Source organism: Paenarthrobacter sp. CCNWLY172 (assembly GCF_037402035.1).
Classification (GTDB): Bacteria; Actinomycetota; Actinomycetes; order Actinomycetales; family Micrococcaceae; genus Arthrobacter.
Window position 1 is genome coordinate 1 of sequence record NZ_JBBEGB010000008.1, and the last position, 115,343, is coordinate 115,343.

The 115,343-nt window shown below is 60.1% G+C and carries 92 protein-coding genes, 1 tRNA gene and 2 pseudogenes (1 of these 95 running past the window's edge); 68 read left to right on the forward strand and 27 right to left on the reverse strand.

Going from position 1 to position 115,343, the window contains the following annotated elements:
• Positions 1-116: 116 nt before the first annotated feature.
• Positions 117-722, reverse strand: a complete 606-nt coding sequence (locus WBN73_RS13645; RefSeq protein ID WP_026540371.1) for an ANTAR domain-containing response regulator — start codon at positions 720-722, stop codon at positions 117-119.
• A 196-nt stretch (positions 723-918) separates the two neighbouring features.
• Here WBN73_RS13645 and WBN73_RS13650 point away from each other — a divergent pair.
• Positions 919-1,000: transfer RNA gene (locus WBN73_RS13650), tRNA-Leu, on the forward strand.
• Between the two features lie 839 nt (positions 1,001-1,839).
• On the opposite strand, the gene WBN73_RS13655 is transcribed toward WBN73_RS13650, so the two are convergent.
• The 4 genes from WBN73_RS13655 to WBN73_RS13670 are packed head-to-tail and all read right to left on the reverse strand — an operon-like array spanning position 1,840 to position 5,466.
• Positions 1,840-2,139, reverse strand: coding sequence for an antibiotic biosynthesis monooxygenase family protein (locus tag WBN73_RS13655; protein WP_091466886.1), 300 nt, complete (start codon positions 2,137-2,139; stop codon positions 1,840-1,842).
• Positions 2,136-2,606: a cupin domain-containing protein gene (locus WBN73_RS13660; protein WP_091466888.1), complete on the reverse strand. Its 471-nt coding sequence runs from the start codon at positions 2,604-2,606 to the stop codon at positions 2,136-2,138. Before WBN73_RS13660 ends, WBN73_RS13655 begins: the two co-directional genes overlap by 4 nt.
• 8 nt (positions 2,607-2,614) lie before the next feature.
• A complete protein-coding gene (locus WBN73_RS13665) occupies positions 2,615-3,991 on the reverse strand; it encodes an NAD-dependent succinate-semialdehyde dehydrogenase (RefSeq protein WP_091466889.1) in 1,377 nt (458 codons plus the stop codon).
• A 29-nt stretch (positions 3,992-4,020) separates the two neighbouring features.
• Positions 4,021-5,466 carry a CitMHS family transporter gene (locus WBN73_RS13670; protein ID WP_091466891.1) on the reverse strand — a complete coding sequence of 482 codons (1,446 nt, stop codon included), beginning with the start codon at positions 5,464-5,466 and terminating at the stop codon, positions 4,021-4,023.
• 129 nt (positions 5,467-5,595) lie between these two features.
• On the opposite strand from WBN73_RS13670, the gene WBN73_RS13675 reads away from it, so the two are divergent.
• Positions 5,596-6,309, forward strand: a complete 714-nt coding sequence (locus WBN73_RS13675) for a GntR family transcriptional regulator (RefSeq protein ID WP_091466893.1) — start codon at positions 5,596-5,598, stop codon at positions 6,307-6,309.
• A 3-nt stretch (positions 6,310-6,312) separates the two neighbouring features.
• On the opposite strand, the gene WBN73_RS13680 is transcribed toward WBN73_RS13675, so the two are convergent.
• Positions 6,313-6,630 (reverse strand): putative quinol monooxygenase, encoded by a 318-nt coding sequence (locus WBN73_RS13680; RefSeq protein ID WP_091466894.1) that lies wholly within the window; start codon positions 6,628-6,630, stop codon positions 6,313-6,315.
• A 108-nt stretch (positions 6,631-6,738) separates the two neighbouring features.
• Between WBN73_RS13680 and WBN73_RS13685 the strand changes: the two genes are divergently transcribed.
• Positions 6,739-7,821 carry an Ldh family oxidoreductase gene (locus WBN73_RS13685; RefSeq protein ID WP_306840845.1) on the forward strand — a complete coding sequence of 361 codons (1,083 nt, stop codon included), beginning with the start codon at positions 6,739-6,741 and terminating at the stop codon, positions 7,819-7,821.
• A 442-nt stretch (positions 7,822-8,263) separates the two neighbouring features.
• On the opposite strand, the gene WBN73_RS13690 is transcribed toward WBN73_RS13685, so the two are convergent.
• Positions 8,264-9,205, reverse strand: coding sequence for an aromatic alcohol reductase (locus WBN73_RS13690; protein ID WP_091466897.1), 942 nt, complete (start codon positions 9,203-9,205; stop codon positions 8,264-8,266).
• Between the two features lie 291 nt (positions 9,206-9,496).
• On the opposite strand from WBN73_RS13690, the gene WBN73_RS13695 reads away from it, so the two are divergent.
• Complete coding sequence (locus tag WBN73_RS13695) at positions 9,497-9,874, forward strand: MerR family transcriptional regulator (RefSeq protein WP_091467654.1); 378 nt, start codon at positions 9,497-9,499, stop codon at positions 9,872-9,874.
• 390 nt (positions 9,875-10,264) lie between these two features.
• On the opposite strand, the gene WBN73_RS13700 is transcribed toward WBN73_RS13695, so the two are convergent.
• The 4 genes from WBN73_RS13700 to WBN73_RS13715 all read right to left on the reverse strand — a co-directional run bounded on the left by WBN73_RS13700 (position 10,265) and on the right by WBN73_RS13715 (position 15,055).
• The gene (locus WBN73_RS13700) at positions 10,265-11,044 is read right to left on the reverse strand and encodes an isocitrate lyase/PEP mutase family protein (RefSeq protein ID WP_091466898.1); all 780 of its coding nucleotides are present in this window, start codon (positions 11,042-11,044) and stop codon (positions 10,265-10,267) included.
• 395 nt (positions 11,045-11,439) lie between these two features.
• Positions 11,440-12,279, reverse strand: coding sequence for a cyclase family protein (locus tag WBN73_RS13705; RefSeq protein ID WP_091467656.1), 840 nt, complete (start codon positions 12,277-12,279; stop codon positions 11,440-11,442).
• A 56-nt stretch (positions 12,280-12,335) separates the two neighbouring features.
• On the reverse strand, positions 12,336-13,982 hold the full coding sequence (locus WBN73_RS13710; protein WP_139025158.1) for a thiamine pyrophosphate-binding protein: 1,647 nt from the start codon (positions 13,980-13,982) through the stop codon (positions 12,336-12,338).
• A 131-nt stretch (positions 13,983-14,113) separates the two neighbouring features.
• On the reverse strand, positions 14,114-15,055 hold the full coding sequence (locus tag WBN73_RS13715) for a LysR substrate-binding domain-containing protein (RefSeq protein ID WP_166660246.1): 942 nt from the start codon (positions 15,053-15,055) through the stop codon (positions 14,114-14,116).
• Positions 15,056-15,176: 121 nt separating this feature from the next.
• Here WBN73_RS13715 and WBN73_RS13720 point away from each other — a divergent pair, with 121 nt between their 5' ends.
• From WBN73_RS13720 to WBN73_RS13780, 13 genes are all read left to right on the forward strand, one after another.
• Positions 15,177-16,655 carry a 2-hydroxymuconic semialdehyde dehydrogenase gene (locus WBN73_RS13720; protein WP_337340650.1) on the forward strand — a complete coding sequence of 493 codons (1,479 nt, stop codon included), beginning with the start codon at positions 15,177-15,179 and terminating at the stop codon, positions 16,653-16,655.
• Positions 16,652-17,440 carry a 2-keto-4-pentenoate hydratase gene (locus tag WBN73_RS13725; protein WP_091466902.1) on the forward strand — a complete coding sequence of 263 codons (789 nt, stop codon included), beginning with the start codon at positions 16,652-16,654 and terminating at the stop codon, positions 17,438-17,440. Before WBN73_RS13720 ends, WBN73_RS13725 begins: the two co-directional genes overlap by 4 nt.
• Positions 17,437-17,898 carry a RidA family protein gene (locus WBN73_RS13730; protein WP_091466904.1) on the forward strand — a complete coding sequence of 154 codons (462 nt, stop codon included), beginning with the start codon at positions 17,437-17,439 and terminating at the stop codon, positions 17,896-17,898. Before WBN73_RS13725 ends, WBN73_RS13730 begins: the two co-directional genes overlap by 4 nt.
• Positions 17,895-18,440: a 3-hydroxyanthranilate 3,4-dioxygenase gene (locus WBN73_RS13735; protein WP_337340648.1), complete on the forward strand. Its 546-nt coding sequence runs from the start codon at positions 17,895-17,897 to the stop codon at positions 18,438-18,440. Before WBN73_RS13730 ends, WBN73_RS13735 begins: the two co-directional genes overlap by 4 nt.
• A 39-nt stretch (positions 18,441-18,479) precedes the next feature.
• Positions 18,480-19,535, forward strand: coding sequence for an amidohydrolase family protein (locus tag WBN73_RS13740; protein ID WP_091466908.1), 1,056 nt, complete (start codon positions 18,480-18,482; stop codon positions 19,533-19,535).
• Between the two features lie 72 nt (positions 19,536-19,607).
• A complete protein-coding gene (locus WBN73_RS13745; RefSeq protein ID WP_091466909.1) occupies positions 19,608-20,957 on the forward strand; it encodes an MFS transporter in 1,350 nt (449 codons plus the stop codon).
• 75 nt (positions 20,958-21,032) lie between these two features.
• Complete coding sequence (locus WBN73_RS13750; RefSeq protein WP_091466911.1) at positions 21,033-22,175, forward strand: thiolase family protein; 1,143 nt, start codon at positions 21,033-21,035, stop codon at positions 22,173-22,175.
• Entirely contained in the window at positions 22,172-22,471 is a 300-nt protein-coding gene (locus WBN73_RS13755; protein WP_091466913.1) for a zinc ribbon domain-containing protein, read from the forward strand. The genes WBN73_RS13750 and WBN73_RS13755 overlap by 4 nt, the downstream gene beginning before the upstream one ends.
• Before the next feature lie 13 nt (positions 22,472-22,484).
• A complete protein-coding gene (locus WBN73_RS13760; protein WP_243836741.1) occupies positions 22,485-24,101 on the forward strand; it encodes an ATP-dependent acyl-CoA ligase in 1,617 nt (538 codons plus the stop codon).
• Positions 24,102-24,184: 83 nt separating this feature from the next.
• Entirely contained in the window at positions 24,185-24,994 is an 810-nt protein-coding gene (locus tag WBN73_RS13765) for a 2-keto-4-pentenoate hydratase (protein ID WP_091466915.1), read from the forward strand.
• Positions 24,995-25,033: 39 nt separating this feature from the next.
• Positions 25,034-25,990 (forward strand): acetaldehyde dehydrogenase (acetylating), encoded by a 957-nt coding sequence (locus WBN73_RS13770; RefSeq protein ID WP_091466917.1) that lies wholly within the window; start codon positions 25,034-25,036, stop codon positions 25,988-25,990.
• Positions 25,987-27,021 (forward strand): 4-hydroxy-2-oxovalerate aldolase, encoded by a 1,035-nt coding sequence (gene dmpG / locus WBN73_RS13775; RefSeq protein ID WP_091466919.1) that lies wholly within the window; start codon positions 25,987-25,989, stop codon positions 27,019-27,021. Before WBN73_RS13770 ends, dmpG begins: the two co-directional genes overlap by 4 nt.
• Positions 27,022-27,040: 19 nt before the next feature.
• Positions 27,041-28,006: a quinone oxidoreductase family protein gene (locus WBN73_RS13780; protein ID WP_091466920.1), complete on the forward strand. Its 966-nt coding sequence runs from the start codon at positions 27,041-27,043 to the stop codon at positions 28,004-28,006.
• A gap of 775 nt (positions 28,007-28,781) precedes the next feature.
• Here the strand turns inward: WBN73_RS13780 and WBN73_RS13785 are convergent.
• Complete coding sequence (locus WBN73_RS13785; RefSeq protein ID WP_210077219.1) at positions 28,782-29,429, reverse strand: TetR/AcrR family transcriptional regulator; 648 nt, start codon at positions 29,427-29,429, stop codon at positions 28,782-28,784.
• Between the two features lie 182 nt (positions 29,430-29,611).
• Between WBN73_RS13785 and WBN73_RS13790 the strand changes: the two genes are divergently transcribed.
• The 10 genes from WBN73_RS13790 (at position 29,612) to WBN73_RS13835 (ending at position 43,762) form a co-directional block, all read left to right on the forward strand.
• A complete protein-coding gene (locus tag WBN73_RS13790) occupies positions 29,612-29,842 on the forward strand; it encodes a hypothetical protein (protein ID WP_337340647.1) in 231 nt (76 codons plus the stop codon).
• A gap of 32 nt (positions 29,843-29,874) precedes the next feature.
• On the forward strand, positions 29,875-31,677 hold the full coding sequence (locus WBN73_RS13795) for a sigma-54-dependent Fis family transcriptional regulator (RefSeq protein WP_337340646.1): 1,803 nt from the start codon (positions 29,875-29,877) through the stop codon (positions 31,675-31,677).
• A 227-nt stretch (positions 31,678-31,904) separates the two neighbouring features.
• The gene (locus WBN73_RS13800; RefSeq protein ID WP_337340645.1) at positions 31,905-32,852 is read left to right on the forward strand and encodes a C-terminal binding protein; all 948 of its coding nucleotides are present in this window, start codon (positions 31,905-31,907) and stop codon (positions 32,850-32,852) included.
• Positions 32,853-32,871: 19 nt separating this feature from the next.
• On the forward strand, positions 32,872-34,161 hold the full coding sequence (locus tag WBN73_RS13805) for an aspartate aminotransferase family protein (RefSeq protein WP_337340644.1): 1,290 nt from the start codon (positions 32,872-32,874) through the stop codon (positions 34,159-34,161).
• Positions 34,162-34,163: 2 nt separating this feature from the next.
• Entirely contained in the window at positions 34,164-35,063 is a 900-nt protein-coding gene (locus WBN73_RS13810; RefSeq protein ID WP_337340643.1) for a fumarylacetoacetate hydrolase family protein, read from the forward strand.
• Between the two features lie 31 nt (positions 35,064-35,094).
• Positions 35,095-37,185 (forward strand): hydantoinase/oxoprolinase family protein, encoded by a 2,091-nt coding sequence (locus WBN73_RS13815; protein ID WP_337340642.1) that lies wholly within the window; start codon positions 35,095-35,097, stop codon positions 37,183-37,185.
• 2 nt (positions 37,186-37,187) lie between these two features.
• Positions 37,188-38,948 carry a hydantoinase B/oxoprolinase family protein gene (locus WBN73_RS13820; RefSeq protein WP_337340641.1) on the forward strand — a complete coding sequence of 587 codons (1,761 nt, stop codon included), beginning with the start codon at positions 37,188-37,190 and terminating at the stop codon, positions 38,946-38,948.
• A gap of 83 nt (positions 38,949-39,031) precedes the next feature.
• On the forward strand, positions 39,032-40,165 hold the full coding sequence (locus WBN73_RS13825) for a Gfo/Idh/MocA family protein (protein ID WP_039240921.1): 1,134 nt from the start codon (positions 39,032-39,034) through the stop codon (positions 40,163-40,165).
• A gap of 201 nt (positions 40,166-40,366) precedes the next feature.
• Entirely contained in the window at positions 40,367-42,316 is a 1,950-nt protein-coding gene (gene iolD / locus WBN73_RS13830; RefSeq protein WP_337340640.1) for a 3D-(3,5/4)-trihydroxycyclohexane-1,2-dione acylhydrolase (decyclizing), read from the forward strand.
• A 90-nt stretch (positions 42,317-42,406) separates the two neighbouring features.
• Entirely contained in the window at positions 42,407-43,762 is a 1,356-nt protein-coding gene (locus WBN73_RS13835) for an aldehyde dehydrogenase family protein (RefSeq protein ID WP_337340639.1), read from the forward strand.
• 74 nt (positions 43,763-43,836) lie between these two features.
• Here WBN73_RS13835 and WBN73_RS13840 read toward each other — a convergent pair whose 3' ends face one another.
• Entirely contained in the window at positions 43,837-45,021 is a 1,185-nt protein-coding gene (locus tag WBN73_RS13840; RefSeq protein WP_337340638.1) for a Gfo/Idh/MocA family protein, read from the reverse strand.
• 187 nt (positions 45,022-45,208) lie between these two features.
• On the opposite strand from WBN73_RS13840, the gene WBN73_RS13845 reads away from it, so the two are divergent.
• The 17 genes and pseudogenes from WBN73_RS13845 to WBN73_RS13925 all read left to right on the forward strand — a co-directional run bounded on the left by WBN73_RS13845 (position 45,209) and on the right by WBN73_RS13925 (position 64,977).
• Positions 45,209-45,976, forward strand: coding sequence for an SDR family NAD(P)-dependent oxidoreductase (locus WBN73_RS13845; protein ID WP_337340637.1), 768 nt, complete (start codon positions 45,209-45,211; stop codon positions 45,974-45,976).
• Positions 45,977-46,028: 52 nt separating this feature from the next.
• Positions 46,029-47,789, forward strand: coding sequence for an IlvD/Edd family dehydratase (locus WBN73_RS13850; protein WP_337340636.1), 1,761 nt, complete (start codon positions 46,029-46,031; stop codon positions 47,787-47,789).
• A gap of 134 nt (positions 47,790-47,923) precedes the next feature.
• Positions 47,924-48,844 (forward strand): D-2-hydroxyacid dehydrogenase, encoded by a 921-nt coding sequence (locus WBN73_RS13855; RefSeq protein WP_337340635.1) that lies wholly within the window; start codon positions 47,924-47,926, stop codon positions 48,842-48,844.
• 141 nt (positions 48,845-48,985) lie between these two features.
• Positions 48,986-50,449 (forward strand): APC family permease, encoded by a 1,464-nt coding sequence (locus WBN73_RS13860; RefSeq protein ID WP_337340634.1) that lies wholly within the window; start codon positions 48,986-48,988, stop codon positions 50,447-50,449.
• A 40-nt stretch (positions 50,450-50,489) separates the two neighbouring features.
• Complete coding sequence (gene iolG, locus WBN73_RS13865) at positions 50,490-51,497, forward strand: inositol 2-dehydrogenase (protein ID WP_337340633.1); 1,008 nt, start codon at positions 50,490-50,492, stop codon at positions 51,495-51,497.
• 635 nt (positions 51,498-52,132) lie between these two features.
• Positions 52,133-53,017: an ATP-binding cassette domain-containing protein gene (locus tag WBN73_RS13870; RefSeq protein WP_039240937.1), complete on the forward strand. Its 885-nt coding sequence runs from the start codon at positions 52,133-52,135 to the stop codon at positions 53,015-53,017.
• Positions 53,014-54,012, forward strand: coding sequence for an ABC transporter permease (locus WBN73_RS13875; protein WP_235338901.1), 999 nt, complete (start codon positions 53,014-53,016; stop codon positions 54,010-54,012). The genes WBN73_RS13870 and WBN73_RS13875 overlap by 4 nt, the downstream gene beginning before the upstream one ends.
• A 64-nt stretch (positions 54,013-54,076) precedes the next feature.
• Positions 54,077-55,045: a sugar ABC transporter substrate-binding protein gene (locus tag WBN73_RS13880; protein ID WP_337340632.1), complete on the forward strand. Its 969-nt coding sequence runs from the start codon at positions 54,077-54,079 to the stop codon at positions 55,043-55,045.
• A gap of 124 nt (positions 55,046-55,169) precedes the next feature.
• The gene (locus WBN73_RS13885; protein WP_337455574.1) at positions 55,170-58,109 is read left to right on the forward strand and encodes an FAD-binding and (Fe-S)-binding domain-containing protein; all 2,940 of its coding nucleotides are present in this window, start codon (positions 55,170-55,172) and stop codon (positions 58,107-58,109) included.
• Positions 58,109-58,306, forward strand: a complete 198-nt coding sequence (locus tag WBN73_RS13890) for a hypothetical protein (RefSeq protein WP_337340630.1) — start codon at positions 58,109-58,111, stop codon at positions 58,304-58,306. Before WBN73_RS13885 ends, WBN73_RS13890 begins: the two co-directional genes overlap by 1 nt.
• Before the next feature lie 396 nt (positions 58,307-58,702).
• Entirely contained in the window at positions 58,703-59,383 is a 681-nt protein-coding gene (locus WBN73_RS13895; protein WP_337340629.1) for a carboxyltransferase domain-containing protein, read from the forward strand.
• 40 nt (positions 59,384-59,423) lie between these two features.
• Complete coding sequence (locus tag WBN73_RS13900) at positions 59,424-60,140, forward strand: TetR/AcrR family transcriptional regulator (RefSeq protein ID WP_337340628.1); 717 nt, start codon at positions 59,424-59,426, stop codon at positions 60,138-60,140.
• A gap of 18 nt (positions 60,141-60,158) precedes the next feature.
• On the forward strand, positions 60,159-61,622 hold the full coding sequence (locus WBN73_RS13905; protein WP_337340627.1) for an APC family permease: 1,464 nt from the start codon (positions 60,159-60,161) through the stop codon (positions 61,620-61,622).
• Positions 61,623-61,700: 78 nt separating this feature from the next.
• Positions 61,701-61,919 (forward strand): hypothetical protein, encoded by a 219-nt coding sequence (locus WBN73_RS13910; RefSeq protein ID WP_337455575.1) that lies wholly within the window; start codon positions 61,701-61,703, stop codon positions 61,917-61,919.
• 974 nt (positions 61,920-62,893) lie between these two features.
• Positions 62,894-63,274 carry a DUF7793 family protein gene (locus WBN73_RS13915; RefSeq protein ID WP_337340626.1) on the forward strand — a complete coding sequence of 127 codons (381 nt, stop codon included), beginning with the start codon at positions 62,894-62,896 and terminating at the stop codon, positions 63,272-63,274.
• A gap of 397 nt (positions 63,275-63,671) precedes the next feature.
• Positions 63,672-63,979 (forward strand): annotated as a pseudogene (locus WBN73_RS13920) (GIY-YIG nuclease family protein).
• Between the two features lie 77 nt (positions 63,980-64,056).
• On the forward strand, positions 64,057-64,977 hold the full coding sequence (locus tag WBN73_RS13925) for a hypothetical protein (protein WP_337340625.1): 921 nt from the start codon (positions 64,057-64,059) through the stop codon (positions 64,975-64,977).
• A gap of 907 nt (positions 64,978-65,884) precedes the next feature.
• Here the strand turns inward: WBN73_RS13925 and WBN73_RS13930 are convergent.
• Entirely contained in the window at positions 65,885-68,005 is a 2,121-nt protein-coding gene (locus tag WBN73_RS13930) for a KAP family P-loop NTPase fold protein (protein ID WP_337681312.1), read from the reverse strand.
• Between the two features lie 16 nt (positions 68,006-68,021).
• Between WBN73_RS13930 and WBN73_RS13935 the strand changes: the two genes are divergently transcribed.
• The 4 genes from WBN73_RS13935 (at position 68,022) to WBN73_RS13950 (ending at position 70,841) form a co-directional block, all read left to right on the forward strand.
• Complete coding sequence (locus tag WBN73_RS13935; protein WP_337681313.1) at positions 68,022-68,189, forward strand: hypothetical protein; 168 nt, start codon at positions 68,022-68,024, stop codon at positions 68,187-68,189.
• 170 nt (positions 68,190-68,359) lie between these two features.
• Positions 68,360-69,064, forward strand: a complete 705-nt coding sequence (locus tag WBN73_RS13940) for a hypothetical protein (protein ID WP_337340624.1) — start codon at positions 68,360-68,362, stop codon at positions 69,062-69,064.
• Positions 69,065-69,225: 161 nt separating this feature from the next.
• Complete coding sequence (locus WBN73_RS13945; RefSeq protein WP_337681314.1) at positions 69,226-69,900, forward strand: hypothetical protein; 675 nt, start codon at positions 69,226-69,228, stop codon at positions 69,898-69,900.
• A gap of 470 nt (positions 69,901-70,370) precedes the next feature.
• Positions 70,371-70,841, forward strand: coding sequence for a hypothetical protein (locus WBN73_RS13950; protein ID WP_337340622.1), 471 nt, complete (start codon positions 70,371-70,373; stop codon positions 70,839-70,841).
• Positions 70,842-71,116: 275 nt separating this feature from the next.
• Here WBN73_RS13950 and WBN73_RS13955 read toward each other — a convergent pair whose 3' ends face one another.
• Both WBN73_RS13955 and WBN73_RS13960 read right to left on the reverse strand, forming a co-directional pair.
• Positions 71,117-71,536 (reverse strand): hypothetical protein, encoded by a 420-nt coding sequence (locus WBN73_RS13955; protein WP_337340621.1) that lies wholly within the window; start codon positions 71,534-71,536, stop codon positions 71,117-71,119.
• 129 nt (positions 71,537-71,665) lie between these two features.
• Complete coding sequence (locus tag WBN73_RS13960) at positions 71,666-72,169, reverse strand: DNA-processing protein DprA (protein WP_337455578.1); 504 nt, start codon at positions 72,167-72,169, stop codon at positions 71,666-71,668.
• A 16-nt stretch (positions 72,170-72,185) separates the two neighbouring features.
• On the opposite strand from WBN73_RS13960, the gene WBN73_RS13965 reads away from it, so the two are divergent.
• Complete coding sequence (locus WBN73_RS13965) at positions 72,186-72,578, forward strand: helix-turn-helix transcriptional regulator (protein WP_337340619.1); 393 nt, start codon at positions 72,186-72,188, stop codon at positions 72,576-72,578.
• Positions 72,579-72,888: 310 nt separating this feature from the next.
• Here WBN73_RS13965 and WBN73_RS13970 read toward each other — a convergent pair whose 3' ends face one another.
• The 3 genes from WBN73_RS13970 to WBN73_RS13980 all read right to left on the reverse strand — a co-directional run bounded on the left by WBN73_RS13970 (position 72,889) and on the right by WBN73_RS13980 (position 75,068).
• Positions 72,889-73,644, reverse strand: coding sequence for a GIY-YIG nuclease family protein (locus WBN73_RS13970; RefSeq protein ID WP_337455579.1), 756 nt, complete (start codon positions 73,642-73,644; stop codon positions 72,889-72,891).
• A complete protein-coding gene (locus WBN73_RS13975) occupies positions 73,644-74,300 on the reverse strand; it encodes a hypothetical protein (RefSeq protein WP_337340618.1) in 657 nt (218 codons plus the stop codon). The genes WBN73_RS13970 and WBN73_RS13975 overlap by 1 nt, the downstream gene beginning before the upstream one ends.
• A 66-nt stretch (positions 74,301-74,366) precedes the next feature.
• Complete coding sequence (locus WBN73_RS13980; protein ID WP_337340617.1) at positions 74,367-75,068, reverse strand: hypothetical protein; 702 nt, start codon at positions 75,066-75,068, stop codon at positions 74,367-74,369.
• Positions 75,069-75,361: 293 nt separating this feature from the next.
• Between WBN73_RS13980 and WBN73_RS13985 the strand changes: the two genes are divergently transcribed.
• Positions 75,362-75,571: a hypothetical protein gene (locus WBN73_RS13985; protein ID WP_337340616.1), complete on the forward strand. Its 210-nt coding sequence runs from the start codon at positions 75,362-75,364 to the stop codon at positions 75,569-75,571.
• 16 nt (positions 75,572-75,587) lie between these two features.
• Here WBN73_RS13985 and WBN73_RS13990 read toward each other — a convergent pair whose 3' ends face one another.
• The 4 genes and pseudogenes from WBN73_RS13990 to WBN73_RS21455 form a co-directional block, all read right to left on the reverse strand.
• Entirely contained in the window at positions 75,588-78,527 is a 2,940-nt protein-coding gene (locus tag WBN73_RS13990; protein ID WP_337455581.1) for a DEAD/DEAH box helicase, read from the reverse strand.
• Complete coding sequence (locus WBN73_RS13995; RefSeq protein ID WP_337340614.1) at positions 78,445-79,842, reverse strand: ATP-binding protein; 1,398 nt, start codon at positions 79,840-79,842, stop codon at positions 78,445-78,447. Before WBN73_RS13995 ends, WBN73_RS13990 begins: the two co-directional genes overlap by 83 nt.
• Positions 79,839-82,943, reverse strand: coding sequence for a tellurite resistance TerB family protein (locus tag WBN73_RS14000; RefSeq protein WP_337340613.1), 3,105 nt, complete (start codon positions 82,941-82,943; stop codon positions 79,839-79,841). The genes WBN73_RS13995 and WBN73_RS14000 overlap by 4 nt, the downstream gene beginning before the upstream one ends.
• A 90-nt stretch (positions 82,944-83,033) precedes the next feature.
• A pseudogene (locus WBN73_RS21455) lies at positions 83,034-83,198 on the reverse strand (DUF4236 domain-containing protein); the annotation flags it as partial.
• Between the two features lie 461 nt (positions 83,199-83,659).
• Between WBN73_RS21455 and WBN73_RS14005 the strand changes: the two are divergent.
• Together WBN73_RS14005 and WBN73_RS14010 are read left to right on the forward strand one after the other, a co-directional pair.
• Entirely contained in the window at positions 83,660-86,647 is a 2,988-nt protein-coding gene (locus WBN73_RS14005) for a DEAD/DEAH box helicase (RefSeq protein ID WP_337340612.1), read from the forward strand.
• Between the two features lie 59 nt (positions 86,648-86,706).
• Positions 86,707-87,543 carry a hypothetical protein gene (locus tag WBN73_RS14010; protein ID WP_337340611.1) on the forward strand — a complete coding sequence of 279 codons (837 nt, stop codon included), beginning with the start codon at positions 86,707-86,709 and terminating at the stop codon, positions 87,541-87,543.
• Between the two features lie 413 nt (positions 87,544-87,956).
• Here the strand turns inward: WBN73_RS14010 and WBN73_RS14015 are convergent, their stop codons facing one another.
• A complete protein-coding gene (locus tag WBN73_RS14015) occupies positions 87,957-88,793 on the reverse strand; it encodes a toll/interleukin-1 receptor domain-containing protein (protein WP_337681316.1) in 837 nt (278 codons plus the stop codon).
• Between the two features lie 1,658 nt (positions 88,794-90,451).
• On the reverse strand, positions 90,452-91,480 hold the full coding sequence (locus tag WBN73_RS14020) for a LacI family DNA-binding transcriptional regulator (protein ID WP_337340609.1): 1,029 nt from the start codon (positions 91,478-91,480) through the stop codon (positions 90,452-90,454).
• Between the two features lie 199 nt (positions 91,481-91,679).
• On the opposite strand from WBN73_RS14020, the gene WBN73_RS14025 reads away from it, so the two are divergent.
• The 12 genes from WBN73_RS14025 (at position 91,680) to WBN73_RS14080 (ending at position 108,377) form a co-directional block, all read left to right on the forward strand.
• Positions 91,680-92,996: an ABC transporter substrate-binding protein gene (locus WBN73_RS14025; RefSeq protein WP_337340608.1), complete on the forward strand. Its 1,317-nt coding sequence runs from the start codon at positions 91,680-91,682 to the stop codon at positions 92,994-92,996.
• Positions 92,997-93,057: 61 nt separating this feature from the next.
• Positions 93,058-93,987, forward strand: a complete 930-nt coding sequence (locus tag WBN73_RS14030; protein WP_207597221.1) for a carbohydrate ABC transporter permease — start codon at positions 93,058-93,060, stop codon at positions 93,985-93,987.
• On the forward strand, positions 93,984-94,814 hold the full coding sequence (locus tag WBN73_RS14035; RefSeq protein WP_207597222.1) for a carbohydrate ABC transporter permease: 831 nt from the start codon (positions 93,984-93,986) through the stop codon (positions 94,812-94,814). Before WBN73_RS14030 ends, WBN73_RS14035 begins: the two co-directional genes overlap by 4 nt.
• A gap of 48 nt (positions 94,815-94,862) precedes the next feature.
• On the forward strand, positions 94,863-97,460 hold the full coding sequence (locus WBN73_RS14040; protein ID WP_337340607.1) for a glycoside hydrolase family 78 protein: 2,598 nt from the start codon (positions 94,863-94,865) through the stop codon (positions 97,458-97,460).
• A 139-nt stretch (positions 97,461-97,599) separates the two neighbouring features.
• Positions 97,600-98,364: an IclR family transcriptional regulator gene (locus tag WBN73_RS14045; RefSeq protein WP_337340606.1), complete on the forward strand. Its 765-nt coding sequence runs from the start codon at positions 97,600-97,602 to the stop codon at positions 98,362-98,364.
• A 100-nt stretch (positions 98,365-98,464) separates the two neighbouring features.
• Positions 98,465-99,436, forward strand: a complete 972-nt coding sequence (locus WBN73_RS14050) for a PDR/VanB family oxidoreductase (protein WP_337340605.1) — start codon at positions 98,465-98,467, stop codon at positions 99,434-99,436.
• Positions 99,437-99,465: 29 nt separating this feature from the next.
• Positions 99,466-100,692: a cytochrome P450 gene (locus WBN73_RS14055; RefSeq protein ID WP_337340604.1), complete on the forward strand. Its 1,227-nt coding sequence runs from the start codon at positions 99,466-99,468 to the stop codon at positions 100,690-100,692.
• A 2-nt stretch (positions 100,693-100,694) separates the two neighbouring features.
• Positions 100,695-102,035 carry an MFS transporter gene (locus WBN73_RS14060; protein WP_337340603.1) on the forward strand — a complete coding sequence of 447 codons (1,341 nt, stop codon included), beginning with the start codon at positions 100,695-100,697 and terminating at the stop codon, positions 102,033-102,035.
• Between the two features lie 240 nt (positions 102,036-102,275).
• Positions 102,276-103,574, forward strand: coding sequence for an MFS transporter (locus WBN73_RS14065; RefSeq protein WP_337340602.1), 1,299 nt, complete (start codon positions 102,276-102,278; stop codon positions 103,572-103,574).
• Positions 103,575-103,591: 17 nt separating this feature from the next.
• Positions 103,592-104,260 carry a TetR/AcrR family transcriptional regulator gene (locus tag WBN73_RS14070; protein ID WP_337340601.1) on the forward strand — a complete coding sequence of 223 codons (669 nt, stop codon included), beginning with the start codon at positions 103,592-103,594 and terminating at the stop codon, positions 104,258-104,260.
• A 59-nt stretch (positions 104,261-104,319) separates the two neighbouring features.
• A complete protein-coding gene (locus tag WBN73_RS14075; protein ID WP_337340600.1) occupies positions 104,320-106,611 on the forward strand; it encodes an alpha-L-rhamnosidase in 2,292 nt (763 codons plus the stop codon).
• The gene (locus tag WBN73_RS14080) at positions 106,608-108,377 is read left to right on the forward strand and encodes a glycoside hydrolase family 3 protein (protein WP_337340599.1); all 1,770 of its coding nucleotides are present in this window, start codon (positions 106,608-106,610) and stop codon (positions 108,375-108,377) included. The genes WBN73_RS14075 and WBN73_RS14080 overlap by 4 nt, the downstream gene beginning before the upstream one ends.
• A 293-nt stretch (positions 108,378-108,670) precedes the next feature.
• On the opposite strand, the gene WBN73_RS14085 is transcribed toward WBN73_RS14080, so the two are convergent.
• Positions 108,671-109,105, reverse strand: coding sequence for a DUF4192 family protein (locus WBN73_RS14085; protein ID WP_337340598.1), 435 nt, complete (start codon positions 109,103-109,105; stop codon positions 108,671-108,673).
• Positions 109,106-109,108: 3 nt separating this feature from the next.
• Positions 109,109-109,666, reverse strand: coding sequence for a DUF4192 family protein (locus WBN73_RS14090; protein WP_337455594.1), 558 nt, complete (start codon positions 109,664-109,666; stop codon positions 109,109-109,111).
• Between the two features lie 333 nt (positions 109,667-109,999).
• On the opposite strand from WBN73_RS14090, the gene WBN73_RS14095 reads away from it, so the two are divergent.
• From WBN73_RS14095 to WBN73_RS14110, 4 genes are all read left to right on the forward strand, one after another.
• A complete protein-coding gene (locus tag WBN73_RS14095; RefSeq protein WP_337340597.1) occupies positions 110,000-111,040 on the forward strand; it encodes an iron ABC transporter substrate-binding protein in 1,041 nt (346 codons plus the stop codon).
• Positions 111,041-111,182: 142 nt separating this feature from the next.
• Positions 111,183-112,643, forward strand: coding sequence for an ABC transporter permease (locus WBN73_RS14100; protein ID WP_337340653.1), 1,461 nt, complete (start codon positions 111,183-111,185; stop codon positions 112,641-112,643).
• On the forward strand, positions 112,640-113,809 hold the full coding sequence (locus WBN73_RS14105; RefSeq protein ID WP_337340596.1) for an ABC transporter ATP-binding protein: 1,170 nt from the start codon (positions 112,640-112,642) through the stop codon (positions 113,807-113,809). The genes WBN73_RS14100 and WBN73_RS14105 overlap by 4 nt, the downstream gene beginning before the upstream one ends.
• On the forward strand, positions 113,806-115,343 hold the 5' portion of the coding sequence (locus tag WBN73_RS14110; protein WP_337340595.1) for an AMP-binding protein. The gene runs 1,048 nt beyond the window's last position; 1,538 of the gene's 2,586 nt are visible here — the first part of the coding sequence; it begins with the start codon at positions 113,806-113,808; the stop codon falls past the right edge of the window. The genes WBN73_RS14105 and WBN73_RS14110 overlap by 4 nt, the downstream gene beginning before the upstream one ends.

Sequence of the window (115,343 nt, forward strand, 5' to 3'; positions counted from 1 at the left end):
ACCCCAGCCGAGCGCCTACGTGATTTACTACTAACCACCTAACCAACAGGTGTTGCAACGACTCCTAGAAACCGCCCAGGAGGTAAGCGGCCGCCGTCGTTGTTGTGGTTCTTGCGTTAGTTGACCTGGTTGATGATGGTTTCGGCAACCTCACGCATGCTGAGGCGGCGGTCCATGGAGGTCTTCTGGATCCAGCGGAAGGCTTCCGGCTCCGTCAGGCCCATCTTGGTGGTCAGGAGGCTCTTGGCGCGCTCTACAAGCTTGCGCGTGGCGAACTGCTCCTGGAGGTCGGAAACCTCGTTCTCGAGCGCCTTGATTTCCTCGTGGCGGGAGAGAGCGATCTCAATGGCCGGAATCAGGTCCGCGGGGGAGAACGGCTTGACGACGTAAGCCATGGCACCGGCGTCGCGTGCCCGCTCCACCAGTTCCTTCTGGCTGAAAGCAGTCAGAAGGACAACAGGCGCGATGCGTGCCTTGACGATTTTCTCAGCCGCCGAAATGCCGTCCATCACGGGCATCTTCACGTCCATGAGGACAAGGTCAGGCTTCAGTTCCTCGGCCAGCTGCACAGCTTTCTCGCCGTTGTCTGCCTCGCCGACGACGTCGTACCCCTCGCCCTTCAAAATCTCGATAATGTCCAGGCGGATGAGGGTCTCATCCTCGGCTACGACAACGCGTCGGGCCGGCTGGGCTGTGGGTGTGGACTCCGTCTGTTCGGTCACGGGATCTCCTTGAAAAGGTTCGGCGGGTTCATGTCCATCTTAGTGTGGACTCTTTGATGGCAGGTTTTTGTTGCATCAGCGCGCCCGGTTCTTTGAATCAGCCTATCTGCATGTATAGTAATTTCGCGTGCTGGGAAAGGATCGCGTTGCTCACAGACGTGAGCAGTCAGCGAGATTTAACTTCCCGGTAATCCGCGCCCGAGTGGCGGAATTGGCAGACGCGCTGCACTCAAAATGCAGTATCGAAAGGTGTGTGGGTTCGAGTCCCACCTCGGGCACAGCAAACCCCCTCGTCAGAGGGGGTTTTTGCTTTAACGGGTGTACATTCTGGTTGGTCAGGTCCCTCTGACACTGGCCGCGGGATGTGCCTGGCGCCGCGGGTCGCCTGTTAAGTTGCGGGGGAGCGGGTTTAGGGCCGTGGCTGGTAGGCCCTCCGCTTGCTCTGAACTGGGGCTATGCGTTCCTCTCCTGGTGTCCGTTAGGTCGTGGTGGCCTACACCTCTTCATGGGTAGGGGGAACGAGGACAACATGACTTCGAGATCCTGCGTCAAAGTTCTTGTTTTTGGCTCGTTACTTGAGTGAGGAAGCCGGCCAGGATGATGCTTTGTCAGGCCAAGGGGGGTGTGCATTGTCCACACTTAAATCTCCTTTATTGAGAATGATCACAGCCATTCTCAGCCCTCTCGTTCGGCCTTCATCTACTCATCGCATGTAAGTGGCGAGGGCGACTTGACGCATATTCGCCGGCGCACTATATGCAGGGCCACGGCGACGGGAGTGTTCAGGACTCCTCGGTCGATCGAGTGCTCTGGGGGATGTCTCGTCGGCAACATCGACGCGTGACTACGAATGAATGGGGAGTATCTCGGCGCAGGTTGCGGTCCCTGCCGGGGCCGCGGGAGCACTGGGAGTTCACGCGTTGGTCGGCTGAGCGTATCGTCGCCGACCAGTTCGCCGATTCGGACCCATTTCTCGGATTCTTCTTTCTATCTCACGGCGGAATCTTCTGTTCCTTAAGCACGATGGCGGCCTCCGCTGTGGGAGGCCGCCGTCGCGGTGACCGTTCTCGGAGAGCAGTGCCCTTCCCTCCTGTCAGGTCAGCTGTGTGTACCTTGCTTAGAAGCCGAGGTAGGCGTGTTGGATGTGCTTGACCTGCGGTGGGGCAGCGAAGTGGGGACCGACGAGTTCGCGCCATTGTTGGAATTCGGTGGATTCGCGGAAACCTACGATGTGGTCTTCGAGTGTCGCCCACCCAACGGTGAGAGTGTATTCGTTGGGGGTTTCGATGGTTCGGTCCAGCCGGAAGCTTAGGGCGCCGGGTGTTTTTTGGAACAGTGGTACGGCCTGGGAGGCTGCGGCTTCGAACGCTGCTTCGTGCCCCGGTTCGATGGTGAGGGTGGCGATTTCGTGGATCACGCGATGACTCCTTCCGTTGCCGGTTCCTGCAGGGACGGTTGATTGGCTTGTTCTTCGTCGATGCGGGTTGTGTCGGTGGTTCCGGCCATGGTGCGTGTGGCGTCGATGGAGGCGTAGGTCCAGAGGATTTTCATCTCCTCGGTCTCGGAGGCGTTCCTGAACCGGTGGACGATGTTCGCTGGCACGAAGGTGGTGTCGTAGGTCTCCAGGTAGTGTTCCGTGCCGTCGATGTCGACGTAGGCGGTGCCTTCGATGACGGCAACGGATTCAACGCAGTTGTGGGAGTGGTGGCCGATTGCGGCGCCGGGAGCGAACGTGGTGATGCCGTTCAGGAACGTGGTGGAGCCCAAGTGTGCCCCGACCAGGGGAACAGTGGAGGCGCCATTTCCGCGGTCTTTGCGGGGCAGTTCCTCGGGGCGGAGGATTACGGCGTCCACGGAGGAAATGGCTGTTGGTATGCGGGTCATTGCTGTCCTTAGTTGGTGGCGGGGCCGGTCCAGAAGGTTTTCATGTTGGTAAATTCGCGGATGCCGTAGGAACCGAGTTCGCGGCCGTAACCGGACTTCTTGATTCCGCCAAAGGGCAGCCGGGGGTCTGAGGCGACCATGCCGTTGATGAACACGGCACCGGCGTCGATCTTTGGGAGCAGTTCCGCCGCGGCGGCGGCGGTGTCCTGCGTCCACAGCGCGGCGCCGAGGCCGTACTCGGACTGGTTCGCCAGGGTGATGGCTTCCTCGGTGGAGGAGACCCGGATAATCGCGGCAACGGGACCGAAGGTTTCCTCATCAAACGCTGCCTGGCCGGGCTTGACATGATCAATGATGGTCGGCTCGTAGTAGTAACCGGGTCCGTCCACGACGTTCCCGCCCAGCACGAGCTGGCCACCGCCGGCCAAGGTGCGGGTGACCTGGTCGTGGAGTTCGGTGCGCAGATTTTCTCTTGCCATCGGGCCTATGGTTGTCGCCGGGTCTGTGGGATCCCCCACGACCAAGGCCTTTGTGTTGGCGGTGAACTCAGCCACGAATTCATCAGCGATTTTCTCGTCGACGATGAACCGCTTGGCGTTCACGCAGGACTGGCCGTTGTTCGTGAACCGGGCTTTGACAGCCGTTTTTGCTGCTGCTCTGACGTCGGCGTCGGCCAGGACAATGAACGGGTCCGAGCCGCCGAGTTCCAGGACCTGCTTTTTCAGGGCGGCACCGGCCTGGGAGGCCACGATGGAACCGACCTGGGTGGAGCCAGTCAGCGTCACAGCCGCTATGCGGTCGTCAGCGATCAGGGCCGCAACTTCGGAGGATTCGATCAGCACGGTGGCGAACAACCTTTCGGGGAGTCCGGCCTGTTCCATGATGTCCTGAACGGCAAGGGCTGCCTGCGGGACGTTGTTTGCGTGTTTGAGGATCGCGCCATTACCGGCGGCGACGGCCGGGAGGACGAAGCGGAAGAATTGCCAGAACGGGTAATTCCAAGGCATGATCGCCAGCACCACACCGAGAGGGTCGAAGACGACTCCACTGGAGGCGGCTGAGGAAGCGATCTGCTCGGGAGCCAGGTGCGCGGGCGCGGTTTCGGCGTAGTACTCGGCCGTGAGCGCACACTTTTCGATTTCCGCTTCAGCCTCGCTGACGGGCTTCCCCATTTCCAACGTGATGAGCCGGGCGTAGTCGGCCTTGCGTTCGCGCAACACCTTCGCGGTGTTCCGCAGCACCTGCACCCGGTCCTCGACGGGCACGAGGCGCCACTGCTTCTGCGCCGACACGGCCGCGGTAAGAACGGCATCAACCTGTTCGGTTGTGTGGGCTGGGAAAGTGGCCGTGGTTTCACCGGTCACCGGATTGATGGTGGCAATCATGGTTTAGGTTTTCCTTCTGGTTAGGTGTTCTAGAACAGTGGGTAGGCGCCGAGGAGGCCGCCGACCAGGAGCATGATGAGGGCGACGATGAGGCCGCGCCAGATGACCTTCTTGAAGTGATCACCGAGGTTGACGTTGGCCAGTCCGATGAGGAGCAGGAAGGATGCAACGAGTGGGCTGGACTGGTGCAGTGCCTGGCCGACGAGGGAGGCCCGGGCCATTTCGACTGGTTCGATGCCGAAGTGGCCGGCGGTTTCGGAGAGGATCGGCAGGACACCGAAGTAGAAGGCGTCGTTGGTCATGATGAACGTCAGCGGGATGCTGAGGATGCCGGCGATGACGGCCATGAATGGGCCCATGAAATCCGGGATGATTTGGACGAGCCAGCCCGCCATGGCCTTGACCATGCCGGTGCCGTTCATAACGCCGGTGAGGACCGAGGCTGCGAAGACCATGCCGACCACGGAGATGACGGAGGAGGCGTGGGCCTTGATCTGCGCGGACTGTTCGGTCACGCGGGGGAAGTTGATCACCAGGGCGATACCGACGGCGACCATGAAGATCAGAGCCGGGGCGAGGATGTCCATGACGAGGGTGACCATGACCGCGATGGTGAGGATGAAGTTCACCCAGAGGAGTTTGGGCTTGGCGTTGGGCCGTTCGATGAACTTACCGTCCTCGCTAAAGGACGCGGAGAAGTCGTTGGCAATGATGACCGAGGATCCTTCGTCTCCGTGGCTGCCGTGGGTGGAACCTTCCGTGCGGGATCCGCGTGACTCTCCGCCGTCGGCTGCTATCAGAACGCTCTCGCGTTCAACGGTGCGGGTGCCGAGGACGCCGCGGTTGTCATCGAGGAACACTTCGCCGATGCGCTTACGTTCGCTGCGGCCCAGCAGGTAGGCGAGGACCAGTACGGCTGCGAGGCCGGCGATGATGGAGGGGATCATCGGGACGAAGATGTCGATGGGGGAGACGCCGAGGGCGGCAGCTGCACGGGAAGTTGACCCGCCCCAAGGAACAGTATTCAGCACACCGTTGGACATTGCTGCGACAACGGTCAGCACCACCGGGCTCATGCCCAGCCGCAGGTAGAGCGGCAGGAAAGCGGATGTGACGATGATGAACGTCGTTGACCCGTCACCGTCCAGGGACACGATGGTAGTCAGGAGAGCGGTGCCGATGACCAGCTTCATCGGGTCGTTGCCGGCAAATTTCAAGATCGCGCGGATCAGGGGGTCAAAGAGCCCAACGTCGATCATCGTTCCGAAGAAAATGATGGCGAAGAACAACAGCGCAGCCGTGGGGGCGAGCTTTCCCACGGATTCCATGACCATGTCCCCGATCCCCAGGCCGGCGCCTGCGAACAGGCCGAAGGCGAGGGGCACCAGGATCAGCGTGGCAATGGGCGTGGCCTTCTTTGCCATGACCAGATACATGAATAAGGCAATCATCAGAAAGCCGAGTGCTACGAGCATCATCGCTCCTTACTAACTTCAAAAGGGGGACCCACCGAGCGGTGGAAGTGACTGGGCACACACACGAGATTACATGTATACAATCCGGTACACAAGTGCGTACGCAGGGTGGGATCTATACTGAGATGCATGGTGCAAATTGATGCGAAGCCTCTGGGCAAGACCGAGGCCGTTTACCTTCGACTCAAAGCCGAGATCGAGAACGGCGACTTCGAGCCAGGTCAGGCGTTGACGGAATTTATGCTGGTGGAACACACCGGAGCGTCTCGAACCCCGGTCCGTGAGGCGCTGCGCCGTCTGGCTGCCGAGGGCTTGGTCAACATTGCCCCTCGCGTGGGCGCCACCGTCGCGCGCATCTCGTTGGGAAGCGTCCGCGAGCTGTTCGACTATCGCCGCGTGCTGGAACCGGCGGCCATCCGCATGGTCGTCGAGGAAGCTTCGCAGAATCCTTCCATCGGCTCCCGATTTGCCGAGATTGAATCACGCTTCGCGGAGCTGGCAACCAAAGAACCCACTGATGCCTTCATTGCCGAGTATCGGCAACTGGCCGAGGTTTTCGATACGACCCTCATTGAATGCACACCCAATGCGCATCTCTCCCGCGCCATCCGGGAGCTGAGGCCGCACACGGCGCGGCTGCGACGCATCGCCCATGCGGATCGAGGCCGCCTGCTGGATGCCATCGCGGAGCATCGTGCTATGTGCCAGGCAATTGTCGACGGAGGCGCTGACGCCGCTGCCGACGCGCTGCGGCTTCATCTGGTCCACGTGGACGAGGCAATTTTCAAGGCGTTGCTGTCCGGGCGTGACAACCGCGGCCGGGACATTGACTTGGTCTCCTAGGGCCTATTCCACCCAGGTGAAGGTATTCAGCAATCCGCCACCAATATTGACCTGGCTGCCCGGAACAACAACCCTTGCTGATACGTCACGGTAGGCGAAATAATGTGGCGCCCTCTTGTGCTCGTTGTCAAACGCATCCTTGTCGCGATACACCTCGTAGAACGCGAACCGGTTAGACCCGATGTCTCCCAGTTCGATGACATCAAACCGGCAACAGCCCTCCTCATCCCGCACTGACGCACGCGCATTCTCGGCGATCGCCGCCAGGAATTCCTCGCGCCCACCGGGGGTGACTTCCAGTGTTACCCAGAGACTGAACATGGATTTCTCCTTCTGCATGATGGTTGTTCGTGTTATTGTATACATAGATGTGTACATCTAGACGAGTCGACAATGGAGCGGTCGTCTGCCACGTGAAAGGACAAACCAATGCCGGTTACGCAACCGAAGGTCAGCCAGGACTTGATCCCTCAGCAAATCGTCGGTCTTGCCGCCGACATCCTCCGCGCCCACGGAGTTCCCCAGGAGGACGCCAATCTTGTCGCCGACAGCCTGGTGCAGTCGGACCTCTGGGGCCATCAATCCCATGGCGTTCTCCGCCTCCCTTGGTATGTGGAGCGGATCCGCCAAGGCGCGATGAAAGCGGTAACAGCACCCGAAACCCTGGTAGACACCGGAGCCCTGCTGCTTCTGGACGGCAAAGACGGCATTGGCCAGGTCCTTACCGAACGCGCCCGCACCGAAGCCGTGGCCCGCGCCAAGGCCCACGGCGTCGGTGCCGTCGGAGTCCGGAACTCGAACCACTTCGGCACGGCGATGTACTACACGCGTCGGGCTGCCGCAGATGGGTGTGTTGCAATCCTGACCACCAATGCCTCCCCGGCAATGGCACCCTGGGGTGGGCGGGAAAAGCTGATCGGCACCAACCCCTGGTCGATTGCCGCACCCTACGGTGATTCCGCCGTCGCCGTCGATATCGCCAACACCGCCGTGGCACGCGGCAAGATCTACTTGGCCCGCCAGCGCGGCGAAACTATCCCTGACGGCTGGGCGCTCACCCCGGAAGGTGCCCGGACAACGGACGCGGCCGCAGCCGTGGACGGAGTCATCCTGCCGATGGCCGGCCACAAGGGATACGCCATCTCCTTCATGATGGACATCCTCTCCGGTGCCCTCACGGGCAGCCAGGTCGGCAAAGGGGTCAATGGCCCCTACATGGCGGACAAGGCCAGCGGGTGCGGGCACATGTTCATTGCCATCGATGTCGCGACGCTCGGATCCCCGGAAGACTTCCAGGCCAAAGTGGCCGAACTGATCGAGGACGTCAAGGCCACGCCTTTGGCCCAGGGCGCTTCAGAGATCTTCTACCCCGGGGAAATAGAGGACCGCAATGACGTCCTGCACCGCGAGCAGGGTGGATTGGTCCTTCCGAAACAGACTCTTACGGATCTTCACATGTTGGCCGAGCAATGCGGCCTGGATGCGATCTCGGTGCTCGGGAATCGACCATGAGTGCTGTAGCTCAGAGCCTTGACTGATCGCGAGCCTAGTAAGGCCAAGGGGGGCGTGGACATTGTCGACGCCAAAACGTCCGTCGGGGCCCTACGTCCAGAACTGCCCTGCAGCCAACTCTGCTGAAGTACATCGGCCTTGAGCGCTGGAAGCTGGATAAGTCGAGCTTGCTCAGTGGCCCGCCCAGCAGGGTCACGACGTCGCTTCGGGTGAATCGGTATGAAAAATCCCACCACGTCGACATAGCTCAGGTCGTGCAGTTGATGGCCGCGACAACTCGCTCCACGAGTCGGATAGCAGATAACCAGCCGAAGTTCGGACTTCACGGGCCCTGCAAACTGAGCCAATTGGTGCGAACTGTTTGCCCCGGGTCTGGGCCGCCCCAAATAGGCAGCCCAGACCCGGGGCAATAGGGGGCAGCATCTGCCAGTCCGTCTTGCTGTCAGGCTGCGATGTTGTCCTTGATCCACTCGGTCAGGGTGGTGACCGGAATTGAGTGCCTCGCGTTGAAGGTGTCGTCCTTTGGCCAGGCCACTCCTCGGCCCTGGGCAAAGACGGCGCGGTATTTTCGTGTCATATTGTCCGGGTCGTTGGCCAGCTCGTCCAGCAGGAAAGGCACTGTCCATTCCACGACCCGGAACGGACGCTCAAGCACGGATTCAAGGGTCCGCGCCAAGTCAACGTAGGTGATGGTGTCACCGGCAAGGTAGACGATCTCGTTGCGGATACGTGGTTCAGCAAAGAGGATCTCGGCCGTGAGTACGCCAATGTCTTCGGGGGTCGTTACGGTGACAGCTGTGTCAACGCTGCCCAAGGCGTTGACAGTGTTGTTAGGGAGGTCGACCATCCCGGAGCCTGGCTCGAAGAGGTAGTTCATGAACATTCCGGTGGAGATGATCACCCACTCGGTCTCGTTCTGGGACCTGAGCAGATCCCGCACGTCCAGCTGCGAGTCGAAGATGTCCTGGGGACTTCCCCGGCCGATCACGTCGAAATCAACACCGAACTGCCAGGGGAAGTAGCGCGGAAGTTTCGCTTGAAGAGCGGCCTGTGCAACCTTCATAGGCGTTTCAAGTCCGGCAGTGATGCCCGTGCAACCGATCACGGTGTCGTAGTTTGCGAAGATCGTCGCAAGTTCATCGACCGTGTTCTTGACCAGGTCGCCCTGGACAATCCTTACGCCCAGGTTTCGGAGCTCGGCGAGATCGCGCTGCTTATCCGTCGCAACGGATTCGATAGCACTCGCCCGCAGGAGCACACTGACGGATGAGCCGTCCACGTCCCGTGCCCGGCGTGCCACATTGCGCAGGACGGGCATGCCGAGTTCTCCCGCTCCGATGATGAGGATGTCCCGCGAGCGGGCGGACGGAATTTCGTTTGTCATTAGCGCAGAGTCCTTACTTGTATTCACGCTTCGTACAGCCATTGCTCATGTGGAGGACGCCGTCACGCGTATGCAGCGTTCGAGCGCTAAACCCCGAACGCTCACGTTGCGCACATCTGACGTGCGCGACGGTGCACCTGTCCTCCATTTCATGCGAGAGACTGGTTGTCTCTCTTCCCGTGACCGATGAGACCCGCGTAAGAGCGGATCAGCGGGCGGTATGAAAGTTAGCGTAAACTTTGACATTAGTGTCAAGGTCAAGTCTGTGGTCGAAGCGAAGAGGTGTTCACGTTGAAGATTGGTGATGTCGCCAGGGAACTGGGTGTCCAAACTCGAATGCTCCGCTACTACGAGCAACAGGGGCTCATCCAGGCATCCCGTTCGACCAACGGGTACCGCGAGTACTCTGAAGAGCAGATCGAGCATGCCCGTCACGTCCGGGCTCTTATAGCGGCCGGCCTGTCGACGAGGATGATCAAGATCGTGCTGAATATCGAAACTCCAGCAACCCAACGTCATTCCACAGTGGGCAATCGGGCTCTGGCGGAGGAGCTTGCTCAAGAACTACGCGTTGTGGAGAACAGAATCGTGTGCCTGGAAAAGAGTCGTGATGCTGTCATCGACTACCTTCAGCGGACAAATCACGCAGACTTACTGACATCGACTTAACTTCCTCGTGCCCTTGCTTCGTGAATTCTAAGATCACAACCATCCGTCGCCTCGAACGCTCAATGTCCTGAAGCATGTCTTGTGAGGGGTTGCTCAATCGGGAGTCAAAGCCGCCAGCCGCCTGGTGGAAATCCGCCATTCTGAACTGACAGTCACAGGCGGGAACTGATCGATGTCGCCTGGTATGGAGTAGCCACGCTGAAGATGGGCATCCTGGACGTCCTGGATTGGGTTGCGAGATATGGCCCGCGGGGCGTTTAGACAGATGAAGGCCATTTAGCTTTCCGTGTAAATAGAAGCCCGTCCCCGGCATGAGGAGGCGGCAGCTTTCGAGATGCGATCCGACCCCCTGACCGGTCCCGCCCGTGATGCAGGACCGGTTGGTTTGGTTTAGTTCAGGGCCGGGGTGTCTTGGGGGATGACGCCGGAACCGTAGAGATCGGCGGCGAGATCTTGAAGGGCGCGCAAGGCGACCCGCTGGGGAAAGGGGCCGTAGGAAACGCGTGCAACGCCGAGTTCCTGGAGTTCCGCTGCGGTAAGCGCTCCTGGTGCGCCGATCACGGACAATTTGCCGTGTCCGAGGCCTGCGACGAGCGGCTCAATAACGTCGCGTGTAAGGGCACGAGGGACAAACACCATCGCTGCTCCTGCATCCAGGAAGGCGCGCCCACGGGCAATGGCGTCCTCAATGCTGTCCTTGATCGGGCGGTCGCCGCCCTTGGCAATGGCGTCGGTGCGCGCGTTCAGCTGGAACGGGATGCCTTCGCCGTTCGCGGCGTCGACGATCGCCTTCACCCGGGCGACAGCTTCATCGAAAGGACGCAGGCGGTCTTCGACGTTGGCGCCCACGACGCCGATGCCAATCGCCCGGCGGATGGTTTCGGCTGGGTCTTCATAGCCGTCGTCGAGGTCTGCGGTGACCGGAAGGTCAACCGCGTTGACGATCCTTTTCACCCCATCCAGCGCGACGTCCAGCGGTATGGTTCCATCGGCGTAACCATACGCGGCGGCAATCGAGTGCCCGGCGGTGGCAATGGCCTTGGTTTCGGGCACCGCTGCAATGGTCGAGGCGCTGATGGCGTCCCACACGTTAACCACACTCAGGATTTCCGGTGCCTCATGCAGAGCCTTCAATTTCTCTGCCCGGGCGTTGATATTGCGTTCGGTCATGATTGTCCTCCGTGGTCTTGGTTGGGATCACTCGGCAAAGTCAGCACGGACGCAATGGCGCCCCGCCGCTGGGGCCGATCTCGCCATCTGGGCGGATAAAGATTGTCATCGGTCATTCGGTATCGAAGCTCGCCGACGAGCTGGCCTGGTTCGAGCCAAACCTCGTAGTTGTCCGCGGCCAGGAACAATTCACGCCCGTAAGGCCCGTCCGCTGCCACCCAGATCATGCTTGAATCGGGCATTACGGCTTCCACCGTTCCAGCGCGGACCAACGCTCCCCGCTGCCTTATCTCTACGGGGACCCCGTCCAAGCGGTGCCACTCAGATGCGGGATATAGCATCATCGAATTGCCCTTGCATGAAGCCCGCCGGCGCCTTCCACATGAATCAAGAGATCATTCTCCTTCGATTGGGCCGTCCTTGGCAGTTGCTCCGTGCCTGGACTCTTCAATGAACGCCAGGACACGGGCCGGACTCGCCGTTCCGCCCACGATGGGTAGGGGAGTGACGACGATGAAAGCGCCTGCGGCCGGTAACTGGTGCAGGTTTTTCAGGGATGTGACCCCGTATTTGTCGTTTCCGAGAAGGAAATGATGCATGGGGAAAGGCGGCTCCAAGCTGATGCCTGCACCGGCGTCGATCCCAACGGTTTCGACACCAAAGCCGGCAATGTCGGTCTCCTCAGCGAGCCAATGCGCGCACTCTGCAGAGACGCCGGGTGTATGAGGACCCGATTCGTCAGCATTGAGGAAAAGAGCTTCGTTGTGTCCGAAAGCATCCCATCCTGTGCGGTAAAGCAGCCATGCACCCTTGGGCAACTTGCCGTACCGGGCTTCCCAAGCCTTGATGTGGCGGACCTCAAGCAGGAAATCGGGGTCTGCAGCGGCTTCAGCGGTCGCATCGATCACAACGGCGGGGCCGACGAGTCTTTCGGGTGGCAGTTGTGAAATGTCCCGTCCTTCCCTCCCACTGACCCAGTGGATGGGCGCGTCAACGTGAGTGCCAAAATGTTCGCCCACGTGAATGTTGTTGTGCGCCCACATCGGTCCGCGTTCGTCGTATGCCGCGACCTCTTCGAGACTGAGATCGATGACGTTGGACAGAGGTGCCGGCAAGCGCAGGGCCGGAGTTTCAGGGGTCAAGGGCGTTGTCAGGTCGATGACGCGGATGCTTCCCTGGGCAAGGCCTTCAATCAGGTTGGCCAGCACATCCGGCGTTGGTGTTGTGTTGGTCATATGTGTGATGCCTGTGTGCTCAATGTGGTGCCCTTCCTTAGTGGCTTTAATCGGCATTAGTGGCCCTTGAATGCTTCCTCAAGCCACCAGGACGCGAAGCTGACGGTCTTTGCATCGATGAGCAGCGGCTTGTCACGGCTTCCGTCGAGCCACTGACGCACCGGCTCCAAATCCTCGGGATTCCGCACGGTCTGAGCTGCAAAGCCGTAACCGCGCGCGATGGCTGCGAAGTCGGTGTCGGGAAAAGTAATAAGCCCCAGAGCGTCATCGTCCTCGCCGAAGTGGTGTACTTCCGCTCCGTAAGCAGAGTCGTTGTAGACGATGACCACCAGCGGGATACCCAGCCTCACAACGGACTCCATCTCCGCTGCCGCCATCAGGGCGCCGCCGTCTCCGGTGCCGAGGACCGGGAGCCTGTCCGGCTGTGCGTATGCTGCCCCGATTGCACTGGCCAGACCCAGCCCCACACATTGGAAGGCCTGGCTGAAGACGAGCCCGTTCTCGTCAGGAATATCAAGGAAGGCGCTGGGATATCCGAGGAAGTTGCCCGAATCGACGGCCACCACCCTTTCCTTGTCGAGCATCCCGTCCAAAGCGATGGTGAGGGTCCGGGGATCGATGCGCTCTCCATCGCCCAAGTCCTCGTAAGGGACGTCCTGCCATCGGCCTTCGGATTTGATGGCTTGTGCGATCTCTTCGGTTCGGTAGCCAACACGGGAGAAACCGCGGCTGCGGAGCTCGCTGGCTGTTGCTGCTGCCGTAAGCCCTGCGTCGCCCAAGACGCCGAAATCCACGGGCCGGTGCTTGCCGGGTGCCAGTGGATCAACGTCTACCTGCACCACAGTGGTGGCCGGGCCAATGAGTTCGCCGTGCCGCATGGTCCACATGTTCAATGCAGAACCAAAGGAGATGATGAGGTCGGAGTCCTGGATGGTGCGAGCCGCCAGCGGTGTACTGAAGCCACCGGAAATGTCCAGATAGAACGGATCGTCATTGAACAGCCCGCGTGCGACCGCCGAGGTTGCCAAAAGAGCTCCCGAAACCTCCGCAAGATCGCGGAGCTGAGGTCCGGCACCGCGCCCTCCGCGGCCGGCGATGATGACGGGACGATTCGACCGCTCGATGAGGTCGGCCAGGTGGCTGATGTCTTCGGCAACTGGTGCGGCCACCGTTGAAAGGGAGGCCCCGCTGGCAACTGAGGCAGCATACTCTTCGGTGGTTTCGGAGTTTTGGATGTCCAAAGGGAGATTGATCAGCACAGGAATGCGGCGCGTTACTGCCGTCCTGTAGGCAAGGGCAACGTCCCGGGCGGCAGTCTCCCCGGAGATACGGAAGCTGGCGGCTCCAACGGATTCAACCAGATGGCTCTGCTCGATGCGGAAATTGGAATGAATAGCCGACGACGCAACTTCGGCGGCGAGAATCAGCATTGGTGTGCCGGATTTCGCGGCTTCCGCGATGCCGGTAATGGCATTTGTCAGCCCGCATCCCTGGTGCAAGGAGATTACAGGGACTGAGCTGCCTACTCGTCCAAAGGCGTCCGCCATAGACGCGGCTCCACCCTCGTGACGCGCCGCCACGTACGTGGCGCCGCCGGCAATGAGGGCCTTGGTCACGTCATAGTTGCCGCTGCCGACAACACCAAAGACTTGGCGGACGCCAAGCCCTATCAGCGTTTCGGCCACTTTTTCAAAAACACGCATCTGATTGGTACCTCTGGTTCTGGTTGCTGGAAGCTCTATACGAAAATGCTGCCTGCGACGGGCTCGTCTGGCTAATGCCTATTTCAGTCAGGGAGCCTGAATAAGGCATAGCTGCGGATGAGGTCACGCCATCAGGAAGCCGAAAGGGTCTTCCGGATTTCGACAGCTACTTGTTCAAAACAGCGCAGCATCAACACCACTGCCGGGCTCGGCAGCCTGTCCTGCAAAGTGGTCACGCCAACCGTCTGACTGATGCCTTTGATTCTCGCTCCGACAATGCGAAGCAGGGGATCGGCGGTGCCGATAGTGCGCGGCTGGAGCGCAAGAAAGTCCGTTTCGGCGACGATGGCACGAAGCGTCATGGTAGAGGAGCAATCTACCTGTTGTTCGGGAAGTTCCAGGCGTTCACGGGCAAAGGCGCTCTCGAGTTCCCCGCGCAGTGCCGTCTGCGCTACCGGCATGACCCACGGGTAGTTCCGTAATTGGTTCAAGGCGGTCTCGCCCCGCTCAAAAACAGGATGACCATGTCGTGCCACGACCTCGAAGGGCTCATGGTACAGCGCCGCCTGCTGCAATTCAGGAACGTCAGGATGCGGGGTAAGGCGCCCAACGACTATGTCGATTTCTCCCGCGACCAGTCCGTTGGTCAATCGATCAGGAGTTGCTTCGTGGACGTGGACGCTGACATGTGGCCTTTGTTGCTTTAGCCGCGCAATCGCTTTGGGCAGCAGCAGGTTGCCTCCTGCGACATACGTGCCGATGGTCACTGAGCCGGCGCTGGCGTCCGCCAGCTCTGCTATGTGCTGGGTCGCTTGCTGGAGGTGGCCGACCACTGCCCGTGCGTGACTGATGAAGACTTCGGCAAATGGTGTGGGGCGGACCCCGCGGGCGCCCCTTTCGAAAAGAGGCGCCCCGAGGGCATCCTCAACTTCGCGCAAACCGCGGCTGACCGCGGGCTGCGTGATGTACAGGTGTCTGGCGGCGCTGACGATTGTCCCGTGATCGGCGATAGCTAAGACCAAGACCAGATGACGGATCTTCAGGGGGCCATTCAGTAAGGTTCTGATGTCCATGCCGATGATGATATGCCCATATGGACATGGCTTGCACCCGAAAAGGCATTCGACGGACATGGTTTGCGTCTAGCAGACTGGTGATACAACCCACACCGACGAACCGGGAGAAGCACCCATCATGGCGATTCCTACTCTGCGTAACTTCGTCGGCGGAGCCTTCCTTGACGCCGCCGACAAGACTTTTGAAAAGATCAGCCCCGTCGATGGCAGCGTTGTCGCCCACGTTGCCGAGGCCGACCGCGGCACTATTGACATGGCGGTTAAGGCCGGTCGGAGCGCACTGCAAGGCCGCTGGGGGAGTTCCACAGTCAATGAACGCGCAGCCCTGCTGCGGCGTATCGCGGATCGCATCGAAGCACGATTCGACGATCTGCTCGCCGCCGAAATCGCCGATACCGGCAAACCGGAAGCACTTGCCAGGGACCTCGACGTAGCCCGTGCAGCAGCCAACTTCCGCGCGTTTGCAGACATCATCGCCGCCGAAGGCCTGGACTCCTTCCTCACCGAACTTCCCGACGGCCGACGGGCCCTGAACTACGCTTTGCGCCGGCCGCTGGGCGTAGTCGCCGTAGTAGTGCCGTGGAACCTGCCTCTGTTGCTGTTGACCTGGAAAGTGGCTCCCGCAATCGCCTGCGGCAACGTGGTGATCGTCAAGCCATCGGAGGAAACGCCGTCGTCCGCGACCCTCCTGGCTGAGATCATGGCCGAGGCCGGCGTACCCGATGGCGTGTTCAACCTGATCCACGGCTTTGGTCCAGGATCGGCTGGCGAATTCCTCACCACGCATGAAGGCATCGACGGAATCACCTTTACAGGGGAGTCGTCCACTGGTTCGGCCATCATGCACGCGGCGGCGTCCAACGTCCGCCCGGTCTCTTTTGAACTCGGCGGTAAGAATGCTGCACTTGTTTTCGCAGACGCGGACCTCGAAGCTGCTGTGGACGGGCTCACCCGGTCGATCTTCACCAACACCGGGCAAGTCTGCCTCTGCACCGAGCGGGTCTACATCCAGCGTCCCATCTTTGACGATGTCGTAGCTGGACTTTCTGAGCGCGCCAGAGGCCTGACGCTCGGTCAGCCCATGGATCCCCGGACCACCACCGGACCACTGATCTCCCTTACTCACAGGCAAAAAGTTCTCTCATACCTCGAACGCGCTAAGCAGCTAGGCGGTGAGGCGATTGTGGGCGGTGGGATCCCCAATCTGGGCCACGAACTCAGTGGTGGCGCTTGGATTGAACCGACACTCTGGACCGGGCTCAGTCACGACGCACCCGTGATGCGCGAAGAAGTCTTCGGCCCCGTCGCGGGCCTGATTCCCTTCGACAACGAGGAAGAGGCCGTGCGCCTGGCCAACGACACCAAGTACGGCCTGGCTGCTTCTGTTTGGACCACCAATCTGGAGAGAGGACACCGGGTTGCTGGCCGCATGAACACCGGAATTACATGGGTCAACACCTGGTTCCTTCGCGACCTGCGCTCACCCTTCGGCGGGGCCGGTCTGTCCGGTATCGGCCGCGAAGGCGGTACCCACTCACTCCACTTTTATACCCAACCCACCAACGTGTGCGTAAACCTGAGCGAGGCAACACGATGACCGCAACCCACCCAGCCCCACCAATCAGCGAGATAGCGCGCAGACTCGATCAGGCCGAACGTAAAGGTATCGCCATAAATCAATTCGGCGACGTGCTGTCGCTTGACGCTGCCTATGAGGTACAGGCCGAATTGCGGGACCTTCGCTTGGCGCGGGGAGAGCACCTTACGGGCGCGAAGCTGGGGTTCACCAGCGAGGCGAAGATGGCGCAGATGGGCGTGAAGGAAGTAATCGTTGGATTCCTCACCTCGACCATGGAAGTGCACAACGGCGACCGGCTTCGGCTTGACGGGTCCGTTCACCCACGCGTTGAACCCGAAGTCGCCTTCCGCTTCGGCCAGGCCGTCCCGCCAGATGCATCGGAGGAGCAGATCATTGCAAGCGTGGACGCAGTGGCACCCGCGCTTGAGATCATCGATTCGCGCTATCTCAACTTCTCGTTCAGTCTCGCTGACGTCGTTGCTGACAATACCTCGGCTAGTCGCTACGTCCTGGGCGAGTGGGTTACCTTTACGGACGATCTTGCCGGCCGGACGGTAACACTGCTTGTCGACGGATCCATCACCGAAACAGGGACCACTTCGGCTATCCTCGGTGACCCCCTGAACGCACTGCGGGAGTTTGCCCGGATGTACCGCCGCCACGGAGCCGGGCTCCCGGCCGGTGCAGTACTGCTGGCAGGCGCAGCAACTGCTGCCGTTCCACTCTCACCAGGGTCCACCATCACGGCCATCGTCGCCGGTATTGGCAGCGTTGAACTGGAGACGGCAGGAGCTGACGCATGAGCGGGGCGAAACTTGTAGGGGACATGGCAAAGCCCCGTGGCCGCTTTCCCCACGTCAAGACTGCCGGTGACGTGATCTACGTTTCCGGGACAAGCAGCAGACGACCGGACAACACCTTCGTTGGTGTTGAAGCAGACGAACTGGGCACCACGAACCTCGACATTCGTGCGCAGACCCAAGCGGTCATCGAGAACATTGGACGCATTCTCCAGAGCGTCGGCGCCTCTCTCGACGACGTCGTTCAAGTCACTGCTTTCCTCGTCAACATGAATGACTTTGGCGGCTACAACGAAGTGTACGGACAGTATTTCGACGAGGACGGGCCGGCCCGCACCACCGTCGCCGTCCACCAACTTCCACATCCACACCTTCTCATCGAAATCCAGGCGATAGCCCACAGGAGGCAACCGCCGACAACATCAACACAACAACTGGAACAACAAGGAGCAGGACAATGACCACAAGCACCAACAAAACAAGCATCCTTCCCGTTTTCAACTTCCAGCAGTGGCTGGCCGAAAACGAGGCCTCACTGAAGCCGCCGGTAAACAACAAAGCAATGTGGACCCAGGTCGATGACTTCATCGTCCAGGTGGTCGGCGGCCCGAACCAGCGCACCGATTTCCACGTCGATCCCTACGAGGAGTGGTTCTACCAAGTAAAGGGCAACATGCATGTCAACGTCGTCACAGACGAAGGCATCAAGCGGGTAGACGTCCGGGAGGGCGAGATGTGGCTGCTCTCGGGCAACATCCCCCACTCACCCCAGCGACCCGAAGCCGGGTCCATCGGCATCGTGATTGAGCGCATCCGGGAGGAAGGAACCACGGAGAAGTTCCAGTGGTACTGCCTTGAGTGTTTCGACCTCATTCACGAGGTCGAACTCCAGGTCCGGGACATCGTGGAAGACCTGCCGCCCGTATTCGAGAAGTTCTACGCCAGCGACGTTTCCGCGCGCACGTGCAAGAACTGCGGGGCTGTCCACCCCGGCCGGGGCTAAGCAACCTCTCCTGAAAACGCATCTAAGGAAAAGATCCCTGTGACCAACCCTTCACCAACCATCGACATCCACACCCACTACGTGCCGAACGGGTGGCCCGACCTTGCCCAGGAAACTGGCGCAAACGGGCCTTGGCCGTGGCTTCGCAGCGATTCGGAACGGGAAGCGATGCTCATGCTGGGCTCCGCTGAATTCCGGCCCCTCCGCTCGAATGCCTGGGCCGCAGAAGAGCGGCTCGCCGCCATGGATGCGGACGGTGTGGACGTACAGGTTGTCTCACCCACCCCAGTGTTCTTCTCCTACGCCCGCGATCCAAAAGAAGCGGTCAAAGTGAGCCGGATCTTCAATGATCTGGCGTTGGAGGTCTGTGATCCAGCACCCCAACGCCTCATCCCTTTCTGCCAGGTGCCACTGCAGGACACGGATGCTGCGTGCCGTGAACTTGACCGGTCACTGGAGAACGGCCACGTAGGCGTTGAAATCGGCAACCACGTGGGCGACCGTGACCTGGACGATGAAGGCATCATCACCTTCCTGCAACACTGCGCAGACCGGAACGCCGCCGTTTTTGTGCACCCTTGGGACATGCCCACTTCACCCCGGCTCGATCGATGGATGGCGCGTTGGTTAGTGGGCATGCCCGGGGAAACACACTTGTCCATACTGTCGCTCATCCTCGGCGGTGGCTTCGACAGACTCCCCGCCCACCTACGCCTGTGCTTTGCACATGGAGGTGGCTCCTTTCCCTACTGGGTAGGGCGCATGGACAATGCCTGGCACCAGCGTCCGGACCTCATCGCCACATCCGAGTTCCCACCATCTCACTACCTGAACCGGTTCAGCGTGGACTCAGTAGTTTTCAATGACGCCTCCTTGCGGCTACTTACCGACGTCATGGGAAGCGAGCACATCATGCTGGGATCCGATTTCCCCTACCCCTTGGGCGAAAGGCCCGCGGGAAACCTCATCAGAAAGTCTGCCTTCTTGACTCAAGAACAACAGAGTCAAATCCTGAGCAGTAACGCACAAAAATTTCTCGGGATGGACGTCGACGCTGACGTCCGGACCTTCAACGAAACACCGGCCAGTGCTTGATGGCTGACCCGAAGGATCCCCGCTGTCGTGGATCTTCGCCCCTAACCCCCCCCTTTTTCCCAGGAGACGCTCATGTCACAAAAAGCCCCAGGCGCCAGCGACGCCAAAAGCCATGGAATTAAGCGCTATATCGTTGCATCCCTCATCGGGAATTCGCTCGAATGGTACGACTTCTTCCTCTATGCGACGGCGGCTGCCATCGTATTCGGAAAACTGTTCTTCCCGGCCGGCACTGACCCGCTTGTTGGTACTTTGGGAGCCTTCGTAGGCTTCGCGGTTGGGTTCGCTGCCCGTCCTTTTGGCGGGATTCTCTTCGGTCACATCGGTGACCGGGTGAGCCGGAAAACGGCCCTGGTGTTGACCCTGACCATCATGGGTATAGCCACCTTCCTGATGGGCCTGCTGCCCACGTACCAGCAGGTAGGCATCTGGGCCCCCATATTGCTGGTCGTTCTGCGTGTTCTCCAAGGCATCGCTGCCGGCGGTGAGTGGGGCGGCGGCGTTCTGATCATCAGCGAAAACTCATCGGATAAGCGCCGCGGCTTGTTTTCGGCCTTCAGCCAGGGCGGCGTTACCCTCGGATTTGTCCTCGCCTCGGCAGCTTTCTATCTCGCCCAGCTACTTCCAGAGGAACAATTCCTGGCGTGGGGCTGGCGCTTGCCGTTCCTCTTGAGCATCCTGTTGTTCGGCGTGGGAATGTACATCCGGTTCCGCTTGCCGGAGACCAAAGAATTCGAACAGGTCAAGAACGACGGCGAACGGGCGGCGTTGCCGGTACTGGCGGCACTGCGGACACACCCCAAGGAAATCCTGGTCGCCATGGGGCTCCGGATGGCAGAAAACGGTGGCTCCTATCTGCTGCTGTCATTCTCCCTTGTTTACGGTGTGCATGTGGGAGTCGAACGGGGAACGCTGCTGTTGGGCGTCATGCTCTCGATGCTGTTTGCGTTCTGCACCATCATTTTCTTTGGGCATCTATCCGACAAGATCGGCCGCCGAAAAGTCTACGCAATTGGGGCCACCGCACTGGCACTCATGGCCTTCCCCTTCTTCTGGCTCATCGACTCGAACTCGCCAGGCCTTATTGTTCTCGCCTACTTCATCGGAAACGGAATTTGCCACGCCGCGATGATCGGGGCCCAGCCCGCCTTCTTCCACGAACTGTTCAGCCCCGAAGTCCGCTATTCAGGAATGGCACTGGGCCACGAAGTAGCAGCTGTTTTTGCCGGCGGACTGGCACCATTCATCGCTACCGCACTCCTGCTGACCTACAACAGCTCAACGCCGGTTGCCCTGTACGCGATCGGCCTCGCTGCCATCACACTGATTGCGTTGGCCTTTTCCAGGAACGTAGGCCAGCACCGAACATCCCCTACGGATACCCAAAAGCACATCGACGACATTAGAGTCGGCCGCCGCTAGCCTCGTCCATTCCGAGTGGAGCCCCCACTGTGGCACTCCGTGGGCTCCACCCAACTGAACAGAAGAGAACCAGACATGGCAGTATCCATCATCGGCGCCGGCGAATCTCCGTACACGCGGCATCCACAACCGGGGACCACAACATCGGGCACACTCGTTGACGCGGTGAGCCGCGCGCTCAAAGATGCCGGGCTTTCCCCCAACGACGTCGACGGTTTCGCAGTCTCTAGCTTTACCTTGGACCCAGACCACGCTATCGACCTCGCATGGAGAATGGGTCTGAAGCTGACGTGGCTCATGCAAGATACCAACGGTGGTGCCAGCGCCGGGAACATGCTGCAGCACGCAGTCCACGCAATCGAAGCGGGCGATGCCTCGGTTGTTGTACTCGCTGCGGGCGATCTCATGGACCATGGCGCCTTCGCCAACCTCGTTGCGAAGTACAACCGGGCCACGGCTGACCATTTGACCCCGTTGCCGATGTCAGGTCCCAACGCGCTTTTTGCCATGCTGACTACCCGCCAGATGGAGAAGTTTGGTCTGACTCGGGAGGACTATGGACGCATTGCCGTGGCCCAGCGGCAATGGGCGGCTCTGAATCCAGGGGCGGTCTATCGAGCGAAGCTGACGCTTGAGCAGTACCTCGATGCGCCGATGGTCGCAACGCCCCTGGGCCGCTTTGACTGTGTACCCCCCGTTACCGGTGCCGATGCGATTGTGCTGGTTGCAGATGAAAGAGCAAGTGGGCGCCGCCGGGTGAGAGTTCTTTCAACCACTGCGTCCTATAATTCGGACCACCAGAAGGGTGACGGTCTGGTCACCGGTCTGCGGATTTGCGCACCGTTGGCGTGGGAGAGGGCAGGTGTCTCTCCGCAGGATATGGATGTCATTAGTGTCTACGACGACTATCCCGCCATGGTCGTCGCGCAGCTCGCGGACATGGGAGCCATTACTGATGGCGCGGACATCCCGGACTTTATCCGGGCCCGGATTCAATCCAGGGAACTCGCCCTTAACACTTCAGGAGGGCAGCTCTCCGCCGGTCAGGCGGGATCAGCTGGCGGAATGCATGGCCTGGTCGAGGCCACACGGCAGTTGCGGGGTCAAGGAGGAGCCAGGCAGGTGCAAGCGAGACTTGCCGCAGTAAGCGGGTACGGCATGGTGTTGTACCGCTACGGCGCCTGCGCAAACATGACAGTGTTGGAGGCCGCCGAATGAGTGCCGTATTCCAAAGATGCGCCAATTGCCGGGCTGCCTACTTCCCGTTCCGGCTCATCTGCTCCAACTGCTCCGACACCTCCTTCATCGAAGATGACATCGATTTTGGAGTGGTTGAAACTGTCACACTGCTCTCCAACGGGCAGCAAACAGCCACCATTGTCTGCCCGGAGGACCTTCAATTCATCGTCCGGATTCTTGGGGGGACAGCCAGGGCGGGCGACCGTATCAGCCTCACCAATACGGACAGCCAAGAGACGGCGCTGGCTGGCTACGTACCTTTCCAGAGATATTAAATTTAGGAGAACCATGTCCGAAGATACCTACCGTGCAGGTTCAGGTGCCGCCTCCATGACGGTTCCCGGTCTGTTGATGGACCGGGCACAAGAACACCCGGACGCGCCGCTCTTGCGTTGCGGTTCCGTTAGACGCGATGGTCGGCAAATGCTCGAAGCTGTGGCCCTGGCCGGGGGAGTGCTGTTGAAGCACGGTATTCGCCCGGGTGACCGTGTCGCGCTGATGTCCAGCAACCGCATCGAACTTCTTGATCTCATCCTGGGGTGCGCATGGGTGGGAGCAATTGCTGTTCCCATCAATACGGCCGCACGAGGAGAACAGCTCCATCACATCCTTGCCAATTCCGAGTCATCACTCCTTGTTACGGAGTCGACGCTGCTTGAACATGTGGACAGGCTTTCGGACCTTCCTGCATTGCGGCAGATCTGGCTGTTTGACGAAGCAGCTTCAGCCCTTGACAGTCGCTACCCTTTCACGGGCTTGCCCAAGGCAACTTCCCCTGTTGAGCCTGCGCCCGTACTACCCGGGGACACGGCAGCGATCCTTTACACTTCCGGTACCACCGGAGTGTCCAAAGGTGTTCAATGCCCGCATGGGCAGTTTTACTGGTGGGGCGTAAATGTCTCTCGTCAGCTTGAAATCACAGAGGCAGACGTTCTGTACACCTGTTTGCCGCTTTTCCATACAAACGCCCTGAACGCGTTCAGCCAGGCATTGGTCAGCGGTGCCGAATACGTCCTGGGACCCCGATTCTCGGCCTCGCGGTTCTGGTCGGATGTTCACAGCGCAGGCGCGACATTCACGTATCTGCTCGGTGCCATGGTGAGCATCCTCGCCAGCAAACCACCTACTCCACTGGACCGGGCGCACGGAGTGGTCGCCGCGCTCGCGCCGGCAACACCTGCCGGGTTGTTGGCATCTTTCCGCGATCGGTTCGGGATCACCCTGATGGACGGCTACGGTTCAACCGAAACCAACTCAATCGTGGCCTCCAGCCGGAGCGAGCAAAGGCCCGGCTACATGGGAAGAGTGCAGCCCGGTTTCAGTGCCCGCATCGTCGACGAGCACGGGTTGGAAGTTCCCGCCGGACAACCAGGTGAGCTGCTGCTGCGCAGCGACCAACCCCATGCCTTCGCCACTGGCTACTATCGGATGCCCGAAGCCACCGTCGCGGCCTGGAAGGACCTCTGGTTCCATACGGGGGACCGCGTCGTGGTGGAAGCAGACGGCTGGGTGCGGTTCGTGGACAGGATCAAGGACGTCATCCGCCGCAGGGGCGAGAACATATCCTCAGCCGAAGTAGAACACGTCCTTCTCGAACACCCTTTGATCAGCGAAGCCGCAGTCTACGCCGTTGACTCCGAACTCGGTGAAGACGAAGTCATGGCTGCAATCGTCACCAAGGAATCCCTGGAGTTCAGCGACATCGAAGCCTTTTGCGAGCCTCGGCTTGCGAAGTACGCGATCCCGCGCTTCATACGCATTGTTCAGGACCTCCCGAAAACCGAAAACGGCAAAGTGCGGAAGACCGTGCTGAGAGAAGAGGGCACTGCAGCAGCCCAATGGGACAGGGAATCGCAGCAGCACAACCTATCCACGCCGGCATTGAGCCCCACGGGCCATAGATAAGCCAGTCGAGGACCGTCCATGGATCCTCCAGCTGCCCCAACAACCACAAGCCGGCAAGTCTTCACGCTCTGATAGGAACAACAATGCATACAACCATCAAGACCGGGCAGCGGCGGGAAGAGGTCCTGCAGGGCTTCGCCCAGGAGCTGCTTACCGCCACAGTTACCCGAGCCCCGGTGCCACCCTTGCGTGACCGGCTGGCCGCCATGACCATCCAGGATGCGTACGAGGTTCAGGCCGACCAATTGAAGCAACACCGGGCAGCCGGTCGGGTTCTCGCCGGGAGGAAAGTCGGCTTGACCTCCCAAGCCATGCAAGCACAACTTGGCGTCGACTCGCCCGACTTCGGTTTCTTCTTCGAAGACATGGTCCATCACGACGGAGCACAAATCCCCAGCGACAGTTTCATCTCTCCAAAAGTTGAGCCAGAGTTTGGTTTCCTGCTCAAAGAGGCACTCCAAGGCCCCGGTGTCACCTACCAGCAAGCAGTTGATGCCGTGGAAGCCGTCTACCCTGCGATCGAAATCATCGATTCACGCATCGCTGACTGGAATATCCGATTGGTGGACACCGTGGCGGATAACGCTTCCTGCGGCGCCATCGCAGTTGGCCGGACGCCGCTGGATATCCGCGTCGACGAACTCAAACAGGTTGAATGCACCCTGCGCATTGACGACCATCCGGTGGAAACCGGTACTGGCCAGGCTGTTATGGGTGACCCCATCCTGGCGCTGGTTTGGTTGGCCAACATTTTGGGAGAACAAGGCGTTGCCTTGGAAGCCGGACACCTTGTTCTCCCGGGATCATTCACCAAGGCCCTTCCGGTGGTTGCTGACAGCAGCGCGACCGCCGACTTCGGCGACCTTGGATCCCTGACAATCCACTTCACCTAGCCCATGCATAACAACGGCTACCAATCAAAGGAAACCCACATGGCCAAGAAGACCGCCGCAATTGTCGGTTCAGGCAACATCGGGACCGACTTGATGTTCAAGATCATGCGACGCTCGAAAAACGTCGAAGTCAAATACATGATCGGCATCGACCCCAACTCTGACGGCCTTGCCCGTGCAGCCCGCCTCGGCGTGACAGTCTCTTCAGAAGGAGTCGAGTGGCTGCTGGCGCAGGAGGACAAACCGGACTTCGTGTTTGAATGTACGTCCGCTAAAGCCCATGCGGCGAATGCCCCGAAGTACCGGGCGGCGGGCATCCGGGCCATCGACCTTACCCCTGCCGCGGTGGGACCTTACGTCGCCCCGGTAGTTAATTTGGAATCAATCACCGACACTATGAACGTCAACATGATTACCTGCGCCGGCCAGGCGACGACGCCGATCGTCGCCGCGATCTCGTCGGTAGTCCCCGTGGATTATGCGGAAATCGTGGCATCCATAGCGTCGAAGTCTGCTGGCCCGGGCACGCGGGCCAACGTCGATGAGTTCACGGAAACTACCGCAGAGGCGCTCCAGGTTGTCGGTGGCGCCAAGCAAGGCAAAGCAATTATCATCATCAACCCGGTAGAGCCACCCATGATCATGAGGAACACCATCTACTGCGCCATACCGGCAGAAGCGGCCGAACCGGGCCCGACCCAGGATCGGATCCGGGCTGCAATCGGCGAGGCTGTCGAAAAAACCCGCGAATTCGTTCCTGGTTACGAACTGCGTATCGATCCACAGTTCGATAGCGCCCGCGACGATTGGAATGGTGCCGGCAGGGTGGGCGTGTGGGTCCAGGTGAAAGGTGCCGCGGACTACCTACCCGAATATGCCGGCAACTTGGACATTATCACTGCGGCTGCAACCCGCACGGCAGACCTCCTTGCCGAGAAGATGGACGAGTCTGAGCTCGTCACCGCCTCCACCGAGAACACCGGGAGCCAGTCATGAGCCCTACCGAAAACAGCGGTTCCAGCATCCGCCTGACAGATACCACCCTGCGCGATGGTTCCCACGCCATGAGCCACCGATTCACCGAAGCGCACGTACGAAGCGTAGTCCGGGCACTCGACGATGCCCACGTCGAAGTGATCGAAGTGACCCACGGAGACGGCCTGGGTGGCTCGTCCTTCAACTACGGGTTTTCCCTGACGCCGGAACTGCAACTCATCAAGGCCGCTGTCGATGAAGCCAAACGCGCCAGGATCGCCGTGCTCATGCTTCCGGGCCTGGGCACCATTCACGACCTCAACCAGGCATACGACGTCGGCGCAACAGTTGCGCGGATCGCGACCCACTGCACCGAAGCAGACATCTCCACTCAACATTTCTCCCACGCACGGGATTTAGGCATGGAAACCGTAGGGTTCCTCATGCTCTCCCATCGCGCCAGTCCCGAGGAACTCGCCAAGCAGGCCCGCATCATGGCGGATTCCGGATGTCAGTGCGTTTACGTCGTCGACTCAGCCGGCGCCCTAATTCTTGAAGATGTCTCCGATCGGGTCGCGGCCGTGGTGACCGAACTCGGTGCCGATGCGCAGGTAGGGTTCCATGGCCACCAAAACCTGAGCTTCGGCGTCGCCAATTCGGTCTTCGCTGTACGCGCCGGTGCGCGGCAGATCGACGGCACTCTTGTTGCCTTGGGAGCAGGGGCAGGCAATTCGCCCACGGAAGTACTTGCTGCAGCATTCGATCGGCTCACTATCTCGACGGGCGTAGACACCCAGGGTCTGATGGCCGCAGCGGAAGACATTGTGAAACCCATCATCACCCGCATGCCCGTCATGGACCGTGCTTCAATCATGCAAGGCTACGCCGGGGTCTATTCCTCATTCCTTATCCATGCAGAGCGGGCAGCAGAACGCTACGGGGTGCCGGCCTGGCAGATCCTCCAGGAAGTGGGCAAAGCCGGCTATGTAGGAGGACAGGAAGATATGATCGTCGACGTGGCATTGAACCTGCAGGCGGCCGAAACCAACTGAAACCCCTACCAAGGACGCTATGCCACACGCAATCGTTGCCACCCGCGCCGGCGGGCCCGAAGTATTGAACTATCTAACGGTTCCACGCCCTGTTCCTCAGCGGGGGCAGTTGCTGGTGCGGGTGGCCGCTGCTGGGATTAACTTCAGAGACACCCTTGAACGCAGAGGCACGCGCAAGGCCCTTTTTCCTTACATACCCGGCACGGAAGCCTCAGGAACTGTCGTACAAGCAGCGGAAGGGTCTGAGGGATTTAGCGAAGGCGATCGCATAGCCACGGCAGAAAGCGTCGGCTGCTACGCAGAATATGTCCTGGTCGACGCGGAAAGAGCACTGCCAATACCTGATGACGTCGACGATGTCACCGCGGCCGCACTAACTTTCCAAGGGCTGACTGCCCACTACTTGATAAATTCCTCGTTTGCTGTCGGCGGCCACCACACGGCACTGGTCAACACAGGCGGAGACGAAATGGGCTTGCTCCTTATCCAACTGCTCAAGGCGAAGGGCGCCCGGGTCATAACTACTGCGCCGACGGACCAAAGGGAAGCCCTCGCTCTGCAAGCCGGAGCAGATCAAAACTTCCGTCGCGCCGACTTCAACACGGACGTCCGCAACCTTACCGATGGACGCGGGGTCGATGTCGTGTACGACTGCGTCGGTAGGGACACCTTTGTTGAATCAATTGCCTCGCTCACTGTTCGCGGCGCCTTGGTGTCGTTCGGCCAACGCTCGGGTCCTGTCCCTCCCGTCAATCTGCAAGGAACGATAGCCGCTAAGTCAATAACCCTCATGCAGCCATCCATGGCATCGTATTTACAAAATCCCGTCGAGCGGCGCTGGCGCTCCTCGGAGATCTTCACTGCTGCTGGGAGCAATGCACTCAAGGTCCTTGTAAGCACTCAATACCCCTTATCGGACGCCTGCCGCGCGCATCAGGAACTTGAAGAGGGCAGGCTCCAAGGGAAAGGCATTCTCATACCCTAGCTATCGGTCCTTGACCACACCGGCAGTTCCAGTGCGCCGAAAAGCCTCTGAACGATACACCGGCCTTGCATCCCTTGCTTCAAGGCCCATCGATAGCGCACGTCAATATGGAACCTGTAAGCCCCAGTGTGTTGAGGTGTTCTTTGCTCGGGCAGATGGAGATCGGCCGGCGTGCAATCTGTTCTACCTGCGGGAATGAGTCATGCCTCGGAGGCGTGTCGACCGAGCCAAAAAGAAAGTGTGGACGTTGTCCACACTTTCCACCTCGGACTGGCCCGTACAGCCGCCGAACCGGCCCGGATTCCGCATGTTTCCGCCGCTTCCCAGTGTTTGCAGGGCCCGGAATCTCGTTCGAGTCCCACCTCGGGCACAGCAGACCCCCTCGTCAGAGGGGGTTTTTGCTTTTAAGTGTGTACATTCTGGTTGGTCAGGTCCCTCTGACACTGGCCGCGGGGGGAGCCTGGCGCCGCGGGTCGCCTGTTTTCTTGTGGGGGAGTGGGTTCAGGGTCGTGGCTGGTGAGCCCTCCGCCTGCTCCGAACTGGGGGTATGTGATCCTGTCTTGGTGCGTTCGGTAGGTCGTAGTTGGCCTACACCTCTTCATGGGTAGGGGTGCTGTGCGCAACATGACCTAAGGAACGTGTTCATGGGAGGGGTGATTCGAAGGATTGTCACCCGGCGGGGCTGTCCGGGCGACTGCGATTGCGTCCACGTTCACATTGATGGAGTGAGGGGCCGAACACTCGTTCGCTGAAGCAAAGTTAGCGTGTGACTGGGTCAGAGCTCCAGGCCCAACACCGTTCGCGACAGCACCACGGCTTTGTCTGCCATGGATTCGAGCTCTGCGTCGTCATACTCGTCCGGCGCCCAGCGTGTTGCTCCTTCCAGGAGGGTCACCACAATCCGGACCTTTTCTTCGGGGTTTGTGTAGCCCATGTCTCGCGCGGCCGCCGCGTACATGTCTTCATGCAGGGAGACCCAGTCGTTCACCTGGGCGCGCAGCTCCGAGGGGAGAATCGCGGCCATTCTGTCAGTGGCCACTAGCAGGTCCCAGAGATTGCTTTCGGGAAGCCTCACTTGTCGCGTGAAATGCAGCCTCACCATAGCGTCCCAGAAGTCCGCTGCCGATTCCGCGTGATCAACGGCCTCGAGAAGTGCCAGGCCGAATTGGTGAAAGTGCCAGCGCAGTGATTCCGCCACGATCTCGTCCCTGCCGTTTGGGAAGTGCGAGTAGAGGCTTGGCGGCTTGATGTTGACAGCATTGGCGATGGTGCGCATCGACACGGAGCTGAACCCGTTGGCGATTGCCAGCTCCAGGAAGGCCTTAAGAATGTGGCGCCTGGATGCTCCCTGGCCAGCCCAATCCCATTCCTCCAAGCGGTGGGCGAATGTGTCGCGGGCGGACTTATAGGACGTGCTGCTCATGATCTGACCCTAACAGTCTGGCGTAAAGTACTCGGTTGATCGCGGCGGAAGGCCAGTTCAAATTTCAGTCCAACTCTACAGAAACTCTTGGCTAACGACCATTAGTTAGGTACTCTGAAAGAGGCGCATAGCAGCTCCCGCTGACTCCGCCTTCATCACTGTCAGAGCGGAAGGACCGAATCATGAACATCGAGGATTCGAGCCGGGGGACTCACAGGACTCACCAGAACACCGTCATTCTTGGCAGCGGCCTATCGGGCATGGTTGGCGCCTACATCCGCGCCAAGGCGCTGGAAGACGACGCCGCCAACGACCCAAGCTGGCAGGCGGAACAGGCGTTCCGCCCGACCAGCCAGCGCTGGGGAAGCAAGTGGTTCGCTTCCCGACGCGGCGGCACCGCCGTCGTTTCCTGAAACTCTCCAGTCCACGAAGGAACGTGTTTGACATGGCCTCCGCCGAAGTCCTATCTCCTGGGCTGCCACACGAGTCGCTGCGCCAAACTGACCGGGTACGCGAACTCTTCTTGATGCAGCCCCATGCTGACCTCACCGGGATCCGGCCCATTGTGGCTCGGTCCTGGTACAGAAGCCGTGCCGCCGGCGTCGATGCCGTAGCCGATCGGGGATTCTTTGATGAAGGGCGGGTAGACGAGTACACCATCGGTGCTGCGGGCCCTCACTTGCAGAAGTTGGACGAAGTCGCTGCCGACATGGGTGGCTACGTCAACCTGACCGCTCCCAATGGAGTCCTGGTCAAAGCGGACTTCCTTCGCGACGACGGCTTTCCCGCAGGATACTCGCTGCTGGAGGAGAGCTGCGGCAGCAACGGCGAAGGACTCGCTTTGGAAGAGGGCCGAGGCGTCTGGCTTGCACCGGAGGAGCACTTCCGCGAAGACATGCGGGGCAACTGGTGTTTCGCTTCTCTGGTTCGGGATCCGTTCCATAACAGGGTTCGGGCTGTTATCGGCCTGACTCTGCCTGCCAACCGCGTCTCTTCACTGGAACCGTCGTCCACTTTGTTGATGTTAGAGGGGGTTGCTTCCCGAATAGAACGTGACATTGAGGTCAGGACGTCGTCGAAGGAGCGGGCGCTGCTCAGCGAATACTTGAGGATTTCCCGTCGCCGTGGCAACCGTGCAGTCATTGCCCTTGACGGCAAGAACTCCCTCCTCAACGCGACGGCGACGGGGACCTTGGAGGACAGCGACGTCTCAGTCATCTCCGGGTATGCGAAAGCAGTGATGTCCTCAGGGCGCGAACTGAATTGCGAGGTATCGCTCCAAGGCCCTGGGCTGTCCACCTTGGAAGTCTTGCCAGTGACGTTGTCAGCGGCCAATGTCGGGGCAATCGTGGTGGTCCGTCCACATTCGCCTACCAAAGAACGCAGGGGCAAGACTGGAATCGTCGAGGTGAAGCCGCAGACCTCCCTGCCTGATGCCGGGGACCGTCTCCTGAAGCATCTCGATGGGACGAGCATGGGATTCAAGCGCACCTTGAATCTTGCACGCAAGGCCGTGGAGCAGGAGCGTTCAGTCGTCATCATCGGCGAGCTTGGCAGCGGAAAGCGCCGGCTTGCCGGCGCCATCGCAGAAACACGTGGCCAGCACCTGGTAGTAGACGCCAGAGGTGGCGCGCTCCGAAATCCCCAACTAAGGGATGTCACACACTGCGTATCCACTGAGCTGCCATCGACGTTGATTGTTGAACATGCTGACGAACTTTCCCAAAGCGAAGCGACCGAGCTCGCCCGGAACCTTCGTGGCAATGCAACCACCAAGCTCGCATTTACGATCACCCACCCGACAGACGCCACCCTGATACTCTCCGAGACGTTCAACGTGCTGGAGATTTCTGTTGAGCCGCTGCGTAATAGGCGGGAGGACATTCCGCAACTTGCGAATGCAATCGCAGAAGAGATGGGGGACCGAAGGTTGTCCCGCCGGCTTCTGACAACGCTCACACACGCTGACTGGCCGAGAAACATTGATCAGCTACGGGCCGTGGTGTCCAATGCCGTCGAACGGGCAGGTGGGGCCGAGGTAACCGTAGACGACCTTCCTCAGGGGTTCCACAGGGTCTTGACCAAAGGACGGTTGTCACGGCTGGAGGACGCCGAACTGAGCGAACTCCGGACGGCCCTCCAGGAGGCTTCCGGAAACCGGAGCCTGGCTGCCGAGACTTTGCAGATCGGCCGTTCCACCCTTTACCGCAGAATGGATTATTTCCGAAGCCGGGGGTTTGACCTCTAGCCTCCTTGAGACCACAGCTGAACAGCCGGCCACCACGAGTGGCCGGCTGTTTCGCGCTCTGTTCACCGACGCCGGCAGCGGCTGGGACAGTGTCCCAGCACGGTGTCTCGATTTGGTACGGATGAGCCCGGCCAGATCGCGTTGTACTTGAAATCACCCGGACACCGGCACCCTTCCAACGGGTGCTCGGCAGATGAAGAGGGTACTCAACGAACAGGACGACGACTATGACCCGCGATGCCCAGGGAACCATTCTTGTGGCCCCCCATCACTTTCCGAACCTGGACCGCGAGCACGCGCTCGCGAAGGAGTTCGGTTACACACTCAACCCGGCTATCGACGTCGAAGCCTTCAGGGAGGGGCTTCCCGAAGCCGACATTGTGATGATCACCCCCTATGCGAAACTCACGGCAGCGGACTTCCCGGTGATGTCCAAATGCAAGGCTGTCATCAGGTATGGCATTGGCTACGACAACATCGATGTTGACGCAGCCACTGCAGCTGACATTCCCGTGTCCATTGTCCCGGGCACCGCTTCGGAGGAAGTGGCCTCGCACGCGTTCGCGATGGGATTGGCATTGGCCCGCCGTCTGCCGTCAGGCAACGCCTCGATCCAGAACCTCGGTTGGGCCGGGACCATCGGCTACGACACCCCGGTTCTGTCCGAACTCGAGGTCGGGGTCCTGGGAATGGGCCGGATCGGCCAGCACGTAGCCCGTATGTACAAGGCCGTCGGAGCACAGGTCCGGGCTTACGACCCCTTCGTGACGGAGAGCTTTGTGGACCTGACGTCTCTGGATGACATTTTGGAAAATTCCGACGTCGTCTCCCTGCACCTGCCGCTGTCCGCCGATACCGCGAACCTGATCCACAAGGATGTTCTGGCACGCATGCGCAGGGGCGCAGTGGTGGTCAACGTATCCCGCGGCGGTCTCATTGAGGAATCAGCCCTTGCCGAGGCACTCACCTCCGGCCACATTGCAGGTGCAGGCATCGACACCTTTGCCGAAGAGCCGCTTGCGGCAGAACACCCTCTTCGCTCAGCACCCAACACCATCCTGACGCCTCACATTGCCTGGCGTTCCAACCGCTCCACAGGCGCACTACAGGAGGGTGCCGTGGAACGTGTCCGTCTGGCCCTGACCGGGCAGCCGCTCATCGACCTCGTGAACTGAAAAGACTGGAGAGAACCAAGTGGGAACAGAACACCAGAAGACCATCACACAAAGCCACCCTTTAGAGGATCCACATCTGCGCAGGGGGCCTCGCGGATTCCCCCTGTTGCCTGGCGGTTATGGCCGCTCGACCTATTACACGGGAGCACCGAGCCCGTACGCCATCCGGGGCGAGGGCTACCGGGTCTGGGATGACCGTGGTCATGAACTGATCGACGCGAACAACAATTTCACCTCCTTGATTCACGGGAACGCGCACCCCGAAATCACGGAGGCAGCGACCAAAGCGCTCACCGCCGGCGCCAGCTGGGGAATCCCCAACCTCTACGAATGGGAACTGGCGGACCTCCTCTTGTCCCGCTTGCCAGGCCTTGACCAAGTGCGATTCGCCAACTCCGGTACCGAAGCCGTGATGTCCGCAATCCGCATCGCCCGGGCCAGCACAGGGCGGGAACGAGTCATCGTCACCAAGGGTGGCTATCACGGGACGTCTGAGGTTGCCTTGGTCCCCGGCGGACCGGCCTACCAGCGTGGAGTAACCCGTGGCGTGATCAACGATGTCACCGCAGTGCCGCTCAACGACGTCGATGTGCTTCGCCAGGAAGTTGAAGCAGCACCGGACTCCTACGCAGCCATCATTCTGGACCTGTTGCCCAACAGAGCCGGTCTTCTCCGGATCTCCGAGGAGTTCGTGCACACCGCCAGGGACCTCGCGACTCGGTACGGGATCGTCCTGATCATCGACGAGGTCATCAGCCTGCGCCTGGGATTCAACGGCTTCAGCGGTGAGTATGGTGTTTCCCCTGATTTGCTCACCACGGGCAAGTTGATCGGCGGTGGCTTCCCTGTCGGCGCTGTGGCCGGAAAGGCTGAGCTGATGGCCGAGGTGGATCCGACCCGTCCGGGCAGCTTGCCGCACGGCGGAACATTCTCAGGCAACCCGGTGAGCATGGCGGCAGGAGCAGTTGCCCTGCGCCTCTTCACCCAAGAGGAAGTCAAGCGGTTGAACCACCTGGGTGACACCACCCGGGATGTAGTGAATGCGAGGATCGCGGACGCGGGCTGGGAAATACGCGGAAGCGGTTCGTTGCTGCGCGCGGTTCCCGCTGGTGCGGAGAAAGTTGACGAGCAGACTCAGCACGAGCTGTGGTGGGCCTCGTACGAGCGCGGCTTGCTCGGCTCACCCGCCAACCTGCTGTCCTTGTCCACCCCTATGGATGAGAACGTAGCCGGGGATATTGCCGACCGACTGGCTGATGCCGTGCTCGCCGTTGCGGGCCGGACTCCGGCTGCGGAAGGCAGGAACTAATCATGAAGATCGTTTCTTACCTCCACGCGTCAGGGGTCCGCGGGGGAGTCGTGATCGATGATGCTGTCTACGATCTGGAGCTGCTCCTTCAAGGCTCCACTGAGGCGGTCCATGGCGCTACCACTTCGGTCCGTGAGTTTCTGGAGCTGTACGGCGACCGCATCCCTGCAATCTCGGCCGGAATCACTGGTCTTGCCGCGCAGGATCCGGTGGCGCGGGTCGGCGCGTTGAACGACATCAGGTTGAGCGCCCCCGTACCGGACCCGACAAAAGTACTTTGCATTGGGCTCAACTACAAAGACCATGTGGCGGAAACCGGGCGCGCGTTTCCTGAGTACCCGGATGTCTTCGCAAAATTTGCCTCCACCATGGTTGGCCCGGAAGACGAAATCGGCGGCGCCCGTATCAGCAGTAACCTCGATTTCGAGGGTGAAGTTGCCATAGTCATCGGCCGCCGTGCCAGCGAGGTCTCCGAGGGCGAGGCTCTTGATTTCGTCGCGGCCCTTGCCCCACTGAACGATGTCACGGCACGCGATCTCCAGTACCGAGGGACGCAGTGGCTGGCAGGCAAAGCCGTGGATGGCTCGACTCCCTGGGGGCCCGCGCTTGTCACGCTTGATGAAGTGGGAGACCCGCAGGCGCTGGACATAGCGACCCGGGTAAACGGCATCGAAGTGCAGCGTTCCAACACCCAATACCAGATCTTTTCCATCGCGCGCATCGTCTCCTACCTGTCGAGCTTCCTGACCCTCGAACCGGGAGACGTCATCGCCACGGGCACACCGCAAGGCATCGGTGCCAAGCGGAATCCTCCCGTCTGGCTCGTGCCGGGCGACACGGTGGAAATTGAGATCGAAAAGGTGGGGCTGCTCCGTAATCGCGTCGGCAAGCCCCAGATATAACCCGTCCAACTCGAAGAAAGTTAGAAGACCCATGAGCGAAGTACAGACACAGCCAGGTGAAGCGAGGTACCGCATCGCCGTCGATACCGGTGGCACGTTTACGGATGTAGTGGTCGGCTCGAACACTGGCGATATGGCGGTAGGTAAGGCTTTGACCACCTACGACCGCGTTTTCACCGGCTTCGAAGCATCAGTCCGCCGGGCAGCCGAATCGGTTGGATGGAGCGGCGATGACGTCCTGCGCAATGCGGACGTGATCGTTTACGGAACCACGCACGCCACCAACGCAGTTCTGACAGGCAAAGTGGCCAAGACTGCCCTGTTGACCACCGACGGCTTTGCCGACACCTTGCTGCTGCGTGAAGGCGGCCGCCGTGATGCTTTTGACTCCAAGGCTGCCTACCCGCCGCCGTACATCCCCCGTCATCTGACCTTCGAAATCACCGAGCGTATCTCCGCTGAGGGCGACACCCTGGTGCCTCTCGACGAAGAGCAAGTGCGTGAGATTCTCGGTTCCTTCAAGGAGCAAGGTATCGAGGCGGTGGCCGTATCCTTCCTCTGGTCGATCATCAACGACGTCCACGAGAAGCGCGTCGCGGAACTCATCCAGGAGATCCTGCCTGGTGTTCCCTACACCTTGTCCAACGAGGCCAACCCAACCATTCGTGAGTACCGCCGCTCTTCGGCAGCCTCGATCGACGCCTCGCTGAAGCCGCTCATGGCGGACCACTTGGGGAAGCTCCGCTCCGACCTCCAGGAGTACGGATTCGGAGGGGACCTGTTGGTGGTCACCTCCGAAGGCGCGGTCCTCGACGTCGTAGACGTACTTGACCGGCCGGTACTGTTGCTGAATTCCGGCCCGTCCATGGCTCCCCTGGTGGGCGCCGCCGCCGCCCCGGAACGAGACACGGTGGTGGTCTGTGACATGGGCGGCACGACGTTCGACGTGTCGCTGGTTGAACAGGGAGTCATCCGGCACACGCGTGAAGCCTGGCTGGGTGAGCCTTTTGTGGGTCACTTGACGGGTCTGTCCTCCGTGGCGGTTTCCAGCATTGGCGCCGGTGGCGGCAGCATTGCATGGATCGACGGCGGCGGCTTGCTTCGTGTGGGTCCGCAAAGCGCCCGTAGTACTCCCGGCCCCGCCGCCTACGGCCGCGGCGGCGAGGAACCCACTGTCACAGACGCCTGCGTCGCACTGGGATACCTCGACGCAGATGGTTTCGAAGGTGGCTTCACACTGGACCGGGAGGCCGCTGTCCGCGCCATCGATACCCGCATCGCAGGACCGTTGAACATGGACACGCTGCAGGCAGCACAGGCCATCTTGGACGTTTCCGCCAACCACATGGCAACAGCCATCCGGCAGGCTTCCTTGGAACAGGGAGTAGACCCCCGAGGAGCGTTGATCGTGGCAGGTGGTGGCGCAGGCGCCATGGTGGCGGCTGCCATAGGCGTCCTCCTCGAAGCAGACACTGTCCTGATCCCCGCAACCGCCGGCGTTCTCGCCGCATACGGCGCACACCGGGCACCCATCGCAACAGAGTTTCTCTCACCGCTGCACAACGACACCCGAAGCTTCAATGCCGGCTCCGCTTCCCGGGCTGTTGAGGATCTAACGGGCAAGGCCGAGGTCTTCGTGAAAAGGTTCGACGGCGTGGGCGACGCCCCCAGCATCACCTACTTCGTCGATGCCCGCTACCCGGGCCAGGCCTGGGACTTGCGTGTCTATCTGGACGCTGCGCCCGATACCGCGGGCGACGCTGCCGGAATCATCGAGCGCGCCTTCCACGAAGAGCACGATCGCCGCAACGGCACCCACGATCCGGACAGCCGGGTGGAGATCATCACCTGGGGCGTCCGAGTGGAAATCCCACGGCCCGAGCACACCAAGGAGCAAGCAGAGGTCAGCCGCGCAACCGAAGTCCACCGCACGGACTCCATCGTGTTCGGCGGCGAGAGCTTCAGCACCCAGCGGTACCGCGGCGTCACGCTTGCACCGCGGGACAAGATCGTTGGCCCTGCTGTCATCGACCAGCCCACAACCACCATCGTGGTGCCACCGGAGTGGAACGCCACGCTCGACGAACGATCCAACATCTACCTCACCCGTAAGGAGGCGTAACCATGACGCGCGAATTTGATCCAGTAAAGCTCTCGGTACTCGCCAACGCGTTTGACGGCATTGTCCGCGAAATGACCAGCGGCCTGCTGCGCTCGGCCCGATCCTCCGTCATCAACACCGCGCGCGATTTCTCGTGCGCTGTCCTGACGGCAGACAACCAGCTTCTCGCAGCGGCAGAAGGCGTCCCTGTGCACGTGTTCGGCGCCGGACCACTGGGGGAGGACATGGTGGAACTGCACGAGGACATTCGTGAAGGCGATGCATTCCTGCACAACGACCCTTACATGGGCAACTCGCATGCTGCCGACCATGTGATTCTGGTTCCGATCTTCGTCCACGGGCGCCACCTCTTCACCGCCGTCACCAAGGCGCACCAGGCAGACTGCGGCAACTCGCTGCCCACGACCTTCTTCGCCACGGCCCGGGACGTGTACGAAGAAGGCGCGCTCATCTTCCCGTGTGTTCGAGTGCAGCGTGAATACAAGGACATCGACGACATCATCCGCATGTGCCGATCCCGTATCCGAGTTCCGGACCAGTGGTACGGCGACTACCTCGCCTCTGTCGGCGCATCGCGCATCGCCGAACGCCGCATCCACGAGCTCGCCGAAAAGTTCGGGGTGGATGACCTGGTGGACTTCGTGGACGCCTGGTTCGACTATTCGGAACGTCTCACCGCCACTGCCATCGAAACACTGCCCGAGTACGTCCTCCACGGCTCATCGGTCCACGATCCCTTCCCCGGCACACCCGCTGACGGCGTCCACCTGCAGGCAACCGTCGAAGTAAAGCCCAAGCAGGGCAAGATCGTCATTGACCTGCGCGATAACCCGGACAACTTGCCCAACGGCCTGAACCTCACGAAAGCCACGGCCACGGGTGCTGCCCTGGCAGGTATCCTCTCCGGCATTCCGGAGAACCTTCCGAGCAACGCGGGCACCTTCCGCCGGGTGGAGGTCCTGCTGCGCGACGGCTGCGCCGTTGGAGTACCGAAGCACCCGTATTCCTGCTCGTCGGGAACCACCAACCTAGCCGACCGGGTGGTAAACATTGTCCAGGCCGCCTTCTCCCAAATCGACGACGGCTACGGTACGGCTGAGGGAGCGGCCGGACAGGCACCGGCAAAGTCGGTCATCTCCGGCATCGACGAACGCAACGGTAACGCCTACGTCAACCAGATTCTTGTAGGTGGAGTCGGCGGCCCGGCAACACCTTACGTTGATGGTTGGCCGACGTATCAGCGACCCGTCTGCGGCGCTTTGCTGTACCACGACAGCGTCGAAGTAGATGAACAGCGCTACCCCATTTTGGTTCACGAACGCACCCTGGTTGCCGACACCGGCGGAGCAGGCAGGCAGCGCGGAGGACTTGCAACCCGGGTGACCATGGAACCCCGCGGAGAAAGTGTCACTCTCACTTACGGCATTGAGGGCAAGATCAACCCGCCGAAGGGCGTCCGCGGCGGCCACGATGGTACGGAGCCTTCAACCTGGGTTGAAGATCTCACCACCGGTGAACGTCGCGAGATCCCCGTGGTGGGTCGCTACGATCTGCAGTCCGGGGAAAAGGTCGTATCCATCACCCCGGGCGGCGGTGGATACGGTGACCCGCTGGAACGCGACGTCCTCGCCGTCCTGGACGACTACCGCGAATCGCGGATTTCCCTGGAAGCGGCAGCTGCACATTATGGCGTCGTTATTACCGACGGCGCCATTGACGAAACAGCTACGGCCAAGACGCGGGAATCGCGCCTGGCCAGCTAGAAGTACCAGCCATAGCAACTGATTCCGGGGCGGGGTATAGTCCTCGCCCCGGAAGGTTTCACCAACTACTGACGGAGATTCACATGGAACCCATTCGAGTCGGCATTATCGGCGTCGGAAACGTTCTCAACCAATACTTGGACAAGATCGGCGTCCACCCGGACGTGAACGTTGTGGCGCTCGCCGACGTCAACCCGGAAGCCGTGAAAGCCCGCGCGGCCGAATATTCGGTTCCCAAGGCGCTCACGCCTGAAGAACTGCTGGCCGATGGCGAGGTCGAGTTGGTCCTTAATCTCACTCCGCCGAAGCTCCACGCGCCGGTGACCCTCCAGGCAATTGCCGCGGGCAAGCACGTCCTGTCGGAAAAGCCGTTTGCGACCTCCCTGGACGAAGCGCGCCAAATCTTGGATGCTGCCCGTAAAGCAGGGGTGAAGGTCGGGTCCGCACCCACTACCTTCCTTGGCTCCGGTATGCAGACCAGCCGCAAGCTGATTGATGACGGATGGATTGGAGAGCCCGTAGCCGCTTTCGCGTCCTTCGCATGCCGTGGCTACGAGCACTGGCACCCCAACGTTGACCCCTTCTACAGCCCTGGAGCCGGCCCCATGCTGGATATCGGGCCCTACTTGATCACCAACTTGGTGAACTTCTTCGGCCCCGTCAAGCGGGTTTCGGCAACCACGCCGCGATCTTCGGAGACTCGGCCGCGTCCGGGAAAAGAGGGCGAAGTCATCCACATCAACACCCCGACGCACGTCACCGGCACCCTCGACTTCGAGTCCGGTGCGACAGCCACCGTGATCGTCAGCTGGGACATTTGGAACCATAACCTGCCGCACCTGGAGATCTACGGAACGGGTGGCTCACTGGCAGCACCAAACCCGGACCACTTCTCCGGCGCACCCGTGCTTCGCCGCGGTGAACCAGGTGACCTGGCCCTGGATATGACCCCTCCGGGAGGAGGGGACTGGCGGGAAACGCCGATCACCCATCGGGACGACGCATACCGCGGAATCGGCTTGGCCGAGTTCGGCTACGCCATCCGCAAGGGTCTGGAGCCGCGCACGGGAGGAGACTTCGCCTACCACGTGCTTGAAGTGCTCCTCGCGTTCGAAGCCTCCTCGGAACAGAGCCGGCACATAGACATCGAAAGCACCTGCGAGCGGCCACGGCCGCTGCCTTCGGTCGGGCCGCAGGAGCCGTACCGTTTCGACTAAGGGCCTTCGGCGAAAAACAGCAGCCGACGGCGGTACTCACGTGCCGCCGTCGGCTGCTGTTTTGTGCCCGCTACCGTCTATGCGCCTGGATTCCAGCCGCGTATCAAACTGGGACACACCAGTGCCTCACCACAGTGAAAACCTGAAGTTCGGGCGAATCGGTTTGCAAATGCCGACGCACCTTCGAATTTAGGAGATCGCATGACTAGCACAGCCGCTGCTGACATCGGCACCGTGGTCGACAACAAGGCCGTCCGCCGCCGCACTGTCGCACAAGCAATCGTTGAATACCTTCAGGTCCAATACAGCGAACTGGACGGTGAACGGAGGCGCCTGGTTCCCGGCATGTACGGCATCTTTGGACATGGCAACTCCGTCGGTCTGGCTCAGGGAATCGACGAGTACGGCGTGGACTTCCCGCACTACCAGGGAAAAAACGAGCAGTCCATGGTCCACGCGGCCATTGGCTTCGCAAAGGCTTCAAACCGCGCAGCAACCCTTGCCTGCACGGCGTCCGCAGGTCCGGGGTCAACCAACATGGTTTCCGGCGCCGCCACTGCAACGACCAACCGGCTCCCGGTGCTGCTGTTCCCGGCAGACATTATCAATAACCGTTTTGGCGATCCTGTGCTGCAGCAGATCGAACATCCGGTAGAACGGGATGTCTCCGCCAATGACTGCTTCCGCCCCGTCAGCCGCTATTTCGACCGGATCACACACCCGGCCCAGCTGCTCTCCACCCTCCCCGAGGCAATGCGTGTCCTCACCGACCCCGTGGAAACAGGCGCCGTTGTAGTCTGTCTGCCTCAGGACATCCAGGGCGCGGAATTCGACTTCCCTGAATCCTTCTTCACACCGCGAGTGTGGCACATACGTCGTCGTCCGGCGGTCGAGGACGAATATCACGACGCCGCCGCAATCATTGCGAACGCTGAGCGCCCGCTGTTGATTGCAGGCGGAGGCGTGCGGTACTCGAAGGCACAGGAGGAACTTGCACGCTTCAGCGCCGAGTTCGGCATCCCCGTAGCCGAAACTTATGCGGGCAAGGGAAGCGGCCCCGTCAGCGAACTCAATGTGGGCGCGCTGGGCGTGACAGGAACCGTTGGTGCCAATGAAATCGCCGACGGTGCGGATGTTGTCATCACTGTCGGCTCGCGCCTTCAGGACTTCATCACCGCATCACACTCGCTGTTCCAGAACCCCAACGTGAAGTTCGTGAATCTTAATGTCGGCTCGTTCGATGCCCACAAGATGGGCTCATTCCCCGTTATCGGCGATGCCAAGCTGTCCCTTGCGGCATTGAGGGACCGACTCGGGGCCGTTGGCTACAGCACCTCCGATGCCTTCCGCAGCGACATCGCGGATGCCCGGAAGGCCACTCTGGAGGTCCGCAAGCACGACCTTCAGGCCTTCCCGGGCGAGAACATGAGTCAGGCTCAAGTGATCGACGTGCTGAATCGCACGACCACAAACCAAGACGCCCTCATCCTGGGCTCAGGCGGTGTGGTTGAAGGAATCCACAAGGCATGGGATCCATCCAACGGCACTGAAATCCACTTCGAGTACGCCAACTCCTGCATGGGCCATGAAATCCCGGCTGGGCTCGGATACCGGATCGCCCGCGGCGACGACCCCGGAGAGGTATACGTATTGATTGGCGACGGCACCTACTTCATGCAGCCCACCGAGTTGGTCACTGCTGTGCAGGAACGTCAAAAGATCATTACCATCGTGATCGACAACCGTGGGCACCAGTGCATCTGGCCACTCCAAGTGTCGAAGGGTGGCCCTGGCCGCGAGTTTGGTACCCAGTACCGGGAACGCAGCAACGAATCCGGTCGCCTCGATGGAGCCATCCTGGAATTCGATATCGCGGCCAACGCTGCCAGCATGGGCTGCGCAGCGTGGTCAACCTCCACCATTGAAGAGTTCCAGGCGGCACTTGTGGAGGCGAAGGAGGCGGAAGGCCCCGCAGTGATCGTGGCCCGCGTTGAACCTTGGCGCTACCTGTCCGGCAACGGAGCATTCTGGGACGTGGGAGTGCCCATGACCTCGCAGCGCCCGGGCAGCCAGCAAGGTACGGCCAAGCACCTGGAAGGCCGTGCCCGCCAGCGATTCTACGCAGCCAGCACCCCACCTGCCGCGCGCTAATCCGCATCGGGCGGGACCGTTACGCACGGTCCCGCCCTGTCTTTTACGGTCAAACCACATTTTCGAAATTTCTGACAAGGAGTACCCACCATGAGCGCATTTGCCGTTATTGATCCAGCTACGGGAACTACCCACGCGGAGTACCCGGCGGCCACCGACGCAGAGGTTGAGGCCGGCCTGAAAGCAGCGCAGGCAACCTACCAGGAGTGGTCGCGCTCCACCACCGTGGCTGAGCGGGCCGCACTGGCTAAACGCCTGGCCGAGTTGTTCGTGGAACGCAAGGACACGCTGGCAGCCATCATCAACCGGGAAATGGGCAAGCCCCTCCCGCAGGCAGCCGGTGAGGCAGAGTTCTCTGGAGCGATCGCGGCCGCCTTTGCCGAGCACGCGGAGGAATGGCTCGCTGATGAGGAACTTGAGGTAGCCGATGGTTTGCGGACCTTCTTCCGCTACCAGGGCCTGGGCGTAGTTCTCGGCATCATGCCGTGGAACTACCCGTACTATCAGGTGGCTCGGTTCGCCATCCCCAACATCATTCTGGGGAACACGGTCATCGTTCGTCATGCAAGTCAGTGCCCCGAGTCAGCGCTTGCGCTGGAGGAGCTTTTCCGGGATGCGGGCTTCCCCGAGGGCGCCTACGTCAATCTGTTTGCCACGCACCAGCAAATTTCGAACATCATCGCCGACGACCGCACGCAGGGCGTTTCACTTACCGGTTCGGAACAAGTGGGCGCGATCGTTGCAGAGCAGGCCGGCCGAGCGTTGAAGAAGTGTGTGCTGGAGCTTGGCGGCGCCGACGTGTTCATCGTTCTGGACACGGCTGACGTGGACCAGGCGGTTCGGAAGGCCGTCATGGGTCGGATGGGCAACACGGGCCAGTCCTGCAATGGTTCCAAGAGGATCGTGGTGCTGGATAAGTACTTCGATGAATTCTCTGAGAAGTTCAAGCAAGCCATCGCCGGGCAGTCCTACGAGAACGGCGATTTCGGCCCGATGTCATCCGATTCAGCCACGAAGTTCCTGAAGGACCAGGTGCAGGGGGCCCTTGACCAGGGCGCCGAAATCCTGGTGGGCAACAACCAGCCCCAGGGCAACGTCTTCACGCCGACAGTGATCACCAACATCACCCCGTCCATGGACGTCTACAGCGAAGAGCTATTCGGTCCAGTGGCGCAGCTTTACAAGGTCAGCAGTGACGAGGAAGCGATCAGGCTCGCAAACTCTTCGCCCTACGGCCTGGGTTCCGTGGTGATCTGTGACGACCTTGAGCGCGCCGAACGCGTGGGCGACCAGCTCGACGTCGGCATGGTCTTTGTAGGTGCCTACGATCTCAGCGGAGCGGATGTACCGTTCGGCGGCGTCAAGAAGTCCGGTTACGGACGCGAACTGGGCAAGGTTGGAATGCTGGAGTTTGCGAACAAGAAGTTGTTCCGCTTCGCCAACTAGCCAGCAGACCATACAAAGGAGGCCGGATCATCGTGATCCGGCCTCCTTTGTTCGGGTGACGAGCTAAAGGGGACTTAGGCCCCGTAGGTGGTGTTCCCCGAGACTTCGGGAATCTCCACCCAATTGCCAGAATCTGCGCTCCGGAGCGAGGCATCCACTAATTCGGATGCGGACCAGCCGTCACTCGCGGACGGGCCCAGTTGTTTGCCTTCAGCGACCGACCGCAGGAATAGCGCGGCTTCGATGGTCTTGAGGTCGTTGAATCCGATTCCCGGGCCGGGGCCGGGCTGGAAACGGCCAAATTCACCAAAGGCCGGCGGTGTCATGATGGTGCGGTAGCCGCTACGGTCCGTGGCGAGTTCCAGTTGGTTCATGCGTTCGAAGTTCCAGCGCAGCGATCCTTCGGTGCCGTAGACCTCGATGATGTATTCGGCATGTGGGCCGATGGCGACGCGTGTGGATTCGAACATTCCGATCGCACCACCTTCAAAGCGGGCCAGCATGGCTGTGTAGTCTTCATTCTCCACTTCGCGCGTGACGTCGGAGGCCTGGCCCATGTCGAAGGAATTCGAGGAGTTGCCGGCGGGGAGCGGACGGTCCTTGATAAAGGTCTCTGTAACGGCATTCAGCGAGGTGATGCGGCCTACGAGAAATTGTGCGAGGTCGAACCCGTGGCTGAGGACGTCTCCTAGTACCCCGGATCCTGCGCGGGCCTGCTCGTACCGCCAGGTGAATACCTGACTCGGATCTGACGCGTATCCGGTGAGGAGACGGATCTGCACATTGGTGATTTTGCCCAGGGCTCCGGACCGGATCAGTCGGCGGGCTTCGGCTACTGCCGGGGCGTGCCGGTAGTTGAACCCCACCGAGGTGATGAGTCCGGCGGCCTCCGCCCCTTGGGCAATTTCACGGGACTCCTGGGCGCTGCGGCCCATGGGCTTCTCGATCCAAAAATGCTTGCCGGCCTCAATGGTGGCAAGGGCTATCTCGTGGTGAAGGAAGTTTGGCGAACAAATGGACACCACGTCCACGTCCGGGTTCTCCAGTACCTTGCGGTAATCCGTGGCCGTCTCCTGGTATCCGAGTGCGTCCTCGGCATGGTGGCGGCCAGCATCGTCCGGGTCCGCGGCGATTACCAGTTCAGGATGCCGGGGCAATTCCGGAAAGAACTGCTTGGTGGCCAAGTAGGCGCGGGAATGCAACCTCCCCATCCATCCGACCGAAATCAAGCCAACCCCAATGCGGTTCTGCTGTTCCAAGAGCGCTCCTTAGTCTTTGCCGCTATACAGCGGTGCTGTGCCGCGGACTCATTGCGGCATCTGTTGATCAGCCTAGGAACGAACACAGTGTGCTCTGTGTCTCAATGTGAGACAACCGGCGGAAGGCGAGCGCTGTTTTAGTGGAACGTACTAGTCCGCTACTGCAAACAAAAGGAGCCCGTCGCCGATGATGGACCGCTACCAAGAACTGCGCACCCAGCCACTTCGTGTCCTCATCACTGGTGCCACCTCAGGCGTCGGTGAAGCAACCGCGAAGCTTTTCGCCAAGCGAGGCCACCGCGTCGCGCTCCTTGGTCGGCGTTCTGAGGAACTGCAGCGTGTGGCCGGAGAAATCGACGCCGATGCCCACACTGTGGTTGCCGACGTCGCCGATGCCGGTGCAGTCAAGAACGCTGTCCGGGGTGCAATTCACACCTTGGGCGGCTTGGACGTAGCGATCAACGCTGCGGGAGTAGCCGGGCACGTTGCTTTGGAAGATCTTACGGAGAACCACTGGCACGAGGTGCTGGAGACGAACCTGTCCGGCACTTTCTACGTGGCACAGGAGGCCGCGCTCCATATGCGCCGGGACGGCGGAGGCTCGATTGTCAACGTGGCCTCCGATCTGGCCGCCATGGGCGTTCCGGGGCTTGTTCACTACTGTGCGGCGAAAGCAGGCGTCGTGGGACTGACCCGCGCCATGGCGATGGAACTCGCGCCCCTTGTGCGCGTGAACGCCGTTTGCCCAGGCCCGATTGACACGCCCATGGTGCGTGAGGGCCTGGCTGCGGCGCCGAATCCGGGAGAAGCCCGGAGATTGAAAGAGAGCACTGTGCCGTTGAACCGGCTCGCCGATCCGGACGAGGTGGCCGCCGCAATCTATTTCCTGGCGGTCGAAGGAACTTTTGCCACCGGAACCAGCATGGCGTTCGACGGCGGCACATCAGCTGCGTAGGAAGCGCAACAAGTATCCATCAAGACCAAACAAGGCAAGGAGCTAAAAGGATATGGAAGAGTCGAACTACAAGAACCTCCGCAGCGCGCGTTGGTTCGCACCTCACGACCTCACTGGATTCGTTCACCGCACTGCAATCCAAGCGGAGGGATTCTCGCGCTTTGCCCTTAAGGACAAGCCGGTGATCGGCATCGCCAACTCGTGGTCGGAGCTGGTCAACTGCAATATCCACTTCAAGCTGCTGGCGGACGCGGTCAAGCGCGGTGTCTTGATGGCTGGCGGGTTGCCGCTGGAATTCCCCACCATTTCCCTGGGGGAGAGTCTCATGAAGCCCTCGGCAATGCAGTTCCGAAACCTGATGGCCATGGACGTTGAGGAGTCCATCCGCGCCTACCCGCTGGATGCCATCGTCCTGTTGGGCGGCTGCGACAAGACGGTGCCGGCCCAGCTCATGGGGGCGGCAAGTGCAGACGTTCCCACGATCATGCTGACCGGCGGACCCCAAGAGCCCGCACACTTCCGGGGAAAGCAACTCGGTGTGGGTACGGACACGTGGAAGTATGCAGATGAACTGAGGGCCGGGAAGATCACCGAGGCCGACTTCGACGAGCTCGAGTCCGCCGCGAAACCTTCTGCTGGGCACTGCAGCGAGATGGGCACGGCCTCTACCATGACGTCTCTCGTCGAAGCCCTCGGCATGTGCCTGCCGGGTACGGCGTCCATCCCCGCGGTAGATGCGCGTCGCGCTCAAGCCGCGGAAGCGACCGGACGCCGGGCCGTGGAGATGGCCCTGTCGCAGGGGCCCAAGCCCAGCGAAATATTGACGAAAGAGGCGTTCGACAATGCCATCACGCTCTTGATGGCTGTGGGCGGGTCCACCAACGCTGTGGTTCACCTCCTGGCCCTCGCGAGGCGAGTCGGTTACGAGCTGCCATTGGACCGCTTCCACGAGATCTCCCAGCGGACCCCTCGCATTGTCAACGTCCGCCCATCCGGCGAGTACTTGGTGCAGCAACTGTTCCAGGTGGGCGGTATTTCCACGGTACTTAAGGAGCTGGCGCCTCTGCTGAACAATGATGCCATTACCGTCACAGGTGAATCCCTCGAAAGTGGGTACAGTTCGGCCCCCGAACCTGACGGCGTCGTGGTCAGCACTCTCAGGGCTCCCTTTGATGCCTCCGGCGGCATCGCCGTCGTGCGCGGTTCTTTGGCTCCGAACGGAGCGGTGATCAAACGGAGTGCCGCCTCCAAGGATTTGCTGCAGCACAAGGGTTCGGCCGTGGTATTCGAGGACATCTACGACCTTGGGCGCAGGATCGACGATCCTGATCTGGACATTACGGAAGACTCGGTTTTGGTGTTGCGGAACAGTGGTCCTGTCGGCGCTCCGGGTATGCCTGAATGGGGCATGCTTCCCATCCCTGAGAGGCTACTGCGCCGCGGAATCCGCGACATCGTCCGCATCTCCGACGCTCGTATGAGCGGCACCGCCTTCGGTACCACTGTGTTGCACGTTTCTCCGGAGGCCGCCGTTGGAGGGCCGCTGGCGATCGTTCGGGATGGGGACCCAATCGTCCTGGATGTCGAGAACCAGCGCCTGGATTTGGACATTCCCGCCGAGGAGATTGAAAGCAGACTGGCAAACCTCAAGCTTCCGGAGCCGAAATACCGGCGCGGCTATGGACGGCTCTTCATCGATCATGTGAACCAGGCCGATGAAGGCTGCGACTTCGACTTCTTGAAGGGTCTTCCTGACGAGGAGCCACAGCGCTTGCCGTATGGCCTGATGAGCGGTTGGCAGGGCGGCTGGTGAGCCGAGGCATACCCCTACATACGAAGAACGACTGGGCTGCTCCTCAAGGACAGCCCCCGGGAGAGGAAGTTGTGTCACGACCGAAAGTAATCGCCATAGTGCAGGATGGGCGCCCCCTACCTCCCCTTGAGCGGTTGGAAGACGAAGCAGACGTCGTGGTGGTTCGCACCGCAGAAGAATTCAGCGCTGCACAGCCTGGGGCGGAGATCTTGTTCCTGAACGACTTCAGGACCAAACTCCTGCGGGAGGTCGGACCCGGTCAACTGCGCTGGATTCACACCTCCAGCATCGGTGTTGACAGTCTTATGACCCGCGAAATCATTGACAGCGACATCATCGTCAGCAACTCACGGGGCGTGTGCGAGCGGCCCATCGCCGAGTGGGTCCTCGGGGTCCTGCTGATGTTCACTAAGGACCTACGCCGGTCTATCGAGCTGCAGCAGGCTCGGACGTGGCAGCACCGCGAAACCGAGCCGCTTCTGGGTCGCAAAGTCGTGGTGGTGGGGCCCGGACCAGTTGGCCGCGAAACAGTTCTTCTCCTGCGTGCTGCTGGAATGGACGTCAATATCGTTGGACGCTCAGCAAGAATCGATACACAGCTAGGTCAGATCTCAGGCTTCGATGAGCTCGACCGGCTCTTGGGCGAGGCCGATGATGTGGTGTTGACGTTGCCACTGACAGAAGAAACCCGTGGACTGTTCAACTCATCGCGCTTCACCCGAATGCGGCCCGGGGCCCGCCTGGTCAACGTCGGCCGCGGAGCCGTGGTCGTAGAGCAAGACCTACTGGACTCAATCGATTCCGGCCACCTGGCCGGGGCAGCCCTGGATGTCTTCGAACATGAGCCATTGGACGCCGGGAATCCGCTGTGGAGTCGCCGGAACATTCTGGTCTCACCGCATGCTTCCGGGGACTTGATCGGTTGGCGCGGAAGGGTGGTGGATTGCTTTGCCCGGAATCTCGGACTGTGGAAAGCGCGCGAACCGATTGTGGACGTTGTGGACTTGAAAAAACTCGATCCGGCTCCGCAGGCCTTGGTGACTGAAGTGCCCTGATCAAGCCTCTCCATGGGGTATTCCGGCTCTGTAAGACAGGCCGGAATACCCATGGGAACACCTGTCCCAAGCTGGTACAGTGCTTCCACGATCCTCGTCGATAGTGTGATTCAGCACTCAAAATTTCGTGACGAGGATTACATGTCAAGCACAACAAGAGGTACGACGAAAACGCCGACCCAACACCAGGAACACAAACTCAGCGGCAATATGGGCGTTGGGGAGCTCGTGATGAACGTGCTCGCCTTTTCCTCACCGCTGACAACCGTTGCAGGCACACTGCCTGTCATGCTTCTCTTCAGTGGTCACACGGCTCCAGGCATATACCTGTTGGTGACGCTCATGCTGCTGATATTCTCTGTCGGCTTCGTCAAGATGAGTCGGAGCGTAGAGGCGCCAGGCGGATTCTATTCCTTTGTCACAGCCGGCCTAGGTAAGCCTGCAGGCCTCGGGGGCGCGCTTTTGGCGCTGTTCGGGTACGTGTTCATCGGGTTCTTCGCACCGTCTCTTTTTGCATTGACGCTCCAAAGTTTCGTTGCCAACACGCTCAATGGCCCCGACATCCCGTGGTATTGGTACGGACTTGGCATCATCGCCATCACCACGATCCTTGCCTACAACCGTATTGACCTCTCGGCAAAGGTGCTGACCGTTGTCATGCTGCTCGAATCAGCAGTGGTCATCGTCTTCGACGTCGCAGCGTTCGCAACTGGATCCGGTGAGGTGGTTCAAGGAATCGGCTTCTCCATGCCATGGATAGCAGACGCAGGCCTGGGCCTGGCGCTGCTGTTCGCCGTCGGGAACTTCTTCGGGTTCGAAGCGACAGTCATCTACCGGGAGGAAGTTAGGAATCCGGACCGCACCATTCCCCGTGCCACGTACATTGCGGTGGTGGGAATTGGACTGTTCTATGCTGTGGCAGCTTGGGCTTACACGGCCTTCATCGGGCCCGACAAAGTCCAAAGCGAAGCCGCAGCAAACACTGTGAACTTGTTCAACGACGGTGCAACTATCTTGGTTGGAAAGATCTTCGCCGACATCGCGATAGTCCTCCTTATCACGTCGATCTTGGCCTCAATGCTGTCGATTCAGAACATCGCTGCCCGGTACAGTTTCTCGCTCGCCGCCGACGGGGCGCTGCCCGCGGCCTTGGGCCGGGTCCACCCCCGCCACAAGTCGCCATACGTTTCGGCATTGGCGGTTGGCCTCTTGTGGGCACTGGCGACTGTTATCTTCACGGTGATTGGGGTCGCACCGGAGGCCCTTTATCCCATCGCAAGCGGCAGCGGAACGTTTGCCGTCCTGCTCTTGATGTTCATCACCAGCATTGCTGTGCTCGTGTATTTTGCCCGCCGCCGGCGCTTCAGTCCGGAATCTGTTTGGAAGACCATTGTGGCGCCGATTGTCAGCGTCATCTTCCTCGGACTGATCACCTATCTGGCCACTACGAATTATCCAGAACTTATCGGCGGTTCGGCACTTATGACTGCTATTTTCATGAGCTTCACTTTTGCCTTGTTCTTCGGCGGGGTTGTCTATGCATATCTCCTGCGCTCAAAGCGTCCTGACGTCTATGCACGCTTGGGCCGGCAGAAGATCGACTAGCAACAGATCCCGCTTCCCACCAACCATTTGGAGATGCTCCATGTCGCAACTGATTAGAGTTGGCCTGTTCGGAACAGGGCGAATAGGCCAAGTACATGCTATGAGCCTGGCTACCTTGGATGAGGCAACGCTGTCCTGGGTATGTGACCCATTCATCGAAGGTGCAAAACAAACGGCTGCCGAATTCGGTGGCCGGGTGACTGACGATCCTGATGAATTGTTCGCTTCCGGGGAGATCGATGCTGTCATTGTCGCCTCTCCCACTGCAACACATTTGGACCTCGTAGAGAGGGCGATCGACGCCAAGGTGCCGGTGCTTTGCGAGAAGCCGATCGACCTGGATATCTCCCGAGTGGACGCCTTTCGTTCTAAGGCTGCAGCTTCCGATGTGCCGGTTGTCTTAGGTTTCAACAAGCGCTTTGACAGGCATTTTGTGGAGCTGAAACGTCGCGTGGCCGCTGAGGAAATCGGAGCATTGGAACACCTGCTGATCACCAGCCGCGACCCAGGGGAGCCCCCGGCAAGCTATCTTCCCCAGTCCGGCGGAATTTTCCGGGACATGACCATCCATGACCTTGATATGGCACGGTACTTTATACCGGACATCGTTGAAGTCTCAGCGCACGGAGCAAACGTATTCAGCGACGCCATTCGTCTGGCTGGTGACTTTGATTCGACGGTAGTTACGTTGAGGGGCTCGAAGGACGAGCTCGTCACGATCATGAATTCGCGCCATTCAGCCTACGGTTATGACCAACGCATCGAAGCTTTTGGATCAACCGGTTTGCTGCAGGTAGGCAACAAGAATGACAGTTTGGTCCGGCATTGGGGATCCAGATCTGTTGAATCCATGGGGCGCTTCCAGGACTTCTTCCTGGAACGCTATGCCGAGGCGTACCGTCTGGAAGTTGCTGAGTTCCTCCGCGCTGTTCGAGGGTTGCCCTCCAGAAGTCCGGGATTCGAGGACGGCCGCGCAGCGCTGATTCTTGCGGATGCTGCCGAAAAGTCAGCCCGGACCGGCGCTTCAGTTGCAGTGGACCTGAGTTAGTCGGGCAATAAGGCCGCCCGCCTGGGCCGCAGATGTTCCCGCAACGACATCTGTGGCCCAGAGCGGGCATCTTCTTTGATTATCAATACAACGAGAAGCGCAGGTAAGCAGCGATGAGCGCAGGTCATGCATCACCGTATGAAACACGTGGCGACTGGACGCCCGCCGAAGGGTTCTGGGAATGGGTGGAACCCGGTGACAGCGTCAGACTGCAAAAGCACGGCTGGCCACCGTACGACGGATACGTCGACGATAGAACTCCCGATGGGAATATTGTTTGGGTTCTCTCGGTGGGTGAGCGTCGCCTCTTTCACAGGGCGGATGGCTACAGCCTCATCGTCTGGGGATAAGTCCCTTCAGGCCGCCCGCAGCATCTCATGAATCCCTCATCCACGAGCCTCTATTTCTTGCATAAAGTCTATCTTTGAAACGTGTCAATTCCGTGTTCCAAAGTGGCACACATCCTCCAATCTCAAATCCGCCAAAGTTCTTGTAAGTGAAGCAGTGTGGCGGAGGTCACGCGGTTTTGGGGATTTGTGACTTCCCGAATCAGCCCGCCAGACAACCTAGTTTGGTTGGCCGCGGCGCAAGTGTTTCACCGGATCATTCACATGGCCCTATCGAACGAGGATGAGATGACCGAAGCACCACCGGCGACCCCTCCACTGGTCGCCCTCAAGGACATACACAAGACATTCGGGGCGGTGTCCGCACTACGCGGCGTCAGCATCGATGTCCAGCCCGGCGAAACCTTCGCCCTGCTCGGCGACAATGCCGCCGGCAAATCTACGCTCATGAAGGTACTGACGGGCGTGTACCAGCCAGACCGAGGTTCCATCGAGCTGGACGGCAGAGCGACTGAATTCCCAACCCCGTCGGCTTCCCGTGACCAAGGAGTGGAGATGGTTTACCAGGACTTCGCTTTGGCGGACAACCTGGATGTTCGTTCCAACATTTTCCTTGGACGGGAACCGCAAAAGAACATTCTGGGCCCCTTGCTGCGGATCATCGACCGCAGAAAGATGGAGCTCGAAACAAAGCGGGTGCTTGAACGCTTGGATATCCCTATCAATCCACGGCTGAAGGTCAAGCGACTGTCCGGCGGGCAGCGCCAGGCTGTAGCCATTGGCAGGGCGCTGGCCTTTGATGCGCGGCTGATCATCATGGATGAGCCCACGGCCAACTTGTCGGTAGCCAAGGTGGACAAGCTCATTGAGGTCACGCAACGGCTCAAAGACCTGGGCATCGCAGTCATCATCATCACTCACCGTCTGGATGAAGCATTCGCAGTAGCCGACCGCTTCGCGGTCATGCGACAAGGCCAGGTTGTGGGTCGCTTCCGGGTTGGCGAAGTTTCCGAAGCGCAGGTGGCACACCTCATCTCGCACGGCACCTTGGATGACTACATCGATGACGGTGCAGGTATCCCAGAAGATCGCCGCAAAATTGGCAGCACCTCATCGATGGATGTGGTTGATGCGATGGCAACCCCCGGCACGACGAATGCGAGCCACTCATGAGCCTCACAATGGATAACCTCAAGACAAAGCTCGGGCCTGCAGACCTTAAAGAGGGAATGACGGCGACCAAGGTCAAGCGCTTCATCGGTGACTACGGCATCATCATTCTCTTCGTGGTCATTCTGGTCTTCCTGGCAGCCGTGGCCCCGAACTTCCTGACGCTGAACAACATTGTCAATGTCGTCCGGCAATCGTCCATCATCGGACTGATCGCCCTGGGAATGACGTTCATCATGATCACCGCAGGCATTGATTTGTCGGTCGGTTCGGTGGTGGGGTTGGCCGGAATGACCTTCGCCTTGCTGGCTCCGGCAAGTGGTGGCGCCTTCTGGCTACCCCTGATCGCAGGGCTCGCCGTAGGCCTGCTTGTTGGCTTCCTCAGTGCGGCGTTGGTGGTCTGGGGAGCCATCCTGCCATTCCTTGCGACCCTGGCGACGATGGCCATTGCCCGCACGGCAGTTCTGGTCATGACGGACGGTCAGGTTGTTTCAGGGCTCAGCGGCCCCGCTGAATGGCTGGGTTCGGGCTTTATCGGCCCGGTTCCGGTCCCGGTCATCATCTTCCTGATCGCTGCCATCATTTGCGAGTTCGTCCTCAGCCGAACCAAATTCGGTTCCCACGTCTACGCCGTGGGCGGGAACGAAGAGTCCGCCAAGAAGGTGGGTATCTCCACCGGACGTGTTCTCTTCGCGGTGTACCTCATCGGTGGCGTCACTGCCGCGCTGGGTGGCCTGGTCCTCACTGCCCGTCTGGACGGTGCGGCCCCTGTAGCCGGCACTGGCTACGAACTGCAGGTGATTGCCGCCGTCGTTATTGGAGGTACGAGTCTCTTCGGCGGCGTCGGCACCATCCGTGGAACGGTCATCGGCGTCCTCCTCCTCGGAGTCGTCATGAACGGTATGAACCTGATGGGGGTCTCGTCCTACTACCAGCAAGGGGTCCAAGGCATCATTCTCGTCCTGGCCGTCTTGCTGAACCGGTGGAAATCCGACTGACGGCACCCATCAACGAGCAGTAAACAATCTCCCCAAGCAATCAGAACCACTGAAAGGAACAATCATGGGAATTCGACAAAAGCTCGCTGTGACTACCGCAATGCTGGTGGCGGGGGCACTTACCCTTACCGGCTGTGGGGGCAACAGCACGGCGGGAAGTTCAGAAGCGGCAGGCAAGTCCTACAACATTGGCGTTGTGGTCCTTGATCTCCAGGACCCGGACTTGGCCCACATGACGGACGCCATGAAGAAAACGGCTGATGAAAAGGGCGTCAAGCTCAACATCACCGACTCCAAGAAGGACGTAGGCAGCGAGCTCAACCAGGTTGAGGATCTGCTCACCCGTCAGGTGGACGCAGTCATCATGCAGCCATTGGACGGCGAAGCCAGCCAGAATGCGGCGAAGCGTGTCATCGCCGCCAACATTCCGTTGTTCATCCTGTCCACCGAGTTCGCCGAAGGTTCGGATGTTGGATACAAGAGCTACATCGGTGTGGATGACACGGTGGCCGGTGAAATGCAGGCTGAGTACTTGAACAAGGCGCTTCCGCAGGGTGGCAACATCGTCTTCGCCGCCGGCATTTACGGTGCGTCCTGGACGGATCGCCGTAAGAACGGCTTCGACAGCAAAATCAACAAGAACTTCAAGATCGTGGCTGAATTCCAGGCGAAGGGAAGCCGTGACGACGCCAAACGCAACATGGAGGACACTCTCCAGCGCTTTGGCGCAGGCCAGATCGACGCCGTAGTGGCGAACAACGATGAAATGGCCATCGGTGCTGCCTCTGCCATCGCAGACGCCGGTCGCACGGCCGAGTTCAAGGCAGTAGTCGGCGTCGACGGTACGGAACCAGCAATGCAGGACATCAAGGCGGGAACGATGTCGGCAACGGTTCGCCAGGACTCTGCCGGACAAGGCGTTAAGGCCGTTGAGGTGGTCACTGACTTCCTCAAGGGAGGAAACGTGGAGAACCGCTACACGCTGCCGTTCACGCTTATTACTAAGGACAACCTTTCCGAATTCCTGAAGTAGGCGGCTGCACCACGCGGACGGGCACAGCGGATCATCCGCTGTGCCCGTCCTGTTTTGACACAATCCGGCGCGCAGCGCACCTGCCTACACTTCCTGCGGAAGTCTACGAATGGAGAACACGACCATGGCTCATGGTGACAGCGGCGACAAACCCCTGAAGCGGTTGCTCGGCAGGTTGGAACACCACGGCGTAGAGGTAGACAACTCCCCGCGAAGGCGTTCTGAGTACTCCTACGATGCCTCGAATTATCGAGTGCGGCCTGCGGCTGTGGCTTTCCCAAAGAGCGTCGAGGACGTACGGACGGTTTTGCGGTTGTGTTCAGATCTACGCGTGCCCGTGACCATACGCGGCGGAGGCACTTCGATGGCAGGGAACGCCATTGGCGACGGCCTGGTGATGGACTTGTCCCGCTGCATGACGTCGATAGGAGCCCTCGACGCCGACCATGCGACGGTCTGGGCCGACGCCGGTGTTGTCCTTGGCGAGCTACGGACACACATTGAGCGGGCAACCGCCGGGACGCTGACATTTGCGCCTGACCCTTCCTCGCTGACCCGGGCCACCGTCGGCGGTTCCATCGGTAATGACGCCTGCGGAAATCACTCGGTTGCCTATGGCCGGATGACCAATCACGTGCGGGAAGTAGAGCTGGTCACCGCGGATGGCGCCTACCTGAGGGCGGGGCGCGATTTTTTGCGGGCCGTCGATGAGACTGACACTCACTCGGTCGCCCGGGCTGAGGAACTCATGGAGGGTTTGAAGGCGCTTGCGGCAGAGAACCTGGCGACACTCCGGGTCGAGCTGCAGACCATTCCCCGGCAGGTCTCCGGATATCATGTAGGCCATCTACTGCCGGAGCACGGCTTTGACGTCGCTGCCGCACTGGCTGGCAGCGAAGGTACGTGTGCCGTTGTTGTGAGGGCAAAGGTGGGCCTCGTACCGAAACCCCTCACCACCGCGCTGCTCTGCCTGGGATACCGCGACACCATCGATTCTGCCCGTGACGTGATGACCATCCTGTCCGCAAAGCCGAGCGCCATCGAGGGGCTGGACGTTTCGATCGTGGACATCATGCGGCACAGGCGGGGAGCAGCCAGTGTTGAGTCATTGCCTCGCGGCAGCGCCTTCCTGATGGTGGAGTTTTCGGACAACAGGCTTCAGCAGGCGGCTGCTTCCTGTGAGGATTTGGTGGACAAGCTCCACACCGACGGCCGAGTGGTTGACTTTGCGATCGTCACTGACCCCGTGGAAAGGGCCAAGCTGTGGCGGGTGCGTGAAGACGGAGCCGGGCTGTCGTCGCGGCGGATCGACGGGGTGCAAACGTGGCCCGGGTGGGAAGATTCGGCCGTCGCTCCGGAGCGGCTAGCCGATTACCTGTCAGACCTGCTCCCGCTGGTGAAGAATTACGGCTACTCGGCCCTGATGTACGGCCACTTTGGTGCGGGCTGCGTCCACATGCGATTGGATTACGATCTGCGCAGCGACTCCGGACGCCTGGTATTCAGTGACTTCACCCGGGACGCGGCCAAGTTGGTGGTCAGCCATGGCGGATCCTTGTCCGGCGAACACGGTGACGGCAGGGCGCGAAGCGAACTGCTGGAAGTGATGTACTCCCGGGAGATGCTCGGCATTTTCAGGACCTTCAAGGATCTGTGGGATCCACACGGAGTCCTCAACCCCGGGATCATCGTGCACCCGGCCCCTTTCTCTGCCTCACTGGCGCTGGAGGGCGTCGTCAAACCGGGCCCCACCCGCGGTGAGTTGACCGCACTCCCGGCTGACGCCGTCGTGCCTTCCTCAGGGAACCGTGAAATGCTCCCGGTGGCGAGTCCTTTCGTGGGTAATACACACGCCTGCATCGGCGTAGGCAGGTGCCGTTCCACCTCCGGCGGGTTCATGTGCCCCAGTTATCGGGCCACCAAGGATGAAAAGGATTCCACCCGTGGCAGGGCACGGGTCTTGCAGGAACTAACACGGGCAAACGGCAGCAGCAAGGATGGTTGGTCAAACCCGGAAGTACGTGAGGCCTTGGACCTTTGCTTGTCCTGCAAAGCCTGCTCCACGGACTGCCCCACAGGAGTGGACATTGCGGAGGCAAAGTCAGAACTGGTGGATGAGTACTATCGCGGCCGAATTCGTCCCTTTACGCATTACGCGATCGGCTGGCTTCCCCGGTGGCTTCCGATGTTGACGCGCGTTGCGTCTTTGGCCAACGTTGGGACGGCTTTCCGACCGTTCAGGCTCGTGGGGGAGTGGCTGGGCATCAGCGCCCGACGACGACTCCCGGCTTTCGCGGCGAACGACAGGATCCGAAAGCGGGTGCGGGAAGCCGAATTTGCGGAAGACGCGGACATCCTTTTGTTCATCGACAGCTTCACCCGCGCTTTCAGGCCCGAGGTGGTTCCGGCAGCGGCCCGGGTACTTCGGGCCTCCGGAAAATCCGTTGGATGTACGCCGGACGCTTGCTGCGGTCTGACATGGATCTCCACAGGGCAACGCGAAGGGGCACGACGACGGCTTTCCAGGTTGATCACCAAGCTCGACGACAGTACGGCGCGGGACATCGTCGTCCTTGAACCCAGTTGCGCGGCGACCATCCGTGATGAAGGTCCGAAACTAGTGGGCGGTGCCGCCGCGGCGAGGGTCTCGGCAAGAGTAAGGTCCTTCTCCGTGGCTGTCGATGAAGCCATCAAACGGGGATGGAAGCCTAAGACCCCACCACCTGAGTCAGCTGTGCTACAGACTCATTGCCATGAGCACGCCGTCTTCGGTTCAGGGGCACAGAAACGAGTCCTGCAAGCGTGGGGAGTTCCTGATCTCGTGGAATCGTCATCTTGCTGTGGCGTCGCGGGCAACTTCGGGTTTGAGGCCGAACACTTCGATATGTCCATGAAAGTTGCTGAACACTCCGTCATTCCCGCCCTTGCGAAGAGCGAAACTGACGCGCTGGTCCTTACTGACGGCTTCAGCTGCGCAATGCAGGTATCACAGGTTGATCCGGACCGGTCCACCAAGCATCTGGCCGTGGCGCTGGATCCTTTGAGCGCCCGGTGGGCGGACTAATGGAGTACGTAGGAATCTTCCTGATTCTGGTAGCAGCCGGCCTGCGCTTGGTCGGCCAACATCTGTCCAAGCCCGGCTCCCGGCCGCGAACCACGGCAACAATACTGGGAGTCCACGCCGTCCCGCCTGGTGTAGCAGCCTTCCTGATGGCCGCCGCCGGCGTCTTCATCGTCGTCACCAGCATCGGCTCGCGCTGAGGTTGCGGTCATCAACGGTGTCTCAAACTGACACGATCTGCACCAGCCCCGAAGGCAGATTCTGGAAGAGACCACAAGGCACAACTACTTTTGAGGGTTGATCCCGATGATGAACAGGAAGCTCGCACAAGGACGGCACGTTGAGTGGCTGCGATCCGCAGCACACTCAGCGGACTCGGACCTCGGAGAGCGCAGCGACCATCAAATCAAGCGATCTGGCAGGACCGTTCATCGACTCTTGCAGGACGTGTCAGAGGGTCGCGACACGTCCGACGCCTGGCCCTGGCCGACCCGGGGCAACTGACCCCAACAAGCTGCGGTCCGTAGCGTTTGTTCCTGGCACTGTGTTCAAGCGCTACGGCCCGCTTTCCTATCCACTGCAGGAGACAAGAGGCCATGGTCAATCCCGACGGTATGGCATTCATTGCCTGCCAACCTGGCACGCTGCTGGTGGAGATCCTGGCTCCGGCTTTCTCCGCGCCACCCGTAGAAGAGTTCGTGGAGGCCGTCCAGTCTCTTGAGCTCTGCGGAATCGTGGGTCTGAAAAAGATGAAGGACGGTGTCCTTCTGACCTACGACGAGCGGTCGATGAGAGTTCAGGATCTGCGGCCGATTCTTGCGGCAGCCTATTCCAAAGTCGCATACGACGCAGGGGATTATTGCCCGAGAACCCACACGCTTCCCATAACTTTCGGTGGCCCTGCCGGGCCGGACCTGGCGGTGGCATGTGTTCTCTTCGATACTACGGAACGAACTCTCATCAGGCGCCTCTGCAGAAGTAAGCGCACCATCAAGATGTTTGCTGCACCTGGGGCCTCAGCGCTCCTTGAAATACCTTTGTCCGACGACGGGCTCCAGGCCTTTCAAGCGAGCAGATCGAAGCGGGCTGCGCCGCCTGGGTCTTTGTTGCTTTCGGGTGCCGGCCTCACCATTACCAGCCGCGAGAGCTACTCAGACGAATGCCGTATAGGAGGAGTCAGTTACGGTGCTGGCTCTGCTATCGATGCCTTCCACTTGGGAGATTCTGTGTGGCTAAGGGGCCACCATGCCAGCAGGAGCAAAGCTAACGACCGGTAGTTAGTATGGAACATAACTGTCGATGGGCTGGGTGGATGACATGAGTGACTTACCGCGCACGCGGGCCAATGCTGCAGTCCGGGACTTCCTCTCCGGGCGGGAATGGTCAAACCAGACGCCAGCGCGGCGCCGAATCATGGAAGGCTTTCTGCGGCTGGCCACAACCCGTGGCTTCGAATCGGTCACCATGCGTACCCTGGGGAGCGAGGTCGGTATGAAAGCCCCCAGTATTTACTCCAGCTTCCCTAAGGGCAAAGAGGAGATTGTCGCAGAAGCGCTCCGATGGTTCACACACTCTTTTGCCTATGACCTCCTGTCAGGAGCAGAGACGGCGACGTCAGCCGAGGAGTACTGGGCTGCCCTCGTGCGCTGCCACCTCACCCAGCAGCTTCGAAGACCCGAACCCGGACTGTGGGACCTGTTGGTCGCCGCGGACAAGGTGGCGAGGTTCCTCGACGACGAGGTCCGTAGGGATGCCGACCGTTGGGTGCAGTTACACGAGGGCATGTACATTGCTGCAGCTGAAGAGATGGGGATCGAACTAACCGGCCAGACGGTCCAAATGATCTTGACCCTTTTGGACGGCGCGAGGCGGTGGGGCGGAAACGACGAGTCCATGGATGAGCTGAGCGTTCGCACCGTCAGGCTGACCCGTTCCATCCTCGAAAGCAGTGGCCGGGGTCCGCTTGCTAATGGTGTCCCAAGCTGGCACACGGCCGGACTAGCCGACGTCGATACTGTGATTCGGAACTCATAACTCAGTGACGGGGACTACATGAACAACACCACAATCGATGCTCCGCGGGTAAAGCATCACACCAAAGAACCACGGCTCAGCGGCAGTATGGGGGTGGGGGAGCTTGTCATGAATGTGCTTGCGTTCTCTTCACCTCTGGCGACGGTGGCCGGAACCCTGCCGGTTCTGCTCATGTTCAGCGGCCAAACTGCGCCGGCCATCTACATGCTCGTGACATTGATGTTGCTAATATTTTCCGTTGGATTTGTGAAGATGAGCCGTAGTGTCAAGGGGCCCGGCGGTTTCTACTCATTTGTCACGGCCGGGCTTGGGAAGCCCGCTGGCTTGGGAGGCGCATTTCTTGCGCTGTTCGGGTACATCTTCATCGGGTTTTTTGCGCCCGCTTTCTTCGGGGTGACGCTTCAGGGTTACGTGGTCAATACATTAGGCGGTCCCGAGGTCCCTTGGTACTGGTACGCACTGGGGATCATCGCTCTGACCACAGTGCTGGCTTATAACCGTATCGATCTCTCGGCGAAGCTGCTGACCGTAGTCATGCTTCTGGAAGTGGCCGTGGTGATTGTCTTTAACGTCGCATCTTTTTCCGCTCAAGGCTTCGACGCAGTGCAGGGTACGGTTTTTACGCTGCCCTCCCTCGGTGACGCAACGCTGGGCTTGGCGCTGCTGTTTGCCGTAGGAAACTTCTTCGGCTTCGAAGCCACTGTCATCTATCGGGACGAAGTGAAGAACCCGGACCGCACCATTCCCAGGGCAACTTATATTGCTGTCGTGGGTATTGGACTCTTCTACGCGGTGGCGGCCTGGGCGTTCATCGCCTTCCTGGGACCTGAGAACGTCCAGTCAGCAGCAGAAAGCAATACAGTAAATCTCTTCAATGATTCCGTCGCGGCGTTGGTTGGCAAGACCTTCGCAGACATAGCAGTAATCCTGCTTATTACGTCTGTATTGGCGTGCATGCTGTCGATCCAGAATATTGCGGCAAGATACAGCTTCGCTTTGGCTAAAGATCATGCGCTGCCACCGGTTCTCGGCCGCGTACACCGCAAACACAAGTCGCCTTTCGTGTCGGCACTCGCTGTTGGACTCGTCTGGGCCGCAGCCACAGTGATTTTCACTGTCCTGGGGGTATCACCCGATGTGCTCTACCCGATTGCCAGTGGCAGCGGTACTTTTGCCGTGCTATTGCTGATGTTCATCACTAGTTTTGCAGTGCTCGTTTACTTCCTCCGTCGCCGCCGATTCGCGCCGGAGTCCCTCTGGAAGAGCATCATCGCACCGCTCATTAGTGTGATGTTCCTAGGTGCGATTACGTACCTGGCGATCATGAACTACCCGGAACTCATCGGCGGTTCAGCCCTACTCACACTGATCTTCATGACTTTCACTTTCGCGTTGTTCTTCGGTGGCATCGTCTACGCCATGTACCTGCGGAACAAACGCCCGGATGTCTACGCGAAGCTGGGCCGCCAGAGCATCGACTGAACGCGCTCGGACCTGCGGGTCCGAAGATCCTTCATACGAACCACGGTTACACGACCTTCGCCCTTGTTGGAGACTCATATGAACAGTTACTACCCGCTCGCCCTCTTGCTCGCACGACAGGAAGCTGCGCAGAGCGCCCTTGAAACAGCGACCAGCGCACTCCCAAACGCGCCTGTCATTCCGTACGCAGAAAAGACTCGACCGCTATGGATTGACGCCCTGCGGGGTCGCCTCGCAACGCTCCTTCACCGCATCGCCTGGTCGCTTGAGCCGGATAAGCAGGTCGGCCGGCAGTAATCGATGGCCGGGACCTCCACGCCAAGACGGGTCGGCTGGACGTGTGGGTGCTGCGCCGAACTGAGGAATGGGCAGAAAAGGAAGTGTGGACAGCGTCCACACTTTCCACCTCGGACTGGCCCGTTCAGTCGCCGGTCTGGCCCGGATTCCGCACGTTTCCGGCACTTCCCAGTGTTCCCAAGGCTTGGAATCCCGTTCGAGTCCCACCTCGGGCACAGCATACCCCCTCGTCAGAGGGGGTATTTGCTTTAACGTGTGTACAAAGCTTGACAGTGCCTCTGCCTAATCGTCCCGGATGGTGCCTGGCCGCCGGGTTCGGCCTGTTAAGTCTGGGTAGGGGAGCGGGCTCAGCGTCCTGGCGATTGGGCGCTCCGCTTGCCAGGTTGTGGGGTCACTGGTTGTCCTCTCGTGTGGTGTTTATTCGGCACTTGTTGGCCGCTCACTACTTCATGGAGTGCGTTGTGGTGTCGACATGACTTTTCTGAAAATCACGCTGGATATTCTTTCGAATCCGAACTCGCCTGTGGCCGTGCGTCTGGTCGGTTCTGGTTTGTCCTGCCAAAAGGGGTGTGGACAGTGTCCACACTTAAAGCAGACAACAATTAACCCCCTCCTGGCTTGGTTTTCGGAGTATCCACCTCTTCATTGGGTCTCTCAGTTCTTGGCAACATGACTTCCTGCTCAACGGCGACATAGCCATACGAAAGTCCAGACCCTGCAGGACCAGGCCTCTACCCTGACCGGAGACTTAGGGGAGTTGATTATGCCCAACTTCTGGGTTTTGGATGCAGGTGGGCAGGGTTCGGGCCGCGGAAAGACGGCTTCCGCCGCCGTCGTGGGCACCCTCCAGGGGCGAGGTAATCAGAACCCGTCCGTTTCGTAACGCTGGGCGAGGGGCCACGCCTCCACCCCTTCTACACTTGCTGGTGGTGGTGGGGTTAGTGTTGGGCCTACAACTATTTGGGGGGGTAGGGATGACATCGATCACTGTTGCCGGCGGTAAAGGAACGGTTGCGCTCACTACTGACGATGTTCTTCAGCTGGTGTGGGGACAGGGAACCGTTTTGGTGGGCGACGACGTGCACGCGGCAATGGCAACCATCAACGAAATTGCTGACGGTGCCGAGTATCCACTGCTTATCGACATCACGCTTACCAGGCAGGTCACTCCCGGGGCGAAGTCTGTGTTCAGCACCAAATGCGCCGCCTCCCGGATAGCTCTGCTGGGAACGAACCCGGTCAGTCGGGTGATAGCGAACTTTGCGATGGCACGACGATCGTTGCCTTGCCCCACCAGGTTCTTCGCGTCACGGGACGAGGCAATGACCTGGCTTCAGGAAGCCCTGCCGTCGTAGGCTGCACCATCAAGTTATTTTTTGTGGCTGCGTGGACGCGTCACTGGGTCGGGGTCAGAAGATGTCCGGACGGAACACCGATGAGGATGGATCGCTGGGGGAGTGATCACGGTGACGGTCTTGATGGGACCTTGAAGAGCGGCTGGCACAAAAGGCTGAAGCCGAAATCGCCGCCGCCCGGGAAAAGCTTGCCAAGGAGCGGGCCATGCACCGGACTACCCTGGACGCGCTCATCGCCAACGGTGACCTCGAAGGTGCTGAACGGATGCGTGCCAAGATCGCCCGGGACGAACTCGCTCTGGCCGATGTCGAGCGTCGAGCCGCGAATATCCGAGCCGGTTACGTGTACGTCATCTCCAACATCGGTGCGTTCGGGGAGAACATGGTCAAGATCGGTATGACCCGCAGGTTGGAACCAATGGACCGGGTCAACGAGCTCGGAGACGCATCGGTGCTGTTCCGATTCGACGTTCATGCCTGTTCTACTCTGACGACGCAGTTGCGACCGAAGCGATGCTGCACAAGACGTTCGCGGGGCAACGCGTCAACAAGGCAAACCTCCGAGGTGAGTTCTTCCGGGTCACGCCATACCAAGTCCTCGAAGTTCTCCAAGAACACCACGTTGAACTCGTCGAATTCACGGAACAGCCGACGGCCGAGGAATTCCGCCTAAGCACACCAGAGGCTGAACCGTTGCCCGTTTAACGTTCCGCGCGGAGAGTCGTGGCCTCAAATGTGCTATGTCGGCACCACCGCACAGTGGGCAGTGGCAGACTGGTCGGATGAGCTCACAATACGAGTCCATCGAGTCAGGGTTTCTAGCACCCGAGCCGCACGAATCACGGTCGGAAAGCAGCGGGCCGGGGTTCATCAGGACTTATACCCCGGAACAGCGCCGTCGGATCTTGGACAGCATCTCCCGCCAACTCAACCGTGTTGAGGACTGGCACGCGCGCCGCCACGCGCAGCCGCTACTTGTTCGCAGGGGCTCGCTGCTCGATGCTGCCGATGAGCTTGCGAGGCCTTTTCAGGCGTCGCACAAGATTAAACAGCAATTGACAAATGCCATCGATCACCTCCATGCACTGAGGGCTCTGCTGGTCAACGCCGGAGTGCAGCACATCTACGCTCCGTACACATTGATCCGACCGGCATTGGAAGGCGCCGTAGGGGTGTTGTTCATTTTTATGGACGCTACGCCGCAGTCCGTGGCCCTCAGGACGCTCCGTGACGAGCACTCAAGTATCCTCGAAATGCATAAGGCGGCGATCACGATTGGGGTGCCAGAGGATGCGGCTGATGCTGAGAAAGCAAAGAGGACCAAACTAATCGACGATGTGATCGATACCGCGAGCTTCCGCAAAAGCGACGTGAAGGGGGCGACAAAATCGATGACGAAGAAGATGGAACTGGTCACCCGCTTCTACCACCTCGGCCCAATGCCTCACTCGATGTGGCAGATTTGTTCGGCGGCCTCTCATGGCACCCGGTGGGCGCTGCCAATGCTGGCCATGTTTGATGCCGATGACGATGGTAAATCGCCCACCATCACCGGTCAGATCGTTTCCGATGAGGCGACGATTCTGCGGTCTTTGATGACGGCCTGCGACGTGCTCGAGCGTGCGTTCACGGTTGTCGACGCGCATTGCCTTCCAACCGGACATAACGGGCAGAGCTTTATCGCGCCGCGGGGCCTTCAGTAGGCCGTGTTGGCAACGCAGCTTGATTACTTATTGTCGACATCCAAGAACGGCTGCCGGACGCCGAGGAATCCCAAGCGACCCATAAATGGATGAAGGCATACGGCATCACAGCCGCAAGGGTGGATGCCTTTCTGCGGCTCTTCCGCGAAACTCCACCACTATGCCCAACGCCCCGGTATTGGACATCCTGGAGCTCAGCAACTCACAGGTACGCCAGACTCTGGAAGACGAGTATCTTCTCGACGCGCTTCTGCACACGTGTAGCTGCCTTGCCGAGGTCCACGGCAAGGCAGCTACACCCGCGGAACGCCAACTGGCCAGGCTGCAACTGCGGATTGAACCGGTCATGCGTTTCTCATGGCCCAGGACCGGGCCTGCCCAGGAGCAGGAACGTTGCGCGCCAGGTATTGGCAGGAGTGCGAGCTGCTGGACGTCACCCGGATATCGAGAAGCACACCGGGTTTCAGAGACATTGGCAGAGACCTTGAGTTTATGAGGCAGCTGAGGCGGGATGTTCAGAAACGGTAATTGCCACCCCAAGCTTCTCGGCACAAGCGAGCTGTGCAGCCGGTTTCAGGCCCGCGCAAAACTGCTGACACTGCCGCAGCCAAGCAGGACAGCCTGAAGGGCATCGCCTACGATCCAGATCGGCTTCCTGACTTGCCGGTAAGCCGTCCCCATTGGCGTGATGGCCGTTCGGGTCTGACCGATGGGTTGTTCGGGAACTGGCGGGACCATTGGGACAAGGCTTTGCCGTGAGGTGTCGGCGATCCAATCGGCTGGTGCCGCATCGATTGAGTGCGACACCAGCAACGGATGATTTAACAATTTGGCGGCAGGATCAGGGAGCCTGCAGGAGCTGGGTAGACCCTTTGAGGAAGCGCGCAGTGAGCCCGCGTTCTGGCATTTAGTAATCCCTGGATCGTCGGCTTGCCTGTTGTTGGCGCCAGCGCATGAGTTCCTCGTAGGCGAACCTTGCTCGCTGCTCCGCGGACGGGATTTCGTCACCTTGGGCCGCGGGAACATCTGCTGGCTCCTCGAGCGGCAGTGTCAGGAGTTGGTCGGGCGGGACAGTATTCTCGAGCTGATTGGTAAGCAACGTGAGACTGGACGGCAGCGCTTGGTAGTTTCCTGCGGCGTATGAGGATATGACAAAGTTTGCAGCCAGAGCGGTGAGTGAAAGCGGGCCTGCCTCCAATGCGGACAAAGTTTCGACCTGCAGCTTGGGCAAGCCTTCTAGAGCAACGAGGTACTGCCACACCGCGAGTAGTTCGTCTATGGGAACCTTGGAATTGGTGTTTTGCCATTCCGCTAGCAGCCACGCTGCAGCTTGCTGGTTCCATATTTCGGTCAGGACATTGAACAATTCATGCTCGGGAGCAGGCGTTGATTGCTCCATGACGGAACGTTGCGCTAGTTCGTTGTTGGACCGGTTCATGTTCTGTTGTAGGCAGTGACCCAGGATTACTGGGCGGGTGAATTTCTCGACAAACACTTCGACGGCGGGTTTATCCCATGGCTCGCAATGCCACAGCAGGCTGGCCAGCCAGGCTGATCGAAGCCGCATGGTCGTTGAGCGGAAGTCTTCGTCGACGTCCTTTCTGGATAATCCGGCGCTGAGGTAGTCGATGAGGTGCTGTCCGTCCGACTCATGATCCGTGTGGCGGGTGCCCTTCTTCAGCGCCTGGATCTGCATGCGTTCGTTGGGGTGGTCAAACGTCTCAGGGCACTTGTGCCCAATGGCAACTTCTCCTCGCCGGATTCGCGCCAGATCGCTGATGACAGCTGCATCGGACATGTCTCCAGCAGGCAGGGAAAAGGTGAAGTACCTGTCGAAGTATTCTGAATCGCTGACTCGGAACCTTCCGCCGTTGGTGCCCCAAAAAGGGTCGGGGAAAGCATGCGGAAATAGCGAAGCCAAAGCTTCCATCAGTTCAACTATCGTGTCGCCCTTGTATCCACAATCATTGATCCTGCTGCTCCACACCTCTTTGGAAGTGGCTTTGACCTCACGGCTGATTCCCTTCCGTGTCAGTTCTCCCCTCCAGGACGGTAAGCGTCGGTAGAGATCCGGATAGAAGACCCGAAGGAAGATTATGGCGAAGAAGTCCGCTGGGTCGACATCACCTTGGGCAAGCTGCAGGAATGTCACCGCTTGCCCGGTATAGCGGTGGCAAGCACGTGGGGTGGTCAGCGTGGTGGCCATGTGCTTGTCGTAGAACGATTCGAACCTGGTCGCCGGCGTCGTTCCGCCGTTGCTTTGAGCCGATGCGCGGGCCAGGATCGGCTGCAACGCGGTATCGATGATCTCTTGAAGAAAATGTTGCTGCGGGTCCGGGAGGTCCAGAGGGTACTGCACGATCTTTTCCAAGTAGACCTGCGCGTCGCCTTCTTCGCCACCTAGGCCTAAGGACAGCGCTTTGATCGTTGATTTCCGGTCGTAGGCAAGCAGGTAGTTGACTCTTGGGAAGCGACCCAAGAGCCGGATGGTCTTCATCAGCAGCAGCAGGTCCTTGGGCTGCACGCGGTCAACATCATCCACGACGACGAGGACTTTCACTCTGGCTGCTTTGATCGTTCCGGCCATGTCTTCGAACGCGGAATCCCATGATTTTTCCGGGAGGAATTCGCGGACTGTTTCCGACACTCCCGTCCCAACGACGGGAATCACTTTCCATATTGGGGTGGTGCGTCGTGCGACATCCACGGCCTTCTCACGGAGAGTCTTCCGCGATCCCGCGGGAAACGCCTCGATTATGGCCGCGTAGAGTTCGGCCTGCAGGCGTTCTTCGTCGAAGGACCAAGGGTTGAAGCGCACGACATGGATGGAATCATCAAGGGCACCGGTGATGAAGTTCAGAACGGATGTTTTGCCTGAGCCCCACGGGCCTACAAGCCCGAAGACGGTGCTGTCGTTGCTGTCGGCCAGGTTCTCGAGGAGGTCCTTCGCCATTTTCACAAAGGGGCCGCGGTCGAGTTTGTCCTTACGGCGGTCGGTCTCCGGCGCGTCTACCCATGGTTCAGTCACACCTGCGATTGTAGGCATGGAACGGGGATTGATCTGGCACATGGTCAGGGCGCCTCAAGGCGAGGCCCGCGGCCCTGGGGGCAACTCAGCCGAGCAACACTTTCGCGACGGCAACTTCCTTTTGGTCGAAGGCATCGCGGAAGCGGCGTTCGACCTGATGACTTTGGCCTTCTCTTATTCATAGAGAGCAGAAGGGCTGATTCATTACCGTGTATCAGCCCTTCTCGTCGATTCGGATGTCTTTTGAGATGGGTTTGTCACGTATTGGACCAGAAATTTGAGACCTCCACGAGCCGCTCTAAGCTCTCCTCAGGAGTTCGAAGCGCGAACGGCCAAAATCAATGGGGGAATATCATGTCGACGGCTGCGACCGTGAAGTACATGACCAGGACGGTGAAGACAGTTCGAGGCATGGAAGAGCGGACCAAGACCAAGTTGGAGCAGGAGGGCTGGGAGTTTGTCTCCCAAACGCAGGGCACGTTCCGGACGGAGCTGAGCTTCCGGAAGCCGCAGCCGCCGATGCCGTGGAAGATGCTTGGGATCGGCGGCGGCGTGGTGGGTATCTTCATCATTATCGCTATCGTCATGGGAGCAATCGAGGGTGGAAAGAAGCCGGCTGAGCCCGTCGCGGCGGGGCAGACGCAGACTGCCACGCCGGAGGCGTCTGCTCCGACCCAGGAGGCACTCTCTCAGCATGCCTCGCCGCCGGTGGTTCCATCGGCCGTCGCCCCTGTGGCCACTCCCATCACCGTTGATGAGCTGCTCGACATGCTCAACTCAGGCAAGATGGGCGACATGGAAGTTGGTGACCGATTTGAGCTGACCGGCGAGTTGGTTTCGTCCCAATACTGGACGACAGGAGCCTTTGGAGAGTTCAACGTCTTGCTGAAGGCCAAAGGTGGCACGAACGACATCATGGTGTTCATTGATGAGAAGGAAACCACAAGCTGGCGCGACGGCCAGAAGGTCCACATGATCGTTGAAATGGGCGAGGCCACCATCAAGGGAGAGACCACGAATGGATGGCTGCGGGCCAAGTCCGCAGAGATTGTTCCTTAGATCAAGAGTTCGATGGCAGTGGGCCCCGAAGGTCCAGTCGGGTCAGTGGATTCCTGCGAATCTGCTCCGACCTGAGAGCGGCAACGACGTGACCGCGCTGTGTCTCGCTCAGTCTGCAACGACTATTCACATGGCTGGACACTTGGAGTAGAGGACAGGCTTTGACGACGACGGTCACTATGGAAATACCGGACGCCATTCTCAAAGGAGTAGAGAGTGGGGAATTGTTTGGCTGGGGAGGTGTTATCGGGGATGCCGGCGGCCAGTTCGTAACATTTCTCGCAGACGCCTCAGCGGGCGGTGCGGAGACGCGAGCCGCTCAAGGTTTCGCAGCCAGGCTTACACGCCGGGTCGCGGCTGCTTTGAAGCCGGGCAGTTCCAGAGAGGCCCTGGTGCTGGCAGGGTCAGCTGTCGTGGCTGTGAGCGCGGTCGCAGGAGCGCTGCTCCTCGTGTCCCAAATACGCTCCGGCAAGAGTACTGTTCCCGAGCAAGTGGCCGCATACAACGATTCACTGGTTTCGTATCTCGAAGTAGCCAACAACGGTGTCCTCGACGCCCATGGAGTTGGCAGGCTGTTGGCCGACCTGGATGCCATGGTCTCCCACGTTGACGCCGGCGGGTGCCGGATCAAAGTCGACTTCACTGCGAAGAGGAGCCAGGCTCTCCACAGCCTGGTGCGTGCCTATACTGTTCAGCTGGCAGAAGCTCGGGGCCTGGACGCTGCGTTACTGCTGGATTTTGAGGCAACGAAGCCCCGGATCTCAGATGGCGACACCGTTGAAGAGCTTCGACGGCACCCTGTGGTGCAGGAACGAATACTTCGGGAAACATCTTGACCAATCGGCTTTCCGCCGCCGCTACCACCCAGTATGGACTTCGTTACCAGCATCACAATGGCGTCCGGTTAGCAAACAGAGTGGTTCAGGTCAGCACTGTCCCGCATGACAACGGCTCTTCTCGCGCCAACTCACTTAACGCTTGATAGGAAGAAATATTGAGAAACACCTTGGCCTTGGTTGCCTCCGCTGTGCTTGCGGTATCCGTAGCTTCTTGTGCGGGACCATCGCAGCCGCCAGATCTGGCCGCGGTCTCGGAGCGCCCTGCTGTCAGCCCGACGACAGCGACAACTGGCAAAAAGATGCCGTCAGTGGTGCATAAATCCTTCAAAACGGGTGCTGCGGAACTCGACCGAGCGGGCATCAAGTATGAAGTGCTGGGAGTTGATGGATCTCCATATGACGTGATTGCCTTTCCTCCAGACTGGGCAATCACCATAGAGGAGCAGAGCGTCTCTTGGAATGAGTCCGTGCCTGATGGAACTATCGTTCGCGTCAAACTCAGCGTCAGTGAGGCTGACGGCAAGGCTCGAAGCAGTGCAGTTGCTGCTGCGACTGCCTCCGCGTCAGCGGAAGCTCAGCGCAAGGCTGAGGCCGACGCCGCCGCGAAGGCCGCAGCAGAGAAGGCGAAGAACGAGCGCGTCGTGACATACGTAGTTGAAGCCGACGGGCCAATCGGCGTTATCACCTATACAAACTGGGTGGACAACCAGATGGGGCAGGAACAGGCTTCGGATGTATATGGCCGGGTTTCGAAGGACTACACGTTCAAGGAGTCATCCTTCTCAAGTTCGTACGGACTGTGGTCCCTTGGTGTCTCAGCTCAAGCGGGCTCGGAGACGACGTCGATCACGTGCAGGATTCTGGTCAATGGCAAAGAGATCAGCGCCCAAACGTCCACCGGTGCTTACTCCATCGTCTCCTGCCAAAAAGGGGGATAGCCATCAGGGCGGTTCCTTGTGCTGGGTGACGTACCTTCGTCGCGGCGGCAGGGCTCCGGCTCAGCTAATAATCAGTCCCTGGAAGCGGGCACAAGCGCTGTGAATCGACACTTATTTACAGGAAATCAAGAGGCACGGAACGCAAGGTTCCGTGCCTCTTGATTTCCCGTACAGGGTCAGGTTGCATGGGACATTTATCGTGCGGCCGGCCGAGAGGGCGAGCAAGCGCCTCGTGCTGTCGGCTGTGGAGAGTGTCATGATTTCACCAATAGTGACTACATGGCTGAGTTCACGAAAGCGGCACCCATCAGGCTGACGATGCCGCCGGCGAACAACCAAAGTGCGATCTTGATTTGCCGTGGTGTGTTTGCTGCCAGTTTGGTTTCAGGCACAAAGCGTTTGCTGGTCCGCGTCTCAAGGCGAAGCTGTCGAGCTTCCACGTGTCCACGGGCCTGCACGCGCACCCTGCGCATTACTCCGCGCATGGCAGCAAGGTCTGCCTCTTGCTGAGCAACAAGAATCCGTTCAGATAGCAGGTCGCGGCGCGCTGCCATGACGTTCACTGTTCGTACGGCCAGGACGACAAGCAGGCATACTGCACTAGTGGTGCACACCACACCAAGAGCGCCGGCACACCAGACTATCGGACCCGACAAGCCGGCTACGTGGTTACTGAACTCTCCATTAGTCGTCATGACCGGGTCCTAGCCGGAAGCGCGTTGATGCCTTCAGCGTCCGTCACCAGTTCAGCCGAGCCGTTGCCGATGATCCGGTGGCAGCCCGCGGAGTGCTGGCTGTGGATGCTTCCAGGTACTGTGGCAACCCTACGTCCCAGCTTCGACCCGCTCGGCAATGTCCAAAGCCGATGACCAGCTCCGGGCCTCCACAACGACCGTCACCGCAGAGAGCGCCGCTACGATCCTGTTCCTCGCCGCGAACCGTTTACGAGTAGGCGCGGATCCAGGAGGCTGCTCGGACACGACAAGTCCCTTGGCCCTGATTGCCTCGACCAGGTCCCGGTTTCCCGAAGGATAGTCTTTGTCCAACCCGCCAGCGGCCACGGCGACGGAAGCAGGAACCGATGGCGCGACTGATTCACGACATCCCGCCAAGGCACCTTGGTGTGCATGGGAGTCGATCCGTACGCAAGTCCGGAAACGATGCAGACACCCCGGGTGCTGAGCATGTAGGCGACATCGCGAGCCACCCGGCGTCGTAGCTGGTGGCGTCACGAGACCTGGTGATGGAAACGCACGGTGAAGCCTCCGCGATGCCGGAGGTGATGTCCCCGCGGTACCAGAGTCCAAGCGGTGCATCCGCCAGGTCATTCAGTGCGGCCGGCCAGTGTTCGTCTCCGGGGACCAGGAAGCCGCCGCCGAGCGAGTCAATGGTTTCCACGTCGCGCTCCGGATCCCGGATGGGACGCTCGAAGCAACACCCGTCAGGACCGCCATCAACCGTCTCGCCGCGCACGGAAACCTACAACTCACTGCTCAACCACAGCCGCGAACCGGCAGTGACACGTTCCCAAACCTGACCCAACGAGAGACCGCCATCCTCGCCCACGTCATCGCAGGACGCACCTACAAAGAAATCGCCGACCACTTCGTCATCAGCGAGAAAACAGTCAGCACGCACATCTCCCACCTCTTTGCAGAAGACAGGCACATCAAACCGTATCGACCTTGCCCGCAAAGCCACCGAACAATCCCAAACGCTGTCAGCGACGGACAGTGAACGAACGAAGCCCTAAGAGGATCAGCATCAACAAGCTGCAAGCAGATGAGACCGGCATCCGGTCTGCATTTCCCGACTGGGGCGAGGGCGGCAGCGGCTCACCCTCCTATTCCGCACCTGAGACGCTAAAATTCCAAACCAGCCGTCGAAGTGGCCAGCGGGCAGCTCGCATGACGTCGATAAGGCACCTTCCGTCATCCAATGACCACGATCTGTGTTGGTTTTACGCCCAAGAAATCAGGCCTGCCGGAAACGGAACCTATGAGTCAACGTAAGGTGAATGGCACATCCCTTCTTTGATTGCCCGCCATCACGGCCGGGGTCCGGCGGCAGCTTTCCATTTGATGCCAATCTGTGAGGCATAGAGCTGCTCGGCTGTCATCCCGTCCTTATTCAGGGGAGCCTTGGACTCACGTCTGAGAGCATCTTCGACGCTGCTCAAGACTTCGCCGTCGCGGAGTGGGCTGTAGCTCATCAACAGGTTCCCGGTCATCCAGCGTGTGAGGAGAGCGTGATGGACTTCGCGGATTCGTGGGTGGGCCGAACTGCCGTGCCAGACCGCGGGGAAGCCCATCAGGGAAGAAAGTGTCCTTCGGAGCGTGGAACTCGATGTCTGCAGTTTGTGGTGCTTCGCCCGTGTTCGAAGGTTGGTGGCCTTGCCCACATAAATGAGACTACCTTGGGCGATGGGTGTGAGGTGGTCGGGCCAATCGAAAGACTCCGGCAGTGCTCCGGCAAGAAACCACCTATAGACGCCTTTCTCGTTGCGTGTTGATGCCCAGGCAGTGTCGCAGGGGAGTCGCTCTGACCATGTTCTGTCCGATGGTGTCTGGGGCGATGGAGCGACTGGGGGAGTTGGGCGAGACGGCGCTTGGTTCACGACAGATTCAGGGGCGACTCTGGCCCGTGCCCGGTCCAATTTGGACTTTCGACCACGGAGGATGGCCAGGTCGTCGGCTACTGTGCTGCGATGCACGCCGACCTGTGCGGCTATGGCCTCCTGGGTTATTCCGGTGGCGGCCAGGCGCTCGACTTCAAGCATTCGAATCTCTCGGTGGATTGGCATCAGATCGTTGCTTCCACTGCTTCGGTAGGGACGGCTGTGTCCGTCTGCTGCGCCTGTTGTGGCCCACCGAGCCAATAGAGGGCCACATCGACGTCCCGTGCAGTCCAATCTTGATTGTGGTGTTTGGCCGTAACGCGGAGCCCTTCGATCAGTTCCATGTAGCGTCGGTAGCGTCCGGGCTTGGCCGTAAGTTTCAGCCCCAGCTTTTTCAAGGCTTTCTGTGCACGCTTGTCGTACACGGCCATTCGCTGCGGGGCGGCGGCCAGCAGCAGCGCCGAAGCCAGAGCGTCACCGGTTTTGAAACCAGGCAGACTCGCCAGAGCCCGGCGGCCATCAGAAGCCGCCTGCGGAGTAATAACCGCAGTGTTGTTGACGGCTATGACGGCACTCGCTGTGGCCGTCCGGACGTCGCATTCCGGCATCACCATGAGCTTGGACGCCCAAGGGGTATCTGCCTTGAGGCGCTTCCACAAGACCAAGGCACCGATATCGGACTTGCCGATGCTGCCTGAGTCTTTGATGCGGCCAGCGACTTCGTTGAGCACGTCGTCGTAGTTCGGCGAGACTGCGGCTTTGTAGGCAACATGTGCGCGTAACAGCGCGTTCCATGATTGGGAATCAAGAAGGGGGCTCGGGGTCTCGGTCGGCTGCGTCATGTCAAAAGCCTGCCATAAGGCACTGACAACCAACGTGGTCTGCGCTGCATCGCGTGTTCGTTTCCGTCACGAGTGCCAATCCAGCGCCGTTGTAATGGAACCCGCCAGTCTCTGCACGGAAGCATGGACGGATGATTCCAGTGATGCGAAGGCGGCAGCTTGCCTGGAAACGACTGTGGCAACTTCATCCCAGCTTATCCAGCAGAAGACATCCGGGATGCGGCCGAGGATTAGCTCGTAATCGCATTCGTAGGTGCCGCTTTGAAGCAGGACATCACGTAGCTCGAACTGGATGGCGTCTTCGATGGAACGCCGGCCGCGTCCTTTGATCTGCAGCGGAGGTTCCGCACCCAAGAGAAGGATCAAAGGCGTGCGTTCTCCGGCGTGTGCCAAGGTGGCCACATATTCCCTCGTCAGCTGTTGCGGCTGGAAGGCGCTTCGCCGGATGCGCTTTGCTTCGATGAGAACGAAGGAACTCTCAGTAGTCAGCACGGCGTCGGGTTGAACGAAGAGCTGATTAAGTGCTCCGGAGTTAGGCACCAACGGCAGGTCGCCCGGCAGGAACTGCATCTCGGCGTTCTCGATGTGATCGACCAGCGTGTACCGGGCGTTGTCTGCGCCGTGGGACGCCCGGAAGATCTGACCGAGAAACGCAGTCCGAGGCAGGTAATCCAAGGCCAAGAGGACTTCTGCGCTCAGAACATTCTCCCGACCGCGGCCACCTTCTCGATACGCGGGAGCGGATTCCCACGAGATTTCCTGCAGCAAGCGTGTGATGACTGACCCCGAAGCGGCTGAAGCTTCTATTTCTGTGTCCTTTCAATAGTCACTGCGCCGTGGCACTTACAGGAACCTGCGTAGGCACCGGGCAACAAGTGGATGTTCAGGATCAACGGCAGGTGTTCGCTGTGCTGCAACTACTCTGTTGGTTCACCAACCCTAATACTTGCGTCCATGGACTTCGACAAAAACGCGTAATCAATGTGGTGTCCTTGGTCCGTTTTCTTTGTATGGGAATAGGTCTTGATGTTCTCTATGCCCTGTGGACAGACTTTTTGGCGGTGAAAGGAGCTGTCGATGCCCAGATTCTCCAGCTTGTCGACGAGCACGGAGTGGTTCCTTCCGGGATGTTCGTTATCCCAGGCGGTGTTGCTGTTGAAGTCCCCCAGGATGAGTCCGCGACCGGAACCGAGAAACTCCGCATGCCCGTCAACGTTTTGATGCGTGACCCGGACATACCGGAGGTCTTGAGTCAGCCTGTCCGCGCGTAGGGCAGAATATGCACCGTTATCGGCGATGCTCGGGGATGTCAGCGCTAGATGACATTGTTGGGGTAGGCCGAGCGGAGACGTTTATGTCTTTGGCAATGTACGAGGAAAGTACTCCAGCCGCTGCGAGGGCGTCGGCGGCTGCCGTGTGCGCTTTACCGGCTTCGACACTGAGCCGTTTGCAGGTGTCGGCCAGGGAGGCGCTCTCGCCAGGGTAGTAGCTCTTCGTTAGTTGCATCGTGCAGAGAAGAGGCCAGTGAGGGATCATTTCTCCCGCTCGCTGGAACTCCGACCTGAGAAATCCCAGGTCGAAGGCTGCGTTGTGTGCCACCACAGTTCGTCCGGCTAGCTTTTGCTGAATGTGAGGGAGTACGTCGATGAACCGTGGGGCGTTGCGGACGTCGTGATCACTGATCCCGTGGACGTGGCTAGGGCCGGGTGCTTGCTCAGGGTCGACGAGGGTTGACCAAGTGTCCTGAACGATTCCTTGTTCGTCGACATGCACGATGGCAATTTCGACAATACGGTCCCGCTGCGGTGAGAATCCGGTTGTTTCGACGTCGATCACGGCATATGGTCCGGCGTCAGCTAGGTCAAGCATGGGCTCGGTGTTCGTCGTGGTGATTGATTTTGGCCGGTAGTTTGTCAGGTCTTCCGCAAATTGAGTGGTTGCCTCGGCCAAATGTTTGATAAGTGGCCAGGCTGTCTTGACGTCGAGCGCTGCGGCCGCGTAGGCGTGCGTGAGTAGTTGGTCGTCAAGGTAGACATCATGCTTGTCGCGCTCTTTGACAATGACGTTGCTCGCTAGGTCAGATGGATTGGGTGAGGGGAGGGCAGCCAGATACTGGAGAGCGGTAGCTGCTTGCGAACGCGATGTCTTACCGAGCGTCATTCCCACACCGTCGAGGGTTGACTCGTAGTTTTCGCTGCTGAAAAGGACATGGAGTGTGTTCATGGTTCGGTCACCGGCCCAAGGGAACAGAATGGTGTCATCGCCCCAGGTGATGAGAGGGCTCTCTCGGAGGCCAAGCCTGTCGTATGCAGTCCGGCCTTCCTGGAAGAGCGCTCGTGCCGCTTCGTCGAGGTAGACGGGTACGTCCCGGGTTTCGTAGAGCTGTTTCATCCGTTGACGTATGCCGTCGGCTATCAGGATGCCGCTACCTGAGAAGGACGGGGGCCGGCCGCCTCCGGCCTTGGTCAGGTTGATGACTTTGCCAGCGATGTCGACGTCAAGGATGCGCCACCGACGTCCGGCGAAGATCAGGAGGCCGCCTTCCACAAGCGGTTGGTCAACGGGGATTGATCCTAGCGTGTGTCCTGAGGAGACGAGTCGATACTCCTCGGCCGTGTGGAAGGCACTGTAGAAGCTGTAGTGGTTGATAAGCCGTTCCCCCTTGGCTCCAGCCAGGAGGGTGCCATCGGATGACTGCGCGATGATGTCTTTGTTTCCCAAGTTGCGCAGCAACTGGATGAACATGGGTTGGTCAATATGGCTGAAGGGGCCGTCTTTGCATAGGGCGCTGTAGAGTTCGGCCGCCGTCGCTCCGCCGTGTTGGGCGATCACGGACAGGGTCTGTTGAATCAGTGTTGAGAGGTGAAGACCGTCGGTATTGGGTGGTTCGTACCATTTTTCGAGAAGCAGTTCGATGGTGGCGACCGTTTCGAACAGCTCGGCACGGAGTTGGTCGACGGGAGGGGTCCGGGGGTCGACTGGCCGTTCCGAGACGTAGATGCGTAGAGTTGCCGGTTTGCCGCGCCGGCCTGACCTTCCCAGACGTTGGCGCAGCGCGGAAACACTACCCGGTGCGCCGACTTGGGCTACGGCGTCGGCGGAACCTATATCGATGCCCATCTCGAGTGTGGAGGTGCAGACGGCCGTTGTTGGTGTCCCGGCGGACCTAAGCCGGGACTCAACGTTTTCGCGGAAGTCCTTGGATAGGTTGCCGTGGTGGGGGAAGAATTCATTGAGGACCCGCGCACGGTCGCTAATGCCTTTAAGGAGGTCGGCGTAGTTTTCGACATTGGCACGCGAATTGGCGAAAACCAGGTTGTCCTGTCCGCGCAGTTTCCGGAATAGGTGGTCAGCGATCGCCAGCTTGTCGGGTTCGACCTCCGTGGGATCTTCGCCGTCTGACACACCGCGGCCGCTGGTGATGTACCCGCGCAGCTGCATGCGGAGCTCAGCGGCGTCATCGTCGTGGCCCCCGATCACGTGGACGGCTTGTTCGTTACCTGGCCGGAGGAAACGCGCGGCGATGGAGGCGTCGGAGAGTGTGGCGGAGAGCCCGATGCGGGGGATCCGTCTGCGGATGGCCAGGTCGACCCGGTGCAGCAGCGATTGCAGCTGCGCTCCGCGTTCAGTGCCGATGAAGGAGTGCAATTCGTCGATCACAATGTACTGCAGCCCGCTGAGCATGACGGGGAGGCGAGTCCCTTGGATAACAAACATCGCTTCCAAGGATTCCGGGGTAATGAGCAGGAGCCCGTCGGGTGATTCCTTGAGGGCACGGCGGGCGCTGTCGCCTACGTCTCCGTGGCGGCGATGAATCGGCATCACCACTTTTTCGGCCAAGGATTCGAGCCTGCCGTATTGATCATTGATCAGAGCCTTTAAGGGGGAAATGTAGAGTGCCTTCACCCCACTGGGCAGCGTTTCGCTGTCCCGAGCCGCGGCTAAGGACGACAAGATTGGTAGCCAGGCCGCTTCTGTTTTGCCTGAGGCGGTAGCTGCACTGATGATGACGTCGGTATCGCCGCGGAGGATGGGGTCGATCGCTTCGGCCTGGGCAGGGCGCAGATGCTCCCATTTCTGTTCCCAAATCCACGACTGAACACTTCGATGGAGCCGATTAAACGCTGTGTGGGCTTCTGAGGCCCTAGAGCTTGAAGACTGAAAGCTCGTCATCGGTGTCGTTCGTTGTGTGGCGGTCGTCGGCTGGGTTCTGGTCAGAGAGAACATCGCGGGTTCGGGTGGGTACGGAAGAAGGGTCAGTGGTGGGAGCCAACGGAGCTAGGTCCGGGTTGGACTCCCGTTGGATGTTAATGCCTGTCACGACGTCCTCCCAGGCGCGGTCTGGGTTTTGTTCTAGCACCGCCAGCAGGTCGAGGAAGCCTTTGATCGTGTTCCGGGGGGTTCGGAAGTACGCGTCTCCGATGCGCTGAGCGCAGTGGTTCATGTACTGGGTGATGCCTTCGTCGCTGATCAGGTAGGCTGATTCGTCTCCGGCGGCCTGGACATGCCGGAGTTTGGTCAGCAGGACGTAGAAGTCTTCCGGCGTCAGGCTGGCCAGGCGCAGGACTGGTCCGGAGTAGTCCACGAGTCCGTCGACGGCGTAGCTGTTTTCTTCCAGGCGAGATTGCAACGCGGAGTAAGAGTAGAGGCCGCGGCGGGGATCGAGCAGGAAGTCGGGTGTTCCGCCGAAGATGAAACCAAGGCTTGCTGCGCTGCCTTGGGTGGAGTCGTTGAGTATCCGGAGGATTTGTTCGTAGTTGGAGTTTCGAGCTTGTGTGTTGGCCAGCTTGTAAAGGTTGACCATCTCGTCGAGGCAGACGAGGATCCCCCCGAAGCCAGCCAGGCGGACAAAGCGTGCGAGAAGCTTGAGTTGGTCGTAGAAGTTGGAGTCATCAATGATTGTTCGGACGCCAAGGGCTGCTCGAGCGTCGGTACGGGTGGCGAATTCTCCTCGCAGCCACCGAACAGCATCGGACTTGAGCTGTTCGTTGCCGGTGTCGTGTCCTTGCCAGTATTTGGCGATGACTTCGGCGAAGTCGTAGCCGCCGGTGAGCTCGGAGAGTTCAGACAGGCTCCTGCGGATGATGCTCTCGACAGGTGCACCGGTGTCCCGGGATTCCGTTAGGGCCTGCGAAACGAATCGCTCCACGACGCCGGACATGGCGCCGCCGTCGGGTTTGGCTCGTGTGGCCATGTTTCGCATAAGTTCGGCGTAGAGACTGCGGGCTTGGCCGCCGGTTGCGTGAAGGCGCCTGTCGGGGGAGAGGTCGGCATGGACGGTGACTAGTTTTTGCTGAAGCGCGATGGATCGCACGACGTGTAGGAAGAATGTCTTACCGGAGCCGTAGTCTCCGATGATGAAACGGCTGCCCGAGCCGCCGTCGTTGATCCTGTTGATATCGGACAGGAGTGCTTTGACTTCGTTGACCCGTCCTACCTGTACGTGTTGTTGTCCCATTCTGGGAACGACGCCGGCGCGCAGTGATTGCAGGAGTGCGTCACGTTCGCGTGGTCGGATGGTGGTCTGAGGTGAGACGGTCATGCCAGGAGCTCCTGCAGTGCGGTCGAGTTGATGGTGAGGGTTTCGTCGCCTTCAAGCAGCGGCTCGTCGGCGGCGTCCAGTGCTGCTTCGTTGACGGCGTCCATGGCGCCTTGCGGCAGTAGACCATGCTGTGCGGACAGGTCTTCGAAGTCAGCCCAGGGGAGTTGCGTGACCCCGGCAAGTGCGCGGACGAGGTCGGAGTGAGATGCATCCAGGTCCCCGATGGTTGAGCTGGGCTGGTTGCTCGGCGCCGAGACGGATGGACTTGGTGCGGCTGATGGGTGTGCCTGTTGTTCGGCAGAGGCCGGATCGTCCTCACTGAAGATGTCACCAAGAAGTGCAGAGACTTCCGCGGTTTCGGCCATCTTTGCTTGGATCGTCGATGAGTCGAGGAGGTACGTGCTGGCCGGTGGCGCATCCTGAGTCAGCGGTAGGGGCGCGGGGATGGGAACTCCTGGATCAGGTTTTCCTGCCTGACGGACGGTAACCGGTCCCGTTGCGGCTGGGTTCGGTGCGGACATGGCTGCGTGGAGGCGGCTGGTGACGACGGCGGTGTCCAAGTCGAGAAGTTTGTAGATCTTCTGGAGGGTACTCACTTCACTCGGCGCGATCTGTCCGTCAGCGGCTGCGACGGTTACCAGCATGTCTCCCAAGGCTGCTTTCTGCGTTGTGGTGAGTGTGCTGAGCCGTTTTGTCAGTCCGGTGAGCTTCACCTCTGATGCCCCGAGCCACTGGAGATGTGCGTGGAGCCGAGTGCGTTCGGCCGAGGTCAGCTGCAGGGAAGATTCGATATGGGCAGTCAGGTGGTCCAGTTCGGCGGGGGAGATGTCGCCGTCGGCCGCAATTACCGCGGCGGCGAGGTGCGTCATGGTCAGGGCAGTGCTGTACGACGGTGTTGGAGAGTGGGGGCTGCCGGGCTCTGTGTGAAAGAGGACGACGGGGAGTTCGGGAGTGATGGCAGTGCCGCCGAAACGTACGTCGGGTTCGAGCCCGATGGCGAAGCCGTCGAGAAGTGTCGCCAGGTTAACCGCTTCGGGTTTGGAGAGTTTCTCTCCGTTGTTAGAGGGCCAGTGTTCGAAGAGCTCCTGACCTGTCAGTTCCACGCTTCGGCGTTCTGCGAGGTTTTGTGTGACCCAGGTTCGGAAGTCACCTACCGGACCTTCCGCGTCGACGAGTAGGTCGCTGGGCAGGAGAGCTGCTGCCGCAAGTGTTCCTGCTTTGTCGGTGTTGCGGCCGAGCCAGCGACTGTATGCGTCCAGTTCTGAAGTGACGTCATCGAACAAGGCTGAGAGCTTCTTTTGTGGTGCACGCTGGTTGAAGACGTCGGCGATTTCACCCATGGTCATGGTGGCGCCGCCGATTTGGGAATTGGCCGTCGTGTAGCTGAGCTGCACTTTCGATGCGCCGGGCCGGACGGTGAATCCTTCGCCGAATCGCTGTTGGTAGCGGAGGCGGAATAGCTGTGTGAATTCTTCGGTGCACCGGGTTGCCGGTGTGCGGACGGCGACTTCAGGGTGGAACCATCCCCATGCCATCGCCCATTCGGCGGGGATGGCCTTGCCGTCGGCGGCGAAGGAGCCAAGGTGTGCTCGGAGAGCTAGGGGTACGTCCCACCGTGATTCGGTCAGGGCAGGGACCTTGGGGGAGTCGTCCTCAGCCTGCAGCATCATGAAGTCGATGACGCCCACAAAACGTGATGCGTACGATCGGAAGGAACCACTTGAGTCCTCGTATACCTCAAGCAGCGCCGACATCTCCGCTTTGATACCGGTCAGCTCGGAAGCCAACTCTGGTTGCTTGGCGATGTCGACCAGGACGCGGCGCTCAAGTCCATACATGAAGAGAAAAACGTAACCGATCGGTGTATTTGGAAGTCGGCGGCCTTGGGCGAGCCAGGAGAGGTAAGCGGCTCGCCCGGCCAGCGTGATGTCGGCATAGGAGGGCCAGTAGTTCAGGCATTGGCCTGCCCAGTCCGGGTTACGGGAGTCAACCCGAAGCGCGGGGTTGATCAAGGACGGCTCCGTGCCTCCTCGCGGGGACGTGAGTTCCTGACCGGCGTAGATCATGCCAGCGATGCGGACACCGTTGCCGAGATCCAGGGGCTCTTCCGGCCCATACCACCGTGCCTTGCGCTGAACCGGCACGGCCGGTGCTGGGTGATTCGCTGGCTCTTGTTGAACCTGGGGTGCTTGGGTGAGCGAGTGCACCGCCGGTGAAGGCGTGATAGTAGGCTGAGGCGCCGCTGGAGCGGCAAGGGCATGGCTGGGGATGGAGACTTCGTTGCCTGCAGCTGATTCCAGTTCTCTGGCGAATCGAGATGCTGCCTCGGCGCTGGATACTTGGAGGGCCCATCTGAAGCCGTTTGCGTTTTCGAGCTCCAGCTCCGTGTACTTCATGATGGGCAACACCGGATTGTTTTTAAACCGACGGTCCGGACCGCCCTTTTTGTTTATGTACTGCCACGTAGATCCAACCTGGACCGCGTCCGAAGGAGTCGCGCCGGGGGATTCGATGAAGTTTGTCGAGCGCTGACGAATACGCAGCGAGTCATAAGTGACGTCCGCAAATGTGCCGTTATGCGAGAGGAGGATCCGGTCCGGCAGGAAGTACATTGACGTCTTGTCGGCAGTTACGCCGGGTACGGCAATGTTCGTCACCAGCTCCCGTGGGCCGTTGAGGCTGAAGCCAGCGATGGACCGTCCAACCAAGGATGAAGCGCCTGCGTTGACCTTTTGTTGGTGCCCGGACTGCAACGCCCCGGCCTCGTTAATGCGCCAGATCTTCTGGGACTGCCCCAAGATACTTCCAGCGTCAAGGAGCGCCTGAAATTGGCGGGCGTGCCCGTCATTGACGTCGTAGAAGATCACGACGGACCGTTTGGCACGGTCCCGCTGAAGAACCCACCAGATGGCAGGAATACCGAGCAGCCACACGAGGAAGCCAAAAGGCATCGTGATCAAGCCCAGGAACACGACTGCGATGACGACCCAGCGAGTCAGCGGTTTACGTTTTCCGGCCTCGTTAAGCTGCTGTACAAGGTCCCCCGAGGAAGTAGGAGCAAGCGCCTGGACGCTGACACCCCGCTGGTCCTCAAAAACCACCTCTGAGGATGCTGAATCGGGCAGGATGGAGGGACCGGAAGATTGCCCGGGTTGCCTCGTACCACCGACCGAAGCCTGATAGTAAACACCGCCGGCACCCATGCGTACATAGTTGCCACGAGGACCGGAACCAACCCTAAAACCTGGAACACCGGCGCTCACACCGAGCCCGGACTTGCTCAGATTAAACCTGAACGGACCTGCCTTCAGGCTCTTCCGAACGTAAAACCCCACCATTACCCCCACACCCGGCATTCATCCGGCAGTCAATCGAATCAATGAGAGACATTGTTGCAGCAGCCTGTGTTGTTCTTTCAACAGAACACCAACGTGTCGCCGAGGCGTAACACATACGGCTCCCAAAATGGCAAGTCACGGACGCTGTGGATGGCTAGCAGCTCTGCTGACGTGCGCTCTTGGGAAGTCAGGTCGACTAGATCGTGTCTGATCTTCGAAGGGTGGCTTTGGCGTGCTTTGACCCTGACGAAGCTTTGGCAGCGTGACCTGGGCGTTGCGCCAGTTTGAAACTAGAAACCGCTATTTATCTGAGGTTTCTGTACTCGGCCTAAGTCATCAATAAGGATCAGTTCGCCCGGTTGACCTGCATTGTGCAAGACTGTCCGCAAATATTCGAATGGCGACAACGTAAAGCTTGAGACATCGGCTGCACTGGTCCCGTTACGCTCGTTACGTGCGGGAGAGGGGCCCTAGCACTCATGCCACTGTGGGAGCACCAGACCGCCGCCTTGAAAATTCTGAGGCGCCACCTAAAAAGGTCGAGCCGCGAAAAGGGCGCCGCGCTGGTTACGATGCCCACTGGTACGGGTAAATCTGCAGTTATTGCTTCCCTCGTTGCAGGCCCGCAGGTCGGGGGCAAGAAGAAGAGTGCCTTAGTTGTGACACCATGGCGTGGGCTCGCACGGCAGCTTGCTGAGGATATCGACAAGCGGGTATGGGAACGCCTCGATGTCGACCGTCCAGCGGACCTTCCCAGGGTACGCTTGATCGCGAGCGCCAAGAGCTTCATCGAATATGTCAGTGGCCAGAAACAGTACGAGCCCGTGGTGCACGTGGCTACTCTTTCAATGGTCTTGAAGATCTTTGAGACGGTGGAATTCGATGAAGCAGCGATGGCTGCTTTGTTCGGAAGCTTCGCGACGGTCATTGTCGATGAGTGCCATTATGAACCGGCGCCCAGTTGGTCTCGTGCTGTGCGGGCCACTGGACTGCCGATCTGTCTTTTCACCGCCACGCCCTTTCGCAATGACAACCGAATGTTTGCCATCGATTCGGCCGCGCAGTACCGCTACACGCACACGAAGGCCGTCGCCCATCGTGTCCTACGCGTACCGCGATTCGAACATATTGACGAGACCTCTATTCGAAAGTACGTCGATGTCCTGCTCGACAAGCTGGAACACGTGGTAGAGAAGAAGCCCGGCGACCGCGTAATTGTCCGCTGCAGCAACCGTGCAGACGTTAGAGACGTGGCGGCTGCCCTAGTGGCCAAGGACCGCAAGGTGATAGCTGTGCACGAAGGTTTCACCGGTAACGACGAAGCCCCGCATCTGAGAAGAAGCATGCCACGCCCATCCGACCGTCCTGAGGTCGAATTCCTAATTCACCAGCACAAGCTGACGGAAGGATTCGATGATCCTGCCGCAAGAGTCCTCGCCGTCTATGGAGGGTTCGGAAATGATCGGGCTCGGGTGCAGCAGATTGGGCGCATCTTGCGGAATCCGACGAAAGACGCCGGCCAACACGCCTTCGTGTTCTCATCAGACGAAACCATGGAGGCGGCTTGGGGACGCTACCTTCGTTTTGATAAAACGACAGTAGCTAAATCAGTTGCGACTGATCCTGTCGGCGTTGCCAAGCTTCTCGGTGCGCAACCAGACATCTTCTACTGGGACCGGCTCTTTCGAGAGAAAGCGGACCTGAATGCCCATGATGCCTGGAACGCCATCAGATATCGGCTCAGCACATGCATCCGTCGGCCAAACGGGAAATTTGATTTGGACGGCTTTGCCGCAAAGGTTGCCCAAGATCTTACTTCCAGCGATTGCCAGGTATTGGCGCAATTTCGACCGAGCCTCGACGTGCGCGTAATTTTGCATATGACGGTCCGCAACTCGCCACTACTGCGGGAGGGGGCATTCGTCGAGATGTCCCTTGGATACACGGTTCTTTACTGGAATGGCCAGCATCTCTTCGTGTCCGCGTCGGAAGGGCTAACTGAGAGCGTTCGAACCGACACCACTTCAGTCGGAGCCGAAGGCTTGGTAGGCTTGCTGCCCAACACTTCGACGATAACTTCGATGTCGCTCACGAACAACGACTTGAGCGACTGGGCAGTCCGGTCGCGATCCATCCGAGCTCGCGACATCGGCTCCGTCGCTGCCGAAGTGGGTGATTCAACGTTCGGCTACTCTACTGCGTCGGGCAGCCTGGCTATGGGTGATAAAACAATCACGCGCTACACCGGCGTCAAGAACGGCCGCGTGAGTGATCATCGAGAGTCGAAGGGTCTCTACTGCGAGCTACGGAGTTGGTTCGACGAATTGACTGCCGCTTTGCTAAGAGGCGATAAGCCCGCTTCAGCTATCGCCCGATATGGGCTGCCTGTCATACCCACCGAGCCACCTGTTGCAGCGCACGTCCTGCTGGACGTCGCGCCCGAGACCTTCGAACCATTCGACGACCGCCACGGCCCGCTTGTCATTGATTGGACCGGTGGGGCTGTGGAACACGGTCGGTTCACGGTCGAGATCAATGAAAGCGAAGTCGAAGTAAATATAGCTTGGGATGCGCCTCAAAAGAGGTTCAATGTTTCGTCGACCCAGGACGTTCCATACAGGCCTATCAATGACAACAAGCTGGACTTCTGGCAGTACATTACTCGCGAGCAGTTGCTGCGTGTGGCGACTGAATCCGGGTTGGTGTACTCGAATAAGAACTTCTGGCGACTCAACATGCGCCAGTCAAGTTCTAATGAAGGACTAATGTCCATCATCGAAACTCACCCGCCGCTCGCGAGAGTCGTCGCCGAGAAGGGACATACAGTTGGCCAGAATCCGTGGCCGGACGACACAGTCTTCGGGCAGCTCGACAGCTGTCTTCTTCCAGACGCGCTCGGAAAGGACGCAACGATCCTCTGCACTGACCTCGGAAGCGAGATTGCCGACTTCATCGGCTTCGATTCGGAGAAGGTTATCTTTGCTCATGCCAAGAGCAAGTCGGTAAACAAGGCATCCGAGATTTCCGCGTCAGCACTTCACGACGTCGTGTCCCAAGCGATGAAGAGCCTGCGTTTCCTCACATTGGGCAACGAGGATCGTCCCTCTACGGGTTACTGGGCGCACGAATGGAAGATTGAGAGAAGCAAGAAGCCGGCGTACACGTTTGGCCCGGCAACTCGTCTGCGCCGTGGTAAACCACAGAATACTGGCGAAATGCACTGGGACATGGTCAACAGGGTTGTCCAGTCCCACGCAGCATCGCGTGAAATCTGGTTGGTGCTAGGCGCTTGTCTTTCGAAGCGTGCGTTAGTCGAGGAGCTCGCTAAGGATAGTCCAAGTCCAGTTGCTCTGCAGGTCCATGCTCTGCTCAGCGCCGCATGGAGCTCTGCGCAGCAGTGCGGAGTCCGGTTGCGTGTTTATTGCTCGGACGAAAGGTTGCAGCAGCCTAAGTCCCGAAGAAAATGATTAGTCATCAGGCAGGACGGAGGAAACCGATCGGGGCGGAAGAGGAACACGCGAGAACTGTGCTTGAAAGCGAGCTCGGCGTGGATTTCCGGCACCACGATGACGGGTCCGCGAATAGCATGCCCGATCTTCTGTCTCTTAATGGAAAACACGTGGCGGAAGTGATCACAACCGTCCCGCGCGCCGCCCGGGAGGCGCAAAAGAACCTGAATACGGTGCCGCATGCGGACCTTCCCCACTGTGTGCGGGTGCTGTTGCCTTTCACGCTTCTGAGGGTTGCCAGCAAACCCCGACGGCTCAAGATCCAGGAAGAAGTCTTGGTGTCGACAGCGACCGCTGCTTGTCAGCATCATTGGTCATCGTGGGGGACCCGCACACCGGACCGAGACAACGTCGGTGCCGCGCCGCTTCTTTTCCCTCGAAGTCTCGCTGACGGGGTCACGTTACTATGCGTCAAACACTGTGGGCATCCGGACGATGCGCCACACCAAATCGATTGGACTGTACTGCACCAACCTTCACTGGTTGATCCGTGGCAGTTAATCCGGCAATCACTGCACAACGTCAAGGAGCAGCGCGGCGGAGTTCAGGCGCTGGTAGAAAAGCTGGGTAATTATCCGAACAAGCATCTCGTGATGTATCCATTTGGCCCGCCGGAGAGCCTAACAGCCGAGTTCAGCCAGTACGTGCCACCGTCGAATTTGAGCGACCTCATGCCGTCCCTATTGAACTCGCCTCTTGTCGATATCCATGTTTGGCTCTTGTACCGTTACGGGAGCGGAGTTTTTGAGGGACTCCATGTGTGCAGCGGTTACTGGACCAGGTTCGGGACGGGGATCCCAAAGCTTGATGGCCTGTTTCCCGCAATTCAGCGACCTCACTATAGGGATGCCTAGAGTGCGGCATCCCGCATGACTGCCCTTTGGCCCGGCTTTCGCCGTGGCCGGAGTAGAGCCGACCAGCGAACCGCGGCGGACTGAGTGCGCATAGGCTGCAGAGCCGGTTACCTCCCTGAGAACAACTGCTGAACTTCAGCCCCGATATCCAGCAAACGGCGGAGCGGCCTATCAGCAACTCTTAGTGGGCCTCGTCGATGTCGCTGTGAAGCATGGCCGTGCAGCTCTGATCAGATGGCGTCCTTCATGAGCCGTTCATGGCCATTTGATTTGGTGTGGGAGTTTGATCTGTGGCGGCCGTCCTCCGGTGCGCGGGTGCGTGCGGAAAGATTCTATAAAGGGGCCCACGGTGGGCTCTTCCGCCAGTCAACGAGTAAGAGTGCATGGCCAGCGTCGATTTCCAGGGTCAGAGATCACTCCCGAGCGCTACTTGCTCTAACCACGTCAGCTATGTCATCCGCCATTTCTTCGATGGTCTTCAATGAGGTGTTTAGAGCAAGGATCCCGGCGAGTAAGGGGGAATGCGTCATGACTTCGTCCTTGGAGACGCGGTGCCAAATTGGAAGGATCAGGTTGTCGCCAGATTCCATTTTGCGCCCGAAGAGACTGTCCAGCTCGGCTTGGGTCCATTGTTTGCTAAAGAATTCGGGAGAGATGACGACCACACCGAACCGACATCCTGCGATTCCTTTTTCGATCTCTTGTCGAATGCTCTGACCGAGCTTGATCTTCAGTTCATCGAACCAAACAGACAGTCCGCGACTTTGTAACGCCTCCATTAGCGGCCGGGCGATTTCGTCTTTGTCTTCGCTGGCGTGTGAAAGAAACACATCAAACGAGGGTGACAGGTTCTGCGAATCCTCGACAGGAGACCCTAACTTGGCTGGAACCCGGAAATGCGCAGCGGCTCTCTCATTATTTATGCCTAGCTCGGCCAGAGCCTTATTTTGCTTGTCCTGCTGTTGCTTTTCATACTTGTTCTGCGTCGCATATATTTTCGAGTCGATATCTGCGATCTTCTTCTCCAGATCGGCACGCTTCTTCTCAGTGTCATTGGCAGATTTGGTCGCTCGCACAGCCTCAGCTAGCTTCATTCTGATCGTTGATTGACTTGAAGAACGGCTCGCCGCGCTATTTGCGTCGGCGGCCTTCTTCCGTTGGGTAGCGACGGTCGCAGAGGCCCGAGCGATCTCATTTCTGAGCCTACTCGCGTCACTTCGGTACCTGCGCAAATCACTTTCGTAAGACAACGATCCTCCTGTATAAGTTCGGGCTGACTTTGGTCAAGCATGTCAGACACAACCGACATTCTGTCTCCAACGAAGGAAGGCCGGACTCTTCGCAGCTCCGCCAAACTCTTTCGCGACTCTGCCAGCACGGGCCAATGACTATTTAAGGAACGGCCAGCAAAGAAGCCGGAGACCCTTGGATGCTCCGTGGCGTCAGCGCCTTTGGTTGGGTGCCCGGCCGCACTCAGTGCAGATGGGATGGAAACGTCGCAACGGCTTCGTTCGGCGGTCATAAATTCAGGACCAACCGTGCACCCAATGCCACCATTTCCGGGAGAGCCTGGAAGCTGTTGGTAGCCAGCACTATGCGTTGTTCCTGGCCATAGTGGGGAGTCGGAGCTGCAGTAGCTCGGGGCCTTGTTGCCTAAAGTGCCCAGTCCAGCTTCCGCCCGCGGCGCCGAAGCCTCGAGTCTGGGGAACATGTAAGGTGTCGGTCGCTGGCATGATTTTTCCCGTCGGCGGCTGGTTGGATGGTGAGGCCCGAGTTCGACGGCGACGCCTACGCTGTGAGGGCTTTCCTCTGCGTGATGCCGTGGCGCCGAACCAATCTGGTCAAGGACGCATTCCCAGGAGTTATCGGAGCAAGGTCATGCGGATGCGGTTAGGGTAAGTCATAGAATCATGAAAGGGGGTGACTCGATGAAGGCTTTTCGCCCGCGTATTTTTTGTAAAATTCCAGCCCGTCCAACCCCCGGCTTAGAGTTCGCGGCGTCGTCGGGGACGTCGTCTTGGACGTTCCGGGTGGCCTGGGTTGAGGGACAGAAAAGAGAGTGTGGACATTGTCCACACTTTCCGGCCCGGACTGCCGCGTACAGCCGCCGGACTGTCCCGGATTCCGCATGTTTCCGGCACTGCCCAGCAATCGCAAGGCCCAGAATCCCGTTCGAGTCCCACCTCGGGCACGGCAAACCCCCTCGTCAGAGGGGGTTTTTGCTTTAATGTGTGTACAAAGCTTGACGCGAGTCTCTGATGTGTGGCGCCGGCGTGTGCCTGGCGGCCGGTTGACCTGTGCAGTTGTGGGGGAGCGGGTTCAGGGTTGTGGCTGGTTTGCCCTCCGCCTGCTCTGTATTGGGGTTATGTATTTCTTTCTTGGTTCGTCCGGTAGGTCGTGGTTGGCCTACACCTCTTCACGGATAGGGGAACCGAGCGCATCATGACTTCGAGATCCTTCGACGAAGACTCTGCGTTCAGCGCTCTCCTGGAGGGAGGCTAGGCTGGGGAAGCCTTTGTCAGGCCAAGGAGGGTGTGTGCATTGTCCAAGCTCAATTCTGTTTTTTGACGGATCAGAGCGAGCTTCGGATTTTTGCCCACATAACTTCAGTGGTGAGCGTGTGTTCTCCATATCATGATCGGTTTTGAGGAGGCGTCGCCGCGGGCAAACCAGTGAGAACTGGACCATGAGTACAGCCCTTTTCTAGCCGAGTTCATGCCAGTAGTGAATGATTTGTGCCACTCGCATCTCGGGGCTATGCAGCTTTTCCCATGGTGAGTCCACTCGGCACGTTGGCCGATACCGCGAATTCGGACGCTAGTCGCATGCCAACTCGCGAAGCGAAAGCTACAAGGGGCTGGCGGTAAAACTGGCGTTGAGCTACAGCGGTTATCCGCGCCCATGCGTCCTATCGACGTGGCGGGGCTGACGTCTTTCGCACGATGAGCCGCGGTGAGACCAGGACGTGCTCGGATTCGGTCCGGCCCTCGATCCTCGAGAGGAGCAGCTCCGCGGCTTGTCTGCCCATCTGGACGCCAGACTGGTCGACGGTGCTCAAACCGATAGGGGGGAGGCCCGTAGCGGGGATGTTGTCATAGCCTACGATCGACATGTCGTCCGGTATGTGGATCCCGGCTTCGAACAACGCAGTGTAGGCGCCAAGCGCGGCAACGTCGGCGCCGCCGTGCAGGGCAGATGGACGTTGGGCCAGAGGCCTGGCGGCGAGTGACCGGCCGGCTGCCAAGCCGCTCTCAGTTCCCCATCGCCCCGGGACATGATCAATCCACTGTGAAAGCCCGTGCTTCTCCATGGCGAGGTCGTAGCCGTGGCGGCGGACTGTTTGTGGCATGCCTGGTTCGCTGTCGGGTTGCGTGTTGGCGAGCATCGAGATCCGCTCATGCCCCAGTGAAACAAGGTGGTCCACGATGAGCGCGCTGCCGGCGATGTCGTCGCTGGCGACGGTGTCAAAGTACTTCGCTGGTCCGTGGCGGCCCAGGACGACCACGGGGATGGTTTGGCCAAGCTTTTCCAGCTCGTCGTTCGGTCCAAATGGTGCGATCAGGACCAGGCCGTCCATGCGTCTGTCGACCATTGCCTCGATGAGTTTCTGCTGTGCGTCGAGGCCTTGTCGTGCCTGCCCGATGAGCACCTGGTACCCAAGTTCTTCTGCGACATCGCGGATGCCCTCGGCAAGGACTGAGAAGAAGGTGTTGGAAAGGTCCACCAGGAACACACCCAAGGTGTAGCTGTTACCGCGCATTCCGCGGGCCAGGGCAAGGGGGCGGTAGTTGAGGAGGGTCATTGATTCCTCGACTTTGGTCCGCATGGCGGGGCTGACCCCATAGGCATTGCGGAGGACCTTGGAGACCGCGGCGCGTGAAACGCCCGCGTGCTCAGCAACGTCGCTGATGGTTGCGCGCTTCAATTGCTCCGTCATGTGCATCCCTTCTTGAGTGCCTTCTCCGTAATTGTAGATTGATCTACGAAAAAGTCTTGGCAAGTGCTGTGACATGACTTACAGTAGAAAAACGTAGACCGATCTACACAAAATCCACGCAGGGCTCACAGCTTCGTTAAGAGCCCTATTTGAAACGTTCCACAGACTATGAAGTCCGTGGCTTTACGAGGAGGTAAAGATGGCCGCATCGAGCAAGCAGCGCTGGGCCCCACTGGCCGGAGGAGTGACAGTCCTGGCGCTGGCTCTGACCGGCTGCAGTGGCGGCGGCTCCACCGCCGGTGGTAGTGAGAAGACCATCACGTGGTTGGTGGACAACGCGGAAAACACCGTTGCCGCAGCGGAAAAGGTCGCCGAAGAATTCACTGCAGCGAATCCCGGGATCAAGGTTGAGGTGGAGACTCGTCCGCAGGGCGGCGATGGTGACAACATCGTCAAGACCCGGCTCTCCACCGGTGACATGGCGGACGTCTTCAACTACAACACCGGCTCGCTTCTGCAGCAGATCAATCCAGAGCAGAACCTGCAGCCCATTACCAGCGAGTCGTACCTGTCCAATGTCACGGAGTCCTTCAAGCCTGTGGTGACGTCCGGCAGTGAAGTGTACGGGGTGCCGTTCAGTACCGGCATGGCCGGAGCGGTGCTCTATAACAAGAAGGTCTACGAAAAACTCGGCTTGTCCGTCCCCAAGACCTGGGACGAATTCATGGACAACAGCCGCAAGATCAAGGACGCGGGCATCGCGCCAATCATCCAGTCCTACCAGACCACGTGGACCTCGCAGCTCTTTGTCCTGGGTGACTTCGCCAACGTGGTGACCGCGGACCCCAACTTCCCCACAGACTACACCGCCAACAAGGCCAAATTCGCCACGAACGCCGCCGCAGTCAAGGGTTTTGAACACCTCGAGGAAGCCGGCAAAGCGGGCTTGTTCAACGAGGACTTCGCCTCCACCACCTATCAGCAGGCACAAGACATGCTGATCAACGGTGAAGGCGCGCAGTACCCGATTTTGAGCTTCGCCTTGAACAACATCAAAGTGACCTACCCGGACAAGCTGAACGACCTTGGGCTGTTCCCGCTTCCTGGTGACGACGCGTCAAAGAACAAACTGACCGTCTGGATGCCCGGCGGAACGTACATTCCCAAATCGTCCAAAAACATGGAGGAAGCCAAGAAGCTCCAGGCCTTCATCGCCAGCAAGGCCGGATGCGACGCCCAGACGGCGGCAGTGGGGGCGGCCGGGCCGTACCTTGTGAAGGATTGCGAGCTGCCCTCGGACGTCCCCGACGCGGTGAAGGACATGCTCCCGTACTTCGAAGATGCGGCCAAGAACAGCCCCGCGCTGGAATTCCTGTCCCCGGTCAAGGGTCCCGCCCTAGAACAGATCACCGTCGAGGTCGGTTCGGGTATCCGCACCGCCAAGGACGGCGCCGCCCTCTACGACGAGGACGTCAAAAAGCAGGCCAAGCAGCTGAACCTGCCCGGCTGGAACTAACCTCCGAAAACTACAAGCCGTCCGGGCTTTCCCGGCCCGGACGGCCCTTGGAGAGATTCTCATGACACTCAACACCGCACCGACGGCGACGGCGGTACGTCAAGCACCGCAGGCCGCCCACCCCAAGCGCCGCAAAGGCAAGTCAGCCTATCCGTACTGGTTTTACCTCCCCGCCGCGGTCATTTACACCGCACTATTCCTGGTCCCGACGGTTGTCTCGTTCTTCTTCAGCCTGACGCGCTGGAACCTCAACGAATTCACCTTCATTGGCCTGGACAACTTTGTTCAGTTCTTCCAGGAACCCGCGCTGATCAAGGGCCTGACCAACACCTTCATCTATGGGATAGTCACCTCCGTCCTGAAGGTCGTCCTGGGGATGCTTCTTGCAGTCCTGCTGACCTCCCAGATCATCGCCCGCGGCTACCTTCGCTCGGTAATGTTCTTCCCTGTGCTGCTAAGCAGCATCGGCGTCGGCATTGTCTTCACCGCCTTGATGGATCCCCGCAACGGCATGATCAACGAGGGCCTCGCAGCCATCGGTATCCAAGGGCCCGCGTGGCTCACCGACCCGGCGTGGGCGCTGCTTTCCGTCGCCTTGGTGGATGTCTGGAAGGGCGTTGGCCTGGCCACGGTCATTTACATCGCGGGCATCGTCTCCATCCCGCAGGAGTACTTTGAAGCGGCCAAGATGGACGGGGCAAGCTCCTTCAAGAGCTTCTTCAACATCACCTTGCCACTCGCCCGCCCGGCTACCGCAACGGTCATCATCCTGTCACTCATTGGCGGACTCCGGTCCTTCGACCTTATCTGGGCCATGACCAAGGGCGGCCCGGGATTTACCTCGGACGTCATCGCGTCCGTCATCTATAAGCAGTACCAAGCCGGCTTCTACGGCCTGTCCACGGCCGGGAACGTGGTCCTGTTCCTCATTGTCACGGCCATCATCCTGCCCCTGTCCATGTTCCTGAACCGCAAGGAGGTTGAACAGTGACCACTGCCCTCAAGCGCTATGGACTCGGTGTCCTGGCCATCGCCGTCAGCATTGTTGTTTTCATTATTCCGTTGCTCTTCATGGTCCTCACCGCCGTGAAAGACCGCAAGGAAGCGGCCAAGCTGGACTTCGCCTGGCCCACCAACATCCAGTTCGTGGAGAACTTCACCGCTGTCCTCTCGGCCAGGAAATTCATGCTGGTCACTGCGTTCATCAACAGCACCATACTGACGGTTGTCAGTGTGACCATCCTGGTGATCCTCGCGGCCATGGTGGCCTGGGTCCTTCAGCGACGTAAGTCCCGCTGGAATGGCGTTGCCAACTTCCTGATCCTGTCCGGCCTGATCATCCCGCCAGCGATCGTCCCCACTATTTGGGTGTTGCAGGGCATGGGACTCTTCAAGACACTCCCGGGCCTGATCCTCATTGAAGTGGCTTTCGGCCTATCCTTCTGCGTCATGTTGTTCCGGGCGTTCATTGCCTCGATTCCCAAGGAACTCGATGAGGCCGCGGTGATAGATGGTTGCGGGCCTGTGAGGTTGTTCTTCCGGGTGATCTTCCCGCTCCTGCGTTCGGTCATTGTGACAGTGATCGTGGTCCAGTCGGTTCATATCTTCAACGACTTCCAGAACCCCCTCTACTTCCTTCCCGGAGACGCCAACGCCACGGTGCAGCTCACATTGTTCAACTTCCAGAGCCAGTTCACCACCAACTACAACCTGCTCTTCATGAACATCCTGCTCATCACCGTGCCGCCGTTCATCATGTACCTGTTCTTCAATCGCCAGATTGTCGCGGGAATGACAGCCGGCGCCGTCAAGGGCTGACCCAGCCGCTATCCGGCGCCAATCACACACATCAAGGAGACTTCCCTTATGCCTGCCATCGTGCACCCGGCAACGTTCGAGCACCTGCCCCCAACTCCTGGAAGCGGCACCCTGGGCATCGGCCTTTCAACCCCCCGCATTTCCTGGAAAACCAGCGCCGAACCTGGATGGGTCCAAGAGGCGTACCAAGTTTCGGTGACCACCGCTGAAGCGCAATGGACCAGCGAACGGATCCAATCAGCAGAATCGGTACTCGTACCGTGGGAGGCAGCACCGCTGGGTTCCGCCCAGCGGGCCGAGGTCAGCGTTCGCGTCTGGGGGGCGGGCGACCAGACGCCCAGCGGCTGGAGCCAGCCGTCCTCCGTCGAAACCGGCCTTTTGGGGCCCGACGACTGGACCGCCGCTGCCATCACTCCGGCGTGGGACGAAGACCCCGAAGGGGATCGGCGGCCGCCTCTGCTGCGTCGCGGCTTCACTGTAGACCGGCCGGTGGCCGCCGCAAGGCTGTATGTCACGGCCCATGGGCTCTATGAGGTGGAGATCAATGGCGTGCGAGTAGGCGACGACGCATTGTCGCCGGGCTGGACCGTCTACGGCCAGAGGCTCCGCTACTACACCTACGACGTCACCGAGCATGTGGCCAACGGCGACAATGCCATCGGCGCGTTCCTCGCGGATGGCTGGTATCGCGGCCGGATTGGCTTCAAGGGAGGGCACACCAACCTCTATGGCGACAAAGTGGCGCTTTTGGCCCAGCTCCACATCACGCACGACGACGGCTCGGTCACCGTGGTGGGGACGGACGAAACCTGGAAGGCTTCGTTCGGACCAATCCTCCTTTCCAGCTTGTACAAGGGCGAAAGCTACGATGCCCGCGAACTGCCAACCGGCTGGAGCAGCCCCGCGTTCGATGACTCCGGCTGGGAGCCGGTGACCGGCGTCGAACGCGACCCCCGAACACTGGTGGCACCGGAAGGTCCGCCGGTCCGCTGCACTGACGAGATCCGTCCGGTGAGGGTGTGGACGTCACCGGCGGGCAAGACGTTGCTGGACTTTGGCCAGAACCTCGTGGGGCGCCTCCGAATTACCGTCTGCGGAGACGCCGGCTCCACGGTGACGCTCCGACATGCGGAAGTACTGCAGGACGGCGAGCTGTACACGCGCCCACTGCGCGGAGCCGACTCCACAGACCACTACACCCTGGCCGGGGCCGGCGAAGAAACCTGGGAGCCGAGGTTCACCATCCACGGCTTCCGCTACGCCGAGATCAGCGGTTGGATCGGCGGGGACATCGCCGACAACGTTGTGGCGCGGGTCTACCACACAGATATGCAACGCACCGGCTGGTTCGAGTCCTCCAACGCCGACCTCAACCGCTTGCATGAGAACGTCCTATGGAGCATGAAGGGCAACTTCGTGGACATCCCCACGGACTGCCCCCAGCGCGACGAACGCCTCGGCTGGACAGGAGACATCCAAGTGTTCGCCCCCACAGCCAGCTTCCTGTACGACTGCTCAGGCATGCTGTCCTCGTGGCTCAAGGACGTGGCCGCCGAGCAGCTCCCGGACGGCACCGTGCCCTGGTACGTACCCGTCATTCCCGGCGGAAACTACTGGACCCCCATTCGACCGGGCGCGGTCTGGGGCGACGTAGCGGTGCTGACCCCTTGGACCCTCCATGAGCGTTTCAACGATCCAGGCATCGTGGCCGCGCAGTATGAAAGCGCAAAGAGGTGGGTGGACCTTCTGGACCAGCTGGCCGGTGAGGGTCGCCTCTGGAACGGCAGCTTCCAACTGGGCGACTGGCTTGACCCCACAGCCCCGCCTGAAGATCCCACCAAGGCCATGACCGACAAGCACCTGGTGGCAACGGCCTACTTTGCCTGGTCTGCGCGGCACCAGGCGAAGTCGGCCGCAGTCCTGGGCAAGTCCGACGACGAATTGCGCTACCTGACGTTGTCCCGCGAAGTTGCCGCGGCGTTTGCCCGCGAATACATCCACCCGGACGGCATCATGAGCAGCGACGCCCAGACGGCCTACGCACTGGCGCTGGTGTTCGATCTCTTCCCGGATGCCGACTCCAAAGCACGTGCGGGCTCCCGCCTGGCTGAGCTGGTGCGAGCGAACGGAAACCGTATCGGCACAGGATTTGCCGGCACACCCGTGGTCTCTGACGCGCTTACGCTGTCGGGTGAAATCGATGCCGCTTACGATCTGCTGCTGGAAAAAGAATGCCCCTCCTGGCTCTACGCCGTAGGGCAGGGCGGAACCACCATCTGGGAGCGCTGGGATTCCATGCTCCCGGACGGCTCCATCAACCCCGGCGAAATGACGTCCTTCAACCACTACGCCTTAGGCGCCGTCGCGGACTGGATGCACCGAGTAGTCGCCGGACTTGCACCCCTGGAACCCGGCTATCGCAAAATCCTCGTCAAGCCGCAGCCAGGCGGTGGCCTCAGCTGGGCCTCAGCCCGCCATGAGACGCCGTACGGTACCGCTTCGGTGCAGTGGCGGATCGACGACGGGGACCTCACCGCCGTCGTCGATATCCCAACCGGGACCACCGCGCGAATCGAGCTGCCCGGGCAGGACCCGGTTGACGTGGGGCCCGGACGCCACGAGCTCGCGGCGCAGCCGGTTTCCTAGCGATTGATGCAAAGCGCCGGGCAGGGGACTTCCCTTGCCCGGCACCAAGTCACAAGCGTTCCGGGGCCGGCACTGCTGAGGAAGGTCCGATGACAGGACTCCGCTCGACACGAACCTGCAAATCACGGAGGGTAGGGCCATGCCCCGCACTCAAGGTGGAGAGTCTGTCCTCTCCCGCGCCGTCCGGATCATTGAAGCCTTCGGGCCCGGTGATACCGCGTTGACCGTCACAGAGATTTCCCGCCGTTCGGGGCTGCACATCGCCACTGCCTCGCGGCTTGTAGAGGAACTCAGTGGGTTTGGGTGGCTCCAGCGAGACGAGGACCGGAAGGTTCGGATCGGCGTCCGGATGTGGGAGCTGGCTTCCCGTGCTTCACCGACGCTGAGCCTCAGAGAAGCGGCGATGCCGGTCATGGAAGATCTGCACTCGATCGTCGGCCAGCACATCCAGCTGGGCGTCATGGAGGGCGATGAAGTGCTTTTCGTTGAACGGCTGACAGCTCCCGGGGCTGTCATCAATTACACCCGTGTTGCGGGTCGCTTGCCCGTGCACGCTTCGTCGTCGGGCCTCCTTCTGTTGGCTTATGCTCAGGCGGCCCAACAGGAGCGGATCATAGCCAGGCCGCTTGAGGTGTTCACCGACCAGACGATCAGCACTCCGCAGCAGCTCAGGTCTGCCCTTGCCGAGGTGCGCCGGCAGGGGTTCGCTTTTTTGGCGGGGCACCTCCACCCGGCCGCTGCCGGTGCGGCCGTGCCGGTCAGGGATCCCTTGGGCAAGGTGGTGGCTGCGTTGGCTGTGATTGTGCCGAATGATGCCATTGCGAGGTCCCGCATCGCCGTACTGCAGGCCGCGTCGGCAGCTGTGACCCGCTCGATGGAGTATCCCGCACCGCCTCCGAGGTGACGCAGCTCTCAAAAGCGATCTCAATCATTGAGAATTCCATAGAGGCGACGGACGACTGAAAGCGAGTCTTTACGGAGAACAACGCGAGCAAAGGAGCCGAATGTTCACCGAAGAGAATTTCCAATCATATGCCTCTGAGACCAAGTTGGTAGTGACCGCGAAGAAGCATCTCGCGGATGGAGTTGTGTCCCTGAACCTGGCTCACCCGGCAGGGCGCAGATTGCCCGACTGGACGCCGGGATCGCACATTGACGTAGTACTGCCGTCCGGCATTAATCGTCAGTACTCCCTTTGCGGAGACCGATGGGATGCTCACAACTACCGCATTGCCGTCCTCCATGAGAGGGACGGTCGCGGCGGATCCGAGTTCATCCATCACGGGCTCACTGAGGGCACGACCCTCGCTGTTGGCGGGCCCCGTAACAATTTCCGCCTCGTACCATCCGAAAAGTACCTATTCATCGCCGGAGGCATCGGGATCACACCCATGCTGCCCATGATCCAGTCCGCCCACATGATGGGAGCGGACTGGAAGCTGCTGTACTTTGGACGGTCACGGCGCACTATGGCATTCCTGGACGAGCTCGCAGCCTATGGTGATCGCGTCATGATCGTGCCCAAGGACCAAACAGGACCCCGCAGCGCATCGGACCTCATCGGACCAGCTTCAGTCGACTCGAAGGTGTACGTCTGCGGTCCGCAGAGGCTCCTTGCCGCCGTCGAACGCCACTGCGCTGACTGGCAGCCCGGCCTCCTGCGCCTTGAACACTTCGCCGCGAAGTCGCACGGCGCCCCCATCAGAGACGCTTCTTTCGACGTCGAACTGGCCCGCGCAGGGCTCACCGTCACCGTTCAACCGGAGGTAAGCGTCCTCGAAGCGATCCAGAGAGCCGGCGTGCGGATGCTGACCTCGTGCAGGGAAGGCACGTGCGGAACCTGTGAAGTGACAGTCCTTGGCGGCCAACCAGACCACCGCGACTCCATTCTTAGCGACGCGGATCGGGCAGCGGGAAACTGCATGTTTCCTTGCGTCTCACGCTCCTGCGGGGACCGCCTCGTTCTTGACGTTTAGCCCCGGCACATCTCAGGAAGGACCCACCCATGACAACCATTATCAGCGACCCCAAAACGCCTTGCACTGACGTCGATCCGTTCAGCCGAGATGTCCTGGAAGATCCACTCCCGTTCCAGTCCGAACTCCGGGCTGCAGGCCCAGTGGTTTACCTCAACAAGTACGACGTTTACGCCATGGGCCGGTACGGGGAAGTACAGGCCGCGCTGACCGACTGGCAAACATTCCAGTCCGCCGCAGGTGTTGGCCTCAGCAACTTCCGGAAGGAAATGCCATGGCGACCACCGAGCCTTCTCCTCGAAGCCGACCCTCCCCACCATGACGCGCCACGTGCTCTGCTGACCAAGATTCTCGGACCCCGGGAGATCCGCAAACTGGCGGAATCCTGGACAGCCGACGCGGAAGAACTGGTGGACCAAGTTCTATCCCGTGGCCCGGAGTTCGACGCCGTCGCGGACGTGGCCGCGGCTTTCCCGCTTCGTGTCTTTCCAGATGCTGTGGGCATACCCCAAGCCGGCCGGGAGAACCTGCTCCCGTACGGGGACCACGCATTCAATGCCTTTGGCCCACCCAACGAGCTCGTGGCAAAGGGTGCGGCGCGGGTGCCGGAACTGTCCGCCTCGATCGCCTCTCAATGTGCTCGGGAGGTGCTGACCACGGACGGATTCGGTGCCCAAATCTGGGCCGCCGCGGATCGGGGGGACATCACCGAGGCGCAGGCTCCGCTGATTGTCCGGTCACTGCTCACTGCCGGCGTGGACACCACGGTCAACGGCTTGGCCGCTGTACTTTACGCATTTGCGACCAACCCCGGCCAATGGGCCCGTCTTCGCGACAACCCCGCACTTTCACGTACCGCCTTTGACGAAGCCGTCCGCTTCGAGTCACCCGTCCAGACCTTCTTCCGGACTACCACACGGGACATTGAGGTGGGCGGGACGCTGATCCCCGAGGGCAGGAAGATTCTCATGTTTCTGGGATCAGCCAACCGGGATCCCCGGCGCTGGGACAATCCGGACACCTTCGACCTGAACCGGGATCCCTCCGGGCATGTGGGGTTCGGTTTCGGGATCCACCAGTGCGTCGGCCAACACATTGCCCGGCTCGAAGCGTCCACCCTTCTCGAAGTGCTCGCCCGAAGGATTGAATCCATCGAATTCTGTGGCCCCACACGCCGGCACCACAACAACACGCTGCGGGCATGGCAATCCTTGCCCGTGCGCGTCAAGACAAGTTCCACCTTTACAAGGAAGTAAACATGGACATTCTCAAAGACCTTCGCTCATCCCCGATGAGCAGGCTCCAAGTCCGGGCCGTTGCGGTGGCCATCGCCCTGATGCTCATTGACGGCATGGACGTTGCGGTGGCCGCCTATGCCGCACCCGCACTGTCCAAAGCGTGGAGCCTGGACCCCGTCACGTTGGGTTTCCTCCTCAGCTCCGGTCTCGTAGGGATGGCAGCGGGCTCGCTGATTCTCACGCCATTTTCAGACAAGATCGGCCGACGCCGAATGATGCTGGTGGCACTGATCCTCGTGAGCACGGGCATGGTCCTCTCGGTCTTTGCCGGCGACGTCATCCAGCTCATGGCCTACCGGGTGCTGGCCGGCCTGGGCATTGGCGGCATGATCGCCAACTTGAACGTGTTCGTCTCGGAGTACTCGTCGGATAAACGCCGCGGGAGCATTTTCGGGTTGTTCACCTCAGGGTTCGCCATCGGCGCGACTCTCGGTGGCTTCATTGCGGGGCCGTTGATTCCACACTTTGGCTGGCGCTCTGTGTTCGCCGTCGGGGCTGCGGCCAGCATCATCATGCTTGCGGTGACGTGGCGATTCCTCCCCGAATCGCTGGAGTACTTAGTCAGCAAGCGTCCGCCCAATGCCCTGGCCCGGATAAATTCCCTTCTCCTGCAAATGCGGAGGCCGGCCCTGGCCGAACTCCCTGACCTTTCTCAGGGGCAGCAAGTGCAGCGCGGAATCAGGGACCTGTTCGCCGGACGAATGGCCATCCAATCACTCCTGCTGTGGACTGGCTACGGCTTGATGATCGCCGCGTACTACTTCGCCAGTACGTGGACACCCAAGCTCATTGCCACTTCATCGGGCGACGACAGCCTGGGCGTGACCATGGGGCTTGTGGTCAACTTCGGTGGCATCATCGGTTGCTTCATCTTCAGCATCCTGGCCGTTTTCCTGCGCAGCCGGCACTTGCTGCTGGGATCCCTACTGGTCTCTGCCCTGATCTACGCACTTTTTGGGACGACGTTCAACCAAACATCACTGGCCATCGTGATCGGCGCAGTTCTCGGTGTGGTCACTTCTGCCAACGTTGCGGGGTTCTACGCCACCACACCCACCCTGTTCCCGGCCGCCTTGCGCGGAACGGGCATCGGTTGGATGGTGGGCATCGGACGACTCGTCTCGATCGTTTCGCCCATCCTTGTGGGCTATCTGCTGGCCGGCGGGTGGAAGGCAGAGAACGTCTTCATTCTCTTCGGCATCCCGTTAGTGGTATCGGCCTTGTCGATGGCGGCGATCTGGTCGCTTGCCTCCCGGAAGCCGGTAGGGGAGCGGGGTAGCGAGACGGTGAGTATGGGCTAAAAGTAGCCCGAAACGAATTCGACGTCGGCGCTCTCTTGAGTGCCGACGTCGAACGCTGCGGGAATGGAGGCCACTCCTGAGGCTGTCGATTTCACAAAGAAAACATGCAGTGTCTGCGCGCTACTGCTAAATACCCTCTTGTGGGTAGGTTTTTAACTTGCTAGGCTACGTTGAAGGCAGGATCGAAACGATTCAAAAGTATCCTGCTCCCAGAAACTTTGTGATTCAAAGGAGAGTCCCATGAATGCTCTTGACCAACGGGCCGCGACCCGCCACGGGTGGCGGGTTGCTTTTGCTTCCGGCCTTGCCTCCTACGTTGACGCCGGAGCCATCGCAGGCACAGGCACCGCTCTGGTGATTCTTCAAGGTCCGCTTGGTTTGACGCCTGGCCAGATTGGCCAAATGTCAGCGCTCCTGACAGTAATGATCGCCGGCGGCGCGCTCATTGGCGGCCGGCTAGGTGACAGGTTGGGCCGTCGTCGCGTTTTCCTCGCCACCCTCAGCATTTTCATTGTGGCTGCATTGGCTCTCATGCTTTTCCCGAGCGTTGCAGTCCTCTACGTAGGCCTTGCCGTGCTCGGCTTTGCGGCCGGAGCGGACCTCCCCGTCTCCATGGCGATGATCGCCGAGTCGGCACCCGAGGATAAGCGCGGAAAGATGGTGACCTTCACACATGTGCTATGGATGGCGGGCATCCTGGGCGTCATTGTCATCAGCATCTTCTTCGGCAACGCAGGAGTTCTCGGTGCTCAAATCATCTACGGCCATTTGGCGGTGGTTGCATTGCTCGCGATCGCGCTGCGGTGGGGCATCAAGGAATCGCACCTCTGGACCGAAGCGCACAATCGTCCTGTAGCCAATGACGCAGTCCATGAGGAACGCGTGGATCTGCGATCCTTGCGTGCGCTCTTCGCGCCCAAGCTCCTGGCACCCCTGGCAGCCACTGGCCTCTTTTACGCACTGGTCAATATCGCGGCCAACACCAACGGCCAGTTCTCCACTTACCTCTTCGTAAATGTAGCTGGCACCGACGTCGCCACGGCCTCGATGCTGGGACTGGGCATTCTGCTCCTCAGCGTGGCCGGCCTGTTCATCATGATGAAAATCGTTGACACCTCCAAGCGACACCGTTCGTTTATCATCGCCGCCGTCGTCGCCGTCGCCGGTCTTGCAGTCCCGCTCGTCTTCGGCGTCACCGCCGTGACACTGGTGATTATGGGCGTGCTGGGTGCACTTGGCGGTGCCATCGCCGGCGAACCGATGTACAAGATCTGGTCACAGGAGCTTTTCCCCACCATCCACCGAAGCACGGCGCAAGGCATCACCATCGCCTTCGCCCGCCTCGTTGCGGCCGGGGCAGCCCTGGTGACTCCACTGATCATCTCGGCAGGTCCCACGCTGCTCTTTGTCTTCCTGATCATCACCTCCGGCGCGGCGTACCTGATCGGCATCTTCTGGATCTTCCGGATGCGCACCTTCCTCAAGGGCGACGGCGGCGTGACGGTTACCCAGGACGCGCGGCAGAACGTGGCAGGCTAAGCGGCTAAGTTATGACGATGCAAACCGAGGTAACCACAGCAGACATTGAACGCCCCAAGCGCGTGCGTCGGACTGGTCCGTACAAGGCAGCCGATGCCAGGCGCCAAGCCATCCTGGAAACGGCAATCGAGCACTTTGCGCAATGGGGTTACTTCAACTCCTCAATGCCAAAGATCGCAGCCGACGTGGGGTTGACTAAAGCCGGCCTGATGCACCACTTTGCCAGCAAGGAAGAGCTCCTCGCAGCTGTTCTGGAACTGCGTGACCAGCGTGCAATCGCCGCTTTCTTTGCCGAGGACTTCCAGAACGATCCCGTCAAGTACTTCGGGCAGGTGGCCGCCCAGGCAGCGTTCAACGAAACCCAGCCAGGACTGACCCAAATGTTCACCGTGCTGGCAGCAGAAGCGTCCAACGAGGAACATCCCGCCCACGAGTACTTCCAGCGGCGATACAAAAGCATCATCGAAGCAGCGTCCGGGATTCTTACGCCGATGATCGCTGCTGGAGCCCTTCGCGAAGGCACGGACGTGCGTCAGGTCGCCGCTGAAATCCTGGCAGTCGTGGATGGCTTCACCATCCAGTGGGCTTTCGATAAAGCGAATACATCGTTGCACAGCACGGTCTTCAACTATCTTGACCGGCTTTCGCGGTCAGTTACCACTGACGGCCGCGGGCTCGGGGACTGACGTCGTCGCCCGCCGGTTTTGCCGGCCACCTATTCCTCATGCATTAGAGAAAGAAGCTCATGACAGCACTACTCCCGTGGTCCGCGACGATGATTGCGCCCAACGAGGACTTCAATGGAGCGCCGCTGCTGCGGAAGGAATTCGCCCTGGCAGACAGCCACGGCTCACTCGTCAAAGCGATCCTTCGCGCTACGTCCTTCGGTGTTTACGAGGCCTCCATCAACGGACGTCCGGTGGGCGAGGATGTGTTGAGCCCAGGTTGGAGTGCCTACGAGTGGCGGCTCCGCTACCGCAGTTACGACATCACACACTTGCTGGAACCCGTCAATGTCATCGGCGCTGCCCTTGGCAACGGCTGGTACCGGGGCAACTTGTCCTGGAACGGCAATTCTGCGTTCTACGGCTCGGAACTTGGCTTCTTCGGCCAGCTGGACATCGAATATGCGGACGGCTTCGTCCAGACACTCAGCACTGATTCGTCCTGGCAGTCCGGCCCCTCGGCCATCCTCGCCAATGACCTCTACAACGGACAAACCATTGACGCCAGGCTCACCGCGGACAACTGGACCAAGCCCGGTTCCGACACGAGATCTTGGGGCGGCGTCCAAGCCCTAGAGTTCGACACCGCTCGCCTGGCCGAGCCGATCAGCCCGCCTGTGGTCCGGAACGAAGTCCTCAGGCCCGTGGATATCTTCACGTCCCCCAGCGGCAAAACACTCCTGGACTTTGGACAGAACCTGGTTGGATGGCTCCGGTTTACGGTACAGGGCCAACGCGGTGACACCATTACCGTCCGCCACGCCGAAGTACTCGAGGACGGTGAACTTGGCGTCCGTCCGCTGCGCACGGCGCAAGCCACGGACAGCCTCATTCTTTCCGGTGGGCCGGACTTCTTTGAGCCGACGTTCACGTTCCATGGCTTCCGCTATGCCGAGGTGACTGGCTGGCCGGGTGAGCTGACAGCGGATTCCGTGGAAGCCGTCGTCGTACATTCCGCGCTTGAGCGGACCGGCACGTTCGAATGCTCCAATCCACTGGTAAACCAGCTGCACAGGAACATTGTCTGGGGGCTGAAGGGTAACTTCCTGGACCTGCCCACGGACTGCCCTCAACGAAACGAGCGGCTCGGCTGGACTGGTGACATCGCCGTGTTCGCGCCCACCGCTGCCTACCTGTACGACGTCAAGGACTTCCTGCAGGACTGGCTCCAGGACCTTGCCGCCGAGCAGGGAGCCGCCGACGGGATGGTCCCGTTTACCGTGCCGGACATCCTCAAATATGAGGAACACCCCAAGGAATTTCCGGCCCCCGAGTCCACCGCGCTCTGGAGTGAAGCCGCCGTCTGGGTTCCCTGGGCGCTGTGGGATGCCTATGGAGACCAGGATGTTCTGCGCCGGCAATACGACTCGATGACTGCCCACACCCGACGGGTTGAGGGGTTGCTCTCCGAGACTGGCCTATGGGACCAGGGTTTCCAGTTCGGCGACTGGCTGGATCCCGACGCCGCACCCGACCAGCCGTGGAACTCCAAAGCGGATAACGGCGTCGTAGCCACGGCCTGCCTCTACCGCACCGCCAGACTCATGTCGGAAACCGCCGCGATCCTCGGCCACGCTGACGACGCGGAGGAGTTCAGTGACCTCGCCGAACGTGTACGTTCCGCCTTCAACAGCCACTACGTTGGCCCGGACGGCATCATTCTCAGCGACTGCACCACCGTTTACGCCCTCGCCATTGCTTTTGACGTGCTCGACGGCGACGAGGAACGAACGTTCGCAGGGAACCGCCTCGCTGAACTTGTCTCCCGCAACGGGTATCGGGTGTCCACCGGTTTCGCCGGCACACCCTTTATAACGTGGGCTCTGTCCGAATCGGGACACGTTGACGATGCCTACAGGCTTCTCTTGGAGGAACAGTGTCCCTCGTGGCTCTACCCGGTGACCATGGGGGCCACCACCGTCTGGGAACGCTGGGACTCGATGCTGCCCGACGGAACCATCAACCAGAGCGAGATGACCAGCTTCAACCACTATGCCCTGGGTGCAGTTGCCGATTGGCTGCACAAGGCGGTCGGCGGTATACGGCCACTTGAGCCCGGATACGCCAGGGTTCTTTATGCACCCAAGCCCGGCCACGGAATCCAATGGGCCAATACCAGCCTGGTCACGCCGCACGGAACCGTGGCCAGCGAGTGGCATCTCCAAGAAGGGGGAGGCTACGAGTTCAGCGTTACGGTGCCCGATGGCGTATCTGCCGAAATTGACGTGCCGTCGATGCCTCGGCAAGAAGTAGGCTCTGGCACGCATACGTTCCGTACCTCTGGGCTGGTCCTGACAGGAGAAGGCAAATGAGCGCGAGGGCCACCCATGCCCCCTACCAGGACGCAACCCTCCCCGTGAGCGAGCGGGTAGAAGACCTCCTCGGACGCATGACCCTGGAAGAAAAAGCCGGGCAAATGTTCCATGCCATCACTTTCGGCGGAGCATCCGTGGACGCAGGAACCCAGGGTCTGATTGCCGACGGATTCATGAGCCACTTCAACGTCCACCAACTGCCGGATGCGCGGACGGCGGCCCGGTGGCATAACGCCATTCAGGAGCTGGCATCCCGGACGAGACTGGGTATTCCCATTACAGTCTCGACGGATCCCCGGCATGCCTTCGCCGAGAACCAGGGCGCGTCCTTCGCAGCCGGCTTCTTCTCCGCATGGCCCGAGCCCATAGGCATGGCCGCACTCCGGGATCCCGAAACTGTTCGGCGCTTCGCTGACACGGCACGCCAGGAATACCTGGCCGTTGGACTTCGGGCAGCCCTGCACCCCACCGTGGACCTCGCCACCGAACCAAGGTGGGCCAGGCAATACAGCGGCTTCGGCCAAGACCCCGAGCTCACGGGCCAGCTGGCCGCGGCCTACCTTGAGGGGTTTCAGGGCGGTTCCGTAGGCGATCAGAGTGTTGCGTGCATGACCAAACACTTCCCTGGCGGCGGGCCCCAAAAAGACGGGGAAGACCCGCACTTCCCGTATGGGCGTGAACAGGTCTATCCGGGTGGCAGGTTCGAGGACCACCTGCTGCCATTCCGTCACGCCATCGGCGCCGGCACCAGCGCCATCATGCCCTACTACGGAATGCCCGCGGAACTACGCCGCAACGGTGAGGCCATCGAGGAAGTAGGGTTCGGGTTTAACCGACAAATGATCACCGGACTGCTGCGCGAGGAACTCGGCTACGACGGTGTGGTGTGCACTGACTGGGGGCTCCTGCACGACTCGGACGTGTTCGGCATGAATCTGCCCGCCAGGGCCTGGGGCGTTGAGCACCTCTCCGTTGAAGACCGCATGGTCAAGGCCATTGAAGCGGGCTGCGACCAGTTCGGTGGAGAAGCCTGCCCCGAAATCCTCGTGGCCCTGGTGAAGTCGGGCCGCATCCGGGTACAGCGCATCGACGAATCAGTGCGGCGGTTGCTGAAGGTCAAATTCGAGCTCGGGCTCTTTGAGAACCGCTACGTGGATGAGGAAGAAGCTGTAGCCGTCGTGGGCAACGCAGAATTCCGTGAGGAGGGCCTCAAAGCACAGAGTCGGTCCGTGGTGGCTCTCAAAACTGTATCGGGTGTCTTGCCGTTGAGCTCCTCGACTCGTGTGTACCTGGAGGGGATGCCGCCCGATGCCTTCGCTGATTGTGCTGTCATCGCACCTACTCCGGACGATGCCGACGTCGCGATTGTCCGTCTCGATGCCCCTTACGAGCCACGCAATGATCTGTTCCTTGAGGCGATGTTCCATGCCGGGAGCCTGGAGTTCGATGCCACTACCGTGGCACGTATTGAAGAACTCGCTTCGAAAGCACCCGTGGTCCTTGCGATCAACCTCGACCGTCCGGCGATACTCACGCCGCTGGAACCGCATTGTACGGCTCTCTTGGCCACGTTCGGAGTCTCCGATCAGGCCCTCGTGCGGGTGCTGACAGGCAAGGCAAATCCCGAAGGCCGGCTTCCCTTTGAATTGCCACGATCAACTCAAGCCGTCCTTGAGGCCCACAGCGATGAACCGGGTGGTACCCGGGACCCTTTGTACGCCTATGGTTACGGGCTGAATCGACTGGAACGCAACAGCACGTAAGGAGAACGCTCGATGTTCGGCTGACTCAATCGTGTGGCGCAGTCGCCGACTCGCCTCGGTTCTGATCTAGTGTCGTGTCGTCACTACTGCGGCGTGGTGCCGGGCAAGAGTGGATACGGTGTCGACTTAGCATAGTTTTCGAAGGAACCGGCTGTCCTGGTAGGGATGAGACATTCGAAGCGGATCAGCCGGGTTTCTCCATGAACGGGAGGTCTCGAAGCTACTTTTGCTCCTGGAATTTAGCCGCCGATGACGGAGATTCGGTCAACCTGCTCAGTCTTGGAAAAAGTGGTTTATGCCATGTCGAGTCGGGTTTTGTAGGCGGTGTTTTTGTTGGTGTTCCAGCCTGCGATGATTCCTGCGCCGAGCATGTGGTCGGTGAGTCGTGCGAAGCGGTAGCCGGGGTCGGTGTCGAGGGCGAGTTGGAGGTATTGGTGTGCTTTGGATCCTCGTCCTTCCCACCAGTTGATGTAGCCGATGGTGGTGAGGATTGGTGCTGCGTGTTGTGGGCTGGTCCGTGTGTAGGCGTGGAGAAGGAGCTGTTGTGCCCATTCGATCCGCGACCATTTCGGGGCAGTCTCGGTTTGGGCGAAAAGGATGTGTTGGGGTGGTTCGTTGATGCCGGGGATGTCTGCCATGAGCCGGTCGCGGATGTGGGGGAATTGGAAGTTCGCGATGAGTGTGGCGCAGTCCTCGTCGGTCGGGAAACCGTTGTTGTCGAGCATCATCGTCTAGAGATGCCTTGCTTGTAGCGCCGCTTGATGGGGTGCCTGTTCTCGGATGGTGCGCATGCAGTTTTCGACGGCGGTGGCGTGGCCTGCTGCGTGGGTCGGTGTTGGGAGGACGATTTGGTTGGTGGGTTCGATGGTGCTGCCGCGGTAGATGAACTCGGCGTTGACGCGGCTGTATTCGGTGGTGCTGAGGGGCAGGCTGATGTTTTGTCCGGGTTCGCTGTCGTAGGGGGAGTAGGCGTCATCGCTGACGAAGATTCCGTTGCGGATGGTGATGCCGTTTTCGGCGAGGACTCCGGTGAGCGCCGCAATGGTCGCCGCATGTGGTTTGGGCTGGCCGGGTTCACAGTGGTGTGAGGTGTAGAGGGCGAAGACGATGCTTTTCGCGCTGGTGTCGCTGGTGAGGTAGCTGCTGACGGTGCGGGCGTAGGGGAGTTCTGTTCCGGATTGGCGGGGAAGGTCGATGCGGAGGGTGGCTCTGACCTTGCCTTGGTCCAGGGCGATGCAGACCAGACTCTCTTGGGGCCAGAATCCGAGGGTGTGCCCGATGAAGCTCAGTAGATCTGCCGGGTCTTTTGGACAAACTGGTCAAGGTGGGCTGCTCCCGGAAGCCCATCCTGCACGTCGCAATGTGATGGTTTTTCCATGAGCTCAGCATGCAGTCGGTACAGCCTCGACGGTCATCCGCAGGACCTAAGCGGGGAAGGTGACTGTTGCTGTGCCGCACCATGCGGGGTCTGAGGGTTGCAACGTGGCCCTGACCCCACAATGGTAGGAGCGCCGTAACATTCGTGCCCAGCAGTTCGGAGCCTTGGACGCTTAGGCATGGCTAACCTAAACTTCCTGGGAGGGTCCCCAATCTCTCTCCGACAGTTTGCAGAAAGTATCTCCATGAAGATCCCCAACATTGCGCTGGCCAAAATCGCACTTGTAGCCACCGCCACCCTTGCCCTCGCAGCCTGTGGCTCCGACGCTTCGACCGCCCCCGCGCCGTCCGAAGCCGTCGATGGCATCACGGTGTACAACGCCCAGCACGAAAGCCTGACCAAAGAATGGATCGACGCCTTCACCAAGGAGACGGGAATCAAGGTCACCTTGCGCCAAGGGTCGGACACTGAAATGTCCAACCAGATCATTCAGGAGGGCGCGGCCTCTCCTGCCGACGTCTTCCTGACGGAGAATTCCCCGGCCATGGCTCAGGTTGAAAATGCCGCCCTCTTCGCCGACGTAGACCAGACCACCATTGACCAGGTGCCCGCAGAGTTCCGTCCTTCCACCGGCAAATGGACCGGTATCGCAGCCCGCTCCACCGTGTTGGTGTACGACAAAAACAAGATCAGCGAAGACAAGCTACCCAAGTCCATGCTGGATTTGGCCAACCCGGAGTGGAAGGGCAAGTGGGCAGCGTCGCCCACCGGCGCCGACTTCCAGGCCATAGTCTCCGCACTGCTGGAACTGAAGGGCGAAGCCGCCACTGAGGCATGGCTTAAAGGCATGAAGGACAACTTCAAGGCCTACAAGGGCAACGGCACGGCCATGAAGGCTGTTAACGCCGGCGAAGTTGATGCCGCGTTGATCTACCACTACTACTACTACGGCGACCAGGCCAAGACCGGCGAGAACTCCAAGAACGTCACGCCGTATTACTTCAAGAACCAGGATCCGGGTGCCTTCGTATCTGTGTCCGGAGGTGGCGTGCTGAAGTCCTCCAAAAAGGCATCCGACGCCCAGGCTTTCCTGAAGTTCATCACGGGCAAGAAGGGCCAGGAGATCCTGAAGACCGGCACGTCCTTCGAATACGCCATTGCCTCGCAGGTTGAGGCAAACGAAAAGCTGGTTCCCATCAAGGAACTGCAGGCTCCCGTGGTTGATCCGGCAAAGCTGAACTCCTCCAAGGTCACCGACCTGATGACCCAGGCGGGACTGCTGTAATTCGGTGATCACCAGGTTTTCGCTTCCCGGCCGGCCAGGTCCGGGAAGCACGACGACGGCGGGCAAGGGCAAGCGCCTTCGCCCGCCTTTCGGCGTTTCCACCGTATCGGTCCTGGCGGTCCTGATCGCCTTCTTTTCGCTGATGCCGCTCGGCTACGTGGTCTACATGACCGTCGCGACCGGGTGGGACACCGCCGTCGAACTCATAGTCCGTCCGCGCGTTGGCGAGCTGCTCCTAAACACGATTCTGCTAACCGTACTGACCGTTCCGCTATGCCTTGTGCTCGGTGTTGGTGGGGCTTGGCTGGTGGAGCGCACTACCTTGCGTGGCCGCACATGGTGGGCTGTTGCGCTGGCTGCGCCACTGGCAGTTCCGGCGTTCGTGAACAGCTATGCGTGGGTGTCCGCGATACCGTCGCTGGAGGGCATATGGTCAGGCGTGCTGATCGCCACGCTGTCCTACTTCCCTTTGGTCTACATTCCAGCCGCGGCAACGCTAAGCAGGCTGGACCCCGCTATTGAGCAGTCTGCGGCTTCGTTGGGTCTGGATCCCTGGGCAGTGTTCCTCAGGGTGGTGTTGCCGCAGCTCCGCATTGCCATGACCGGTGGCGCCCTGCTGGTGGCGTTGCATCTCCTCGCGGAGTACGGAGCCTTCGCGATGATCCGCTTTGATACCTTCACGACGGCGATCATGGTCCAGTTCCAGTCGACGTTCAACGGCAAGGCCGGAAACATGCTGGCCAGCGTCCTTGTTTTCCTGTGCCTGGTCCTGCTCCTGGCCGAGGTGAAGAGCCGCGGTACGGCCCGCTACGCAAGGATCGGTTCGGGCGCACAGGCGAAAGCAACAAGGCTGGAGCTGGGTAAGTTCCAGGCCCCAGCCCAGTTGGCCATGCTTGCGGTCACGATCCTGGCCTTCGGCGTGCCGGTCTGGATGGTCCTGCGCTGGATCGCTGCGGGTGGCCCGGAGGTGTGGGTGGTCGGCGAGTTCGCCCCGGCATTGCTGCAAACCCTTCTGTATGGGGCTGCCGGCGCGGTGGCCACCACCGTGGTGGCGTTCCCCATGGCATACCTTGCGGTCAGGCGGCCCAGCTGGTTCAGCAAGGTCCTGGAGCTGTCCAACTATGTAACGAGCTCACTGCCGGGCATCGTTGTGGGCTTGGCGTTCGTCACCGTCAGCATCAGGGTTCTGCCGGGCATATATCAGACAGCAGGGGTCCTGGTTGCGGCGTACGTGCTGCTCTTCCTTCCCCGGGCACTGGTCAACCTTCGGGCCGGCCTTGCCCAAGCACCCAAAGAGCTGGATGAGGCCGCGCAATCCCTCGGCAAGGCTCCCTTGGCGTCGTTCTTCAAGGTCACCCTGCGGCTCACTGCCCCTGCGGCTGCCGGCGGTGCGGCCTTGGTATTCCTTGCCATCGTCAATGAGTTGACGGCAACGCTTCTGCTCTCGCCGAACGGGACCCGGACCCTGGCCACCGAATTTTGGAGCAAGAGCAGCGAGATCGACTATGCCGGTGCAGCACCGTACGCGTTGTTGATGATCCTGCTCTCGGCCCCCATGACCTACCTGCTCTTCCACCAGTCCAAGAAAGTTGCCGGACCGTGACCGAACAATCTCCGCCCAGGCTTTCAGCGCCGCGGGTTGCACCCGCTGTGGCACCCAGCACCAACACGCACTTGGACATCTCCGATGTCACTAAGAACTTCGGTTCCCAGGCAGTATTGAAGGGCGTCAACCTATCCGTCGCACTGGGGCGAACAACCGCCATCGTTGGACCTTCCGGCTCGGGCAAGACCACCCTGTTACGGCTCATTGCAGGCTTCGAACATCCCGACACCGGGACCATCAGCCTCAGCGGTTCCACCGTTGCCGGCAACGGAGTCCGGGTTCCGGCCCACAAGCGCCAGATCGGCTATGTTGCCCAGGACGGCGCCCTGTTTCCGCACCTTTCCGTGGGGCAGAACATAGCCTTCGGGCTGGATTCCGGAAAGCTCGACGGCGGTCGGCGGGCCGTGGGCGCCCGCGTCCAGGAGCTGCTCGAGATGGTCGCGCTGGACGGTTCCATGGCCAAGCGGCGCCCGCACCAGCTGTCCGGCGGCCAGCAACAGCGCGTTGCCCTGGCGCGTGCTCTTGCGCGGGAACCTGAACTCATGCTGCTGGACGAGCCGTTCTCGGCCCTTGACGCGGGCCTGCGCGTCGCCACGCGGCGGGCGGTGGCTGAGGTGCTGGACGCCGCGGGTGTGACCACCATCCTCGTGACGCATGACCAGGCTGAAGCGCTGTCGTTTGCGGACCAGGTAGCAATCATGCGGGGTGGAAAACTGGCGCAGATCGGCAATCCCTTTGTGGTGTACACCCGCCCGGCGGACCGCGCCACCGCCGAGTTCCTCGGTGACGCCGTCATCCTGGACGCATGGCTGGAAGGTTCGCTGGCCACGTGCTCGCTAGGGGGTATTCCCGTGCGCCGACCCCCGGCCCAGGGAAGGGTGCAGCTGATGCTGCGGCCGGAACAGATCCGCATCGCGCCTGATGGACCCATCCGCGGAGTCGTTGTGGACACGGATTACTTCGGACCCGAGACCACTGTCCGCATCAAGCTCGCGGCCTATAGCGCTGCCGACGGCGGAGTCTCCGGTAATGGCCACCGCTACCCCGGCGGCGGTGAGGTGATCACCATCCGGCACTGGAACGCTTCGATTACCAAGCCCGGGACGGAACTGTGCCTTCGCGTTGTCGGCGAGGGAGTGGCCTTTCCCCAGGAGATTCAATGACAACAACAACGCTCGACCTTGCACCCGTTCCCTTTGCCGCGCAGCTTGCCCGTTTCGGAGATAGTCCGGCCATTCGCGGTGGCCCGCGCACCATTTCGTACGCAGAGCTTGCAGATCTGGTAGCTACGACCGCAGCCCGGCTCGGCCCTGTCCGTCGGCTTGTTGCACTGACCGCCTCGAATGACGTGGACTCACTGGTCGCCTACTTGGCTGCGCTTACCGGAAACCACGCGATCATCCTCCTGCCCGCGGACAAGCCCGCTGCGCTCGAATCGCTCGTGGCCGCGTACGACCCCGACGTCATTATGCGTTCGGGGTCCGGCGAGCCTGTGCTGGAGGAACGCCGGCCCGGGACCCGGCATGAACTCCACCCTGAGCTGGCACTACTCCTCAGCACCTCCGGCTCCACAGGCTCACCCAAGCTGGTCAGGCTTTCGTTGGAAAACCTGCAGTCCAACGCCGAGTCCATTGCCGAGTATCTGGGCATAGGTCCACACGACCGGGCAGCCACCACGCTGCCGATGTCCTACTGCTACGGCCTGTCGGTGATCAACAGCCACCTCCTCCGGGGCGCATCGCTGGTGGTGACCGACTTGTCCGTGGTGGACCCGTGCTTCTGGAATCTTTTCCACGCCGAAGGGGCTACATCGTTTGCCGCCGTCCCCTACACCTTTGAGCTGCTTGAACGGGTGGGCTTCGCGGACATGGACCTGCCCTCGCTCCGTTATGTGACCCAGGCCGGTGGTCGCCTTGGCCCGGACAATGTTCGAGACTACGCTGGGCTTGGTGCACGACGGGGCTGGGACCTCGTTGTCATGTACGGACAGACCGAAGCCACCGCCAGAATGGCCTACCTGCCACCGGACCTCGCCGCTGAACATCCACAGGCCATCGGAGTTCCGGTGCCCGGTGGAACATTCCGGCTTGAACATGTTCCCGGACTCGAAGAGTCTGAGCTGATTTACGCGGGACCAAACGTCATGCTCGGCTACGCCGAAAGTCCTCAGGACCTGGCCTTGGGACGGACCGTAGCTGAACTCCGAACGGGGGACCTGGCCAAGCGCACCCCCAACGGGCTCTACGAGATCGTGGGCAGACGAAGCCGTTTCATCAAAGTGGTCGGTCTTCGGGTGGACTTGGGCCACGTCGAGCGCATTCTGAGCGGGTTGGGGGTTTGCGCGGCCGTAGCAGGCACAGATGGCCGGCTCGTTGCCGCAGTTGAAGGGGATCACGATCTCGCCCTGATAGCAAAGACCGTCGCCCAGGACCTTGGGCTGCCGCGCGCCGCCGTCGACCTCCATCCCGTCCCCGAGATACCCCGGCTGGCGAACGGAAAGCCTGACTACCCTGCCATCATCGCTATGGCGTCCCGACCGGAGATACCAGCCAACGAGCCACCTCCGCATCACCCCGGCACGGACGTGCGGACGATCTTCGCCGAAGTACTCGAAACGGCCAACGTCACGGACACGGACACCTTTGTGTCGCTCGGCGGAGACTCACTCTCGTACGTCGCGGCCTCAGTTCGCCTGGA

Bases quoted from the DNA above. Each gene is read 5' to 3' on its own strand.
- WBN73_RS13785 (WP_210077219.1), bottom strand. From the start codon at position 29,429: ATGAGCAGCACGTCCTATAAGTCCGCCCGCGACACATTCGCCCACCGC.
- WBN73_RS13660 (WP_091466888.1), bottom strand. From the start codon at position 2,606: ATGACCCGCATACCAACAGCCATTTCCTCCGTGGACGCCGTAATCCTC.
- WBN73_RS13875 (WP_235338901.1), top strand. From the start codon at position 53,014: ATGAGCCTCACAATGGATAACCTCAAGACAAAGCTCGGGCCTGCAGAC.
- WBN73_RS13895 (WP_337340629.1), top strand. From the start codon at position 58,703: ATGGTCAATCCCGACGGTATGGCATTCATTGCCTGCCAACCTGGCACG.
- WBN73_RS14030 (WP_207597221.1), top strand. From the start codon at position 93,058: ATGACACTCAACACCGCACCGACGGCGACGGCGGTACGTCAAGCACCG.
- WBN73_RS14065 (WP_337340602.1), top strand. From the start codon at position 102,276: ATGAATGCTCTTGACCAACGGGCCGCGACCCGCCACGGGTGGCGGGTT.
- WBN73_RS13735 (WP_337340648.1), top strand. From the start codon at position 17,895: ATGACCACAAGCACCAACAAAACAAGCATCCTTCCCGTTTTCAACTTC.
- WBN73_RS13680 (WP_091466894.1), bottom strand. From the start codon at position 6,630: ATGTTCAGTCTCTGGGTAACACTGGAAGTCACCCCCGGTGGGCGCGAG.
- WBN73_RS13745 (WP_091466909.1), top strand. From the start codon at position 19,608: ATGTCACAAAAAGCCCCAGGCGCCAGCGACGCCAAAAGCCATGGAATT.
- iolD (WP_337340640.1), top strand. From the start codon at position 40,367: ATGACTAGCACAGCCGCTGCTGACATCGGCACCGTGGTCGACAACAAG.
- WBN73_RS13975 (WP_337340618.1), bottom strand. From the start codon at position 74,300: ATGACGCAGCCGACCGAGACCCCGAGCCCCCTTCTTGATTCCCAATCA.
- WBN73_RS13960 (WP_337455578.1), bottom strand. From the start codon at position 72,169: ATGACCTGGCGGATGCACCGCTTGGACTCTGGTACCGCGGGGACATCA.
- WBN73_RS13725 (WP_091466902.1), top strand. From the start codon at position 16,652: ATGACCGCAACCCACCCAGCCCCACCAATCAGCGAGATAGCGCGCAGA.
- dmpG (WP_091466919.1), top strand. From the start codon at position 25,987: ATGAGCCCTACCGAAAACAGCGGTTCCAGCATCCGCCTGACAGATACC.
- WBN73_RS13890 (WP_337340630.1), top strand. From the start codon at position 58,109: ATGGAGTACGTAGGAATCTTCCTGATTCTGGTAGCAGCCGGCCTGCGC.
- WBN73_RS13810 (WP_337340643.1), top strand. From the start codon at position 34,164: ATGAAGATCGTTTCTTACCTCCACGCGTCAGGGGTCCGCGGGGGAGTC.
- WBN73_RS13880 (WP_337340632.1), top strand. From the start codon at position 54,077: ATGGGAATTCGACAAAAGCTCGCTGTGACTACCGCAATGCTGGTGGCG.
- WBN73_RS13825 (WP_039240921.1), top strand. From the start codon at position 39,032: ATGGAACCCATTCGAGTCGGCATTATCGGCGTCGGAAACGTTCTCAAC.
- WBN73_RS13815 (WP_337340642.1), top strand. From the start codon at position 35,095: ATGAGCGAAGTACAGACACAGCCAGGTGAAGCGAGGTACCGCATCGCC.
- WBN73_RS14075 (WP_337340600.1), top strand. From the start codon at position 104,320: ATGACAGCACTACTCCCGTGGTCCGCGACGATGATTGCGCCCAACGAG.
- WBN73_RS14055 (WP_337340604.1), top strand. From the start codon at position 99,466: ATGACAACCATTATCAGCGACCCCAAAACGCCTTGCACTGACGTCGAT.
- WBN73_RS14070 (WP_337340601.1), top strand. From the start codon at position 103,592: ATGCAAACCGAGGTAACCACAGCAGACATTGAACGCCCCAAGCGCGTG.
- WBN73_RS13730 (WP_091466904.1), top strand. From the start codon at position 17,437: ATGAGCGGGGCGAAACTTGTAGGGGACATGGCAAAGCCCCGTGGCCGC.
- WBN73_RS13970 (WP_337455579.1), bottom strand. From the start codon at position 73,644: ATGCCAATCCACCGAGAGATTCGAATGCTTGAAGTCGAGCGCCTGGCC.
- WBN73_RS13900 (WP_337340628.1), top strand. From the start codon at position 59,424: ATGAGTGACTTACCGCGCACGCGGGCCAATGCTGCAGTCCGGGACTTC.
- WBN73_RS14060 (WP_337340603.1), top strand. From the start codon at position 100,695: ATGGACATTCTCAAAGACCTTCGCTCATCCCCGATGAGCAGGCTCCAA.
- WBN73_RS13915 (WP_337340626.1), top strand. From the start codon at position 62,894: ATGACATCGATCACTGTTGCCGGCGGTAAAGGAACGGTTGCGCTCACT.
- WBN73_RS13860 (WP_337340634.1), top strand. From the start codon at position 48,986: ATGTCAAGCACAACAAGAGGTACGACGAAAACGCCGACCCAACACCAG.
- WBN73_RS13715 (WP_166660246.1), bottom strand. From the start codon at position 15,055: ATGGACATCAGAACCTTACTGAATGGCCCCCTGAAGATCCGTCATCTG.
- WBN73_RS13870 (WP_039240937.1), top strand. From the start codon at position 52,133: ATGACCGAAGCACCACCGGCGACCCCTCCACTGGTCGCCCTCAAGGAC.
- WBN73_RS13885 (WP_337455574.1), top strand. From the start codon at position 55,170: ATGGCTCATGGTGACAGCGGCGACAAACCCCTGAAGCGGTTGCTCGGC.
- WBN73_RS13700 (WP_091466898.1), bottom strand. From the start codon at position 11,044: ATGACCGAACGCAATATCAACGCCCGGGCAGAGAAATTGAAGGCTCTG.
- WBN73_RS13995 (WP_337340614.1), bottom strand. From the start codon at position 79,842: ATGACCGTCTCACCTCAGACCACCATCCGACCACGCGAACGTGACGCA.
- WBN73_RS14095 (WP_337340597.1), top strand. From the start codon at position 110,000: ATGAAGATCCCCAACATTGCGCTGGCCAAAATCGCACTTGTAGCCACC.
- WBN73_RS14040 (WP_337340607.1), top strand. From the start codon at position 94,863: ATGCCTGCCATCGTGCACCCGGCAACGTTCGAGCACCTGCCCCCAACT.
- WBN73_RS13770 (WP_091466917.1), top strand. From the start codon at position 25,034: ATGGCCAAGAAGACCGCCGCAATTGTCGGTTCAGGCAACATCGGGACC.
- WBN73_RS13845 (WP_337340637.1), top strand. From the start codon at position 45,209: ATGATGGACCGCTACCAAGAACTGCGCACCCAGCCACTTCGTGTCCTC.
- WBN73_RS13720 (WP_337340650.1), top strand. From the start codon at position 15,177: ATGGCGATTCCTACTCTGCGTAACTTCGTCGGCGGAGCCTTCCTTGAC.
- WBN73_RS13670 (WP_091466891.1), bottom strand. From the start codon at position 5,466: ATGCTCGTAGCACTCGGCTTTCTGATGATTGCCTTATTCATGTATCTG.
- WBN73_RS13780 (WP_091466920.1), top strand. From the start codon at position 27,041: ATGCCACACGCAATCGTTGCCACCCGCGCCGGCGGGCCCGAAGTATTG.
- WBN73_RS13955 (WP_337340621.1), bottom strand. From the start codon at position 71,536: ATGACGACTAATGGAGAGTTCAGTAACCACGTAGCCGGCTTGTCGGGT.
- WBN73_RS13905 (WP_337340627.1), top strand. From the start codon at position 60,159: ATGAACAACACCACAATCGATGCTCCGCGGGTAAAGCATCACACCAAA.
- WBN73_RS13760 (WP_243836741.1), top strand. From the start codon at position 22,485: ATGTCCGAAGATACCTACCGTGCAGGTTCAGGTGCCGCCTCCATGACG.
- WBN73_RS13705 (WP_091467656.1), bottom strand. From the start codon at position 12,279: ATGACCAACACAACACCAACGCCGGATGTGCTGGCCAACCTGATTGAA.
- WBN73_RS13835 (WP_337340639.1), top strand. From the start codon at position 42,407: ATGAGCGCATTTGCCGTTATTGATCCAGCTACGGGAACTACCCACGCG.
- WBN73_RS13820 (WP_337340641.1), top strand. From the start codon at position 37,188: ATGACGCGCGAATTTGATCCAGTAAAGCTCTCGGTACTCGCCAACGCG.
- WBN73_RS13685 (WP_306840845.1), top strand. From the start codon at position 6,739: ATGCCGGTTACGCAACCGAAGGTCAGCCAGGACTTGATCCCTCAGCAA.
- WBN73_RS13675 (WP_091466893.1), top strand. From the start codon at position 5,596: ATGGTGCAAATTGATGCGAAGCCTCTGGGCAAGACCGAGGCCGTTTAC.
- WBN73_RS13665 (WP_091466889.1), bottom strand. From the start codon at position 3,991: ATGATTGCCACCATCAATCCGGTGACCGGTGAAACCACGGCCACTTTC.
- WBN73_RS14045 (WP_337340606.1), top strand. From the start codon at position 97,600: ATGCCCCGCACTCAAGGTGGAGAGTCTGTCCTCTCCCGCGCCGTCCGG.
- WBN73_RS14085 (WP_337340598.1), bottom strand. From the start codon at position 109,105: ATGATGCTCGACAACAACGGTTTCCCGACCGACGAGGACTGCGCCACA.
- WBN73_RS14100 (WP_337340653.1), top strand. From the start codon at position 111,183: ATGCCGCTCGGCTACGTGGTCTACATGACCGTCGCGACCGGGTGGGAC.
- WBN73_RS13850 (WP_337340636.1), top strand. From the start codon at position 46,029: ATGGAAGAGTCGAACTACAAGAACCTCCGCAGCGCGCGTTGGTTCGCA.
- WBN73_RS13990 (WP_337455581.1), bottom strand. From the start codon at position 78,527: ATGTTCTCTCTGACCAGAACCCAGCCGACGACCGCCACACAACGAACG.
- WBN73_RS13800 (WP_337340645.1), top strand. From the start codon at position 31,905: ATGACCCGCGATGCCCAGGGAACCATTCTTGTGGCCCCCCATCACTTT.
- WBN73_RS14005 (WP_337340612.1), top strand. From the start codon at position 83,660: ATGCCACTGTGGGAGCACCAGACCGCCGCCTTGAAAATTCTGAGGCGC.
- WBN73_RS13755 (WP_091466913.1), top strand. From the start codon at position 22,172: ATGAGTGCCGTATTCCAAAGATGCGCCAATTGCCGGGCTGCCTACTTC.
- iolG (WP_337340633.1), top strand. From the start codon at position 50,490: ATGTCGCAACTGATTAGAGTTGGCCTGTTCGGAACAGGGCGAATAGGC.
- WBN73_RS13765 (WP_091466915.1), top strand. From the start codon at position 24,185: ATGCATACAACCATCAAGACCGGGCAGCGGCGGGAAGAGGTCCTGCAG.
- WBN73_RS14050 (WP_337340605.1), top strand. From the start codon at position 98,465: ATGTTCACCGAAGAGAATTTCCAATCATATGCCTCTGAGACCAAGTTG.
- WBN73_RS13795 (WP_337340646.1), top strand. From the start codon at position 29,875: ATGGCCTCCGCCGAAGTCCTATCTCCTGGGCTGCCACACGAGTCGCTG.
- WBN73_RS13940 (WP_337340624.1), top strand. From the start codon at position 68,360: ATGTCGACGGCTGCGACCGTGAAGTACATGACCAGGACGGTGAAGACA.
- WBN73_RS13935 (WP_337681313.1), top strand. From the start codon at position 68,022: ATGGAACGGGGATTGATCTGGCACATGGTCAGGGCGCCTCAAGGCGAG.
- WBN73_RS13750 (WP_091466911.1), top strand. From the start codon at position 21,033: ATGGCAGTATCCATCATCGGCGCCGGCGAATCTCCGTACACGCGGCAT.
- WBN73_RS14025 (WP_337340608.1), top strand. From the start codon at position 91,680: ATGGCCGCATCGAGCAAGCAGCGCTGGGCCCCACTGGCCGGAGGAGTG.
- WBN73_RS13910 (WP_337455575.1), top strand. From the start codon at position 61,701: ATGAACAGTTACTACCCGCTCGCCCTCTTGCTCGCACGACAGGAAGCT.
- WBN73_RS14020 (WP_337340609.1), bottom strand. From the start codon at position 91,480: ATGACGGAGCAATTGAAGCGCGCAACCATCAGCGACGTTGCTGAGCAC.
- WBN73_RS13690 (WP_091466897.1), bottom strand. From the start codon at position 9,205: ATGACAAACGAAATTCCGTCCGCCCGCTCGCGGGACATCCTCATCATC.
- WBN73_RS14080 (WP_337340599.1), top strand. From the start codon at position 106,608: ATGAGCGCGAGGGCCACCCATGCCCCCTACCAGGACGCAACCCTCCCC.
- WBN73_RS13925 (WP_337340625.1), top strand. From the start codon at position 64,057: ATGAGCTCACAATACGAGTCCATCGAGTCAGGGTTTCTAGCACCCGAG.
- WBN73_RS13710 (WP_139025158.1), bottom strand. From the start codon at position 13,982: ATGCGTGTTTTTGAAAAAGTGGCCGAAACGCTGATAGGGCTTGGCGTC.
- WBN73_RS13790 (WP_337340647.1), top strand. From the start codon at position 29,612: ATGAACATCGAGGATTCGAGCCGGGGGACTCACAGGACTCACCAGAAC.